The sequence below is a fragment of the Streptomyces sp. MMG1121 genome (assembly GCF_001280015.1).
Taxonomy (GTDB): domain Bacteria; phylum Actinomycetota; class Actinomycetes; order Streptomycetales; family Streptomycetaceae; genus Streptomyces.
Genome location: NZ_LGDV01000130.1, coordinates 1 through 112,826, shown reverse-complemented (window position 1 = coordinate 112,826; position 112,826 = coordinate 1). Strand labels below are relative to the sequence as shown.

The 112,826-nt window shown below is 72.0% G+C and carries 108 protein-coding genes (1 of these 108 running past the window's edge); 79 read left to right on the top strand and 29 right to left on the bottom strand.

Annotation, left to right across the window (positions count from 1 at the left end; genetic code table 11):
* The 16 genes from ADK64_RS13970 to ADK64_RS13895 all read left to right on the top strand — a co-directional run.
* On the top strand, window positions 1-753 hold the 3' portion of the coding sequence (locus ADK64_RS13970; protein ID WP_053658692.1) for an MFS transporter. Its footprint begins 507 nt before the window's first position; only the last 753 of its 1,260 coding nucleotides appear in the window; its start codon lies beyond the left edge, outside the window; it ends in the stop codon at window positions 751-753.
* A 9-nt stretch (window positions 754-762) separates the two neighbouring features.
* Window positions 763-2,124: a Pup--protein ligase gene (gene pafA / locus ADK64_RS13965; RefSeq protein WP_053658690.1), complete on the top strand. Its 1,362-nt coding sequence runs from the start codon at window positions 763-765 to the stop codon at window positions 2,122-2,124.
* A 143-nt stretch (window positions 2,125-2,267) separates the two neighbouring features.
* On the top strand, window positions 2,268-3,272 hold the full coding sequence (locus ADK64_RS13960; RefSeq protein ID WP_053658688.1) for an FKBP-type peptidyl-prolyl cis-trans isomerase: 1,005 nt from the start codon (window positions 2,268-2,270) through the stop codon (window positions 3,270-3,272).
* A gap of 83 nt (window positions 3,273-3,355) precedes the next feature.
* On the top strand, window positions 3,356-3,727 hold the full coding sequence (locus ADK64_RS13955; RefSeq protein WP_053658686.1) for an FKBP-type peptidyl-prolyl cis-trans isomerase: 372 nt from the start codon (window positions 3,356-3,358) through the stop codon (window positions 3,725-3,727).
* A gap of 132 nt (window positions 3,728-3,859) precedes the next feature.
* Window positions 3,860-4,837 (top strand): helix-turn-helix transcriptional regulator, encoded by a 978-nt coding sequence (locus ADK64_RS13950; protein WP_053658684.1) that lies wholly within the window; start codon window positions 3,860-3,862, stop codon window positions 4,835-4,837.
* A gap of 14 nt (window positions 4,838-4,851) precedes the next feature.
* The gene (locus tag ADK64_RS13945; protein ID WP_053658682.1) at window positions 4,852-5,844 is read left to right on the top strand and encodes a helix-turn-helix transcriptional regulator; all 993 of its coding nucleotides are present in this window, start codon (window positions 4,852-4,854) and stop codon (window positions 5,842-5,844) included.
* A 158-nt stretch (window positions 5,845-6,002) separates the two neighbouring features.
* A complete protein-coding gene (locus ADK64_RS13940) occupies window positions 6,003-6,263 on the top strand; it encodes a hypothetical protein (RefSeq protein WP_053658738.1) in 261 nt (86 codons plus the stop codon).
* A gap of 42 nt (window positions 6,264-6,305) precedes the next feature.
* Window positions 6,306-6,500 (top strand): hypothetical protein, encoded by a 195-nt coding sequence (locus ADK64_RS13935; RefSeq protein WP_053658680.1) that lies wholly within the window; start codon window positions 6,306-6,308, stop codon window positions 6,498-6,500.
* Between the two features lie 240 nt (window positions 6,501-6,740).
* Window positions 6,741-7,031: a Sec-independent protein translocase subunit TatA gene (tatA, locus tag ADK64_RS13930; protein ID WP_053658678.1), complete on the top strand. Its 291-nt coding sequence runs from the start codon at window positions 6,741-6,743 to the stop codon at window positions 7,029-7,031.
* Between the two features lie 45 nt (window positions 7,032-7,076).
* A complete protein-coding gene (tatC, locus tag ADK64_RS13925; protein ID WP_199829604.1) occupies window positions 7,077-8,024 on the top strand; it encodes a twin-arginine translocase subunit TatC in 948 nt (315 codons plus the stop codon).
* A gap of 98 nt (window positions 8,025-8,122) precedes the next feature.
* Window positions 8,123-10,975, top strand: a complete 2,853-nt coding sequence (locus ADK64_RS13920; RefSeq protein ID WP_053658674.1) for a DEAD/DEAH box helicase — start codon at window positions 8,123-8,125, stop codon at window positions 10,973-10,975.
* 336 nt (window positions 10,976-11,311) lie between these two features.
* On the top strand, window positions 11,312-12,982 hold the full coding sequence (locus ADK64_RS13915) for a sensor histidine kinase (RefSeq protein ID WP_199829603.1): 1,671 nt from the start codon (window positions 11,312-11,314) through the stop codon (window positions 12,980-12,982).
* Entirely contained in the window at window positions 12,979-13,383 is a 405-nt protein-coding gene (locus tag ADK64_RS13910; protein WP_053658672.1) for a roadblock/LC7 domain-containing protein, read from the top strand. Before ADK64_RS13915 ends, ADK64_RS13910 begins: the two co-directional genes overlap by 4 nt.
* Entirely contained in the window at window positions 13,380-13,805 is a 426-nt protein-coding gene (locus ADK64_RS13905; protein WP_053658670.1) for a DUF742 domain-containing protein, read from the top strand. Before ADK64_RS13910 ends, ADK64_RS13905 begins: the two co-directional genes overlap by 4 nt.
* Window positions 13,786-14,406: a GTP-binding protein gene (locus ADK64_RS13900; protein ID WP_053658668.1), complete on the top strand. Its 621-nt coding sequence runs from the start codon at window positions 13,786-13,788 to the stop codon at window positions 14,404-14,406. The genes ADK64_RS13905 and ADK64_RS13900 overlap by 20 nt, the downstream gene beginning before the upstream one ends.
* 46 nt (window positions 14,407-14,452) lie before the next feature.
* Window positions 14,453-15,940 (top strand): cytochrome P450, encoded by a 1,488-nt coding sequence (locus ADK64_RS13895; RefSeq protein WP_053658666.1) that lies wholly within the window; start codon window positions 14,453-14,455, stop codon window positions 15,938-15,940.
* Between the two features lie 119 nt (window positions 15,941-16,059).
* Here ADK64_RS13895 and ADK64_RS13890 read toward each other — a convergent pair whose 3' ends face one another.
* Window positions 16,060-16,986: an RluA family pseudouridine synthase gene (locus tag ADK64_RS13890; protein WP_053658664.1), complete on the bottom strand. Its 927-nt coding sequence runs from the start codon at window positions 16,984-16,986 to the stop codon at window positions 16,060-16,062.
* A gap of 66 nt (window positions 16,987-17,052) precedes the next feature.
* Here ADK64_RS13890 and ADK64_RS13885 point away from each other — a divergent pair, with 66 nt between their 5' ends.
* From ADK64_RS13885 to ADK64_RS13865, 5 genes are all read left to right on the top strand, one after another.
* Window positions 17,053-17,634, top strand: a complete 582-nt coding sequence (locus ADK64_RS13885) for a GNAT family N-acetyltransferase (protein WP_053658733.1) — start codon at window positions 17,053-17,055, stop codon at window positions 17,632-17,634.
* Between the two features lie 131 nt (window positions 17,635-17,765).
* Entirely contained in the window at window positions 17,766-18,386 is a 621-nt protein-coding gene (locus ADK64_RS13880) for a PadR family transcriptional regulator (protein ID WP_053658662.1), read from the top strand.
* Window positions 18,387-18,582: 196 nt separating this feature from the next.
* Complete coding sequence (locus tag ADK64_RS13875) at window positions 18,583-19,584, top strand: ATP-binding cassette domain-containing protein (RefSeq protein WP_053658660.1); 1,002 nt, start codon at window positions 18,583-18,585, stop codon at window positions 19,582-19,584.
* Entirely contained in the window at window positions 19,581-20,357 is a 777-nt protein-coding gene (locus tag ADK64_RS13870) for an ABC transporter permease (protein ID WP_053658658.1), read from the top strand. The genes ADK64_RS13875 and ADK64_RS13870 overlap by 4 nt, the downstream gene beginning before the upstream one ends.
* 29 nt (window positions 20,358-20,386) lie before the next feature.
* Entirely contained in the window at window positions 20,387-21,331 is a 945-nt protein-coding gene (locus tag ADK64_RS13865) for a 5'-nucleotidase (RefSeq protein WP_053658657.1), read from the top strand.
* Between the two features lie 21 nt (window positions 21,332-21,352).
* Here ADK64_RS13865 and ADK64_RS13860 read toward each other — a convergent pair whose 3' ends face one another.
* Window positions 21,353-22,198 carry a siderophore-interacting protein gene (locus tag ADK64_RS13860; RefSeq protein ID WP_053658655.1) on the bottom strand — a complete coding sequence of 282 codons (846 nt, stop codon included), beginning with the start codon at window positions 22,196-22,198 and terminating at the stop codon, window positions 21,353-21,355.
* A 113-nt stretch (window positions 22,199-22,311) separates the two neighbouring features.
* Entirely contained in the window at window positions 22,312-23,232 is a 921-nt protein-coding gene (locus ADK64_RS13855; protein WP_053658653.1) for a 5'-3' exonuclease, read from the bottom strand.
* A gap of 217 nt (window positions 23,233-23,449) precedes the next feature.
* Here ADK64_RS13855 and ADK64_RS13850 point away from each other — a divergent pair, with 217 nt between their 5' ends.
* The 4 genes from ADK64_RS13850 to ADK64_RS13835 all read left to right on the top strand — a co-directional run bounded on the left by ADK64_RS13850 (window position 23,450) and on the right by ADK64_RS13835 (window position 28,081).
* On the top strand, window positions 23,450-24,526 hold the full coding sequence (locus ADK64_RS13850; protein ID WP_053658651.1) for a quaternary amine ABC transporter ATP-binding protein: 1,077 nt from the start codon (window positions 23,450-23,452) through the stop codon (window positions 24,524-24,526).
* The gene (locus ADK64_RS13845; protein ID WP_053658649.1) at window positions 24,519-26,333 is read left to right on the top strand and encodes an ABC transporter permease/substrate binding protein; all 1,815 of its coding nucleotides are present in this window, start codon (window positions 24,519-24,521) and stop codon (window positions 26,331-26,333) included. The genes ADK64_RS13850 and ADK64_RS13845 overlap by 8 nt, the downstream gene beginning before the upstream one ends.
* Window positions 26,334-26,750: 417 nt before the next feature.
* Window positions 26,751-27,323: a helix-turn-helix domain-containing protein gene (locus ADK64_RS13840; protein WP_053658647.1), complete on the top strand. Its 573-nt coding sequence runs from the start codon at window positions 26,751-26,753 to the stop codon at window positions 27,321-27,323.
* A gap of 23 nt (window positions 27,324-27,346) precedes the next feature.
* Window positions 27,347-28,081: a helical backbone metal receptor gene (locus ADK64_RS13835; protein WP_053658645.1), complete on the top strand. Its 735-nt coding sequence runs from the start codon at window positions 27,347-27,349 to the stop codon at window positions 28,079-28,081.
* Here ADK64_RS13835 and ADK64_RS13830 read toward each other — a convergent pair.
* Window positions 27,993-29,159: a TDT family transporter gene (locus ADK64_RS13830; protein ID WP_053658643.1), complete on the bottom strand. Its 1,167-nt coding sequence runs from the start codon at window positions 29,157-29,159 to the stop codon at window positions 27,993-27,995. The two genes, ADK64_RS13835 and ADK64_RS13830, sit on opposite strands and share 89 nt — an antisense overlap.
* A 70-nt stretch (window positions 29,160-29,229) precedes the next feature.
* Between ADK64_RS13830 and ADK64_RS13825 the strand changes: the two genes are divergently transcribed.
* Both ADK64_RS13825 and ADK64_RS13820 read left to right on the top strand, forming a co-directional pair.
* Complete coding sequence (locus ADK64_RS13825; protein ID WP_053658641.1) at window positions 29,230-30,153, top strand: LysR family transcriptional regulator; 924 nt, start codon at window positions 29,230-29,232, stop codon at window positions 30,151-30,153.
* 137 nt (window positions 30,154-30,290) lie between these two features.
* Complete coding sequence (locus tag ADK64_RS13820; protein WP_053658731.1) at window positions 30,291-31,244, top strand: phosphotransferase; 954 nt, start codon at window positions 30,291-30,293, stop codon at window positions 31,242-31,244.
* Window positions 31,245-31,310: 66 nt separating this feature from the next.
* On the opposite strand, the gene ADK64_RS13815 is transcribed toward ADK64_RS13820, so the two are convergent.
* Window positions 31,311-32,000: a gamma-glutamyl-gamma-aminobutyrate hydrolase family protein gene (locus tag ADK64_RS13815; protein WP_053658639.1), complete on the bottom strand. Its 690-nt coding sequence runs from the start codon at window positions 31,998-32,000 to the stop codon at window positions 31,311-31,313.
* Window positions 32,001-32,076: 76 nt separating this feature from the next.
* Window positions 32,077-32,814 carry a FadR/GntR family transcriptional regulator gene (locus ADK64_RS13810; protein WP_053658637.1) on the bottom strand — a complete coding sequence of 246 codons (738 nt, stop codon included), beginning with the start codon at window positions 32,812-32,814 and terminating at the stop codon, window positions 32,077-32,079.
* Between the two features lie 96 nt (window positions 32,815-32,910).
* Here ADK64_RS13810 and ADK64_RS13805 point away from each other — a divergent pair, with 96 nt between their 5' ends.
* Genes ADK64_RS13805 through ADK64_RS13795 form a run of 3 tightly spaced genes read left to right on the top strand, consistent with a single transcriptional unit; the run spans window position 32,911 to window position 36,433 of the window.
* Window positions 32,911-34,269 carry a glutamine synthetase family protein gene (locus ADK64_RS13805; RefSeq protein ID WP_053658635.1) on the top strand — a complete coding sequence of 453 codons (1,359 nt, stop codon included), beginning with the start codon at window positions 32,911-32,913 and terminating at the stop codon, window positions 34,267-34,269.
* An 11-nt stretch (window positions 34,270-34,280) separates the two neighbouring features.
* Window positions 34,281-35,654 carry an aldehyde dehydrogenase family protein gene (locus ADK64_RS13800; protein WP_053658633.1) on the top strand — a complete coding sequence of 458 codons (1,374 nt, stop codon included), beginning with the start codon at window positions 34,281-34,283 and terminating at the stop codon, window positions 35,652-35,654.
* Window positions 35,651-36,433, top strand: coding sequence for a 3-oxoacyl-ACP reductase (locus tag ADK64_RS13795; RefSeq protein WP_053658626.1), 783 nt, complete (start codon window positions 35,651-35,653; stop codon window positions 36,431-36,433). Before ADK64_RS13800 ends, ADK64_RS13795 begins: the two co-directional genes overlap by 4 nt.
* Window positions 36,434-36,481: 48 nt before the next feature.
* On the opposite strand, the gene ADK64_RS13790 is transcribed toward ADK64_RS13795, so the two are convergent.
* Window positions 36,482-37,684: an amino acid deaminase/aldolase gene (locus tag ADK64_RS13790; RefSeq protein WP_053658625.1), complete on the bottom strand. Its 1,203-nt coding sequence runs from the start codon at window positions 37,682-37,684 to the stop codon at window positions 36,482-36,484.
* A gap of 942 nt (window positions 37,685-38,626) precedes the next feature.
* Between ADK64_RS13790 and ADK64_RS13785 the strand changes: the two genes are divergently transcribed.
* Together ADK64_RS13785 and mycP are read left to right on the top strand one after the other, a co-directional pair.
* Window positions 38,627-39,652, top strand: a complete 1,026-nt coding sequence (locus ADK64_RS13785) for a hypothetical protein (protein WP_234384557.1) — start codon at window positions 38,627-38,629, stop codon at window positions 39,650-39,652.
* Window positions 39,649-40,833 carry a type VII secretion-associated serine protease mycosin gene (gene mycP / locus ADK64_RS13780; RefSeq protein WP_053658622.1) on the top strand — a complete coding sequence of 395 codons (1,185 nt, stop codon included), beginning with the start codon at window positions 39,649-39,651 and terminating at the stop codon, window positions 40,831-40,833. Before ADK64_RS13785 ends, mycP begins: the two co-directional genes overlap by 4 nt.
* Window positions 40,834-40,914: 81 nt before the next feature.
* On the opposite strand, the gene ADK64_RS13775 is transcribed toward mycP, so the two are convergent.
* Window positions 40,915-41,865: a serine hydrolase gene (locus tag ADK64_RS13775; RefSeq protein ID WP_053658621.1), complete on the bottom strand. Its 951-nt coding sequence runs from the start codon at window positions 41,863-41,865 to the stop codon at window positions 40,915-40,917.
* Window positions 41,866-41,994: 129 nt separating this feature from the next.
* Between ADK64_RS13775 and ADK64_RS13770 the strand changes: the two genes are divergently transcribed.
* Window positions 41,995-42,729 carry an SseB family protein gene (locus ADK64_RS13770; RefSeq protein WP_053658728.1) on the top strand — a complete coding sequence of 245 codons (735 nt, stop codon included), beginning with the start codon at window positions 41,995-41,997 and terminating at the stop codon, window positions 42,727-42,729.
* A gap of 15 nt (window positions 42,730-42,744) precedes the next feature.
* On the opposite strand, the gene ADK64_RS13765 is transcribed toward ADK64_RS13770, so the two are convergent.
* Complete coding sequence (locus ADK64_RS13765) at window positions 42,745-43,101, bottom strand: DUF1844 domain-containing protein (RefSeq protein WP_053658619.1); 357 nt, start codon at window positions 43,099-43,101, stop codon at window positions 42,745-42,747.
* A 354-nt stretch (window positions 43,102-43,455) separates the two neighbouring features.
* On the opposite strand from ADK64_RS13765, the gene infC reads away from it, so the two are divergent.
* The 10 genes from infC to ADK64_RS13715 all read left to right on the top strand — a co-directional run bounded on the left by infC (window position 43,456) and on the right by ADK64_RS13715 (window position 54,313).
* Window positions 43,456-44,118, top strand: coding sequence for a translation initiation factor IF-3 (gene infC / locus ADK64_RS13760; RefSeq protein ID WP_030654735.1), 663 nt, complete (start codon window positions 43,456-43,458; stop codon window positions 44,116-44,118).
* Window positions 44,119-44,230: 112 nt separating this feature from the next.
* On the top strand, window positions 44,231-44,425 hold the full coding sequence (gene rpmI / locus ADK64_RS13755) for a 50S ribosomal protein L35 (protein ID WP_003977225.1): 195 nt from the start codon (window positions 44,231-44,233) through the stop codon (window positions 44,423-44,425).
* Window positions 44,426-44,531: 106 nt separating this feature from the next.
* Window positions 44,532-44,915, top strand: a complete 384-nt coding sequence (gene rplT / locus ADK64_RS13750) for a 50S ribosomal protein L20 (protein ID WP_053658616.1) — start codon at window positions 44,532-44,534, stop codon at window positions 44,913-44,915.
* A gap of 198 nt (window positions 44,916-45,113) precedes the next feature.
* Window positions 45,114-45,974 (top strand): TrmH family RNA methyltransferase, encoded by an 861-nt coding sequence (locus ADK64_RS13745; RefSeq protein WP_053658614.1) that lies wholly within the window; start codon window positions 45,114-45,116, stop codon window positions 45,972-45,974.
* A 50-nt stretch (window positions 45,975-46,024) separates the two neighbouring features.
* The gene (locus tag ADK64_RS13740) at window positions 46,025-47,167 is read left to right on the top strand and encodes a sensor histidine kinase (RefSeq protein WP_053658611.1); all 1,143 of its coding nucleotides are present in this window, start codon (window positions 46,025-46,027) and stop codon (window positions 47,165-47,167) included.
* Between the two features lie 179 nt (window positions 47,168-47,346).
* The gene (gene pheS, locus ADK64_RS13735; protein WP_053658608.1) at window positions 47,347-48,468 is read left to right on the top strand and encodes a phenylalanine--tRNA ligase subunit alpha; all 1,122 of its coding nucleotides are present in this window, start codon (window positions 47,347-47,349) and stop codon (window positions 48,466-48,468) included.
* Entirely contained in the window at window positions 48,468-50,981 is a 2,514-nt protein-coding gene (pheT, locus tag ADK64_RS13730; RefSeq protein ID WP_053658606.1) for a phenylalanine--tRNA ligase subunit beta, read from the top strand. The genes pheS and pheT overlap by 1 nt, the downstream gene beginning before the upstream one ends.
* A gap of 207 nt (window positions 50,982-51,188) precedes the next feature.
* Window positions 51,189-52,265 carry a PP2C family protein-serine/threonine phosphatase gene (locus ADK64_RS13725; protein WP_053658604.1) on the top strand — a complete coding sequence of 359 codons (1,077 nt, stop codon included), beginning with the start codon at window positions 51,189-51,191 and terminating at the stop codon, window positions 52,263-52,265.
* A 102-nt stretch (window positions 52,266-52,367) separates the two neighbouring features.
* On the top strand, window positions 52,368-53,708 hold the full coding sequence (locus ADK64_RS13720; RefSeq protein ID WP_053658602.1) for a hypothetical protein: 1,341 nt from the start codon (window positions 52,368-52,370) through the stop codon (window positions 53,706-53,708).
* A gap of 65 nt (window positions 53,709-53,773) precedes the next feature.
* Window positions 53,774-54,313, top strand: a complete 540-nt coding sequence (locus ADK64_RS13715) for an NUDIX hydrolase (RefSeq protein ID WP_078992641.1) — start codon at window positions 53,774-53,776, stop codon at window positions 54,311-54,313.
* A gap of 21 nt (window positions 54,314-54,334) precedes the next feature.
* On the opposite strand, the gene ADK64_RS13710 is transcribed toward ADK64_RS13715, so the two are convergent.
* Window positions 54,335-54,595 carry a hypothetical protein gene (locus ADK64_RS13710; RefSeq protein ID WP_053658598.1) on the bottom strand — a complete coding sequence of 87 codons (261 nt, stop codon included), beginning with the start codon at window positions 54,593-54,595 and terminating at the stop codon, window positions 54,335-54,337.
* Window positions 54,596-54,788: 193 nt separating this feature from the next.
* Window positions 54,789-55,664 carry a 3-hydroxybutyryl-CoA dehydrogenase gene (locus ADK64_RS13705; RefSeq protein WP_078992640.1) on the bottom strand — a complete coding sequence of 292 codons (876 nt, stop codon included), beginning with the start codon at window positions 55,662-55,664 and terminating at the stop codon, window positions 54,789-54,791.
* Window positions 55,665-55,833: 169 nt separating this feature from the next.
* On the opposite strand from ADK64_RS13705, the gene ADK64_RS13700 reads away from it, so the two are divergent.
* Complete coding sequence (locus ADK64_RS13700; protein ID WP_053658596.1) at window positions 55,834-57,075, top strand: glycoside hydrolase family 10 protein; 1,242 nt, start codon at window positions 55,834-55,836, stop codon at window positions 57,073-57,075.
* Window position 57,076: 1 nt separating this feature from the next.
* Here the strand turns inward: ADK64_RS13700 and ADK64_RS42815 are convergent, their stop codons facing one another.
* Together ADK64_RS42815 and ADK64_RS13695 are read right to left on the bottom strand one after the other, a co-directional pair.
* Window positions 57,077-57,274: a DUF1918 domain-containing protein gene (locus ADK64_RS42815; RefSeq protein ID WP_078992639.1), complete on the bottom strand. Its 198-nt coding sequence runs from the start codon at window positions 57,272-57,274 to the stop codon at window positions 57,077-57,079.
* A 19-nt stretch (window positions 57,275-57,293) separates the two neighbouring features.
* Entirely contained in the window at window positions 57,294-58,205 is a 912-nt protein-coding gene (locus ADK64_RS13695; protein ID WP_078992638.1) for a DMT family transporter, read from the bottom strand.
* Here ADK64_RS13695 and ADK64_RS13690 point away from each other — a divergent pair.
* The 3 genes from ADK64_RS13690 (at window position 58,204) to ADK64_RS13680 (ending at window position 60,808) form a co-directional block, all read left to right on the top strand.
* On the top strand, window positions 58,204-59,640 hold the full coding sequence (locus ADK64_RS13690) for a PLP-dependent aminotransferase family protein (RefSeq protein WP_053658594.1): 1,437 nt from the start codon (window positions 58,204-58,206) through the stop codon (window positions 59,638-59,640). The two genes, ADK64_RS13695 and ADK64_RS13690, sit on opposite strands and share 2 nt — an antisense overlap.
* Before the next feature lie 49 nt (window positions 59,641-59,689).
* Window positions 59,690-60,127, top strand: a complete 438-nt coding sequence (locus ADK64_RS13685) for a GNAT family N-acetyltransferase (RefSeq protein ID WP_053658593.1) — start codon at window positions 59,690-59,692, stop codon at window positions 60,125-60,127.
* Between the two features lie 87 nt (window positions 60,128-60,214).
* A complete protein-coding gene (locus tag ADK64_RS13680; protein ID WP_053658590.1) occupies window positions 60,215-60,808 on the top strand; it encodes a histidine phosphatase family protein in 594 nt (197 codons plus the stop codon).
* On the opposite strand, the gene ADK64_RS13675 is transcribed toward ADK64_RS13680, so the two are convergent.
* Complete coding sequence (locus ADK64_RS13675; protein WP_053658588.1) at window positions 60,790-61,242, bottom strand: DUF6314 family protein; 453 nt, start codon at window positions 61,240-61,242, stop codon at window positions 60,790-60,792. The two genes, ADK64_RS13680 and ADK64_RS13675, sit on opposite strands and share 19 nt — an antisense overlap.
* A gap of 146 nt (window positions 61,243-61,388) precedes the next feature.
* Between ADK64_RS13675 and ADK64_RS13670 the strand changes: the two genes are divergently transcribed.
* On the top strand, window positions 61,389-63,869 hold the full coding sequence (locus ADK64_RS13670) for an alpha-L-arabinofuranosidase C-terminal domain-containing protein (RefSeq protein WP_053658586.1): 2,481 nt from the start codon (window positions 61,389-61,391) through the stop codon (window positions 63,867-63,869).
* On the opposite strand, the gene ADK64_RS13665 is transcribed toward ADK64_RS13670, so the two are convergent.
* Entirely contained in the window at window positions 63,856-64,296 is a 441-nt protein-coding gene (locus ADK64_RS13665) for a carboxymuconolactone decarboxylase family protein (RefSeq protein WP_053658584.1), read from the bottom strand. The two genes, ADK64_RS13670 and ADK64_RS13665, sit on opposite strands and share 14 nt — an antisense overlap.
* Window positions 64,293-64,718, bottom strand: a complete 426-nt coding sequence (locus tag ADK64_RS13660; RefSeq protein WP_053658582.1) for a MerR family transcriptional regulator — start codon at window positions 64,716-64,718, stop codon at window positions 64,293-64,295. Before ADK64_RS13660 ends, ADK64_RS13665 begins: the two co-directional genes overlap by 4 nt.
* 324 nt (window positions 64,719-65,042) lie before the next feature.
* Here ADK64_RS13660 and ADK64_RS13655 point away from each other — a divergent pair, with 324 nt between their 5' ends.
* The 10 genes from ADK64_RS13655 to ADK64_RS13610 all read left to right on the top strand — a co-directional run bounded on the left by ADK64_RS13655 (window position 65,043) and on the right by ADK64_RS13610 (window position 75,341).
* Entirely contained in the window at window positions 65,043-67,595 is a 2,553-nt protein-coding gene (locus ADK64_RS13655) for a YfhO family protein (protein ID WP_053658580.1), read from the top strand.
* Window positions 67,596-67,617: 22 nt separating this feature from the next.
* Window positions 67,618-68,568, top strand: coding sequence for a glycosyltransferase family 2 protein (locus ADK64_RS13650; RefSeq protein WP_053658578.1), 951 nt, complete (start codon window positions 67,618-67,620; stop codon window positions 68,566-68,568).
* Window positions 68,565-68,936, top strand: a complete 372-nt coding sequence (locus ADK64_RS13645) for a GtrA family protein (protein ID WP_053658576.1) — start codon at window positions 68,565-68,567, stop codon at window positions 68,934-68,936. Before ADK64_RS13650 ends, ADK64_RS13645 begins: the two co-directional genes overlap by 4 nt.
* Window positions 68,937-69,004: 68 nt before the next feature.
* Window positions 69,005-70,033 carry an N-acetyl-gamma-glutamyl-phosphate reductase gene (gene argC, locus ADK64_RS13640; protein ID WP_053658723.1) on the top strand — a complete coding sequence of 343 codons (1,029 nt, stop codon included), beginning with the start codon at window positions 69,005-69,007 and terminating at the stop codon, window positions 70,031-70,033.
* Window positions 70,030-71,205 carry a bifunctional glutamate N-acetyltransferase/amino-acid acetyltransferase ArgJ gene (argJ, locus tag ADK64_RS13635; protein ID WP_053658573.1) on the top strand — a complete coding sequence of 392 codons (1,176 nt, stop codon included), beginning with the start codon at window positions 70,030-70,032 and terminating at the stop codon, window positions 71,203-71,205. The genes argC and argJ overlap by 4 nt, the downstream gene beginning before the upstream one ends.
* The gene (argB, locus tag ADK64_RS13630; protein WP_053658571.1) at window positions 71,202-72,110 is read left to right on the top strand and encodes an acetylglutamate kinase; all 909 of its coding nucleotides are present in this window, start codon (window positions 71,202-71,204) and stop codon (window positions 72,108-72,110) included. Before argJ ends, argB begins: the two co-directional genes overlap by 4 nt.
* Window positions 72,107-73,342, top strand: coding sequence for an acetylornithine transaminase (locus ADK64_RS13625; RefSeq protein WP_053658570.1), 1,236 nt, complete (start codon window positions 72,107-72,109; stop codon window positions 73,340-73,342). Before argB ends, ADK64_RS13625 begins: the two co-directional genes overlap by 4 nt.
* 7 nt (window positions 73,343-73,349) lie before the next feature.
* Window positions 73,350-73,892 carry an arginine repressor gene (locus ADK64_RS13620; RefSeq protein ID WP_053658568.1) on the top strand — a complete coding sequence of 181 codons (543 nt, stop codon included), beginning with the start codon at window positions 73,350-73,352 and terminating at the stop codon, window positions 73,890-73,892.
* A 110-nt stretch (window positions 73,893-74,002) separates the two neighbouring features.
* Window positions 74,003-74,590, top strand: a complete 588-nt coding sequence (locus tag ADK64_RS13615; protein ID WP_053658566.1) for an RNA polymerase sigma factor — start codon at window positions 74,003-74,005, stop codon at window positions 74,588-74,590.
* Entirely contained in the window at window positions 74,580-75,341 is a 762-nt protein-coding gene (locus tag ADK64_RS13610; RefSeq protein ID WP_053658564.1) for a hypothetical protein, read from the top strand. The genes ADK64_RS13615 and ADK64_RS13610 overlap by 11 nt, the downstream gene beginning before the upstream one ends.
* Before the next feature lie 367 nt (window positions 75,342-75,708).
* Here the strand turns inward: ADK64_RS13610 and ADK64_RS13605 are convergent, their stop codons facing one another.
* The 7 genes from ADK64_RS13605 to ADK64_RS13580 all read right to left on the bottom strand — a co-directional run bounded on the left by ADK64_RS13605 (window position 75,709) and on the right by ADK64_RS13580 (window position 82,738).
* Entirely contained in the window at window positions 75,709-77,520 is a 1,812-nt protein-coding gene (locus ADK64_RS13605; RefSeq protein WP_053658562.1) for an ABC transporter ATP-binding protein, read from the bottom strand.
* 75 nt (window positions 77,521-77,595) lie between these two features.
* Entirely contained in the window at window positions 77,596-77,760 is a 165-nt protein-coding gene (locus ADK64_RS45880; RefSeq protein ID WP_159046229.1) for a hypothetical protein, read from the bottom strand.
* Window positions 77,761-77,855: 95 nt separating this feature from the next.
* Window positions 77,856-78,659 (bottom strand): FAD:protein FMN transferase, encoded by an 804-nt coding sequence (locus ADK64_RS13600; RefSeq protein WP_234384556.1) that lies wholly within the window; start codon window positions 78,657-78,659, stop codon window positions 77,856-77,858.
* On the bottom strand, window positions 78,652-79,473 hold the full coding sequence (locus tag ADK64_RS13595) for an FMN-binding protein (RefSeq protein ID WP_053658557.1): 822 nt from the start codon (window positions 79,471-79,473) through the stop codon (window positions 78,652-78,654). Before ADK64_RS13595 ends, ADK64_RS13600 begins: the two co-directional genes overlap by 8 nt.
* Window positions 79,474-79,490: 17 nt before the next feature.
* A complete protein-coding gene (locus tag ADK64_RS13590; RefSeq protein WP_053658555.1) occupies window positions 79,491-80,873 on the bottom strand; it encodes a ferric reductase-like transmembrane domain-containing protein in 1,383 nt (460 codons plus the stop codon).
* 58 nt (window positions 80,874-80,931) lie between these two features.
* The gene (locus ADK64_RS13585) at window positions 80,932-81,372 is read right to left on the bottom strand and encodes an FMN-binding protein (RefSeq protein WP_053658553.1); all 441 of its coding nucleotides are present in this window, start codon (window positions 81,370-81,372) and stop codon (window positions 80,932-80,934) included.
* A gap of 10 nt (window positions 81,373-81,382) precedes the next feature.
* Window positions 81,383-82,738, bottom strand: a complete 1,356-nt coding sequence (locus ADK64_RS13580; protein ID WP_053658551.1) for a ferric reductase-like transmembrane domain-containing protein — start codon at window positions 82,736-82,738, stop codon at window positions 81,383-81,385.
* Window positions 82,739-82,877: 139 nt separating this feature from the next.
* Here ADK64_RS13580 and ADK64_RS13575 point away from each other — a divergent pair, with 139 nt between their 5' ends.
* Both ADK64_RS13575 and ADK64_RS13570 read left to right on the top strand, forming a co-directional pair.
* A complete protein-coding gene (locus tag ADK64_RS13575; protein ID WP_053658721.1) occupies window positions 82,878-83,618 on the top strand; it encodes a response regulator transcription factor in 741 nt (246 codons plus the stop codon).
* A complete protein-coding gene (locus ADK64_RS13570; RefSeq protein WP_053658549.1) occupies window positions 83,615-85,078 on the top strand; it encodes a sensor histidine kinase in 1,464 nt (487 codons plus the stop codon). Before ADK64_RS13575 ends, ADK64_RS13570 begins: the two co-directional genes overlap by 4 nt.
* A 28-nt stretch (window positions 85,079-85,106) precedes the next feature.
* Here the strand turns inward: ADK64_RS13570 and ADK64_RS13565 are convergent, their stop codons facing one another.
* Window positions 85,107-85,811: a L,D-transpeptidase family protein gene (locus ADK64_RS13565; protein WP_053658548.1), complete on the bottom strand. Its 705-nt coding sequence runs from the start codon at window positions 85,809-85,811 to the stop codon at window positions 85,107-85,109.
* A 3-nt stretch (window positions 85,812-85,814) separates the two neighbouring features.
* Entirely contained in the window at window positions 85,815-86,402 is a 588-nt protein-coding gene (locus ADK64_RS13560) for a pyridoxamine 5'-phosphate oxidase family protein (RefSeq protein WP_053658546.1), read from the bottom strand.
* A gap of 233 nt (window positions 86,403-86,635) precedes the next feature.
* Here ADK64_RS13560 and ADK64_RS13555 point away from each other — a divergent pair, with 233 nt between their 5' ends.
* The 5 genes from ADK64_RS13555 to ADK64_RS13535 all read left to right on the top strand — a co-directional run bounded on the left by ADK64_RS13555 (window position 86,636) and on the right by ADK64_RS13535 (window position 92,650).
* Window positions 86,636-87,832, top strand: a complete 1,197-nt coding sequence (locus ADK64_RS13555) for an argininosuccinate synthase (protein ID WP_053658544.1) — start codon at window positions 86,636-86,638, stop codon at window positions 87,830-87,832.
* A gap of 50 nt (window positions 87,833-87,882) precedes the next feature.
* Window positions 87,883-89,316 (top strand): argininosuccinate lyase, encoded by a 1,434-nt coding sequence (gene argH, locus ADK64_RS13550; protein WP_053658541.1) that lies wholly within the window; start codon window positions 87,883-87,885, stop codon window positions 89,314-89,316.
* A 152-nt stretch (window positions 89,317-89,468) separates the two neighbouring features.
* The gene (locus ADK64_RS13545; protein ID WP_053658540.1) at window positions 89,469-90,440 is read left to right on the top strand and encodes an aldo/keto reductase; all 972 of its coding nucleotides are present in this window, start codon (window positions 89,469-89,471) and stop codon (window positions 90,438-90,440) included.
* 83 nt (window positions 90,441-90,523) lie between these two features.
* Window positions 90,524-91,072, top strand: a complete 549-nt coding sequence (locus tag ADK64_RS13540; protein WP_199829602.1) for a TetR/AcrR family transcriptional regulator — start codon at window positions 90,524-90,526, stop codon at window positions 91,070-91,072.
* Window positions 91,073-91,126: 54 nt separating this feature from the next.
* Window positions 91,127-92,650, top strand: a complete 1,524-nt coding sequence (locus tag ADK64_RS13535; RefSeq protein WP_053658536.1) for an MFS transporter — start codon at window positions 91,127-91,129, stop codon at window positions 92,648-92,650.
* 75 nt (window positions 92,651-92,725) lie between these two features.
* Here ADK64_RS13535 and ADK64_RS13530 read toward each other — a convergent pair whose 3' ends face one another.
* A complete protein-coding gene (locus tag ADK64_RS13530; protein WP_324614397.1) occupies window positions 92,726-93,355 on the bottom strand; it encodes a lysophospholipid acyltransferase family protein in 630 nt (209 codons plus the stop codon).
* A 337-nt stretch (window positions 93,356-93,692) separates the two neighbouring features.
* Between ADK64_RS13530 and ADK64_RS13525 the strand changes: the two genes are divergently transcribed.
* The 3 genes from ADK64_RS13525 (at window position 93,693) to ADK64_RS13515 (ending at window position 96,009) form a co-directional block, all read left to right on the top strand.
* Window positions 93,693-94,868, top strand: a complete 1,176-nt coding sequence (locus ADK64_RS13525; RefSeq protein ID WP_053658533.1) for a glycerophosphodiester phosphodiesterase — start codon at window positions 93,693-93,695, stop codon at window positions 94,866-94,868.
* Between the two features lie 92 nt (window positions 94,869-94,960).
* Window positions 94,961-95,467 carry a sigma-70 family RNA polymerase sigma factor gene (locus ADK64_RS13520; RefSeq protein WP_053658531.1) on the top strand — a complete coding sequence of 169 codons (507 nt, stop codon included), beginning with the start codon at window positions 94,961-94,963 and terminating at the stop codon, window positions 95,465-95,467.
* A gap of 44 nt (window positions 95,468-95,511) precedes the next feature.
* Window positions 95,512-96,009, top strand: coding sequence for a GNAT family N-acetyltransferase (locus ADK64_RS13515; protein ID WP_053658529.1), 498 nt, complete (start codon window positions 95,512-95,514; stop codon window positions 96,007-96,009).
* 21 nt (window positions 96,010-96,030) lie between these two features.
* On the opposite strand, the gene ADK64_RS13510 is transcribed toward ADK64_RS13515, so the two are convergent.
* Window positions 96,031-96,450 (bottom strand): hypothetical protein, encoded by a 420-nt coding sequence (locus tag ADK64_RS13510; RefSeq protein WP_053658527.1) that lies wholly within the window; start codon window positions 96,448-96,450, stop codon window positions 96,031-96,033.
* Window position 96,451: 1 nt separating this feature from the next.
* Window positions 96,452-96,811, bottom strand: a complete 360-nt coding sequence (locus ADK64_RS13505; protein ID WP_053658525.1) for a hypothetical protein — start codon at window positions 96,809-96,811, stop codon at window positions 96,452-96,454.
* 81 nt (window positions 96,812-96,892) lie between these two features.
* Here ADK64_RS13505 and ADK64_RS13500 point away from each other — a divergent pair, with 81 nt between their 5' ends.
* The 10 genes from ADK64_RS13500 (at window position 96,893) to ADK64_RS13455 (ending at window position 110,152) form a co-directional block, all read left to right on the top strand.
* The gene (locus ADK64_RS13500; RefSeq protein WP_053658522.1) at window positions 96,893-97,543 is read left to right on the top strand and encodes an HAD family hydrolase; all 651 of its coding nucleotides are present in this window, start codon (window positions 96,893-96,895) and stop codon (window positions 97,541-97,543) included.
* A 343-nt stretch (window positions 97,544-97,886) separates the two neighbouring features.
* A complete protein-coding gene (locus ADK64_RS13495; RefSeq protein WP_053658521.1) occupies window positions 97,887-98,930 on the top strand; it encodes a methionine ABC transporter ATP-binding protein in 1,044 nt (347 codons plus the stop codon).
* Window positions 98,927-99,664 carry a methionine ABC transporter permease gene (locus ADK64_RS13490; RefSeq protein ID WP_053658518.1) on the top strand — a complete coding sequence of 246 codons (738 nt, stop codon included), beginning with the start codon at window positions 98,927-98,929 and terminating at the stop codon, window positions 99,662-99,664. The genes ADK64_RS13495 and ADK64_RS13490 overlap by 4 nt, the downstream gene beginning before the upstream one ends.
* A gap of 60 nt (window positions 99,665-99,724) precedes the next feature.
* Window positions 99,725-100,555, top strand: coding sequence for a MetQ/NlpA family ABC transporter substrate-binding protein (locus ADK64_RS13485; RefSeq protein ID WP_053658516.1), 831 nt, complete (start codon window positions 99,725-99,727; stop codon window positions 100,553-100,555).
* A 47-nt stretch (window positions 100,556-100,602) separates the two neighbouring features.
* Window positions 100,603-101,436: a MetQ/NlpA family ABC transporter substrate-binding protein gene (locus tag ADK64_RS13480; RefSeq protein WP_053658514.1), complete on the top strand. Its 834-nt coding sequence runs from the start codon at window positions 100,603-100,605 to the stop codon at window positions 101,434-101,436.
* Window positions 101,437-101,605: 169 nt separating this feature from the next.
* Window positions 101,606-102,244: a GNAT family N-acetyltransferase gene (locus ADK64_RS13475; RefSeq protein ID WP_053658512.1), complete on the top strand. Its 639-nt coding sequence runs from the start codon at window positions 101,606-101,608 to the stop codon at window positions 102,242-102,244.
* A gap of 121 nt (window positions 102,245-102,365) precedes the next feature.
* Window positions 102,366-103,586 (top strand): precorrin-6y C5,15-methyltransferase (decarboxylating) subunit CbiE, encoded by a 1,221-nt coding sequence (cbiE, locus tag ADK64_RS13470; RefSeq protein WP_053658510.1) that lies wholly within the window; start codon window positions 102,366-102,368, stop codon window positions 103,584-103,586.
* A 345-nt stretch (window positions 103,587-103,931) separates the two neighbouring features.
* Window positions 103,932-107,870, top strand: coding sequence for a nicotinate-nucleotide--dimethylbenzimidazole phosphoribosyltransferase (cobT, locus tag ADK64_RS13465; RefSeq protein ID WP_053658508.1), 3,939 nt, complete (start codon window positions 103,932-103,934; stop codon window positions 107,868-107,870).
* A gap of 142 nt (window positions 107,871-108,012) precedes the next feature.
* Window positions 108,013-109,245, top strand: coding sequence for a uroporphyrinogen-III C-methyltransferase (cobA, locus tag ADK64_RS13460; RefSeq protein ID WP_053658506.1), 1,233 nt, complete (start codon window positions 108,013-108,015; stop codon window positions 109,243-109,245).
* Between the two features lie 88 nt (window positions 109,246-109,333).
* Window positions 109,334-110,152, top strand: a complete 819-nt coding sequence (locus ADK64_RS13455) for a TrmH family RNA methyltransferase (protein WP_053658504.1) — start codon at window positions 109,334-109,336, stop codon at window positions 110,150-110,152.
* A gap of 31 nt (window positions 110,153-110,183) precedes the next feature.
* Here ADK64_RS13455 and ADK64_RS13450 read toward each other — a convergent pair whose 3' ends face one another.
* Window positions 110,184-111,617 (bottom strand): serine/threonine-protein kinase, encoded by a 1,434-nt coding sequence (locus ADK64_RS13450; RefSeq protein WP_053658502.1) that lies wholly within the window; start codon window positions 111,615-111,617, stop codon window positions 110,184-110,186.
* Between the two features lie 600 nt (window positions 111,618-112,217).
* On the opposite strand from ADK64_RS13450, the gene ADK64_RS46635 reads away from it, so the two are divergent.
* A complete protein-coding gene (locus ADK64_RS46635) occupies window positions 112,218-112,394 on the top strand; it encodes a hypothetical protein (RefSeq protein WP_199829600.1) in 177 nt (58 codons plus the stop codon).
* The last annotated feature ends 432 nt before the right edge of the window (window positions 112,395-112,826 follow it).

Sequence of the window (112,826 nt, the reverse complement as noted above, 5' to 3'; positions counted from 1 at the left end):
GCCGCCCTGCTCGTGCTGAACCTCCTGGGTGTCCTCGGCGCGCTCTCCGTGGTCGTCTCGCCGCCCTCGCGCGCGTGGCGCTCGGCCCCGCGCGAGGCCCACTGGCTCGGCGCCCTGCGCTCACCCGGTCTGCTCGCCCTGCTCGGCGCCTTCTTGTTCGTCGGCATCGCGCTGGGCTCCATCACGGTCGCGTCGGTGTCGTACGCCGACGGACACGGCGGTGACACCGTCTACGGCTGGATGATGGCCGGGCTCGGCCTCGGCGCGCTCGCCGGGGGCACCCTGTACGGCGCCCGCCAGTGGACCGGTGCGCCCGAGCGGCGACTGCGCTACCTCGTGGCGCTTCTGGCGGTGTGTTACCTGCCGCTGATGCTGGTTCCGGGCGCGGTGCCCATGGTGCTGCTCACCGTGGTCGCCGGGGTGTTCCTCGCGCCCTGTCTCGCCTGCGCGTTCATCGTCGTGGACCGGCACGCGCCGAGCGGGACCGTCACCGAGGCGTTCTCCTGGCTCGTGACGACGTTCACCGTGGGCGCCTCGGTCGGAACGGGCCTCGCGGGTCCCGTCGTCCAGGCCGGCGGCACGGTGTGGGGCTTCGTGGTTCCCGGCGCCGCGGGGGCCGTGTCGCTGCTGGTCCTGCTCGCCACCGGGCGGGTCCTCGCAGCTCCCGCGCGGGGCGGGGTCGTTGCGGCTTCATCGGAAAATGATCCAAATCGTGCTGTCGAACCCCGTTTCAGCTCAGGGGATCAGGCGTAATGTTCAGTCATGGACCGCCGCATTTTCGGGCTGGAGAACGAGTACGGCGTCACGTGCACGTTCAGGGGACAGCGCCGCCTGTCTCCTGACGAGGTGGCGCGGTACCTCTTCCGCCGTGTCGTGTCATGGGGCCGCAGCAGCAATGTCTTTCTGCGAAACGGCGCCCGGCTCTATCTCGACGTGGGCTCACATCCGGAATACGCGACACCCGAATGTGACAACGTGATCGAACTGGTCACCCACGACAAGGCCGGAGAGCGCATTCTCGAAGGACTCCTGGTGGACGCGGAACGACGCCTGCACGAGGAGGGAATCGCAGGCGACGTCTACCTCTTCAAGAACAACACCGACTCGGCGGGCAACTCCTACGGCTGCCACGAGAACTATCTGGTGGCGCGGCACGGGGAGTTCTCCCGGCTCGCGGACATCCTCATCCCCTTCCTGGTCACCCGGCAGCTGCTGTGCGGCGCCGGCAAGGTGCTCCAGACGCCGCGCGGCGCCGTGTACTGCGTCAGCCAGCGCGCCGAGCACATCTGGGAGGGCGTCTCCTCGGCGACGACCCGTTCGAGGCCCATCATCAACACCCGTGACGAACCGCACGCGGACGCGGAGCGCTACCGCCGGCTGCACGTCATCGTCGGCGACTCGAACATGTCCGAGACGACCATGCTGCTCAAGGTCGGCGCGACCGACCTGGTGCTGCGCATGATCGAGGCGGGCACCGTGATGCGCGACCTGACCCTGGAGAACCCGATCCGGGCGATCCGCGAGGTCAGCCACGACATCACCGGCCGGCGCAAGGTGCGCCTGGCCAGCGGCCGCGAGGCCTCCGCGCTGGAGGTGCAGCGCGAGTACTTCGACAAGGCCGTGGACTTCTGCGACCGCCGCGGCATCCGCACCGGCACCGTCGCCCAGGTCCTGGAGCTGTGGGGCCGCACCCTCGACGCGATCGAGACCGAGGAACTCGACCGGATCGCCACCGAGATCGACTGGGTCATGAAGTACAAGCTCATCGAGCGGTACCGGGCCAAGCACAACATGACCATGTCGCACCCGCGGGTCGCCCAGATAGACCTCGCCTATCACGACATCCACCGCCGTCGCGGCCTGTACTACCTGCTGGAGCGCAAGGGACAAGCCACACGGATCTGCAACGACTTGAAGATCTTCGAGGGCAAGTCGGTTCCCCCGCAGACCACTCGGGCGCGGCTGCGCGGCGACTTCATCCGGCGGGCCCAGGAACAGCGCCGGGACTTCACGGTCGACTGGGTCCACCTCAAGCTCAACGACCAGGCACAGCGCACCGTGTTGTGCAAGGACCCGTTCCGCTCGGTGGACGACCGGGTCGAGAAGCTGATCGCCGGAATGTAGCGCGAAACAGCCGAGTCAAGCGTTTCCGGCCCGAAATGCCGGAACGCCACACGGGCGTCGTACGTTTCCCGTACGGCGCCCTTCTCGCGTCGTAGAGTTGCGCGCACGCCAACCACAAGATCGACCGATTACGAGGCCCTTCCGTGCGCCGACGCTCACTCCTCCTCGCCGCCGTACCCGCAGGACTGGTCACCCTCTCCGCGTGCGGTGACGGCAAGTCCGACTCCAGCAAGGCCAGTGCCTCGCCGTCGCCCTCGGTGTCCACCGCGCCCGCGCCCAAGATCGTGGAGGGCCCGCTTCCGGCGATCACGGCGGGCGCGAAGTTCGGTGAGAAGCCGACCGTCGCCAAGGGCACGGGAGAGCCGTCGAAGAATCTGGCGGTCAAGACGGTGATCGCGGGCAGCGGCCGCACGATCGCCGAGAACGACTTCATCCAGGCGAACTACCTGGGCCAGATCTGGGACACCGGCAAGGTCTTCGACAACTCCTACGACCGCAAGCGCCCCCTGGTGATGCAGCTCGCCCAGGGCAGCATCATCGACGGCTGGCGGTACGCGCTCGCGGGCCGGAAGACCGGCAGCCGCGTCGAGATCGCGGTCCCGCCCACCTGGGGCTACGGCAAGACGGGCAACCCGCAGGCGGGCATCAAGGGCACCGACACACTGGTGTTCGTCATCGACCTGATCGAGTCCTTCAACTCCAAGAGCTCCGCGAAGGGCAAGGAGGTCCCGCAGACCGACGCGGCCCTGCCGAAGGTGGCCACCAACACCGACGGCGACGTCCCCAAGGTCACCGTCCCGAAGACGGACCCGCCGAAGAAGCTCGTGTCGACCTATGTCCTGGAGGGCGACGGCGACGAGCTGAAGGCCGACCAGACGGTCCTGTGCCAGTTCCAGGGCCTGGTGTGGGACAGCGGCAAGACCTTCCAGCGGACCTACGGTTCGGGCCGGCTCAGCCAGTTCGCCCTGCAGCAGATGCAGCAGGCGGTCAAGGGCCTGGCGCAGGGCCTGACCGGCAAGAAGGTCGGCAGCCGGGTGTTGATCGTCGTCCCGCCGGAGCTGGGCTACGGCGACACCCCGCCGAGCGGCGGTGTCATCAAGAAGGGGTCCACCCTCGTGTTCACGGTGGACATCCTCGCGGCGATGTAGTGCCGCGCCCGCGGCGGGCAGGCGAGCTGCGGGGATGAAAGACTGTCCGTGATTCGTGTCGTACACAAGCAGGAGCTTTTGACGTGAGCATCGAGAAGCCCGAGATCGACTTCCCGGGCGGCGAGCCCCCGAAGGACCTTGAGATCAAGGACATCTGGGAGGGCGACGGCGAGGTCGCGCAGGCCGGCCAGACCGTCACCGTGCACTACGTGGGCGTCACCTTCGAGACGGGTGAGGAGTTCGACGCCAGCTGGAACCGTAACTCCCCGTTCCGTTTCCCGCTGGGCGGCGGCCGGGTCATCAAGGGCTGGGACCAGGGCGTCCAGGGCATGAAGGTCGGTGGCCGTCGCCAGCTGACCATCCCCGCCCACCTCGCCTACGGCGACCAGAGCCCGAGCCCCCTCATCCCGGCGGGCTCGACCCTGATCTTCGTGGTCGACCTGCTCGCCGTCTGATCGCCGGATCCGACCGGACCCGATCATCTGGGGCCCATGCCTGTCCGGGCATGGGCCCTCGGCTTTTGCGGTGGTGCGGGAGAGCGGTACGGTCAGCGGTCGTAAGCACGACAAGGGAGGCGTAGGGCGTCGATGGCCATTGCCAAGGCCGAGCGGTTGATGAACCTCGCGCTGTGTCTCCTCGGGACCCGGCGGCCGCTGAGCAAGCGCGAGCTGCGTGATTCGATCGAGGCGTACGTCGAGGCCGCCAGGCCGGAGAACGGCGCGGCGGGCAGCGACGACTCCTTCAACCGGATGTTCGAGCGGGACAAGGACGACCTGCGCGAGCTGGGCCTGGTCATCGAGACCGTCGAGAACCTCGACGGCGAGGTCGGCTATCTCGCCCGCCGCGACAGCAACCGCCTGCCGCCCATCACCCTGGACGCCGAGGAGGCCGCGGCGCTCGGACTGGCCGCCAAGGTCTGGCAGCAGGCCCGCCTCGCCGGCGCCGCCAGCGGCGCCCTGCAGAAGCTGCGCGCCGCGGGACTGCCCGAGGACGTCGACCCCTATGAGGCGCACAGCGCGCTGGAACCGCGTATCCCGGTGCACGAGGCCGCTTTCGAGCCGCTGATGCTGGCCTGCCGCGACCGGCGCCCGGTCGTCTTCGAGTACCGCAAGGCCACCGCCGCCCGCCCCGAGCCCCGGCACGTCGAGCCGTGGGCCCTGGAGTGCTGGCGCGGGCACTGGTACCTGGCCGGTTTCGACCGCGACCGGGGTGCCGAGCGCGTCTTCCGGCTGTCCCGGATCACCGGCCGCGTCCGCTCGCGCGGTACGGGCTTCACCGCACCCGTGCCCGACGTCGTCACCGTGCGCGAGACCGTCGCGAGCTGGGCGGGCGAGATCGCCGACCGCTCGGCGCTGATCCGGCTGCGCTCCGGCTCCGGTTACCCCCTTCGGGCGAAGGCCACCGAGGTCCGGGAACTCGGCGACGGCTGGGACGAGTTGGAGATTCCGTACGGGCACGGCCTGGACGCCTGGCTGGTCGAGTTCGGGCCGGACGTGGTGGTCCTGGAGCCGGCCGAGCTGCGCGCGGACGTGGTGGACCGGCTGCGTGCCGTGGCCAAGGGCTGAGGGGGAGCAGGACTGTGGCAGGCAAACCGGTCAGGCCCGTGAACGCCATCGACCAGACCCGGCGCATGCTCTCCCTGGTGACCTATCTCAGGGAGCGCCCCGGCGCGCGGATCGCGGACGTCGCCCGCGCCTTCGGCATCACCGAGGACGAGCTGGTCTCCGACCTCGATCTGCTCCCCATGTGCGGCACCAGCTTCCGCGGCGGCGATCTGCTGGACATCGACACCGACGGCGAGCGCATCTGGTGGCACAACCCGGCCGCGCTCGGCGAGGAGGCCGCCGAGCCGCTCCGGCTCGCCGCCGACGAGGCCACGGCCCTGCTGGTGGCCGCCCGAGCGGTCGCCACCCTGCCCGGTCTGCGCGAGGGCGACCGCCAGGCCCTGCTGCGTGCCACCGCCAAGGTGGAGACCGCGGCCGGTGAGGCGGCCGGTGCCAGCGCACGACTGTCGGTGACCTTCGAGTCCGAGGGCGGTGTCTTCGCCGACGTCGACCGGGCGATCTCCGAGCGCCGCCGGCTGTGGATCCGCTACTACTCGCCGGCCCGCGACGAGGTCACCGAGCGCGAGATCGACCCCATCCGCCTGGTCAGCGTCGGACACACCTATGTCGAGGCCTGGTGCCGCCGCTCCGAGGCCCGGCGCACCTTCCGGCTCGACCGGGTCGCCGAGATCAGAATCCTGGACGAGCCGTCCGCGCCGCCCGAGATAGAGCTGCGGGACCTCTCCGAGGCCTTGGTGCAGCCGGCCGCCGAGGACCCGGAGGTCGTGATCGAGGTCGGCCCCGGCGGCCGCTGGGTCGCCGAGTACTACCCGCACGACAGCGCCGATGAGCTTCCCGACGGCGGGCTGCGTATCACTCTGCGCACCCCCGAACCGGCCTCCCTGCGCCGGCTGGCGCTGCGGCTCGGCGGCGACGGCCGGATCGTCTCCCCGCCCGAGCTGGCCGACAGTGCCCGCCGCGCGGCCCGGGAGGCGCTGGCGGCGTACGACATGCCTGCATCGGCATGAGGCAGCGCTCCCAGGGGCGCGGGGCCGTGCCCGGCGTGCGGCTCCACCGCGTGGGCGCGACGCGGCGTAACCCTCGGAGCGCCGTGAGCCCTGACGGAGAACGACCAGGAAAAGGAGCGAGGGCTGTGAGCGAGTCTCCGGTGTCCGGTGCGGGTGAGATGACGGTGGCGGCCGCCTTCGCCGGGATGAAGAGAGTGGCTCCCGTGATGTTCAAGGCGGGCTGCCCGGACTGCCGCGGCCGCTTCGAACTCGCCGCCGGCGCGCTGCGTCTCGCCATCGGCGCCAGCAGCCGTACGACGTTCTACTCCTTCACCTGCCCCGACTGCGGCACCGCCGTGCGCAAGCCCGCCGGGGAGCGCATCGTCGAGCTGCTCACCGGCGGCGGGGTCAGAACCCTGAGGCTGCACTCCACGGTGTAGGCGGTAGCGGGGCACGGGCGCGGACGCACTAGTCTCGAGGTCATGTTCTGGCCGATGTTCGCGGTAGCGCTGGGTTTTCTGGGTCTCGCTGTCCTGGGGGTGCTGGCCGTCCGGGTCTTCCTGGAGGCGCGGCGCCTCGGACAGCAGGTCACCGACTCCGCGCGCCGTATCAACAGGGCGGCCGAGGATCTGGAGCGGGCGGCCGTGAGCACGGCCAAGGCCGTGGACGCCCTGTGACCGCGTTATGTCATGCGCTTTGGGTCACTTCGCCCTGTCACCTTGCCGGTCCGGCCAGGTACGCTGCTGGTCGCGGCCCGAAGTACGAGGCGCGGTCCGCAGAGGGAGCGGGAAGTACGCACGGGGATTGTTCTACGTTCATCCCCGGGCGATACGATCGCTGCCAGCACGATGGTCAGACGTTTGTCCGACCGGTCGGACATGCCCCGCCGCCCCGCCTCAGTGAGAAGGTGAAGACTTATGTTCCGCAACGCACTTGAGCCGTGGCACCTGGTGCTCCTGGTTCTCGTGATCGTCCTCGTGTTCGGCTCCAAGAAGCTTCCGGACATGGCGCGCTCGCTCGGCAAGTCCGCGCGCATCCTGAAGAGCGAGGCCAAGGCGATGAAGGACGAGGGCAAGCAGTCCACCACCTCCGCCCAGGCCCAGCCCGCCGAGGAGCAGAGCCCGGCTCAGCGCACGATCCAGGCCTCGCCCGGCGACGTGACCAGCTCCCGGCCGGTCAACGAGCCGACGGACACGACCCAGCGCTGAGGCGAGGACCGGGCCCCGGTCCGCTGCACGAGATGAGGATGTGGGTTGCCCAAGTCTGCCCGCGAGAAGGAGAGAGATCCCGAGGGGCGTATGCCACTCGCGGATCACTTGCGTGAGCTGCGCAACCGGCTCGCGAAGGGTGTCCTGGCGATCGTCATCGTGACGATCGTGGCGGCCTTCTTCTACAAAGACATCATCAATGTCATCACCAGGCCGCTGCTCGACTCGGTGGGCTGTTCGCAGTCCTTCGAGCAACTGGCGAAGGCATCGTCGAAGCAGAAGACCTGCGCGCACATCACCATCAGCGGTCTGCTGACGCCGTTCACGCTGGCGCTGAAGACTTCGCTGATGGCCGGTGTCGTGCTGGCCGCGCCGGTGTGGCTCTACCAGCTGTGGGCGTTCGTCGCGCCGGGCCTGCACCGGCACGAGAAGAAGTACGCCTACGCGTTCGTCGGGTTCGGCTTCCCTCTCTTCATCGGTGGCGGCTACCTCGGCTTCAGGGTGCTGCCCGAGACCGCGAAGGCGCTGCTCCACTTCTCCCCCGCCGGGGTCGACAACCTGCTGCCGCTGGACGGCCTGCTCGACCTGGTCACGCGCATGATCCTGGTGTTCGGTCTCGCCTTCGAGATGCCGCTGCTGCTGGTCATGCTGAACCTCACCGGCATCCTGTCCGGCAAGCGGATGCTCAGCTGGTGGCGCGCCATGATCGTCGGCATCACGGCGTTCGCCGCCGTGGCCACGCCCAGCACCGACCCGCTCACGATGCTGGCCCTGGCCGCGCCGATCTGGGTTCTGTACTTCGTCGCGGTGGCCGTCTCGCTGTTCGTCGACCGGCGCCGGGCCCGCCGTGCGGACGACGGACTCTCGGACGACGAGGCCTCCCGGCTGGACCTCACACCCGAGGAGATCGACGAGGTGGAAGCGGTGACCGCGAGCACCGCCCCCGAGCCGTCCGGCACCGACCGGGTCAACGGCTACGACGACGTGACCTGACCTTCACACGCACGGAGCTGCCACGCGCTGCCCCCGGCCCGGATGACTTCCCCGGGCCGGGGGCAGCCGTCTTTGTCGATCAGCCCACGTTCCGGATAATGATCGTCCTGTTGTCAGTGGGGCCCGGTACGCTCGAAAGCACGATGACAGAGGACCTCTCACCGGCCGAGCGGTACGCGGCAGCCCGCAGGCGGGCAGCCGAGCAGGCCACCGCGCTCGCACCCTTCCGCGAGATGTACGACTTCGGCCTCGATCCCTTCCAGATCGAGGCCTGCGAGGCACTCGAGACGGGGAAGGGCGTGCTGGTGGCCGCCCCCACCGGCTCGGGCAAGACGATCGTCGGCGAGTTCGCCGTCCACCTCGCCCTCCAGCAGGGCAAGAAGTGCTTCTACACGACACCCATCAAGGCGCTGTCGAACCAGAAGTACGCCGACCTGTGCCGCCGCTACGGCACCGACAAGGTCGGCCTGCTCACCGGCGACAACAGCGTGAACTCCGAGGCCCCGGTGGTCGTGATGACCACCGAGGTCCTGCGGAACATGCTGTACGCGGGCTCCCAGACCCTCCTGGGCCTCGGCTACGTGGTCATGGACGAGGTGCACTACCTCTCCGACCGCTTCCGCGGCGCCGTCTGGGAAGAGGTGATCATCCACCTGCCCGAATCGGTGACACTGGTGTCACTGTCGGCGACCGTCTCCAACGCCGAGGAGTTCGGCGACTGGCTGGACACCGTCCGCGGTGACACCGAGGTGATCGTCTCCGAGCACCGGCCCGTGCCGCTGTTCCAGCACGTGCTCGCCGGGCGCCGGATGTACGACCTGTTCGAGGAGGGCGAGGGCCACAAGAAGGCCGTCAACCCCGACCTCGCCCGCCTCGCCCGGATGGAGGCCACCAGACCGTCGTACCAGGACCGTCGCCGCGGCCGGGCGATGCGCGAGGCCGACCGGGAGCGCGAGCGCAGACAGCGCTCGCGCGTGTGGACCCCGGGCCGCCCCGAGGTCATCGAGCGCCTGGACGCCGAGGGCCTGCTGCCCGCCATCACCTTCATCTTCAGCCGCGCCGCCTGCGAGGCCGCCGTCCAGCAGTGCCTGTACGCGGGCCTCAGGCTCAACGACGAGGAGGCGCGCGGGCAGGTCCGTGCCCTGGTCGAGGAGCGCACCGCCTCCATCCCGTCGGAGGACCTCCACGTCCTCGGCTACTACGAGTGGCTGGAGGGCCTGGAGCGCGGTATCGCCGCCCACCACGCGGGCATGCTGCCGACCTTCAAGGAGGTCGTGGAGGAGCTGTTCGTGCGTGGCCTGGTCAAGGCCGTCTTCGCGACCGAGACCCTCGCCCTCGGCATCAACATGCCCGCTCGCTCGGTGGTGCTGGAGAAGCTCGTCAAGTGGAACGGCGAGCAGCACGCCGACATCACGCCCGGTGAGTACACGCAGCTGACGGGGCGTGCGGGGCGGCGCGGGATCGATGTCGAGGGTCATGCCGTGGTGCTGTGGCAGCGCGGGATGAGCCCCGAGCACCTGGCCGGCCTCGCGGGCACCCGCACATACCCGCTGCGCTCCAGCTTCAAGCCGTCGTACAACATGGCGGTCAACCTGGTCGAGCAGTTCGGCCGGCACCGCTCGCGCGAACTGCTGGAGACCTCCTTCGCGCAGTTCCAGGCCGACAAGTCGGTCGTCGGGATCACCCGCCAGGTGCAGCGCAACGAGGAGGGCCTCGAGGGCTACCAGGAGTCCATGACCTGCCACCTCGGCGACTTCGAGGAGTACGCGCGGCTGCGCCGTGAGCTGAAGGACCGCGAGACCGAGCTGGCCCGGCAGGGCGCGAACCAGCGGCGCGCGGAGGCCGCAGTCGCCCTGGAGAAGCTGAAGCCGGGCGACGTCATCCACGTGCCCACCGGCAAGTACGCGGGCCTCGCCCTGGTCCTCGACCCGGGGCTGCCGGCCGGCCGCTCCAACGGCCACCGTGGCTTCGACCAGCACGACGGGCCGCGCCCGCTGGTGCTGACCGCCGAACGGCAGGTCAAGCGGCTGGCGTCGATCGACTTCCCGGTGCCGGTCGAGCCGCTCGACCGGATGCGGATCCCGAAGAGCTTCAACCCGCGCTCTCCGCAGTCCCGCCGGGACCTCGCCTCGGCGCTGCGCACCAAGGCCGGGCACATCCCGCCGGAGCGGGCCCGCAAGAAGCGCTCGCAGGCCGCCGACGACCGTGAGATCGCCCGGCTGCGCACGGCGATCCGCGCGCACCCCTGTCATGGCTGCAATGACCGTGAGGACCACGCCCGTTGGGCCGAGCGGTACCACCGGCTGCTGCGTGACACCTCCCAGCTGGAACGCCGGATCGAGGGACGCACGAACACCATCGCGCGGACCTTCGACCGGATCGTGGCCCTGCTGACCGAGCTGGACTATCTGCGCGGTGACGAGGTCACCGAACACGGCAAGCGCCTCGCCCGGCTCTACGGCGAACTCGACCTGCTGGCCAGCGAATGCCTGCGCGCGGGTGTCTGGGAGGACCTCGGCCCGGCCGAACTCGCCGCGTGCGTCTCGGCGTTGGTGTACGAGGCGCGGGTCAGCGACGACGCACTGGCGCCGAAGCTGCCCTCCGGCAAGGCGAAGGCCGCGCTGGGGGAGATGGTCCGGATCTGGGGCCGGCTCGACGCCCTGGAGGAGGACTTCCGGATCAACCAGACGGAGGGCGTCGGACAGCGCGAGCCGGATCTGGGGTTCGCCTGGGCCGCGTACATGTGGGCTTCCGGTACGGGGCTCGACGAGGTGCTGCGCGAGGCGGAGATGCCGGCGGGGGACTTCGTACGGTGGTGCAAGCAGGTGATCGATGTGCTGGGGCAGATCTCCGCGGCGTCTCCTGCACAGGGCTCGACCGTGGGGAAGGCCGCGCGTAAGGCCGTGGACCAGTTGCTGCGGGGTGTGGTCGCCTACTCGTCCGTGGGGTAAGCACGTCCTGCTCGTCCACCGAAGGGGTCGCATCTGCGGCCCCTTCACTCGTTACGGTGAGTTGCCTTCGCATGGCCATATGCCGTTACCGCACGTGTTCGAATGAGAGCCCAGCGTGTAAATGGGGCCGAGCGTACTCCTGTCGCGGGGGCGATTTCAGGTGGACGCGGAATATGACACGGCGATGATCCGGTCGGACTAAGCTCGCCCGCGGCGCACCGAGTTGAGGTGAATTCGTGCGCCTGTTCCCAAACATGAGATAGATCCCAACAGTTCTATGAACCTTCCCCCCACAAGCTCCCCCGACACCCAGCCGATTCGTCTCAGAAGGCATCCATGGTGAGTGTTCAGAAGCCTCCCGGTCGCCGTGAACGTCCCTATGCGCGCGTGCTGTTGCCGCCGGCCATATTGATGGCCGCCGCGACCGGGGCGGCGGCCGCCCTGGCGCCGGTGTCCGCCCGGATCGCCGTAGCTGCGGTCGGGGCCCTCGCCCTGCTCCTGGTCCTCGCCACGGGGGCGGAAGCCGCCCGTCGCGGCCGCAGGCTCCGCGAGGAACAGGACGAGCACGCCCGTCACGCGGCGTATCTGGAACACCGGATCGCCGCCCAGGACGAACTGATCGACAAGTTCGCCACCGACATCATCCCCACCGGCCTGCTGCGGCTGCGCGCCGGAGAACCGCTCCGGGACGTCCTGACCAACGTCTACGACGCCGACCCCGAGCTGCGCGCCCTGCCCGACATGTACCGCGAGATGTTCCGGGTCGCGCTGCGCGGTGCCGACCACGAGATCTCGATGCGTGACGCCACCGAGCGCTCCTTCGTGACCATCGCGCGCCGCGTCCAGGCCATCGTCCACCAGCAGTCCAACGAACTGCGGGAGATGGAGGAGGACCACGGCCGCAACCCCGAGGTCTTCGACGACCTGCTGCGCATCGACCACGGCACCTCGCTGATCGGCCGCCTCGCCGACACCATCGCCGTCCTCGGCGGCGGTCGGCCGGGCCGCCAGTGGCCCCTGCCGGTCTCCCTGTACAGCACGCTGCGCGGTGCCATGTCGCGCATCCTGGAGTACCGCCGCATCGATCTGAACTCCATCGTCAACATCAACATCAAGGGCACCGCGGTCGAGCCGGTCATCCACGCCGCCGCCGAACTCCTCGACAACGCCACCCGCTACTCGCCGCCCTCGACCAAGGTGCACGTCACGGCCGCCGAGGTGCAGGCCGGCATCGCCATCGAGATCGAGGACGCCGGCGTCAGCCTCAACGAGGAGTCCCGCGCCCGCATCGAGCAGATGATCGAGGACGCCAAGGCGGGAGACGACGCGCACAACCTCGGCGAGAACCCGCGCCTCGGCCTCGCCGTCGTCGGCCGGCTGTGCAAGTTCTTCAACATGGAGGTCTCGCTGCGCGCCTCCGCCTACGGCGGCGTCCGCGCGATCCTCATCGTGCCCCGGGTGATGACCACCACCGAGCCCGGCGTGGGTGCCGCCCACGGCATCGGTGCCACCGGCGCGCCGGTCGCCGCGCTCGGCGCCGTCGAGGGCCCCAAGCGTCCGCCGAAGAGGCGCCGTCCCACCAGCCCCAAGATCCCCGCCGGGATCACCATGGAGGACGACGTACCGGAGGTCACCGAGTGGACGGCGGGCGGCCTGCCGCAGCGCCGCAGCCGGGTGAAGACCCCGCTCAGCCAGCGGTACGCCGAACAGGCCGCCATCGAGCGGGCCGAGCGCGAGGGCAAGCCCACCATCTGGTCGCAGGCCAAGCCCGAACCGAAGCCCGAGCCCGAGATGGACCCCGAACGCAAGAAGCTCATCGAGCGGCCCCCGGGCATGTGGATGGAGGACTTCTGGGGCGGCCTGAGGAAGGGCATGCCCGAGGACGCCACCGCGGCCGAACTGACCGACTTCACGCTGAACCCGACCAAGTACCTGCACCTGCTTAACGATTCGGCCGACCCCGCCGAGGGCGCCATCGAGGCCGACGACGAGGGGGACCTCAAGTGATCCAGCAGCGCGGCAACTTCGACTGGATGCTCAAGCAGCTGAACGACGGCGTACCCGGCATCGAGATGATCGTGGTCCTCTCCGCCGACGGCCTGCGCATCGCCCGCTACGGCGGCGACCCCGACGCGGCCGACCGCGTGGCCGCCGCCTGCGCGGGCGTGCAGAGCCTGGCCGGGGCCATCATCCAGGAGATCCCCGGCGCCGGTGACATGAAGGTCGTCGTCTTCGAGATCGAGGGCGGCTACTTCTACCTCATGAACGCCGGCGCCAACGCCTTCCTCGCCGTACTCGCCGACGTGACCTGCGAGCCGGGCCGGATGAGCGGCATGATGCGCGACCTCGTCGTCCGGATCGGCGCCCATCTCACCAGTCCGCCCCGGCGGAACGGGCAGACCGTATGACTCCTCCACGACGCAAACGGCGTGAACCGAAACCGGCGCCACCACCGCCGCCTCCGCCGCCGTCCGCGCCCAAGACGGCGGGCGGCGAGCCCGAGCCCAAGAACCCCGAACGGCTGTACACGGTCGCCGGATCCGAGGACGGTGTCCGCGCCGAACTCGACCTCGTGACGTTAATCGTGGCGCGCTCCGCACCCCAGCCGGGCGCCTCACCGGAACAGGCGGCTGTGCTGCGACTGTGCGGCGCCCCCCTGTCCGTGGCCGAACTGTCGGCTTATCTGAGCTTGCCGTTCAGCGCGATGACCGTGCTGATCACCGAGCTGATCACGGCCGAACTGGTGCAGGCGCGCGCCCCGATCGTCCGCCAGGCGCTCCCCGACCGTTCACTTCTCGAAGCGGTGATGCATGGACTTCAACGGCTCTGACACCATCCCCGGCCCCCGCACCGAGGATCATCTGCCGCACACGGCGCAGGCCGCGGTCAAGATCGTGATCGTCGGCGGCTTCGGCGTCGGCAAGACCACCATGGTCGGTTCCGTCAGCGAGATCAGGCCGCTGACCACCGAGGAGACGATGACCCAGGCCGGCATCGGCGTGGACGACAACTACGGCTCCGAATCGAAGACGGCCACGACCGTGGCCATGGACTTCGGCCGCATCAGCATCACCGACAAGCTGGTGCTCTATCTGTTCGGCACGCCCGGCCAGGAGCGTTTCTGGTTCCTGTGGAACGGCCTGTTCGAAGGCGCGCTCGGCGCGGTCGTCCTGGTCGACACCCGGCGTCTGGAGGTCAGCTTCGACGTCATGGGCCGGCTGGAGGAACGCGGCGTCCCTTTCGTCGTCGCCGTCAACTCCTTCCCGGACGCGCCCCGTTACCCGACCGAGGAACTGCGCACCGCGCTGGACCTGGCCCCGGAGATCCCGATCCTCGACTGCGACGTACGCCGGCGGGCCTCCAGCAAGGAGGTGCTGATGACCCTGATGCGCTTCCTGCACTCCATCGCCCTGTCCGGCGCGCTCACCTGACCGCCGCCGACCCGACTCCCACACTTTTTCGTTCCGGAGCGACACCGTGACGTCTGAAACCCCCTCCATGACCGGCACCGACCCCACCCGCGTCCCGCCGCCGGGCTGCCCCGCGCACGGCCCCGGCCCCGGCGGGCTGCACCGGCTCTACGGCCCCGACGCCGAGGACCTGGGCGGCCTCTACGAACGCCTGCGGGCGGAGCACGGCCACGTGGCGCCCGCGCTGCTCCACGAGGACGTACCGATGTGGGTCGTCCTCGGGCACGCCGAGAACCTCCATCTGGTCCGCAGCCCCTCCCTGTACACCCGCGACAGCCGGATCTGGACCCCGCTGGCGGAGGGCAGGGTCAAGCCCGACCACCCGCTCATGCCGCACATCGCCTGGCAGCCGATCTGCTCGCATGCCGAGGGCGACGAGCACCAGCGGCTGCGCGCGGCGGTCACCGCGGCCATGGCCACCATCGACCACCGCAGCATGCGCCGGCACATCGGCCGCTACACCCAGGGCCTGGTCAACAGCTTCTGCGAACGCGGCCGGGCCGATCTGGTCTCCCAGTTCGCCGAGCATCTGCCCATGGCCGTCATGTGCGAGATCCTCGGCATGTCCGAGGAGTACAACGACCGCATGGTGCAGGCCGCCCGGGACGCCCTGAAGGGCACCGAGACCGCCATCCAGAGCCACACCTACGTCATGGACGCGCTGAGCCGGCTCACCACCCGGCGCCGCGCCCGGCCCGAGGACGACTTCACCAGCCACCTCGTCACCCACCCGGCCGGACTCACCGACGACGAAGTCCGCGAACACCTGCGGCTCGTCCTCTTCGCGGCCTACGAGGCCACCGCGAACCTCCTCGCCAACGCGCTGCGCATGGTCCTGACCGAGCCGGGCTTCCGCGCCCAGCTCAACGGCGGCCAGATGACGGTGCCGGAGGCGATCGAGCAGTCCCTGTGGGACGAGCCGCCGTTCAGCACCGTCTTCGGCTACTTCGCCAAGCAGGACACCGAGCTGGGCGGGCAGCGCATCCGCAAGGGCGACGGCCTGCTCTTCGCGCCCGCGCCGGGCAACCTCGACCCGCGGATCCGCCCGGACCTGTCCGCGAACATGCAGGGCAACCGCTCGCATCTCGCCTTCGGCGGCGGCCCGCACGAGTGTCCCGGCCAGGACATCGGCCGCGCCATCGCCGACGTCGGCGTGGACGCGCTGCTGATGCGGCTGCCCGACGTCCAGCTCGCATGCCCGGAGGAGGACCTGCGCTGGCGGTCGTCCATCGCCTCCCGGCATCTGGTGGCCCTGCCCGTGCGCTTCGAGCCGAAGCCGCAGCAGGACGTCGACCTTCCGCCGCGGCCCATGGCGATGGCGGCGCACCACTCCGGCTGGCAGGTCGGCACCCGGCGGACGGAGCCGGCTCCGGCGGCCGCGCCCCGGCCCGCCGTTCCGCGCCCCGCCGCGCCCGAGCCGGCGCCCGCGGCGCCTGAGCCGGTTCGGCCGCGAGGGGTCTGGCAGCGGTTGCTGCGGTGGTGGCGGGGGGAGTAGCGCTCCGCACCGCGGGGAGTGCCGTGAGGGGCCCGTCGCGCGTGTGCGGGTCCGTCGTCGCTGCTCGCCCGCGCGGCGGCAGCCGCGGGTCCGCCGCGGCCCCGCGCCCCTTCGGGCCGCTAGAGCGCCCAGGACTGGAGCACGCGCTCGCTGACGAACGCGTGCTCCACGCCCGTGACCGGATCGGTGAACTCCAGCCGCCGTGCGAGCAGTTGCAGCGGTCCCCGGAAGTCGTCGGCCGGGACCGGGTCGGTCACCTCCGGGTAGAGTGGGTCGCCGAGGATGGGTACGCCGAGCGCGTTGAGGTGCACGCGCAGCTGGTGCGTCTGCCCGGTCGCCGGGAGCAGCCGGTAGCGGCCCAACTCGCCCCGGTGCGCGGCCAGTTCCACATAGGTCTCGGCGTTCGGCTCGCCCTCGACCTCGTGGGCGGCATGCACCCCGCGCTCCTTCACGATCCGGCTGCGTACGGTCCGGGGCAGGTCCAGCGCGGGGTCGTACGGCGCGACGGCCTCGTACTCCTTGCGCACCCGCCGGTCCTGGAACAGATTCTGGTACGCGCCGCGCTCCTCGGGCCGTACGGTGAACAGCACCAGCCCCGCCGTCAGCCGGTCCAGGCGGTGCGCGGCGGTCAGCGTCGGGACGTCCAGTTCGCGGCGCAGGCGGGCCAGCGCGGTCTCCGTGACATGTGTGCCGCGCGGCGTCGTGGCGAGGAAGTGCGGCTTGTCGGCCACCACGATGTGCGCGTCCCGGTACACCACCTCCACCGGGAACGGCACCGGCACCTCGGCGGGCAGCTCGCGGTGGAACCACACGAACATCCCCGGCTCGTACGGCGCGTCCGGTGCCACCGCCCGGCCGTCGGCTCCGACGATCAGTCCGGCGCCGAGCATGCCGTCGATCGTCCCGGGACCGGCCCCCGTGAGCCGTTCCACCAGATACTCCCGCACAGTGGCCCACGCCCCGGCGTGCGGCAGCCGGACCCGCACGGGGTCCACCCCGTCGCGCTGGGGGAGCGGGGCGGGCGGCGGCGGGGTGCGACGTCTCATCGGGGTCAAGGGTACGAGGCGGAAAAGGGCGGGACGGCCGCCCGTGCGGTCGGCAGGATGTGGATCATGCCGTATCTCAACAGCCCGGTCGTGCCGGCCGGAACCCTCGCCCGTACCGCCCAGCCCGCCCTTCCCGCCGATGGCGGCCTGCTGCTGCGCCCCTGGCGGTCGCAGGACGCGCCCGCCGTCCACGCTGCCTTCCAGGACCCGGTGATGCACCAATGGCACATCAAGTCCTGTGACTCCGAGGAGGAGGCCGCCGGCTGGATCGCCCAGTGGCGGAGGGGGTGGGAGCGTGAGCGCGAGGCCCAGTGGGCCGTCGTGGACGCCGGGAGCGACGAGCTGCTGGGCCGGGTCGCCCTGCGCGAGATCCTGCTCGGTGACGGCTGCGCCGAGGTCGCGTACTGGACGGTGGCGCGAGCGCGCGGCCGGGGTGTCGCGGTGCGGGCCACCACCGCCCTGTCCCGGTGGGCGTTCGAGGAGATCGGCATCCACCGCCTCGAACTCTCCCACGCCACCGCCAACGAGGCGTCCTGCCGGGTGGCGGAGAAGGCCGGTTTCGCCGCGGAGGGCACCAGGCGCAGCGCCCTTCTGCACCCCGACGGCTGGCACGACATGCATCTGCACGCGCGCGTGCGCGGCGACTGAGCCGCGGCCGTTGCCGCCCGTGCGCCTCGCCGCACTTGCGAGACCGATCAAGACGCGATACATCGCGGATTGACGCAAGACGACAGACGCGATATGTTCGGTCACGGATATTCGGAAGCGAGGTGAACGTCATGGCCGCGAAACGGCGCAAGCTCGGCAACCCGCTGGCGCTCGCGGTGCTGGCGACCCTCTGGCAGAAGCCCATGCACCCGTACGAGATCGCCCAGACCCTGCGCCGCCAGGGCAAGGACAGCAGTACGAAGATCAACTACGGCTCGCTCTACACCGTCGTGCAGAACCTCCAGAAGCACGGCCTGGTCGAGGTGACCGACGTCGAGCGGCAGGGCAACCGCCCCGAGCGCACGGTGTACGGACTCACCGACGCCGGTCGTGAGGAGCTGACCGAGTGGATGTCGGACCTGATGGCCGTCCCGGTCAAGGAGTTCCCGATCTTCGAGACCGCCCTGTCCGTCATGGGGGTCCTGCACCCCGACGAGGTGGTGCGGCTGCTGGAAGAGCGGCTGAACACCCTTGAGGTGCAGGTCGCCAGTGGCCGCGGCGCCCTGGAGAAGCTGTACGAGACCCTCCCGCGGCTCTTCCTCGTGGAGACGGAGTACCAGCTCCACATGGTCCAGGCGCAGGCGGAGTGGGTCCGTGGCTTCCTGGCGGAGGTCAGGGAGGGCACACTGCCCGGCGTGGACATGTGGCGGCGTTACCACGAGACGGGGGAGCTGCCGGCCGAATTCCAGTGAACCCGCCGAGGTTCCTGTGAACCCGGTGAGAAGAACGACCCCGGCAGCGCTGTTGCAGCAGCTCCGCCGGGGTCTCGAACCCCGAAACGGACCCGCCGTGCGGCGGCTCCGGGCGATCGAGGTGCGGCACACCCAGGATAGCCCGGCGCCCTGCACGCGGATCTTCCACATCCGCTCACCCAGGAGAGCTGTCGTCATGAACACCCGTGCGCCCGCAGTCGAGGCGCGCCAACTGATCAAGACCTATCCCGGCGATGTCACCGCGCTCAACGGCATGGACATCACCGTGGCACCGGGTACCGTCTTCGGACTCCTCGGCCCCAACGGCGCCGGCAAGTCCACCACCGTCAAGATCCTCACCACCCTGGCCCGCCCCGACTCCGGCACCGCCACCGTCGCCGGGCACGACGTGCTGCGCCACCCCGACCGGGTGCGCCGCGCGATCGGCGTGGTCGCCCAGCAGTCCGGGGCCGACCCGGTCGCGACGGGCCGGGAGAACCTGCAACTCCAGGGCAGGCTCTACGGGGTGCGCGGCGGCGCGCTCGAGGGCCGGGTGGACGAGCTGCTGGAGCGGTTCGCCCTCGCCGATGCCGCCCGCCGCCCGGTCAAGGGCTACTCGGGCGGTATGCGGCGCCGCCTGGACGTGGCCCTCGGGCTGGTGCACCGGCCCGAGGTGCTCTTCCTGGACGAGCCGACCACCGGACTGGACCCCGAGGCGCGGGCCGCGATGTGGGAGGAGATCGGCCGGCTGGCCGGCGAGGAGGGGCTGACGATCCTGCTCACCACGCACTATCTGGAGGAGGCCGACCGGCTCGCCGAGCGCATCGCGATCGTCGACCGCGGCCGGATCGTGGTCGAGGGCACCCCGGACGCCCTCAAGGGCGAACTGCGCGGTGACGCCGTGCACATGGAACTGCGCGAGCCGGTCGGCGAGGCCGGCCGCACCCTGCTCACCTCCGGTCTCGCCGCGCTGCCCGGCGTGCACGAGGCGCTGTGCGAGGGACGCCGGATCAGTGTGCGCGCCGACGACGGCGCGGCCACGGTGCCCGCCCTGCTCGCCACGCTGGACCGGGCCGGGGTCACCGTCGCCTCGGTCACCGTCGCCCGGCCCTCGCTGGACGACGTCTACCTCCGTCACGCCGGCCGCCGGTACGCCGAGGTCGAGGCCGACACCGTGCTCGTGGGGGGTGTGCGATGAGCGGTGCCGTCGCCCAGACCTGGTACATGACACAGCGTCAGCTGCGGGTGTTCGCCCGGCAGCCCGCCTACGCCATCATCACCCTGATCCAGCCGGTGATCTGGCTGTTCCTGTTCGGCAGCCTTTTCAGGAAGGTCGTCGAACTGGGCGGCTTCGGCACCACCTCGTATCTGGACTATCTGGTGCCGGGCGTGGTCGTGATGAGCGCCCTCGGCTCCAACATGTGGGCCGGAATGGGCACGCTGGAGGAGATCCAGCGCGGTACCCTCGACCGCTTCCTGACCACCCCGGTCAGCCGGGCCGCGCTGATGAACGGCAACGTCGTCAACAACGGCCTGGTCACCGCGTTCCAGTCGGTGGTCATCGTGCTGCTGGGCCTGCTCGGCGGCGCGGACTACCCCGGTGGCATCGGCGGCATCGCGATCCTCGTCCTGGCCGCCGTCCTGCTCGGCACGGTCTTCGGGGCGCTGTCCAACGCGCTCGGCATGCTCGTGCGCGAACGGGAGTCCATCATCGGCATCAACACCTTCCTGCTGCTGCCGCTGACCTTCCTCTCCAGCGCCTTCATGGCACCCGCGCAGATGCCCGGCTGGATGCGGCACGTCGCCGACTTCAACCCGCTCAACTGGGCCATGGTGGCGGGCCGTTCGGCACTGTCCGAGCACCCCGACTGGGGGGACGTGCTCAGCCGCGGTGGCGCGCTGCTGGCCCTGGCGGTCGCTGCGGTGTGGCTGTCGATCCGCACCTTCCGCTCCTACCAGCGGTCGGTGTGAGAGAGCCTGCCGGTGTGAAGATGTAGGGCATGCCGCCCTACGACCTTGCGAGCCGACTCGTCGTCGGCGTGGCCTCCAGTGCCCTGTTCGATCTGCGGGAGTCGGACGCCGTCTTCCGCGAGCAGGGCCAGGAGGCCTACCGGGCCTACCAGGAAGCGCACGTGGACCACACGCTCCGGCCCGGAGTCGCGTTCGCGTTCATCCGCAGACTGCTGTCGCTGAACGACCTCGGCGAGCCGGACGATCCGCTCGTCGAGGTCATCATCCTGTCCCGCAACGACCCCGACACGGGCCTGAGGGTCATGCGGTCGATCCAGGCCCATGAACTGCCCATCAGCCGGGCCGTGTTCCTGCAGGGCAGGTCGCCGTACGCGTTCGTCGCCGCACTGGACATGTCCCTGTTCCTGTCCGCGAACGGCGACGACGTGCGCGAGGCGGTCGCCGCAGGGCTGCCGGCCGGGCAGGTGCTCGGCTCGTCGTACGCGGACGACCTCGCCGACCGGGAGCTGCGGATCGCGTTCGACTTCGACGGGGTGCTGGCCGACGATGCCGCCGAGCAGGTGTACCAGTCCGGCGGTCTGGAGGAGTTCCGCGCCCACGAGGCCCGGCACGCGGCCACCCCGCACGACCCCGGACCGCTGCGCGACTTCCTCGCCGGCGTGAACCGGATACAGCGCCGGGAGGAGGAACGGCGCGCGACGGACCCGGGCCACCCGAGCCGGGTGCACGTCTCCATCGTGACCGCGCGCGCCGCGCCGGCCCACGAGAGGGCCGTACGGAGCCTCCAGCAGTGGGGTCTGCGGGTCAACGGCGCCTTCTTCCTCGGCGGCATCGAGAAGGGCGCGGTCCTGAAGGTGCTCGGACCGCACATCTTCTTCGACGACCAGGTGACCCACCTGGAGAGCGCGGCGCGGACGACGCCCTGTGTGCACATCCCCTTCGGCAAGATCAACGAGACGGCGCCCGGAGACTGACCGGCGAGGCGGCCCAGGCGCTCACGCGGCCGCCGCGCCGGTCTCCTGCTCGGCCTCGATACGGGCGTTCCAGTCCTGCTTGGAGGCCTGCCAGCCGTCCTCGTTGTGGCCCAGGCGCCAGTAACCGGAGATCGACAGGTCCTCGCGCGGGATCTGCCGCTCGACCCGCAGCAGCCGGCGCAGCTCCTTCACGAAGCCCGCCTCGCCGTGCACGAACGCGTGCACCCGGCCCGCCGGGAAGTCCAGCCCGCGTACGGCCTCCAGCAGGGCCTCGCCCACCGGCCGGTCCCCGCGGTGCAGCCAGACCACCGCCGCGTCGGAGCCGATCTTCTGCTCCTCCTCGGGGCCGGACACCTCGACGAAGACGTGCGCGCGGGAATCGGCGGGCAGCGCCTCCACGGACCGGGCGATCGCGGGCAGCGCGCTCTCGTCCCCGGCGAACAGGTGCCAGTCGGCCTCCGGGTCGGGGGCGTAGGCGCCGCCGGGGCCCATGAAGAGGACCGTCTCGCCGGGCCGCACCCGCGTGGCCCACGGGCCGGCCAGGCCCTCGTCGCCGTGGATGACGAAGTCCAGCGTCATCTCCCGCTGCCCGGGGTCCCAGGCGCGCACGGTGTACGTCCGGGTCACCGGCCACTGCTCGCGGGGGAACTCCTCGCGGATCCGCTCCAGGTCGAACGGCTCCGGGTAACTCACGCCCTCGGGGCCGAAAAGCAGCTTCACGTAGTGGTCGGTGCAGGTGTCCGCCGCGAAGTCGGCCAGGCCCTCGCCGCCGAGCACCACACGCTGCATGTGCGGGGTCAGCCGCTCGGTGCGGACCACCTGGGCGGTACGGGGCTTGCGCGGCTTACGTCCCGGGCGCTCTGCCATCACGGCCTCCTGCGAATTGGTTAGGTTTACCTAAGTTAGCATCTCGCTCCGCGTCAACACCTCTTTCTGGTGGGCCCGATCGGCGGGTCTTTGCCGGAATATTCCGGTCAAGGTCATCCGGCCAGCGTGGTCAGCAGCCGGTGCAGGGAGCCGCCCAGCCCCCAGCGCTCCGCGAGCCGCTCCAGCGCCTGCGGATCGCGCGGGGTGCGCGGCAGGTCCGGGTCGACGTCCGGCAGCGGCACGTCGGCGGCCACCCGCACCACCTTCGGCGCCACCGCCACATACGGCCGGGCCTCGTCCAGCCGCTTGCGCTGCGACGGCGTGAGCTTCGCCTTCGGGTCGTCGAGCGCCGCCATGATCCCGGCCAGGTCGCCGAACTCGGCCAGCAGCTTGGCGGCCGTCTTCTCGCCGATCCCGGCCACGCCCGGCAGACCGTCGCTCGGGTCGCCGCGCAACAGCGCCAGATCCGCGTACCCTCGCCCGTCGACGCCGTACTTCTCGCGCAGCACCGCCTCGTCGGTCAGCTGCAGCGTGCCGACCCCCTTCAGCGGATACAGCACCCGGATCCCGCGCGCGTCGTCCACCAGCTGGTACAGATCACGGTCGCCGGTGACGATGTCCACCGGGCCCTTCGCGCGCGCCGTGAACGTGCCGATCACGTCGTCCGCCTCGTACGCGGCGACCCCGACCCGGGCGATGCCGACCGCGTCCAGCACGTCCTCGATGACCGGCACCTGCGGGGCCAGCGTGTCCGGCACCTCCTCCGCGTCCGGCGCGCCCTCGTGCTCCTCGGCGACCCGGTGCGCCTTGTACGTGGGAATGAGGTCCACCCGCCACTGCGGCCGCCAGTCGGCGTCCATACAGGCCACCAGCTGCTGCGGCCGGTGGTCCTTGACCAGCCGGTCGATGAAGTCCAGCAGCCCGCGCACGGCGTTCACCGGCGTGCCGTCGGGGGCCCTCACGGAGTCCGGGACGCCGAAGTAGGCGCGGAAATACAGCGAAGCGGTGTCGAGCAGCATGAGTTGTCCGGTCACGCTCGCATCATGCCGCACGGCACTGACAGCCGGCCGTCACCCGGCGGCCCTCACGCCGGAACGCGTTGCGGTGTGCGCACCGCCGTGAGCCGGGCCACTTGTGTGTTTGCCTCCGCTTGACCTGGGCAGGCGCCGCCTCGGAGCGATGCCGGTTGCGATTTCAACAGTCTGCGGGGCGTCGCGTCCCCATTTCCTGTCCCCCAGACGAGAGGCACGCGTGTCAGCCAGGCTTGAGGCGGAGCACCTGTTCAAGGTGTTCGGCAGACGACCGGACGAAGCAGTGGAACGCCTGCGGCAGGGCGCCGACCGGGAGGAGCTGCGCTCCGACGGCACGACCGCCGCCGTGATCGACGCCTCCTTCGGCGTCGGCGAGGGCGAGATCTTCGTCGTCATGGGTCTGTCGGGCTCCGGCAAGTCCACCCTGCTGCGCATGCTCAACGGTCTGCTGGAGCCGACCGCGGGCAGTGTGCGCTTCGACGGCCAGGACCTGACCACGCTCACCGACCGTGAACTGCGCGAGGTCCGCTCCCGGAAGATCAGCATGGTCTTCCAGCACTTCGCGCTCTTCCCGCACCGCAGCGTCCGCGACAACGCCGCCTACGGCCTGGAAGTGCAGGGCGTGCCCCGCGCCGAGCGCGAACGCCGCGCCGACGAGGCGCTCGCCCTGTGCGGCCTGGCCGGCTGGGAGACCTCCTGGCCCGACGAGCTGTCCGGCGGCATGCAGCAGCGCGTCGGCCTCGCCCGCGCCCTCGCCACCGACGCCGACCTGCTGCTCATGGACGAGTCCTTCAGCGCGCTGGACCCGCTGATCCGCCGCGACATGCAGGACCAGCTCCTCGAACTCCAGAAGACCCTGAAGAAGACCATCGTCTTCATCACCCACGACCTCAACGAGGCCATGCGTCTCGGCGACCGCATCGCCGTGATGCGCGACGGCCGGATCGTGCAGACCGGCACCGCCGAGGACATCCTGCTGCGCCCCGCGAACGACTACGTCGCCTCCTTCATCCAGGACGTCGACCGCTCCCGGGTGCTGACCGCCGCCGCGGTGATGGACACCTCGGTGACGAGCGATGCCCCTCTGTGCGGCTGCGAGACCGCGACCCGCGGGACGCCGTTCGTGGAACTGTGCGCGATCAGCGCCCGGCTGGGACACCGCGTCTCGGTCGTGGACGAGGCCAACAGGGTCGTCGGTGTCGTGCCCAGGCAGCGGCTGGTCGGCTTCCTCGGCGACGAGACGGCCGATCCCGTGTCCTGCGACAACCCGGACGGGAAGGTGATCGGTCGTGCCTAGAATCCCGCTCGGCGACTGGGTCGACTCCGGCGTCAACTGGCTGGTCGACCACTTCTCCTGGCTCTTCGACGCCATCAAGGCGGTCATGGAGGGCATGTACAACGGCATCGACACGGTGCTCGCCGCCCCCGAGCCGCTGCTGATGGCCGGCATCCTCGCGGTCATCGCCTGGTGGCTGCGCGGCCTGCTCGCCGGTGTCCTCGCCTTCGCCGGATTCGCGCTGGTCGACTCGCTCCAGCTGTGGGACCAGGCCATGTCCACGCTCGCCCTCGTTCTCGTGGCGACCGTGATCGCGCTGGTGATCTCGGTCCCGCTGGGCATCTGGGCCGCCCGCTCCAAGGCGGTCAGCGCGACCGTACGGCCCGTCCTGGACCTGCTCCAGACGATGCCGTCGATGGTCCTGCTGATCCCGGCCATGCTCTTCTTCGGACTCGGCACCGCCGCCGGTGTCGTCGCCACGCTGATCTTCGCGCTCGCCCCCGGCGTCCGCATGACCGAGCTGGGCATCCGCCAGGTCGACGCCGAACTGGTCGAGGCCGCCGAGGCGTTCGGCACCACTCCGCGCAACACGCTCTGGCGCGTCCAGCTGCCGCTCGCCCTGCCGACCATCATGGCCGGCGTCAACCAGGTGATCATGCTCGGCCTGTCCATGGTCGTCATCGCCGGCATGGTCGGCACCGGCGGCCTCGGCGGCGCCGTGAACGAGGCCATCGGCCAGCTCGACATCGGCTACGGCTTCGAGGCGGGCGTCGGCATCGTCGTCCTCGCCATCTACCTCGACCGGATGACCGGCGCCCTCGGCACCCAGCTCTCCCCGCTCGGCCGCAGGGCCGCCGCCAAGGCCCGCACGCGCGCGTGGTCGTACCGCCCGCGTCCGGCCGTCGCCGTCGTCGGCGTGGTCGTCCTGGCACTCGTCGCGGGCGGCATGGGTGTCTTCGGCGGGTCCTCCGGCGACTCCGAGGCCTCCGGCACCGACGTCGGCAAGGGCAAGCAGATCAAGATCGGCTACATCCCCTGGGACGAGGGCGTCGCCTCGACGTTCCTCTGGAAGGAGATCCTGGAGGAGCGCGGCTTCAAGGTCACCACCACCCAGTACGCGGCCGGCCCCCTCTACACCGGTCTCGCCACCGGCCAGCTCGACTTCGAGACCGACTCCTGGCTGCCCACGACGCACGCCGAGTACTGGAAGAAGTACGGCAAGCAGCTCGACGACCTCGGCAAGTGGTACGGCCCGACCTCCCTGGAGCTGACCGTCCCCTCGTACGTGAAGGACGTGAACTCCCTGGCGGACCTGAAGGACCACGCCTCCGAGTTCGGCGGCAAGATCGTCGGCATCGAGCCCAGCGCGGGCGAGATGGGCCTGCTCAAGAGCAAGGTCCTCAAGGAGTACGGTCTCCAGGGCACGTACGACGTGATCGACGGCTCCACCCCGGCCATGCTCGCCGAGCTGCAGCGCGCCTACGCCAAGAAGCAGCCGGTCCTCGTCACCCTGTGGTCGCCGCACTGGGCCTACAGCGACTACGACCTCAAGAGGCTGAAGGACCCCAAGGGCGCCTGGGGCTCGGGCGACGGGGTGCACACCCTCAGCCGCAAGGGCTTCGCCCAGGACAACCCCCAGGTCGGCACCTGGCTGAAGGACTTCTCCATGACCGAGAAGCAGCTGACCGGTCTGGAGGCGCAGATCCAGAAGGCCGGCAAGGGCAAGGAACAGGACGCCGTGCGCACCTGGCTGCGCGCGAACCCGGGCCTGGTCGACCAGTGGGCTCCGGTCGCCAAGCAGAAGGGCCGGAGCCAGGCGGCCGGGTGACCCGACCGGTCCCGACCGCCGCCCGAGGGGCGGGCCCGCCGTACGCCGCCGCGCGTCCGGCTCGGTCCGCCCCTCGCGGCGTCCGGACCCCGCGCGACCGTCCGCGTCGTGCGCCCGCGCGTACGGCAAGGATCCGGCCAATCACGGAACGTCGCGCTCCTCGGCGCGGGCCGGGGCTCGCGGCCCAGCTCGTCGGCGGGGTCCGGCCCGGCGCCGACACCACTTCGGACAGGGCCCCGACCGCGACATACTGGCGTGAACCATGAGGGTGGGGACACGGGGACATGACAGGGATGTGGCAGGCGCGTGAAACGGTTTGCCGAACATGCGTAGGGTGCAGAGAAGTCATCGGAAGACATGTGCCCGACCGCGGGCACCCGGACCACGGCACGACGAGCGAGGGAGGGAGCCGGAGCGATGGGCGACCACAAAGACCAACAGCCCGTGCGGGTGGGCGCGGCCGTCCGGCGGCGCCGCCGTGCGCTGGAACTGACCCTCGCCGTCGTGGCCGAGCGCAGCGGCCTGTCCGTGCCCTTCCTCAGCCAGGTCGAGAACGACCGGGCCCGCCCCAGCCGCACCTCCCTGGAGAAACTGGCCGACGCCCTGCGCACCACGGCCGTCGAACTCCTCGCCGCCGCCGACCCGGCCGCCAGCGTGGACGTCCTGCGCGCCGAGCCGCTCGCCGAGGGCGACTTCGAGCCGCGCACCCGCTCGCTGGTCCGCGGCCACCACCAGCTGAACGCCTCCGAGTTCACCGGCGACCACGAGGCCGGCCGCGAGTTCCAGCACCGCAACGACGAGCTGATGTACGTCGCCGACGGCGCCGTCGAGATCGAGGCGGAGGGCCGCGCGTACCGCCTCGGCCGCGGCGACACCCTGTATCTGACCGGTGGGGTACGGCACCGCTGGCGGGCGACGGTACCGGACACCCGGGTCATCGTGGTGGCGGTGGCGGAACACATCGAGGCCGTCCAGGACCGGGCCCGCTGAGAGTCGGGCGGGAGGAGGTCCGCATGGCCGTCGATCGTCCGCGGGTCGTCTCCCTCGTCCCGTCCCTCACCGAGGCCGTCGCCATGACGCTGCCGGGTGCCCTCGTCGGCGCCACCGACTGGTGCAGCCATCCGGCCGACCTGGACGTCACCCGGATCGGCGGCACCAAGAACCCCGCGCTCGATCAGGTCCTCGCGCTCGCCCCCGACCTGGTGATCGCCAACGAGGAGGAGAACCGCGCGCCGGACCTCGACGTGCTGCGGGCGGCGGGCCTCGACGTGCTGGTCACCGAGGTGCGGAGCGTGCCGCAGGCGTTCGCCGAGCTGGCCCGGGTGCTCGGCGCGTGCGGTGTGCCGGGTCGCCCGCGCTGGCTGGACGAGGCGGAGGCGGCCTGGGACGCGCTGCCGGAGCCGGCGGAGCGCAGGACGGCCGTCGTACCGATCTGGCGCCGGCCCTGGATGGTCCTGGGCCGGGACACCTTCGCGGGCGACGTCCTGGCCCGGCTCGGTGTGGACCACCGTTGCACGGGTCACCCGGACCGCTATCCCCGCGTCCCGCTGGAGGAGCTGCGCGCGGCGGCCCCGGATCTGGTGGTCCTGCCCGACGAGCCCTACCGCTTCACCGCCGACGACGGCCCGGAGGCCTTCCCCGGCCTGCCCTGCGCGCTGGTCAGCGGGCGGCACCTGACGTGGTACGGACCGTCGCTGGCCGAAGCGCCGGGGGTGCTGGCCGAGGCGCTGCGAGCAGCTCGCCGCTGAGCAGCCCGCGCAGGGTCCCGCCGGCGGCGGCCAGCCAGGCGGTGACCAGGACGGCGTACAGCCCGATGTCCAGCCCGTCGTAGACGACGAGGCCCGTGTGCCGGGCGAGCGCCGCGGCGCCGGTGACACAGGTGCCCACCGGGAAGGTGAACGCCCACCAGGTCATCGCGAACCCCATGCCCGCGCGCCGGGCCCGCACCACATGGGCGACGCAGAGCGCCAGCCACAGCAGCGCGAAGCCCATGACCGGCACGCCGTACAGCACGGCGAAGACGCCCAGACCGCGGTCGTAGGGGGCCGGTACGACGCCGGGAGCCGCGTCCGCGATCTTGGCGACCGCGGTCGTGGACTGCCCGAGCGGGCCGAGGACCAGGAACATGGTCGGGGTGAGCGCGAGCGGCAGCGGGCCCCCGCCGATCAGCCGGGCGAAGACGAGCGGCAGCATCAGCAGCGTCGCGAACAGGCTCAGCCCGAACATCGCGAAGCAGGCCAGCAGCAGGGTCTCCCGGGGCTGCCCCGGCGGCAGATGCGGCACGAGCAGCGGACCGAGCGCGGCCGACACCATCGGCGCGACCAGCGGCAGCAGCCACACCGGGGTCGCCTGGGCGGGCTCGACCCGATGCCGCACGGCCATCAGGTACGGCACGGCCACGGCGGCCGCGAGCCCGACCGCCGTACCCGCGGTGAACAGCACGGTGTCCAGCGCCACGGCCGTCCGCGTGCCGATCAGGGGCAGCCCGGCGGTCAGCGCGCCGCCGCCGACCGCCAGCAGAGCCATGGACAGACAGCCGTAGAAGGGCGCCACGGCGGGATCCAGGAGATGGGCCCGGGCCTGGTCGCGGTGGTGGATCCAGTGCAGAGCGCGGGCCGCCAGCAGGGCCGTCAGCGCGATCAGGGACAGGGCCCAGGTACCCGCGAGAACGCCGCGCGGCACCGCTCCGTGCCCGGGCAGCGCGATACCGGCCGTGCCGAGGACGGCCGTGCCCATGACGGCGGCGTACCAGTTGGGGCCGAGGTGCCGCACGCGGGCGGCGCGCGGGACGGAGGGGACGGGCGAGGGGTGGACTGCGGTGACCATGCATCCACGGTGCCGCCCGGATCCGCCCCTGACCAGGGAGTTCCTCTCTATGTGGGCATAAGCTGGTCTTATGAGTGAGGTGGAGGGGACGTACGGGCGCACGGCATCACTGGCCCACCGGGTGCCGGACCTGGCCGCATTGGAGCTGCTGCTGGCGGTGGCGCGGCTGGGCAGTCTCGGCGCGGCGGCACGCGAGGTCGGCATCACCCAGCCCGCCGCCAGCAGCCGGATCCGCTCGATGGAACGGCAGCTGGGGGTGGCCCTGGTCGACCGCTCGCCGCGCGGCTCCCGGCTCACCGACGCCGGTGCCCTGGTGACGGACTGGGCCCGCCGGGTGGTGGAGGCCGCGGCCGCCTTCGACGCGGGCGCGCGGGCGCTGCGGGACCGGCGGGACTCACGTCTCAGGGTCGCGGCGAGCATGACCATCGCCGAGTACCTGCTGCCCGGCTGGCTCCTCGCGCTGCACGCCGAGCGCCCGGACACGGCGGTGTCCCTGCTCGCCGGCAACTCGGCGAAGGTCGCGGAACTGCTGCTGAGCGGCGAGGCGGACCTCGGCTTCGTGGAGGGCCTGACCGTTCCGACCGGCCTGGACTCCACGGTCATCGCCCAGGACCGCCTGATCGTCGTCACCGCGCCCGGCCACCCCTGGGCCCGCCGCAGACGCCCCGTGACCGCGCGGGAACTCGCCGAGACCCCGCTGATCCTGCGCGAGCGCGGCTCCGGCACCCGCCAGGTCCTGGACGCCGCGCTCGGCGGCCTCGCCCGCCCCCTGATCGAGCTGTCCTCGACCACGGCGGTCAAGGCGTCGGCGGTCAGCGGAGCGGGCCCCTCGGTCCTCAGCGAGCTGGTCGTGGGGGAGGAGCTGGCCATGCGCCGCCTGGTCAGCATCCCGGTCGAGGGCGTCTCGCTCCGCCGTGATCTGCGCGCGGTCTGGCCGACGGGCCACCGCCCCGCGGGCCCCGCGCGGGAGTTGTTGTCGCTGACGCGGGGATGACGGGACCGGGCCGCGGGGCCCCGTCCGGCTGCCGGGTGCGACGTGGGCCGATCGCGCGGTTCCGCGCACCCCTGCGGGCCGCGGCCGTACGGAAAACCGCTGGCCGGGTGGCCATCGCGCCCCGCACCATGCTCCGCATGACCCACACCGCTCCGCCCGCCACGGGCGTCCGCACCCCCTGGGAGGAACTCCCGCCCGCCGTCCGGCACGCCGTGGGCGAGATGCTCGGTGCGCCGGTCGTACGGTCGCGGACACAGAGTGGCGGCTTCTCGCCCGGTGTCGCCGCGCGCGTGCGCACCGCGACGGGCGGCACCGGCTTCGTCAAGGCGGTGAGCGCCGAGGCCAACCCGCACAGCCCCGTGCTGCACCGCCGGGAGGCGCGCAACGCCGCCGCGCTCCCGGCCGCCGTACCCGCGCCCCGGCTGCTCGGGACGTACGACGACGGCACCTGGGTGGCGCTGGTCTTCGAGGAGGTGGCCGGGAGCCAGCCGCACGTGCCCTGGCGGCCGGACGAGCTGCGCCGGGTGCTCGACGCCGTGACCGTGCTCGGCCGTACCGGCACACCGTGCCCCCTCGACGTCCCGTCCGCCGCCGAGGACCTGGCCGAGGCCTTCAGCGGCTGGCGCGGTCTCCTCGACGGCGAGGCGGGCGACGTGCGCGACCGGCTCGGTGCCTGGACCGCCGACCATCTGGCCGACCTCGCCGCGCTGGAGGCCCGCTGGCCCGAGGGCGCCTCGGGGGACACCCTGGCCCATGCCGACCTGCGTGCGGACAACGTGCTGCTCACGGCTGACGGGGGCGTCGTCTTCGTGGACTGGCCGCACGCCCTGCGCGCCGCGCCCTGGTTCGACCTGCTCGTCATGCTGCCGTGCGTGCGGTCGCAGGGCGGACCCGATCCCGAGGAGGTGTTCACCACGCATCCGCTGGGCCGGGACGCCGACCCGGACGCGGTGACCGCCGCGCTGGCCGGCTTCAGCGGCTACCTCCTGCGCAGTTCCCTGAACCCGCCCCCGCCCGGCCTGCCCACCCTGCGCCCCTTCCAGCGCGCCCAGGGCGAGGTGGCCCTGACCTGGCTCAGACAGCGGCTGTGAGCCAGGGGGCCGGGGGCACGGGCGCGGCTGTCCCCAACTGCCGCCTCCCCGGCGCCCGTTCACGGCTCACCTCGTGGCCGCCGCGACCAGTGCCCGCATCACCCGCAGGTCCTCGCCCATCTCCGGATGCCACTGCACTCCGAGCACCCAGCTCTCGGCCGAGGGCAGTTCCACCGCCTCGACCGTGCCGTCCGCCGCGTACGCCGAGGCGACGAGACCCCGGCCGAGCCGCTCGACCGCCTGGTGGTGGTAGGTCGGCACGGCGGTCTCCGCCGGGGCGATCCCGGCGTACAGCGTGCCCGGCACCGGCTTGACCGGATGGCTGCCGAAGACCCCGACCACCTCCGCGTGCCCCTCCATGTGCTGGACGAGCGTGCCGCCGAGGGCGACGTTCAGCAGCTGCATGCCCCGGCAGATCCCCAGCAGCGGCACGCCCGCCGTCAGCGCCGCGTCGATCAGCGCCAGCTCCCAGGCGTCCCGCTGCGGCGCGGGCGGGCCCGTGCGGGGTGAGCGCTCGGCGCCGTACCGGGCCGGGTCCACGTCCGGGCCGCCCGCGATGACCAGCCCGTCGAGCCGTGCCACCGCCGCGGCGGCCTGTTCCGGCGCGTCCGGCGGCAGCAGGCAGGCCAGCCCGCCGGCCCGCTGCACCAGCCGTGGATAGCCGGCCGGCACCAGGACCGCCTCCAGCTCCCACACGCCCCAGCGCGTGGCTGACTCCAGGTACGTGCTGACGCCGATCAGCGGTCGTACGGTCATGCCGCCCTCCCCACGGTCCGCGGGCCCGCCCAGAGACCCGCACAAAGGTTCATGCCCATACCTTTGCAGACCGTCCTCACGTCAGGAAGCCCCGCAGCAGGGCCGCCGTGCCCGCGCAGTGCTCGCGCATCATCTCCCGCGCCCCGTCCGCGTCCCCGTCCAGCACCGCCTCCACCAGCGCGGTGTGCTGCCGCTGGGAGTGCTCCAGGTTGCGCACCAGCAGCGGGATGCAGTCGAGCAGATCGTTGACCGTGGCCCGCACCGCCGCGTACTGCGCGGTCAGCGACGGTGAACCGCACAGCTCGGCGAGCGTCAGGTGCAGCAGCGTGTCCTGGCGCCGGTAGTCGGCGAGCGGGGCCTCGTGCGTGTGGTCCAGCGCCTGCCGCAGCCGCCCCGCCTGCTCGTCCGTCAGCCCGTGCACCGCGCACAGCCCGGCCGCGCCCACCTCCAGCACCTCGCGGAACCGCAGGACGTCCTCGACGTCGACCTCGGCGATCCGCCGCCGCAGCTCGTCCTCGCCGCCGGCGTCCGCGCGCGGCAGCACGAACGTTCCGCCGTACCGCCCGCGCCGCGCCTCCACCAGCCCCTGATCCTGGAGCACCTTCAGCACCTCGCGCAGCGTCACCCGGCTGATCCCGAGCCGCTCCGCCAGCTCCCGCTCGGCCGGCAGCCGTTCGCCGCCCGGCACCAGGCCGAGCCGTACGACCTGCAGGATCTGCTCCAGCGCCTCCTCGAAGCCGTTGCCGGCCCGCACCGGCCGCAACACCGGAGTGAGCCGGTCATCCAGTCCCTCGGGACCCACGTCCTGCGACATCCGGCCTTACCCCCTTCCCAAGCAATGGTTCTCCGCAATACCTTATGGCTCCCGGCCCGGCCGAAAAAGCGCGAAGGCGCCGAAGGAGGCTCTCCCGTGGCACACCGCACACCCCCGCTCGGCGTAGAGGAACTGCACGCCCTCGTCGCGAGCGGTGAGATCGACACTGTCGTCCTGGCCTTCCCCGATATGCAAGGGCGGCTCCAGGGCAAGCGGTTCGCCGCCCGCTTCTTCCTCGACGACGTCCTGCACCACGGCACCGAGGGCTGCAACTACCTCCTCGCCGTCGACACCGAGATGAACACCGTCGACGGCTACGAGATGTCCTCCTGGGAGCGCGGCTACGGCGACTTCGCCATGCGCCCCGACCTCACCACCCTGCGCCGCATCCCCTGGCACCCCGGCACCGCCCTGCTCGTCGCCGACCTCGCCTGGAACGACGGCTCCCCGGTCGCCGCCGCGCCCCGCCAGATCCTGCGCCGCCAGCTGGAGCGGCTCGCGGAACTCGGCTACACCGCCCAGGTCGGCACCGAGCTGGAGTTCATCGTCTTCAAGGACAGCTACGAACAGGCCTGGGACACCGGCTACCGCGGCCTCACCCCGGCCAACCAGTACAACATCGACTACTCCATCCTCGGCACCGGCCGTATCGAACCCCTGCTGCGCCGGCTGCGCAACGACATGACCGGCGCCGGTCTCACCGTCGAGTCCGCCAAGGGCGAGTGCAACCCCGGCCAGCACGAGATCGTCTTCCGCTACGACGAGGCCCTCGTCACCTGCGACCAGCACGCGCTGTACAAGACGGGTGCCAAGGAGATCGCCGGCCAGGAGGGCGTCTCGATCACCTTCATGGCCAAGTACAACGAGCGCGAGGGCAACTCCTGCCACATCCACCTCTCGCTCGCCGACGCCGACGGCAACAACGCGATGGCCGACGGCGACGGAATGTCCGAGGTCATGCGGCACTTCCTCGCCGGACAGCTCGCCGCCCTGCGGGACTTCTCGCTGCTCTACGCCCCGAACATCAACTCCTACAAACGGTTCCAGCCCGGCTCCTTCGCCCCCACCGCCGTCGCCTGGGGCCACGACAACCGCACCTGCGCGCTGCGCGTGGTCGGACACGGCCGCTCCCTGCGCTTCGAGAACCGCCTGCCCGGCGGGGACGTCAACCCGCACCTCGCCGTCGCCGGACTCGTCGCGGCCGGCCTGTACGGCATCGAGCAGAAGCTGGAACTCCCCGAACCCTGCCCCGGCAACGCCTACACCGCCGACTTCGCGCACGTCCCGAGCACCCTGCGCGAGGCCGCCGAGCTGTGGGAGAACAGCCCCGTGGCCAAGGCCGCCTTCGGCGACGAGGTCGTCGCGCACTACCGCAACATGGCACGCGTCGAGCTGGAGGCCTTCGACGCGGCGGTCACCGACTGGGAGCTGCGCCGCTCCTTCGAACGCCTGTGAAAGGTCAATTCGTGTCCGAACCAGACGAGTTGAAGGTTCTCAACCCCGCCACGGAAGAGGTCGTCGCCACCGTCCCCGCCGCCGGCGCCGACGACGTGGCCGCCGCCGTCGTACGGGCCGCCCGCGCCCAGAGGAAGTGGGCCGCCCTCGCGCCCGCCGACCGGGCCCGGCTGCTGCGCCGCTTCGCCGACACGGTCGACGCCCACATCGAAGAGCTGGCCCGGCTGGAGGTCCGCGAGGCCGGGCACACCGTCGGCAACGCCCGCTGGGAGGCCGGCAACGCCCGCGACCTGCTGCTGTACGCGGCGGGCGGCGCCGAACGCCTCCTCGGCCGGCAGATCCCGGCCCCCGGCGGCTGGAACGTCACCTTCCAGGAGCCGCTCGGCGTCATCGGCGTCATCGCCCCCTGGAACTTCCCGATGCCCATCGCCGCCTGGGGCTCCTTCCCGGCGCTCGCGGCCGGCAACGCGGTCGTCCTCAAACCGGCGGAGACCACCCCGCTGACGGCCCTGCGCCTGGCCGAACTCGCCCTGGAGGCGGGCCTGCCGGAGCACGTCCTCCAAGTCCTCCCCGGCCACGGCCACATCGCCGGGCGCGCCCTGGTGGACCACCCGGACGTCGCCAAGATCGTGTTCACCGGCTCCACGCGCACCGGCCGCGAGGTCATGGAGCGCTGCGCGCGGCTCGTCAAGCCGGTCACCCTCGAACTGGGCGGCAAGAGCCCCAACGTCGTCTTCGCCGACGCCGACCTCAAGACCGCTCTCGACCCCTTCTCCTTCCTGGACAACTCCGGCCAGGACTGCTGCGCCCGCACCCGCATCCTCGTCCAGGAGTCGGTGCTGGAGGAGGCCCGGGACCTCCTCGCGGACGCGCTGGCCGCCGTGGTCGTGGGCGACCCCGCCGACGAGAAGACGCAGATGGGCCCGCTGATCTCCCGGCAGCAGCTGGAGCGCGTACGGTCCTACGTCCCCGAGGACGCGCCCGCCCTGCGCGGCAGCGCCCCCGACGGCCCCGGCTTCTGGTTCCCGCCGACCGTCCTGACCGGGGAGCGGTACGACAGCCCGGCGGCCTGCGAGGAGATCTTCGGACCCGTCGCCGTCCTCCTCCCCTTCACCGACGAGGCCGACGCCGTCCGCCTGGCCAACGACACCCCCTACGGCCTGTCCGGCTCCGTCTGGACCCGGGACCTCGGCCGCGCCCTGCGCGTGTCCCAGTCCGTCCGCGCGGGCAACCTGTCCGTCAACTCGCACTCCAGCGTCCGCTACTGGGCTCCGTTCGGCGGCTACAAGCAATCCGGCCTCGGCCGCGAACTCGGCCCCGACGCCCTGACCGCCTTCACCGAAACCAAGAACGTCTTCATCAGCACGGAGGGCCCCGCACAGTGACCGCAGAAACTGTTTGCCGCCGCCTGGTCGGCCGTACCGCCGTCGTCACCGGAGCCGGCAGCGGCATCGGCCTCGCCACCGCCCGCCGGCTCGCCGCCGAGGGCGCCCACGTCGTCTGCGCGGACGTGGACGACGCCCGCGGCAAGGCCGCCGCCGACGAGGTCGGCGGACTCTTCGTCAAGACCGACGTCACCGACCCCGAGCAGGTCGAGGCGCTGTTCAAGACGGCCTACGACACCTACGGCAGCGTCGACGTCGCCTTCAACAACGCCGGTATCTCCCCGCCCGACGACGACTCCATCCTGGAGACCGGCCTGGAGGCCTGGAAGCGGGTCCAGGAGGTCAACCTCACCTCCGTCTACCTGTGCTGCAAGGCCGCCATCCCCTACATGCGCCGCCAAGGCAAGGGCTCCATCATCAACACCGCGTCCTTCGTGGCGCGGATGGGCGCGGCCACCTCGCAGATCTCGTACACGGCCTCCAAGGGCGGCGTGCTCGCCATGTCCCGTGAGCTGGGCGTGCAGTTCGCCCGGGAGGGCATCCGCGTGAACGCCCTGTGCCCGGGCCCGGTCAACACCCCGCTCCTGCAGGAGCTGTTCGCCAAGGACCCGGAGCGCGCCGCCCGCCGCCTCGTGCACATCCCGGTCGGCCGGTTCGCCGAGGCCGAGGAGATCGCCGCCGCCGTCGCCTTCCTGGCCAGCGACGACTCCTCGTTCGTCAACGCCACCGACTTCCTGGTGGACGGCGGAATCGCGGGCGCGTACGTCACGCCCCTGTAGGGACCACCGGTCGGCGGAAGCGGCCGGAGGAGGGGGCAGAGGAAGGGGTCAGAGGAAGGTCTGTCCCTCACCCCGGTAGGTGGGCACGGTCGCCGTGACCGTGTCCCCCTCGATCAGACGCAGCGCCTCGAACCGCTCGCACAGCTCGCCCGCCTTGGCGTGCCGGAACCACACCTTGTCGCCGATGAGGAGGTCGTCGGCGGGCGAGCCGAGCAGCGGGGTCTGCACCTCGCCGGGGCCCTCCTGCGGGTCGTACGAGAGCCCCTCCGGCAGATACGGCACCGGCAGCCGGTCGGGCCCGGCGGCCCCGGAGGCCGGATACCCGCCGCCGAGCACCGTGACGACCCCCACGCCCGGCCGCCGTACGACGGGCTGGGCGAAGAGGGCGGCCGGACGGCCCGTGAACGACGTGTAGTTGTCGAAGAGCCGCGGCACGTACAGCCCCGAACCGGCCGCAATCTCGGTCACCGCGGCCTCGGCCGCGGTGTGCTGCACACTGCCCGTGCCACCGCCGTTGACGAACTCCAGGCCGGGCGCGACGGCCCGCACCGCGCGCACGACGGCGGCCCGCCGCTCGGCCAGCTCCCGGCGGGCGGCCGCCTGCATCAGCCGGATCGCCCGGGACCTGAACGGCCGCCCGGCCACCGCGTCCCCGACCCCCGCGACATGCCCCTCGTACGCCATGATCCCCACCAGCCGGAAACCCGGCCGCCGGGCCACCGACCGTGCCATGTCGGCGAGTTGGGCGGGGGAGCGCAGCGGAGAGCGCAGGGCCCCGACCCGCACCCGGCCGCCGAGCAGCTTCAGCGAGGTGTCCAACTCCAGGCAGACCCGCACCACTTCGCGCCCGCCGTCCCGCGCGGCGTCGATGAGGTCGAGCTGGGCGACGTCGTCCACCATCACGGTGACCGCACCGGCGAGCTTGGGATCGGCGGCCAGCTCGGCGAAGCCCGAACGGTCGGCGGACGGATACGCCAGCAGGATGTCGTCGAACCCGGAACGCGCGAGCCACAGCGACTCGGCCAGGGTGAACGACATGATGCCCCGGAAGCCGTCCTTGGCCAGGACCCGCTCCAGCAGGGCCCGGCAGCGAACGGACTTGCTGGCGACCCGGACCGGCTTGCCGGCGGCGCGGCGGAGCAGATCCTCCGCGTTGGCGTCGAAGGCGTCCAGGTCCACGATCGCGAGTGGGGCGTCGAGATGGGCGGTGGCCCGGTCGTAACGGGCCCGGTCAGCGGCGAGCGCAGTCATGGCGGAAGCCTGCCAGACAGGATTACCGCAGGGTAGGGGGACGTTCCGGGCAGATGCCCCGGGGGCGTGGACTGGTTCTCTTTCTCTCCCGGGCAACCCGTAGAGTGACGCGCACGTGCGACGGAAGACGCCCGGTCACTCATCTGAACCGGGATGCCGGTCCGGCCGTACGGGTATGCGTGCCCGGGACGGAACCTTCGCACCGGGCGCGGCCGAGGAGCTAAGCGGCCCGCGTACGCGACGACGGCCCGGGCACGAGGAAACGGGGGGTGCATGAGCACGGAAGCGCGCCACGCCCCGGTGCCGCCACGGCCGTCGACTCCACCGAGCCCCTCGTCACCGCCGGGCGCTTCGACTTCGCCGGGCCCGTCGGCTCCGGTGAGCCCGGCCGTGCCGCCGCGTCCTTCGACTTCGCCGAGTCCCGCCGGGCCGTCCCGCTCGCCGGGGCCGTCGGCCTCGTCCGTGCCGTCGCGGTCGTCGTCCGCCTCGGGTCCGGCCGTGCCGCCCGCCACGGCGAACCTGCCGCACCCGTCGGATGGGTCCGGGGCGTCGCGCCCGATGGGTCCCCCGGCCGGAGGCGTCGGCGCCCGTCGCTCCGACGTGGTCCCGGTCGACGACCCCGACGACGAGCCCTCCGTCTTCGCCCCGCGCGCTGCCCGGCCGTCCGCCGGGGATCGCGCGCGTGACGACCAGGAGGCCGAGGCCGGGAACGGCGCCGGGGCGAAGCCCGTGGTGCCCGGGGGTGCCGACCCCGTGAGTCCGCCTCCGCCGCCCGCCTCGGCCCGGTTTCCCGACGCGCCGCCCCGTGCGGGGCGCCAGGGGCGGCGGGGCGCCCCGGGTGCGGGCGCTCCCGCGCGTCCCCTGCAGCGGAACGGGCAGGACTCCCGCCGGCCGGCCGCCCCCGCACCGACTCCCTCGGAGACGACCGCCCGGCTTCGTCCCGTGACAGCGCCCGAGGCCACGGCGTCGGAGACCACGACCCGGCTCCGTCCCGTCCCCGGAGCCCCGGAGCCCCGGAGCCCCGGAGCCGCGCCCGCAGGGGCAGCCGGCGAGCGCCGTACCGGTCCCGGCCCCGCTCCTGCGGCCGCCTGGAGCCCCCTCGCGCCCGCCCACCCCGTCGGCCCGGACCCGGCGCTGTCCTGGAGCACCGGCGCGGCCGCGCGGCCCGTGGTGTCGTTCGGGCAGCCCGAGGTCTTCGACGAGCGGTCGCGGCACCGGGTGGGTCCCCGCACCGCCGCCGCTGCCGCCTGTCTCGTGCTCGGACTCGGCCTCATCGGCGGTGCCGTGACCGGGAGTTGGCTGACCGGGGACAGCGAGGACGACGCCACGGCCGGCCGCTTCACCGCCGCCGCCGCGCTCTGGCACAACGTGCCCGTCGACCAGTTGTTCCCGCCCACCGTCGAGGGCACCGGCGCCGGACCCGGCGGAGCCGACCGCACCTGGACCAGGGTCGCCGTCGCCCCGGACAGCGGCTGCGCCCACGCCTTCGACCCGCTCCTGCAGAAGGTGCTCGCCCCGGTCGGCTGCCAGCGACTGCTGCGCGCCACGTACACCGACGCCACCCAGAGCTACGTCACCACCGTCGGCCTGCTCTTCACCAAGGCCGACCCCGCCGGCATGGCCGCGCTCGCCGCCCGCTTCCGCACCGAGCGCCTGGACCGCCGTACGGACCTGATGCCCCGGCCGTACGCCGCCGAGGGCACCGTCGCGGCCGGCTTCGGCGACGAGCAGCGCGCCTCCTGGGCCATCTCCGTCCTCACCGACGCCCCCGTCGTCGCCTACGCCGTCTCCGGCTGGGCCGACGGCCGCACCGTGGACGCACCCCAGGCCGCCGCCGACGCCGTCAGCTCCGATGCCACCACCGCACCCGCCCAGTCAGGGCTCGGCAACGAGGCCCAGGGCCTGGCCGACCGCATCGAACGGCGGCTGCGCCAGAACATCGGCACGGGCACGGAGAAACCTTCATGAGGCGCTCGATATGCGGCCGCCGCCGCGCCCCCGCCGGAGCGGCGGTGAGCCTGCTGCTCGCCGGCGCCCTCACCCTGCTGCCGGCCACCGCGGCCCACGCCGACGGCATCCGCGCCCAGCAGTGGGGCCTGGACGCCCTGCACCTGGACGAGGCCTGGCAGACGACCAAGGGCAAGGGCGTCACCGTCGCCGTCCTGGACACCGGTGTCGAGGCCGACCACCCCGACCTCGCCGGCAACGTCCTGCCCGCCAAGGACATGATCGGCTTCGGTGCCGAGCCCGGTGACCGCAACTGGGCCCGGCACGGCACCGCCATGGCCGGCATCATCGCCGGGCACGGACACGGCCCCGGCGACTCCGCCGGGGTCATGGGCGTCGCCCCCGAGGCGAAGATCCTGCCCGTCCGCGTGATCCTGGAGGACGGCGACCCCGCCCGCACCAGGGCCCGTACGACCCGGGGCAACGCGCTCGCCGACGGCATCCGCTGGGCCGCCGACCACGGCGCCGACGTCATCAACCTCTCCCTCGGCGACGACTCGAACTCCGCGCACCCCGAGCCGAGCGAGGACGAGGCCGTGCAGTACGCCCTGAAGAAGGGCGTGGTCGTCGTCGCCTCCGCGGGCAACGGCGGGGAGAAGGGCGACCACATCTCCTACCCGGCCGCCTACCCCGGTGTCATCGCCGCGACCGCCGTCGACCGCTTCGGCACCCGTGCCTCCTTCTCCACCCGCCGCTGGTACGCAGCCGTCAGCGCGCCCGGCGTCAACGTCGTCATCGCCGACCCCGACCACAAGTACTACGAGGGCTGGGGCACCTCGGCCGCCTCCGCCTTCGTCTCCGGCGCGGCGGCGCTCATCAAGGCCGCCCACCCCACCCTGAGCCCGGCCCAGGTCAAGAAGCTCCTGGAGGACACCGCCGAGGACCCGCCGGCCGGCGGCCGGGACGACTCGCGCGGCTTCGGCATGATCGACCCGGCGGCTGCCCTGAGGGCGGCCGACCGGATCCGGTCGCAGAGCCTGCGCGCGTCGGCGTACGACCGGAAGTACTTCGGCACCGGCCCCGACGCCCCCAAGGCCACGTCCTCGGCCGCCGACTGGGCGGGCCCCCTGGCCGGCGGCACCGGCGGGGTCCTGCTGGTGGCGGGCATCGTTCTGTGGCGGGGCCGCAGGCAGTCGGTCTGAGGGTGCCGGGCCCGCCCCGCAGCGCAGGTCGCAGAAGGCCGTCGTCCGGCCTGCTCGTCGTCAAGTGCCTTGAGTTCCCGATCACTTACCGGCGAACGCCGACACCGCCGCCTTCGCCGCGGCCTCCACCAGCGCGATGCCCTTGTCCTGGGTCCTGGTGCCCTTCGACAGCACCGCCACCAGATAGTCGGTGCCGTCCACCGCCACCCGCCCGATGCTGTTCACGTCCCACAGGCCCGTCGTGCTGCGCGCCAGCCAACCGTTCTTCAGCGCCCAGGAGTTGTCGTCGGCGACGGCCGACACACCCCACCGCTGGTCCGTCTCGACCGACGTCATCAGCCCCTGGACGTACGTCCGCGAGTCCGCACTCAGCTCCGAGTCCTTGCCGAACACCTGCTGGAGCAGCACGAGCTGGTCCGCCGCCGTGGTCTGGGTCAGCCCCCACAGCTCGCCGTCGCCGCCCGAGGTCGCGGTCAGCCCGAAGCGCTTGTTCGCCGCGTCCAGCCCGGCCGCCCGGCCGATCGTGTGCCACAGCTCCGTCGCGGACTCGTTGTCGCTGTTCTCGATCATCCTGGTGGCGTACGCCTGCTCCGTCGCCGTCAGCCGCCGGCCCGCGTCCTGGGCCTGGAGCAGCAGCGCGGCCAGGATGTCGACCTTGACGATGCTCGCCGTGTCGAAGGCCGCCTCCCCGTATCCCGCGCTCTCCCCGGAGCCCACCGCCAGCACCGCCGCCGACACCTCGGCGCCCGACGGCACGCTCACCGCCCCCATCGCCTCGTTCAGCAGCGCGTCCCGGTCCACCGCCGGTTCCGTCACCGATGCCTCCTCGCTCGCCCCGGCCAAGGAGGAGGCCGAGGGCGTCGCCGCCGACGATACGGCCGCGGTCCCCGGGTGCGCCCGCGCCTTCACATAGACCGTGCCCCCGGCCGTGACCCCGGTCACGGCGACCACGGCGAGCGCGGTGTACAGCAGCGGACGGCGCCGGGACGGGCGCGCACGACGACGGCCACGGCGGCCTCTGGAGGACTCCATGGCCGCGATGCTCGGGGCGTGGACTGTGCACCGCGTTGGACGGACATGAGACGGGCGTCAGGGAACGCTGAGATTCCCGTGAAGACTCCCGCGCAGAGGGCCCGTCAGGTGCCTATAGGCTCGGTGACCGTGGCGAACAAGAACATTCCCGATCCCGGTTTCTCCGACGACGACGGCTCCGCCGACCCCCGGCTGAGCGCCGCGCTCGCCGCCTGGGCCGAGGACCGCACGGCCGTGGGCCCGGTCCTGGAGGCGCTCAAGGGGGCCCGGCTCCTGGTGCCCGTGGTGGCCGTGCTCGGCGAGGTCGAGGAGGACGAGAACGGGCTGCGCCGCGAGAAGACCAGCGACATGGCCGTACCCACCCTGAAGGCCGGCCACCGCACCGCGCTGCCCGCCTTCACCTCCACCGGCTCCCTGGCCCGCTGGGACCCGGCGGCCCGCCCGGTCGCCGTACCCCTGCACCAGGCGCTGGAGGCCGCCGCCCACGAGAAGGCCGACACGGTCGTACTGGACCTCGCCGGACCCGTGCCGTTCGAGCTGACCGGCCCGGCCCTGTTCGCTCTCGCCGAGGGCCGCACCAGCACCGACCCGCTCGCCGACCCGGCGGTCGTCGAGGCCGTGCGTACGGCCGTGGCGGCGGAGCCCGCCGTGCTGCGCGCCCACCTCGGACCCGGACAGGCCGACGGCACCCTCGCCCTCGTCCTCGACCCGGCCGCGCCGCCCGCCGAGGCCGCCCGCGCGGTCGCCGGGCGGCTCGCCGCCGACGAAACGCTGAGGGCCCGCCTGGTGCGCGGCCTCGACCTGGCACTGCTGCCGGCCGGGACCACGCCGCCGGGCGAGCCCCTGTACGTGCGCGGATCGTAGGAAGACTGCCGTCGGCTAGCCGTAGACCGGGCCGGTGTACTTCTCGCCCGGCCCGTGGCCCGGCTCGTCCGGGACGACCGACGCCTCGCGGAACGCCAGCTGCAGCGACTTCAGCCCGTCGCGCAGCGGGGCCGCGTGGAAGGAGCTGATCTCGGTCGCGCTCGCGTCCAGCAGACCGGCGAGACCGGTGATCAGCTTGCGGGCCTCGTCCAGGTCCTTGTACTTCTCGCCCTCCTCGCTCAGCCCGAGCTTCACGGCGGCGGCGCTCATCAGGTTGACGGCGACCGTCACGATCACCTCGACGGCGGGGACCTCGGCGATGTCCCGGGTCATCGCGTCGAAGTCGGGGTTCTCAGGAGGGGTCTCACTCATGCCCACACGATAAGCGGTAAGCGTTCGCGTCCTCCGATTAGCCCTTCCCCGACGGTGCTGCTAACCTTGTGTGACGACCGGCTGGACATGCCCTGTCAGTGACAGAGCGTCCAGCCCACAAGTGGAGGCTCCGATCTCCCACCTGACCGTCCTTCGGGACGGCGGGTCATCCGGTCAGGCGGCCACCATCGTTCCGTACGGACGATGGAGTCGCCCGAGCTGCGCCCCGCGGTCAACGCGGCGGTGTTCCGGTAGTGAGGGAGCCCCGCCTGTGATCGTCCGGGGCATTTTTTGTGCTTCGGCGCGGTTAGGTCCAAAGAACACAGACGTTACGCGGCTGTCCGCCAGACCGCCGTGTGGTGCTACCGAGGAGGATCCATCAGCGCCGAGCCCCGCATCAACGACCGGATTCGCGTTCCCGAGGTGCGACTTGTCGGTCCCAGTGGCGAGCAGGTGGGCATCGTCCCCCTGGCCAAGGCACTGGAGCTTGCGCAGGAGTACGACCTGGACCTGGTCGAGGTCGCGGCGAACGCCCGTCCGCCCGTGTGCAAGCTCATGGACTACGGGAAGTTCAAGTACGAGTCGGCCATGAAGGCCCGTGAGGCGCGCAAGAACCAGGCGCACACGGTCATCAAGGAGATGAAGCTCCGGCCGAAGATCGACCCGCACGACTATGACACCAAGAAGGGTCACGTCGTTCGGTTCCTCAAGCAGGGCGACAAGGTCAAGATCACGATCATGTTCCGTGGTCGCGAGCAGTCCCGGCCCGAGCTGGGCTACCGACTGCTGCAGCGTCTCGCGGAGGACGTCCAGGACCTCGGTTTCGTCGAGTCGAACCCGAAGCAGGACGGCCGAAACATGATCATGGTCCTCGGTCCGCACAAGAAGAAGACCGAGGCGATGGCCGAGGCCCGTCAGGCGCAGGAGGCCCGCAAGGCCGAGGCGAAGGCGAACCCCGGTAAGTCGCAGAACCCTGCCGAGGCTGAGGCGCCGTCCGAGGAGCCCGCCGAGGCGTGATCCCGGGGGACACCGGTCCCCAGTGGATGTAACCGAAAGAAGAGCGACGCTCCATCGTGCCCGGTTTCGCGACCGGGCACCGGAGCGCCACCGACGAGGAGATAACGGCGCTATGCCGAAGAACAAGTCGCACAGCGGTGCCAGCAAGCGCTTCAAGATCACCGGCTCCGGCAAGGTGCTCCGCGAGCGCGCCGGCAAGCGCCACCTGCTCGAGCACAAGTCGTCCCGCGTCACGCGTCGCCTCACCGGCAACGCCGAGATGGCCCCGGGCGACGCCGCGAAGATCAAGAAGCTTCTCGGCAAGTGACGTCACCGGCGCTCGCCGACCACTGAGCGCCGTACGTCAGGACCGGGACCCAGTCGTTTCCGGGTCGTGTGAGCACCCCCACGACCCCGCTACAAGGAGTTAACAAGTGGCACGCGTCAAGCGGGCAGTCAACGCCCACAAGAAGCGCCGGGCGATCCTCGAGGCGGCCTCCGGCTACCGCGGTCAGCGTTCGCGCCTGTACCGCAAGGCCAAGGAGCAGGTCACCCACTCGCTGGTCTACAACTACAACGACCGCAAGAAGCGCAAGGGCGACTTCCGTCAGCTGTGGATCCAGCGCATCAACGCCGCTGCCCGCGCCAACGGCATCACCTACAACCGCTTCATCCAGGGTCTGAAGGCCGCGAACGTCGAGGTCGACCGCAAGATCCTGGCCGAGCTGGCCGTGAACGACGCGAGCGCCTTCGCCGCGCTCGTCGAGGTCGCGCAGAAGGCTCTGCCGGCGGACGTCAACGCGCCGAAGGCCGCGTGACGCTGCGCTGGCTCCAGCCGACGTGACTGAAGGACCCGCAGGCTGTATGGCTTGCGGGTCCTGCTGTTGGGGCCCTCGCCTTTCGTTTTCGGCCGCGGGCCGGTGCGGGCCGGCCGCGCCCACGCGGCGGAGCCGCATATCGATGCAGCCCGTGCCCCTTCGGGGCGCGAAGCCGAGGTTCTCCTGAAGGTGAAGAAGATGCCCCCCGTTACCCCCGAGCTGATCTCCCCCCGGTCCGCCCGTGTCGTCGCCGCCCGGCGGCTGGCCAAGCGGAACTTCCGGGGCAAGGACCGGCTGTTTCTCGCGGAGGGGCCGCAGGCCGTCAGGGAGGCGGCCGGGCATCGGGCCGGTGGCGCCCCCACCCTTGTCGAGCTGTTCGCCACGGTCGAGGCCGCGGAGCGGTACGCCGACATCGTCGGGGAGGCCCGCGACGCCGGGGCCCGGGTGCACCTGGCCTCCGAAGAGGTCATCGCAGACATCTCCACCACGGTGACCCCACAGGGACTCGTCGGGGTGTGCCGGTTCCTGGACACGCCGTTCGAGGAGATCCTCACCACCCGGCCCAAGCTGGTCGCCGTGCTCGCGCACGTGCGCGACCCCGGCAACGCCGGCACCGTGCTGCGTTGCGCCGACGCCGCGGGCGCCGAGGCGGTCGTGCTCACCGACGCCTCCGTCGACCTGTACAACCCCAAGGCCGTACGCGCCTCCGTGGGCTCCCACTTCCATCTGCCCGTCGCCGTCGGCGTCCCCGTCGAACGGGCCGTACAAGGGCTGAAGGACGCCGGGGTGCGCATTCTCGCCGCCGACGGCGCGGGGGACCACGACCTCGACGAGGAGCTGGATCGGGGCACTATGGGCGGGCCCACCGCCTGGGTGTTCGGGAACGAGGCCTGGGGGCTCCCGGAGGAGACCCGTGCCCTCGCCGACGCCGTCGTCCGCGTCCCCATCCACGGAAAGGCCGAGAGCCTGAACCTCGCCACGGCCGCCGCCGTATGTCTCTACGCGTCGGCCCGTGCACAGCGTGCCTCCGGAGGGTGCCGCTCCGTCACCGAGAGCTAGTAGGGTGACGTGCTCGGGGCCCTGCGCCGTCTGAGAGGTGGGGTACGGGGATGAGTGTGGCCGGCACGAGCACCGCGCCGGAGGGACCGGAGGGACGGGACGCGCGGCGCGCGCCCGCGCCCAGGTACGGCGAGCACGCCGGCCTCGATCCCGACCAGCTGCCGGACGGCCTCGTCGTCGCCGACGAGCACGGGCGCGTCGTCTGCTTCAACGCGGCCGCCGCGCGCATCACCGCCGTACGGGCCGCGGACGCCCTCGGTCAGCCGCTGGAGAAGGCGCTTCCCCTGGAGGACCTGGAGGGCCGCCGCTGGTGGCAGCTCACCGATCCCTACGGCGGGCTCGCCATCCGGGTACGGCAGCCGGAGCGGAACCTGCTGCTGCCCGGCGGACGGGAGGTCCTCGTCTGCGCCCGGTACATCCGGGCCGAACCCCTCGGGCCCGTCCGGCGCGTCGTCGTCTCCCTGCGTGACACCGAGGCCCGCCGGCGTACCGAACGCAGCCACGCCGAGCTGATCGCCACCGTCGCCCACGAGCTGCGCTCCCCGCTGACCTCCGTGAAGGGCTTCACCGCCACCCTCCTCGCCAAGTGGGAACGCTTCACGGACGACCAGAAGCGGCTCATGCTGGAGACCGTCGACGCCGACGCCGACCGCGTCACCCGGCTCATCGCCGAACTGCTCGACATCTCCCGGATCGACTCCGGCCGCCTGGAGGTGCGCCGGCAGCCCGTCGACATCGGGGCCGCCGTCTCCCGGCACATCCAGGCCTACGTCGCCGCGGGCCAGCCCGCCGACCGCTTCCTGCTCCGCATCGAACAGCCGCTGCCCGCCCTGTGGGCCGACCCCGACAAGGTCGACCAGGTGCTGAGCAATCTGATCGAAAATGCGGTGCGGCACGGCGAGGGAACCGTCACCATTGACGTCACGCCCCGCACATCCCCGCGCGAGGGCGAGGAAACCGGTACGTCGGTCACGGTGAGCGACGAGGGTCCCGGCATCCCGGAGGAATCCATGAACCGCGTCTTCACCCGCTTCTGGCGGGGCAGCAAGCGCGGCGGCACGGGCCTTGGGCTGTACATCGTCAAGGGCATCGTCGAGGCCCACGGCGGCACCATCACGGTCGGCCGCGCCCCGGTGGGCGGCGCCGAGTTCCGATTTACGTTGCCCGTGAGCGCCCCGGCGTATCTCACCTGAGACCGCCCCGGAGCAGCCCGCGGGCGCATTCGCGTTCCTTCACCCCGTTAGACTCGGCCTTTGGCACCTTTGTGTCCTGCACGCGGCCCTCGCGCGTTGGTGCGAGTCGGTGACGGGGACCATCCGCCTGGGGGCACCTCCCAGCGTCAGCTGGGGGACAAACGGAAGCACGGGAAGAGATGTCGGCACCCAATAAGTCGTACGACCCTGTCGAGGTCGAGGCGTTGAAACCGGAAGAGATCGAGCGCATGCGGGACGAGGCGCTCGCCGCCTTCGCCGCCGCGGGCTCCCTCGACGCGCTCCACGAGGCCAAGGTCGCCCACACCGGCCCGGCCTCCCCGCTGTCCCTCGCCAACCGCGAGATCGGCGCCCTGCCCCCGCACGCCAAGGCCGAGGCCGGCAAGCGCGTCGGCATGGCCCGCGGCGCCGTCAACAAGGCCCTCGCCGGCCGCCAGAGCGAACTGGAGGCCGAGCGCGACGCCCGGGTCCTGGTCGAGGAGTCGGTGGACGTCACGCTGCCGTACGACCGCGTCCCGGCCGGCGCCCGGCACCCGCTGACCACGCTGTCGGAGCGGATCGAGGACATCTTCGTGGCCATGGGCTACGAGGTCGCCGAGGGCCCGCAGGTCGAGGCGGAGTGGTTCAACTTCGACGCCCTCAACATCGGCCCCGACCACCCGGCCCGCGGCGAGGCGGACACCTTCTTCGTGCAGGGCCAGGACGGCTCCGGCGACTGTGGTGTCGTCCTGCGCACCCACACCTCGCCCGTGCAGATCCGCTCCCTGCTGGAGCGCGAGCTGCCGGTCTACGTGATCTGCCCAGGCCGCGTCTACCGCACCGACGAGCTGGACGCCACCCACACGCCCGTCTTCCACCAGGTCGAGCTGCTCGCCGTGGACGAGGGCCTGACCATGGCGGACCTCAAGGGCACCCTGGACCACATGGTCCAGTCCCTGTTCGGCGAGGAGATGAAGACCCGGCTGCGGCCGAACTTCTTCCCCTTCACCGAGCCGAGCGCCGAGATGGACATGCTCTGCTACGTCTGCAAGGGCGAGTCCGTCGGCAACCCCGACCGGCCCTGCCGCACCTGTTCCAGCGAGGGCTGGATCGAGCTGGGCGGCTGCGGCATGGTCAACCCGCGGGTGCTCACCGCCTGCGGCGTCGACCCGGAGAAGTACAGCGGCTTCGCCTTCGGGTTCGGCATCGAGCGGATGCTGATGTTCCGCCACAACGTCGATGACATGCGAGACATGGTCGAGGGTGACGTCCGGTTCACCCGGCCGTTCGGGATGGAGATCTGATGCGGGTCCCGCTTTCTTGGCTGCGGGAGTACGTCGACCTGCCGGCCACCGAGACCGGCCGGGACGTCCAGGCCAAGCTCATTCCGTCCGGCCTCGAGGTGGAGACCGTCGAGCAGCTCGGCGCCGACCTCAAGGGCCCGCTGGTCGTCGGCCAGGTGCTGACCATCGAGGAGCTGGAGGGCTTCAAGAAGCCGATCCGCTTCTGCACCGTCGACGTCGGCCAGGCCAACGGCACCGGTGAGCCTCAGGAGATCGTCTGCGGCGCCCGCAACTTCGCGGTCGGCGACAAGGTCGTCGTGGTCCTGCCCGGCGCCACGCTCCCCGGCGGCTTCTCCATCGCCGCCCGCAAGACCTACGGCAGGACCTCGCACGGCATGATCTGCTCCGGCGACGAGCTGGGCATGGGCGACGACGGCAGCCACGGCATCATCGTGCTGCCGCCGGAGACCGAGGTCGGCAAGGACGCCATCGAGCTGCTCGAGCTGGTCGACGAGGTCCTGGACATCGCCGTCACCGCCAACCGCGGCGACTGCCTGTCCATCCGCGGCGTCGCCCGCGAGGCCGCCATCGCCTACGGCCAGCCGCTGCGCGACCCCGCCCTGATCGACGTACCGGCCCCGAACGCCTACGGCTACCCGGTCCAGGTCTCCGACCCGTTCGGCTGCGACCGCTTCACCGCGCGCACGGTCACCGGCCTGCGCCCCGAGGCCCGCTCCCCGATCTGGCTCCAGCGCCGGCTGCAGAAGGTCGGCATGCGCCCGATCTCGCTCGCCGTCGACGTCACGAACTACGTGATGATGGAGCTGGGCCAGCCGCTGCACGCCTACGACCGCACCCTGGTCCAGGGCACGATCGGCGTGCGCCGCGCCGCGGAGGGCGAGAAGCTCGTCACCCTCGACGGCGTCGAGCGCAAGCTGCACGCCGAGGACCTGGTGATCACCGACGAGCGCGGCCCGATCGGCCTCGCCGGCGTGATGGGCGGCGCCAACACCGAGATCGCCGACCACGAGGACGTGCAGGGCGCGACCACCGACGTGGTCATCGAGGCGGCCCACTTCGACGCCGTCGCGATCGCCCGTACGGCCCGCCGCCACAAGCTGCTGTCCGAGGCGTCCCGCCGCTTCGAGCGCGGGGTCGACCCGCAGGCCGCCGCGGCCGCCGCGCAGCGCACGGTGGACCTGCTGGTGCTCCTCGCCGGCGGTACGGCGGAGGCCGGTGTCACCGAGATCATCGCGCCCTCGGCCCCGCACACCATCACCGTCCCGGCGAACCACCCGGACAAGGTGGCGGGCGTCCACTACGGCCGCGAGAGCGTCGTGCGCCGGCTCCAGGAGGTCGGCTGCGACGTCTACGGGCAGGACGAGCTGATCGTCACCGTCCCGTCCTGGCGGCCCGACCTGGCCGACCCGAACGACCTCGCCGAGGAGGTCATCCGCCTGGAGGGCTACGAGAACCTGCCCTCCACGCTGCCCAAGCCCCCCTCGGGCCGTGGTCTGACCCCCCGGCAGCGGCTGCACCGCCGGGTCGGCCGCGTGCTGGCGGGCGCCGGCTACGTCGAGGCACCGAACTACCCCTTCGTCGGCGAGCAGGTCTTCGACCAGCTCGGCCTGGACTCCGACGACCCGGCCCGCCGCGTCGTCAAGCTGGCCAACCCGCTCAACGACGAGGAGCCCGCGCTCCGTACGACGCTGCTGCCGGGCCTGCTCGGTGCGCTGCGCCGCAACGCCGGCCGGGGCTCGCACGATCTGGCCCTGTTCGAGACGGGTCTGGTCTTCCACCCGCGCGAGGAGCGGCGGGCCGCCGTGCACCTGCCCGTCGACCGGCGTCCGACCGACGAGGAGATCGCCGCGCTCGACGCCGCGCTGCCCGAGCAGCCTCGGCACGTGGCCGTCGTGCTCACCGGCGCGCGCGAGCAGGCCGGCTGGTGGGGCGAGGGCCGTCCGGCCGGGTGGGCCGACGCGGTCGAGGCCGCGCGCGCCGTGGCCCGTGAGGCCGGTGCCGAACTGATCGTCCGCAAGGGCCAGTACGGTCCGTGGCACCCGGGCCGCTGTGCCGAGCTGGTGGTCGTCGCCGACGGCACGGAGCAGGTCGTGGGCCACGCCGGAGAGCTGCACCCGCGTGTCCTCAAGGCCCTGGGTCTGGCCGAGCGCACCTGCGCGATGGAGCTGAACCTGGACGCCGTGGAGGCCGTGGCCGACGGTGTCCCGCAGGCGCCGAGCATCTCCACGTTCCCGGTCGCCACGCAGGACGTCGCCCTCGTGGTCGACCTGACCGTCCCGGCCGCCGAGGTCGAGGCGGCGCTGCGGGACGGGGCGGGTGAACTGCTCGAGTCCATCCGGCTGTTCGACGTGTACGAGAACGTCGCGCAGCTCGGCGAGGGCAAGAAGTCGCTGGCGTACGCGCTCCGCTTCCGGGCCGGGGACCGTACGTTGACCGTGGACGAGGCTTCTGCCGCCCGGGACGCCGCGGTTGCCCTGGCGGGGGAGCGTACGGGTGCGGTGCTGAGGGGCTAGTCCGTCCGCCGGGCGACGCGCCCCTTCGGGGCGCGTTTTCCCCTCTGCCAGCTGCATAAATGCGCGTTGGCCGGGGACAGGTCACTCATCTGGGTGGGAATCCGGGGCGATCTGGTCCTTGCGGGCCATGCCCTCGACAGAATCGGACCGGCCTTTCGGGGTCGGTCCGTCTGCTCTGTCAGGGACTCTCCATGGGGGACCAGAGGCATGATCCGCATCAAGGCACGGGCGCCCACCGCGCGGGGAGCCGTACTGCCCATGATCTGGGGCGGTGTGGCGGTCGGCTACAAGTTCGGCTGCCCGCTCGCCGAGCAGGACGGGCTCGGTGCGCGCATCGTCACCAGCGCCGTCTTCTTCGCCGTCGGCACCGGGCTCGTCTTCCATGTCCGGCGTGCCCTGCTGCGTGAGCTGCGGCAGGCCCGCCGGGTGGCGCGGGTCGCGCAGAGCGTCGTCCTGCGTCCGCTGCCCCCGCGGCTCGACGGGCTGAACGTCGCCGCCGCCCAGCTGTCCGCGGACCGGGGCGCCAGCGTCGGCGGGGACCTGTACGAGGCGATCGCCACCGAGCACGGGGTGCGCGTGGTGATGGGAGACGTACGCGGGCACGGTCTGGCCGCCCTCGGCACGGTCGCCGCCGTCCTCGGCAGCTTCCGCGAGGCGGCCCACGACGAGCCCGAACTCGGCTGTGTCCTGCGCCGCCTGGACCGCGCCCTCGCGCGTCATCTGCGCGAACAGTCCCGGGCCGAGCACTCGGTCGCGGAGGAGTTCGTCACCGTCCTGCTCCTGGAGATCGGCCGGGACGGCGAGCTGCGCGCGCTCAACTGCGGCCATCCCTGGCCGTACCGGATCAGCGGTACGAGTGTCGAGGCGCTGAGCCGGCTCGACCCGCTTCCGCCGCTGGGCCCGTTCCCCTTGCCGGCGGAACTGGAAGCCCGGCCCTGCGGGCAGCTCCGGCCCGGCGACTCCCTGGTCCTGTTCACGGACGGCGCCGAGGAGGCCAGGGACGCCAAGGGCCGCTTCTTCTCCTTGCCGGCGGCCCTGCGGGAGGCGGTCCGGGTCCAGCCGGTCTCACCCCAGTCCGTACTGAGGACTCTGTTCACGGCGCTCCTGCACCACACGGCCGGGCGACCGACGGACGACATCGCCCTGCTGGTGCTGCAGAGGGAGCGGGCCAGGGGGAGGCACCCCCACCCGGGGGCGCGCACCTGCGGCCCGGCCAAGCCGCCGCTTTTCGAGGGGGAGCCGGAGGCTTGGCCGGTACCTCAGTCAATCCGCAGAACACGCTGAGCGACACCGCGTGCACGGTCCGGATGCGAGCACTCCGTTCACACCCCGTGTGAAGGCAAGCGCACTACGCTGAACCGCACCAGGCCACTCGGGGGTCATCCCATGCAGCCCAACACTCTGCTCGACGCGATCCTGGACGAAGCGGGGATCTCGCACGCCGGTCTCGCCGCCCATGTCAACCAGGCGGGCCGGAGACGGGGCCTCGAGCTCCGGTACGAACACACCGCCGTGGCACGGTGGTTGAAGGGGCAGCGGCCGCGCGGCCAGGTGCCCGATCTGATCTGCGAGGTGCTGGCCGGGCGGTTGCGGCGGCCGGTGACCCTCGACGACATCGGCCTCGGGGTGCCGGGCGAGCCGAGCACTCCGCACACCGGGTCGCTCTCCGGCTTCGTGGAGCGGGCGACCGCCCTGTGGCGCTCGGACGAACAGCAACGGCCGCATGTGCTGGGCGCCCCGGCCGTCACCGGGACCCCGGCGGTGATGCCGGTGTGGGAGTGGGAGAACCCGCCCGAGGACGTCGACGTCTCCCGGGGCGGCCGGCACCGGGTGACCACGGCCGACATCGAGATGCTGCGCGCCGCCCGCGCGCACTACGAGCAGATGTACCGCAAGGCCGGTGGCATCGCGACCCGGACCCGGATCGTCGGCTTCCTCAACGCCGAGGCGGCGCCACTGCTGCGCGGCAGCTACACCGATGCCACCGGGCGTCAACTGCACCGGGCGACCGGCGGGTTGGTGGCCGTCGCGGGGATCTGCGCGTACGACTCCGACGCGCACGGGCTCGCCCAGCGCTACTTCCACCAGGCGCTCCGGCTGGCCAAGGCCAGCGGGGACCGGGGACTCGGGGCGTATGTGATAGCGCTGCTGGTCAACCAGTCGCTGTTCATGCGGGAGTACCGGCAGGCCGTCGCCTTCGCCGAGGCCGCGCTGCGGGCCGCCGGCAAGCACATCACCCCGGCGCTCGCCTCCGACCTGTACGCGATGCAGGCCAAGGCCTACGCCCATCTCGGCGACGCGGGCAGCGCGCTGGCGTGCATCCGGCGCGCGGAGACGGCGGCCGACCGGATCCGGCGCGGGTACGAGCCCGACGAGACCGGCTATGTGCAGCCGGGCCTGGTCAATGTGCAGGTGGCCGAGGCACTGCTCAGTCTCGGTGAACTCGCCGCCGCCCGGGAGCACGCGGCGGCGGCCGTCGACAACCCCGCCCACGACCGGGGGCGGGTGCACCGGCTCGCCATGCTCTGCACGATCGAACTGCGCCAGGGCCAGGCCGACAAGGCGGTGGCCACCGCCGTGCAGATGGCCGAGCAGGCGCGCGGAATGGAGTCCCAGCGGCTGCGCGACAGACTGCGCGCGGTACGCGAGTACCTGGTGCGCTGCGGCTCGGCCGGCACCGCCGAGGCCGCGGAACTCATCGACGGGGCACTGCGCGTACCGCTGTAGGCCCCCTGTAGGTGCACAGTCCCTGCTGCGATATTGCCACTTACTCGGCGGAAGGTGGCAGAACCGTGCAGTGGACGAAACAGAACGAACAAACTGTGTATGCGAATCGCTGGTTCAGCGTCAATCTCGCTGATGTCGAGCTGCCGGACGGCCGGCATCTCGACCACTTCCTGATCCGGCTGCGGCCCGTGGCCGTGGCCACGGTCGTCAACGAGGCCAACGAGGTGCTGCTGCTGTGGCGGCACCGCTTCATCACCGACAGCTGGGGCTGGGAACTGGCCGCGGGTGTCGTCGAGGACGGCGAGGACATCGCCGTCGCGGCCGCCCGGGAACTGGAGGAGGAGACCGGCTGGCGGCCGGGGCCCCTGCACCACCTCATGAGCGTGGAGCCGTCCAACGGCCTCACCGACGCCCGGCACCACATCTACTGGTCCGACCGGGGCGAGTACATCGGGCATCCCGTGGACGACTTCGAGTCGGACCGCCGGGAATGGGTCCCCCTCAAACTCGTCCCCGACATGATCGCCCGTGGGGAGGTCCCGGCCGCCAACATGGCGGCCGCGTTACTGCTGCTGCACCACCTCAGGCTCTCCGAAGGCCAGTGACGACGGGGCCCGGACGGCGGGCTAGCGGGCCGACACGGCCTGCCAGACCGTCACGACGAGCGCTCCCAGGGCCGTCAGGGCGGCGAGCGAGGGCAACGGCCAGCGGGCGTGTTCCAGCGAGACCATGCGGGAGTTCAGTTCGTCCAGTTCCTTCGCGGTCTCCTCGGTGCGGTGACTGAGCAGCGCCAGCCCTCCCTCGACCCGGGCGTAGGCCACATCGAGGCGACGCCGTAACTCTGCGAGTTCTCCCTGGACCACGGGATGCTCCTGATCGGCGGTCACGGGTCCGCTCCTTTCGGTAGTCGAAATGGATGGTTCCGCATCCCTTGCATGCGCATGAGGAGTCAACTCCCCTGGTGGGCGCGAGGGGAGCGTGTGCGACGGGCATATGCGTGCCCGGCGCGCACACGGGGAGTGAAACAGATGAGCCCGGCACCGAGTCCGGTGCCGGGCCGTAAGGCGTTGCTCTGTGTGATCAGCCGTAGGTGTAGAAGCCCGACCCGGTCTTCCGGCCCAGTCGGCCCGCCTCCACCATGCGCTGGAGCAGCGGGGGAGCGGCGTACAGGGGCTCCTTGTACTCGGCGTACATCGAGTTCGCGATGGAGACGATGGTGTCCAGGCCGATCAGGTCGGACAGCTTCAGCGGGCCCATCGGGTGGGCGCAGCCCATCTCCATGCCGTTGTCGATGTCCTCACGGCTGGCGATGCCCGACTCGAACATCCGGATCGCGGAGAGCAGATAGGGCACGAGCAGCGCGTTGACCACGAAACCGGAGCGGTCCTGGGCGCGGATGGCGTGCTTGCCGAGCACCTTCTCGGCGAACAGCTGGGCGCGGCCGAGGGTGCCCTCGGAGGTGGTCAGCGCCGGGATCAGCTCGACCAGCTGCTGCACCGGGGCCGGGTTGAAGAAGTGGATGCCGACCACGTGGTCCGGGCGGGAGGTGGCGACCGCCAGCTTCACCAGCGGGATCGAGGAGGTGTTGGAGGCCAGGATCGCGTCCGGGCGGGTCACCACCTGGTCGAGCACCTGGAAGATCTCCGTCTTCACCTGCTCGTTCTCCACGACGGCCTCGATCACCAGATCGCGGTCGGCGAACTCGCCGAGGTCCGTGGTGAAGCTGAGGCGCGCCTGCGTGCCGTCCCGCTCCTCCTCGGTGATCTTGCCGCGCTCGGCGGCCTTGGCCAGGGAGTTGAGCAGCCGGGTGCGGCCGATCTCCAGAGCCTCGCCGGTGGTCTCGGCGACCTTCACGTCCAGTCCGGCGCGGGCGCACACCTCGGCGATGCCCGCGCCCATCTGGCCGCAGCCCACGACTCCGACGCGAGCAATGTCTCCCGCTGGGATGCCCGTCACATCGTCCCCTTCGCTGATCTACGGCACTCGGCAGGATCTCCGGGTTCGGCCCCTGCTCCGATCGTGCACGTTACCGCCAAGTATCGATGATCGATCGCGCGGGTGGGGGCATGCTGGAGCGCGGGACGATCCGTGACGGAGCGGATCCGGAGCGTACGGGGGCGTTCGGATGGGGCAACTGTCACGGCGGGCCTTCACCCTGGCGGCGCTGTCGACCCTGGCCGCGGCGCCCGCCGCGGCGGCCGTACCGCGCGGCGAGGGGCCCGGTCACCGGCCGCGGGCGACCCGCGAGATGCGGGGTGTGTGGCTCGCCACGGTCGACAACCGGGACTGGCCGTCCCGGCCCGGTCTGCCGGCCGCCGTCCAGCGCGAGGAACTGATCGCCCATCTCGACAGGGCGGCCCGGGACCGGCTCAACACGGTGATCTTCCAGGTGCGCCCCGCCGCCGACGCCCTGTGGCCGTCCCGGCATGAGCCCTGGTCCGAGTACCTGACCGGCACCCAGGGCCGCAACCCCGGCTGGGACCCGCTGGGCACCGCCGTACGAGAGGCGCACGCCCGGGGACTGCGACTGCACGCCTGGTTCAATCCGTACCGGATCGCGATCCATGCCGACCTCGGCCGGCTGGCCGCCCGGCACCCGGCCCGCAGGCACCCCGACTGGGTGGTCCGGTACGGCGGGCAGCTCTACTACAACCCCGGACTGTCCCAGGTCCGCGCCTTCGTGCAGCGGGCGATGCTCGACGCGGTCGCGAAGTACCCGGTCGACGCCGTCCACTTCGACGACTACTTCTACCCCTATCCGGTCGCCGGGCAGACCTTCGACGACGATGACGCCTACGACCGCTACGGCGGCGACTTCGGCAACCGGGCCGCGTGGCGCCGCGACAACATCAACCGGCTGGTGAAGGAGACGGCCGCCGGCATCAGGCGGGTCCGGCCTGGCACCCGGTTCGGGATCAGCCCCTTCGGGGTGTGGCGCAACGCCTCGACCGACCCGCGCGGCTCGGACACCCGGGCGGGCGTCCAGACGTACGACGACCTGTACGCGGACACCCGCAGATGGGTGCGTGAGCACTGGATCGACCACATCGTCCCGCAGCTGTACTGGAACATCGGCTTCGCCGGCGCCGACTACGCGAAGCTGGTCGAGTGGTGGGCGTCGGTCACGCGGGGGACCAGGACACAGCTCCATATCGGCGAGGCCCTGTACAAGGCCGGTGCGGCGGGGCAGCCCTCGGCCTGGCAGGACCCGGTCGAACTGTCCCGGCACCTCACGCTCGCCGCGCGGTACCCGCAGGTGCGCGGGCACGTATTCTTCGCCGCCGAGGACGTGGCGGCCGACCCTATCGGTGCGATGGCGCGCGTGGTCGCCGATCACTACCGGCGACCGGCGAAACCACCGCGCTGAGCTACCGCTGCCGCTCGTCCTTGTGCCTGACCTGGCAGTCGGGTCCAGGGGACATGATCGACTCGTGCCCGTTCTCGGACCGGACACGGTAGGGCGGGTTGCCCTCGGGGCCGAGTACCTCGACGACTTCTACGACATGGTCGTGTTGGCCGACCACCCTGCCGTGCTGGACAAGACGGTCGCCCTTGGATGCACGCATCTGCCGGCCCTCCTCACGATCACGACCGCTGGGTGACGGCGATGCACACGAGCACGGCCACGGCGGTCAGCGGAGCGGCCGCCGTGAAGTGTTCGCCCAGGAGCAGCGCCGACCACACCAGTGTGAGCAGCGGCTGGGCCAACTGCAACTGGCTGGCCCGCGGGATCCCGATGGCCGCCATGCCCCGGTACCAGACGACCAGGCCGAGGAACTGCGAGCCCAGCGCCACCCACAGCAGACCGGCGATCCCGTGCCAGCCGAGCTGGACCGGCTCGTACGCCAGCGCCACCGCGGCGGCCGGGACGGCCAGCGGCGCGCACAGCACCAGTGCCCAGGCGATGACCTGCCAGCCCGGCATCACCCGGGCCAGCCGGCCGCCCTCGGTGTACCCGGCCGCGCACACCAGCAGGGCCGCGAAGAGATAGCCGTCGGCGACCGTGAGCGCGCCGCCGCTCTGGGTGAGGGTGAAGGCCACCACGGCCGCGGCCCCCGCCAGCGCGGCCAGCCAGAACCGGCGCGAGGGCCGGCTGCCGATGCGCACCGCCGACAGGACCGCGGTGGTCAGCGGCAGCAGCCCCACCACGACGGCCGCGTGCGCGGTGGTGGAGGTCTCGAGGGCGAGCGTGGTCAGCATCGGGAAGCCGAGCACGACACCGGCCGCGACGACGGCGAGCCCCGGCAGATGACGCCGCTCGGGCAGCGGCACCCTCAGCGCGAGCAGACAGCCGCCCGCGACGAGTGCCGCGAGGACGCAGCGCGCGGCCACCAGCGACCAGGGGCCGAAGCCCTGCAGGCCCCAGGCGGTGGCCGGGAACGTCAGGGAGAAGGAGGCGACGCCCAGGGCGGCCAGCCCGGTACCGAGGCCACTGCGCTCGCGCGGGGCGTTGACCGCTATCGGGCTCGTTGCAGTAGCGCTACTCTGTGTACTCATGCACCAGCGTAGCAGCGTAAGCGAACTGGCAGAAGAGCTCCGACGGGACCTCGACCGCTACTCTCCAGGTGGAAAGCTCCCATCGAGTCGGGCGCTGGTCGAGCGGTTCCGGGTGAGTCCGGTGACCGTCTCCCGGGCCCTGGCCCAGCTGGCCGCCGAGGGGCTCGTGGTCACCCGGCCCGGAGCCGGTGCCTTCCGCGCCCGGCCGCACACGGCGCAGACCCCGGCCGGGGACACCTCCTGGCAGGAGGTCGCGCTGAGCGCCGACGGCAGCGCCGACCTCGTACCGCGCACGGTGGACGCCTCGGGGGTCACGGTCTCGCTGGCCGCCCCGCCACCCGGGGTGCTGGAGTTCAGCGGCGGCTATCTGCACCCCTCCCTCCAGCCCGAGCGCGCCATGGCGGCGGCCCTGGCCCGGGCCGGACGGCGACCGGGCGCCTGGGGGAGGCCGCCGCTGGAGGGGCTGCCGGAGCTGCGGGAGTGGTTCGCGCGCGGGATCGGCGGGGCCGTCACCGCGGCCGAGGTGCTGATCGCGGCCGGCGGGCAGTCCGCCCTGGCCACCGCCCTGCGCGCGCTCGCCCCGCCCGGCGCCCCCGTGCTCGTGGAGTCGCCCACCTACCCGGGGATGCTGGCGCTCGCCCGCGCGGCCGGACTGCGCCCGGTGCCGGTGCCCGTGGACCCCGAGGGGGTGCGGCCCGAACTGCTCGCCGACGCCTTCCGGGCCAGCGGCGCCCGGGTGTTCGTGTGCCAGCCGCTGTTCCAGAACCCGACCGGTGCCGTGCTGGCCCCCGGCCGGCGTGCCGAGGTGCTGCGCATCGCCCGCGAGGCGGGCGCGTTCGTCGTCGAGGACGACTTCGTGCGGCGCCTCGTGCACGCCGACGCCGGCCCGCTGCCCCGCCCGCTGGCCGCCGACGACCCGGACGGCGTGGTCGTCCATGTCGGCTCGCTGACCAAGGCGACCTCGCCCAGCTTCCGGGTGAGCGCCCTGGCCGCGCACGGACCGGTGCTGGAACGGCTGCGCGCCATCCAGGTCGTGGACAGCTTCTTCGTCCCGCGGCCGCTGCAGGAGGCGGCCCTGGAACTGGTCGGCTCCCCGGCCTGGCCCCGCCATCTGCGGGCGCTGTCGGCCGAGTTGAAGGTCCGCCGCGACGCGCTGACGACCGCGCTCGCCGCGCGGCTGCCCGAACTCGCCCTGCCGCACGTCCCGTCGGGCGGCTACCACCTCTGGCTGCGCCTCCCCGACGGCTCCGGGGGAGAAGAGGCGCTCACCGCGGCCGCCCTCCGTGCGGGCGTCGCCCTCACCCCCGGCCGCCCTTACTTCAGCGCCGAACCCCCCGCCGCCCACCTCCGGCTGAGCTTCGCCGCGGTCGCCGGGACCGGGGAGATCACGGAGGGGGTACGGCGGCTGCGGGCGGCCTGTGACGAGGTGCTCTGAGGCGGGAAGTCGATTCGACGTGGGTCGATCGCACTGTGAGGATCTTGGCATGACCCAGACGCCCGAGCTCCCCGACAGCTACGAATTCTCCGCCGACACCGCCCGCGTCGACGTGGACCGCGTCCACGGCTGGCTGTCGACCGACGCCTACTGGGCGATCGACCGGCCCCGCGAGCAGCACGAACGCGCGATGGCGTCCTCGATCAACTTCGGCGTGTACGAGCGGACCTCGGGGGAGCAGGTGGCGTACGCGCGCGTCGTCACCGACCAGGCGCTGTTCGCCTGGCTCGCCGACGTGTACGTCGACCCGTCGGTGCGCGGCAAGGGGATCGGCACGGCGTTCGTGGGCCGTATCCGCGACCATCTGAAGCCGTACGGGCTGCGCCGCTTCCTGCTCGCCACCCACGACGCGCAGCAGGTGTACGAGAAGGTGGGCTTCCGGCCGCTGGACCGGCCCGAGCGGTGGATGATCCACCTCTTCGAGTAGGAGCGCCCCGGTGAGCGGCCGCGCACCCGCCGTAACTCACAGGTGGCACCCCTTGACCTGCCCCCACTCGCGGCCCACCATCACCGCATGCCACTGAGGGTGACGTTCGTCGCCGCCGCGCGCAGTGCCCCGCTGCTCGCGGAGCGCTTCGAGGACGACCGGCCGCTGGACCAGGCGGGCTGGGAAGAGGTGCAGCGCTCCGCCGGGGAGCTGCTGCCGCTGGCGGCCGCCGAGCTGCGCTACTGCTCGCCGACCCCGCGCAGCCGGGCCACCGGCGACGCCCTGGGGTACGGCCCGCTGGTCCAGCCGGCGCTGCGGGACTGCGACATGGGCCGCTGGCGCGGGCTGACCCTGGGCGAGGCGATGGCCCGTGAGCCGGACGCGGTGGACGCCTGGCTCGCCGATCCGCGCGCCACCCCGCACGGCGGCGAGTCCCTGCTGGCCTTCGTCTCCCGGATCGGCGGCTGGCTGGACACCCGGCCGGCGGAGGACGGCGGCCGGATCGTCGCCGTCGCCGAGCCCGCCGTGGTCCGCGCAGCCCTGGTCTACGCCCTGAAGGCGCCGCCCGCGACCTACTGGAACATCGATGTGCGCCCGCTGTCCACGACCACCGTCACCGGCCGCGCGGGCCGCTGGAACCTCCGCTTCGACGGTGTCTGCGCTCAGTCCTCGCGCACGTAGTCGGTCGTGAGGAGCAGGTCCTTCGCGGGGCCGCCGACCCGCCACACCGTGCGCCAGCGCGCGGCGTCCCGGACGGTGAACTCGCCCCGGTAGAGGTCGGCCGAGCACGGATGGTCGGCGACGTACCGCCCCGAGCCGAGGTCGAGGCCGTGGAAGGGGCGCCCGTCGGCGAACCGTACGTCCGCCGTGCCCGGCGTCGGCCCCGGCAGGAAGCGCAGCGTCCGGGTCGCGGGCCGGGTCACGCCCTGCCAGGTGAAGTCCCCCGCCTCCTCGTGCAGCAGCCCGCCGCCGGGCAGCCTGCCGAAGACGGTCACTCCCGAGAAGTGCCCCTCGGCCCCGCCCGCGAGGTCCCGCACACTCCGCTCGACGCGCCAGCGCCCGGCCAGATAGGCCAGCACGTCGGCGACCGGCCAGTACCGCTGCTGCCCCTGCATACGCCGAGCTTACGGGTGACCTTGTCGACCCCGTCCCGCCCATTGACGTGCTCACGCCCCTCCCTTAGCGTGCGTTCGAAGTGCTGACCAGCGTCTGATATTTCGAACGAACTGTCCTCCGGACACCTCAGAGCCGCGGAGTATCCATGTCACGCACCGCCCGCTGGAGACTCGGCCTGGGAGCGAGCGCCGTCCTGCTCGCCACGGCCGCCCTCCCCGCCCCCGCCCACGCCGAGGGTGTCACCGACTACTCGATCGCCGTCGACCCCTCGGCCAAGGGGCCCGCGATCGACAAGTCGATGTACGGCGTCTTCTTCGAGGACATCAACCGGGCCGCTGACGGCGGTCTGTACGCCGAGCTGGTCCAGAACCGGTCCTTCGAGTACTCCAGCGACGACAACAAGTCGTACACACCGCTGACCGCCTGGACGGTCTCGGGCACCGCGCGGGTCGTCGACGACTCCGGCCGCCTGGGCGACCGCAACCGCGACTACCTCGCCCTGGGTGCCGGTTCGGCGGTCACCAACTCCGGCTACAACACCGGGATCGCGGTCACGGACGGCGTGAAGTACGACTTCTCGGTGTGGGCCCGCGCCGACGCCGGCACCACGCTCACCGTCAGCCTCCAGGACGCGGGCGGCACCCTCGCCACCGCCCGGCGGATCGCGGCGAGGATGGGCGGCTGGGCCCAGTACAGGGCCACCTTCACCGCGAGCCGCACCAGCACCACCGGCCGTCTCGCCGTGGCCTCCGGCACTGCCGCGGCCCTCGACATGGTCTCCCTCTTCCCGCGCGACACCTACAAGCACGAGCCCAACGGCCTGCGCAAGGACCTCGCCGAGAAGATCGCCGCCCTGCACCCCGGCTTCGTCCGCTTCCCCGGCGGCTGCCTGGTCAACACCGGCTCCATGCAGGACTACAGCGAGGCCTCCGGCTGGCAGCGCAAGCGCGCCTACCAGTGGAAGGACACCGTCGGCCCGGTCGAGACCCGTCCCGCCAACGCCAACTTCTGGGGATACAACCAGAGTTACGGACTCGGCTACTACGAGTACTTCCGCTTCGCCGAGGACATCGGCGCCATGCCCCTGCCCGTCGTACCGGCCCTGGTGACCGGCTGCGGCCAGAACCAGGCCGTGGACGACGACGCCCTGCTCAAGCGGCACATCCAGGACACCCTGGACCTCATCGAGTTCGCCAACGGCCCGGCGACCTCGAAGTGGGGCAAGGTGCGTGCCGGGATGGGCCACCCCAAGCCCTTCCGCCTCACCCACATCGAGGTCGGCAACGAGGAGAACCTGCCGAACGAGTTCTTCGCCCGCTTCACCCGGTTCCGCGCGGCCATCCAGGCCGAGTACCCGTACATGCGGGTCATCTCCAACTCGGGCCCGGACGCGAGCGGCACGACCTTCGACACGGCCTGGAAGCTCAACAAGGACGCCAAGGTCGACCTGGTCGACGAGCACTACTACAAGAGCCCGCAGTGGTTCCTGCAGAACAACGACCGCTACGACTCCTACGACCGCAGCGGCCCGAAGGTCTTCGTCGGCGAGTACGCCTCCCAGGGCAACGCCTTCAAGAACGGCCTCGCCGAGGCTGCGTACATGACCGGTCTGGAACGCAACGCGGACGTCGTCGAACTCGCCTCCTACGCCCCGCTGTTCGCCAACGAGGACGCTGTCCAGTGGCGCCCGGACCTGGTGTGGTTCAACAACCACGCCTCCTGGGACTCGGCCAACTACGAGGTCCAGAAGCTGTTCATGACCAACGTCGGCGACCGGGTGGTGCCGAGCACGGCGACCAGCACCCCGGACGTCAGCGGCCCCGTCACCGGCGCCGTCGGACTGTCCACCTGGAACACCAGCGCGGCCTACGACGACGTGAAGGTGACCGCCACCGACGGCAGCACCCTGCTCAGCGACGACTTCTCCGGTGACGCCTCGAAGTGGACCCACACCGGGACCGGCAGCTGGAGCGTCCGGGACGGCAGCTACGTACAGAGCGACACCACCGCCGAGAACACCATGGTCTCGGCCGGCGACCCCGCCTGGCACGACTACGACCTGCATGTGAAGGCCACCAAGAAGTCCGGCCAGGAGGGCTTCCTCGTCGCTTTCGGCGTCAAGGACACCGGTGACTACTACTGGTGGAACATCGGCGGCTGGAACGACACCCAGAGCGCCGTCGAGCAGGCCGTGGACGGCGGCAAGTCCACGCTGATGTCCAAGCCCGGCTCGGTCGAGACCGGGCGCGCCTACGACGTCGACATCAAGGTGCGCGGCCGCCAGGTCACCCTCTACCTCGACGGACAGCAGTGGGGCAGCTTCGCCGACGACAAGCCGGCCGAGCCGTTCCGGCAGGTCGTGACGCGGGACGCGAAGACCGGTGAGCTGATCGTCAAGGTCGTCAACGACCAGTCCTCGGCGGCCCGTACGGCGATCGACCTGGGCGGCGCCGAGGTCGCGTCCAAGGCCAGGGTGACCACGCTGGCCGCCGCGCCGGACGCGGTGAACAGCGAGACGGCCACGGCGGTCGCGCCGGTCACGTCCACGTTCACGGGGGTCGCCGACCGGTTCACGTACACCTTCCCGGCGAACTCGATCACGTTCCTGAGGATCAAGCGGAAGTAGCCGGGCTCTCCTGCGCGGGCCGCTGTCCGAGCGGCAGCAGCCCGCGCTCGGCGAAGACCTTCTTCGCGGCGAAGGTGGCGTTGAGTGCCTTCGGCATGCCGCAGTAGACGGCGGAGTGCAGCAGGGCCTCCGTGATCTGCTCCGGCGTGAGGCCCACGTTCAGGGCGGCGTTCACATGCACGTCCAGCTGGGCCTCGCAACCGCCGAGCGCGGTGAGCATGCCCAGGGTGACCAGCTGGCGGTCGCGCGGGGCGAGTCCGGGCCGGTCGTAGATCTCCCCGAACGCCCAGGCGACGACCTGCTGCCCCAGCTCCGGGTTGATGTCGGCGAGCGAGTCCACGACCCGCTGCCCGGCCTCGCCGTCGACCTTCTTCAGGACCTCCAGACCGTGGGCGAAACGCTCTTCACGGGTGGTGCTCGCGCTCATGTCAACTCGTCCGTTCCCGGCTGCTCCTCGGGGAGCAGCCCTTCGTAGTGTGCGATCTTGTCGTCCAGCGCGGCCGCGTTGCGCCTGAGCGACCGGATGCGGTCGGCCAGTTCGGCGCGGTGCTCACGGAGCATCGCCAGCCGGCCGGCGATCGTCGTGTCCCCCTGCGCCCGCAGCCGGGCGAAGCGCTGCATGTCGGCGATCGACATGCCGGTCTCGCGCAGCCGCAGCAGGAATTCCAGCCAGGCCAGGTCCGCCGTCTGGTAGCGACGCTGGTTGCCGGTGGTCCGGCCGACCCGTTCGATCAGGCCGGCCTTCTCGTAGTACCGGAGCGTGTCGTGACTCAGGCCCGTGCGCTCGGCGACCTGGGCGATGGTCAACGACGGTTCCCGGTCCTGCGGGAGAGGTTGTCCGCTGGTCATGACAAGAACGGTAGAACCTGGAGCGCGCTCCAGGTCAAGCTCCGACTTCGCGCAGCCATGAGCGCCACGGCCCGGCCGACCCGGGCACCGGCGCCGACGCCGCCCGCAAGGGGCATTCACGTTGAGCACACCTCGTTGAAATCCGCCGTTTCCCTGGCGTCCGCAGAATTCACGATCTGTTCCGGATAATCCATCGAACCGTGCCTTTCTTCGAGAGCGGGCACAACCATGCGGAAACCTCCTCCGTCTAAGTCGGCGAATCGATGAGGAATACATTCCGTGGGGGCCCCGAAACGCACGGCGGCACCCGGACAGGAAACGGGTGTGAAAGAGATATCCCGACCGCGGCGGGCCGCCGCCCTGCTCGCCGCGGCCGTGACGCTCACGGCGTTCTGCGCCGGTGACGTCCTCGCGCGCAGCTTTCCCTTCGGGCCCCGCACCCGCAGCGTGAACGACCTCGGCAACCAGTACGTGCCCTTCCACGCCCATCTGTGGGACCTGCTGCACGGCCGCGCCGACGGCGGCCTCCTCGTCAACTGGCAGTCCGGCTACGGATCCAGCTTCCTGCCCGACCTCGGCACCTACCTCGGCAGCCCGTTCGCACTCCTCGTCGCCCTCTTCCCCCGGGACCGGATCGACCTCGCGGTCTACGTCATCACGGTCCTGAAGACCGCCTCGGCGGCGGCCGCCATGGCCTGGCTCCTGCTCACCCTGAGGCCGGGCCGCTGGTGGGCCGCCGGTCTGCTCGGTGCCTCGTACGCGCTGTGCGGCTGGACCCTGGCCGACGCCGACTACAACCCGATGTGGCTCGACGGTCTGATCGCCCTGCCGCTGCTGTGCCTGGTCGGCGAGTGGAGCCTCGCACGGCGACGGCGCCCGGCCGGCGTGCTGATCGTCGCCCTCGCCTGGACCGCCAACTTCTACACCGCCTACATGGCCACCCTCGGCGCCGCCCTGGTCCTGCTGCTGCGCCTGCTGCTCGCCCGCCCGTCCCGCCGCGAGGCGCTCGCCGCCGTCGGCCGCGCCGGCCTCACCACCGCGCTCGGCACGGGCCTCGCCGCTCCGCTCGTCACCGTCGTCTACCTGGGCACCCGGCACGCCTACCCCGGCCGCGTACGGCAGTTCACGCCCGTGCCGGGCGACGACCTGCTGGCCCGGCTGCTCCCGACGACGTACAGCTTCGGCACCCCGGCCCTCTACGTCGGCGTCACCGCGCTGGTGCTCGCCCTCGCCCTGCCCTTCCACCGGGCCGTGCCCGGTCCCGTGCGCGCGGGCTGGACGGCCCTGGTCCTCGCGGTCGCCCTCTCGCTCCAGTGGGCGCCCACCCATCTGGTCTGGCACGCCTTCGCCACCCCGCAGGGCAGCTCCTACCGGCAGGCCTTCGTCCTGTGCGGACTGCTCGTCATCGCCGCCTGGCACGCGCTGGCGTACGGCCCGCCCGACCGGCGGGCCCTCGGCGCCGCGACCGCGCTGCTCGCCCTGATCACCGCCGTCGCGAGCCGCAGCGCGCTGGTACGCCCGCACACCTGGCCGGTACTGCTGCTCGCCGTCGCGGGCACCCTGGGCGGACTCCTTCTGCTGGGCCGCGCCCGGCCGCGCACCCGACTCGCCGGCCTGGCCGTCGTACTCCTGCTCGGGGCGCAGGCCGGCGAGAGCGCCGCCACCTCCGCCGTCGCCACCGAGCTGCGCCTCAAGCACCTGGACGACTACGCGCCCTGGGGACAGCGGCAGCGGCAGCAGGCGGAGGCGATCGCCGGGGCCGACGGCTGGCCGCGCCACCGCACCGACCCCGGCCGTGAGCAGACCGTCGCCAACGACCCGATGCTGGTGGGCGGTCAGGGCGCCCAGTACTACAGCAGCCTCACCTCCGACGTCCTCAGCCGCACCCTCACCGCCCTCGGCGGCGGCTGGACCTCGCGCGGGCGCGGCGTGCAGAGCCTGGACAACGCCGTCACCGACGTCGTCTTCTCCGTCGGCGCCCGGCTGCACAACCCGCCCGACCCGCACCGGACCCACCTGCCGCCGGACAGCGCCCCGGTCACCGTCACCCGGCGGGACGTGCCGCCCCTGGTGACCGTACGGACCACGCCCGACCCGGCGTCCTTCGGACCGTCGCCGTACCGCAACCAGGAGCTGCTGCTCGGCAGCCGCGTCTACACCGTGCCCCGCACCGCCGTGCACGACGACAGCGGCAAGCCGGTCGCGGACGGCCGGGTCGGCTCGGGGAACGCCCTGACCGGCCCGACCGTCACGGCCCGCTGCCCGGCCGGGACCCAGGTGCACCTGTGGGCCCCCTACTTCTCCGGCACCGCCCGGCTCGCGGGCGCCGGCACGGGCGTCCGGTTCGCGGCCGCGTATCCGGGCAACCGGGCCGCCATGGAAGCGCTCGGCCGCGCCCCCGCCTCCGGGCGGGTCCGCATCGAGCTGACCCCGAACCGGCCCGGCCGCGTCCCCGCCGGCGCCGTCGGCTGCCTGGACACCGCCCGGCTGCGCACCGCCGCAGCCCGGCTCACCGCCACCGGCGCCACCGGCGTGACCGTCTCCGGCGCGACCGTACGCGCCGAGCTGCCCGCACACAGCAAGGGCATCGCGGTGCTCGCGGCACCCCGGATCGCCGGCTGGCGGTGTGCCACGGGCGACGGTCCGGACCGGCCCGCGATGAGCTACCACGGGCTCGTCGCCGTCTCCCTCGACGCCACGTCGACCAGCCTGACCTGCACCTTCCATCCACCTGGCCTGCGGCTGGGCACGACCGTCGGGGCCGCCTCGCTGGCCACCCTCGTCCTGCTCACCGCCGTCCCCGCCGTCCGCCGCCGGCGCGCGCCCGCGCCGCCCACGACCACACCGCCGCGCGAGCGCGTGACCACCGCTCGCTGACCGCGCCCCTGGGGGAACCACCATGCTGATATCGATCGTCGCACCCTGCTACAACGAGGAAGACGTCCTCGAACGCTTCCACGAGGAGGTCCAGAAGATCGCGGACGAGCTGCTCCCGCTCGGCCACGACATGGAGTTCGTCTACGTCGACGACGGCAGCCGCGACCGTACGCTCGCCGTCCTTGAACGCCTCGCGACCCTCGACCCCCGGGTGCGCTACGTGTCCTTCAGCCGCAACTTCGGGAAGGAGGCGGCCCTGCTCGCCGGTCTGCGCAACGCCTCCGGCGATGCGTTGATCGTCATGGACGCCGACCTCCAGCACCCGCCGGAGCTGATCCAACGGATGGTGGAACTGCGCGAACAGGGCCACGACCAGGTCATCGCCCAGCGCACCCGCACCGGCGACCGCCTCGTCCGCACCTTCGCCGCCCGCCTCTACTACCGGCTCGTCAACCGCGTCGTCGACGTCGAACTCATCGACGGGGTCGGCGACTTCCGGCTGCTGTCGCGCCGTGTGGTGGACGCCGTCCTGGACCTCACCGAGTACAACCGCTTCTCCAAGGGCCTGTTCGCCTGGGTCGGCTTCCCGAGCGTCACCTTCGAGTACGAGAACGCGGCCCGCGAGGCCGGCAGCAGCTCCTGGTCCTTCCGCGGCCTGCTCAACTACGGCCTCGACGGACTGCTGTCGTTCAACAACCGTCCGCTGCGGGCCGCCCTCTGGCTCGGCATGGGCCTGCTCCTGTGCGCCGGCCTCTACACGGCCTGGATCGTGGGCGCCGCGCTCGTCCACGGGGTGCAGACGCCCGGATATGTGACGATCATCACCGCCGTCACGGCCCTGGCGGGCGTGCAGATGGTCATGCTGGGAGTCATCGGGGAGTACACCGGCCGCATCTACTACGAGGTGAAGGGCCGCCCGCACTTCCTGGTGAAGGCGACCAACGTGGAACGGACGAAAGACCTCATTCCTTGAAGCGACAGATCATTACCTTTGCCGTGGTCGGTGTGCTCAACACGGCCACGTATTACTGCCTCTATCTGTTGTTCCTCATATGGCTGCCCTACCTGGCCGCGCATGTCCTGGCTTTTTCGCTCAGCATGATCGGCTCCTTTTTCCTCAACGCCCGATTCACCTACCGGATCCGCCCCACGTGGCGGAAATTCGCATTGTTCCCGCTGACGAACGTCACTAACTTCCTGATCACCACCCTCGGTGTCTACGTGATCGTGGACGTCCTGCACGCGGGCAGCCGGTTCGCCCCGCTGCTCGCCTCGGCGGCGGCGATCCCGGTCACCTTCGTCGTGTCCCGCTGGGTGATGCTCCCCAAGTCGATCGCCTAGCCGACCGCATAGCCGTTGCATAAAACTGCGGCCTTACGTATAGTCATGCCATCAAGAGGAGGATGGACATGTCGGTACGTGCGGCGGTGGCCGGAGCGAGCGGATACGCGGGCGGAGAAGTCCTGCGGCTGCTCCTCGCACACCCCGAGGTCGAGATCGGTGCCCTGACCGGAAACTCCAACGCAGGCCAGCGGCTCGGCGCGCTCCAGCCGCACCTGCTGCCGCTGGCCGACCGCGTCCTGGCCGAGACCACCCCCGAGGCGCTCGCCGGGCACGACGTCGTCTTCCTGGCGCTGCCGCACGGGCAGTCCGCCGCCGTCGCCGAGCAGCTCGGCCCAGACGTCCTCGTGATCGACATGGGCGCCGACTTCCGGCTGCGGGACCCGGCCGACTGGGAGCGGTTCTACGGCTCCGCACACGCCGGCACCTGGCCCTACGGCCTGCCCGAACTGCCGGGTGCCCGCGCCGCGCTCAGGGGGTCCCGGCGCATCGCGGTGCCCGGCTGCTACCCCACCGCCGTTTCCCTCGCCCTGTACCCGGCCTACGCGGCCGGCCTCGCCCAGCCCGAGGCGGTGATCGTCGCCGCGTCCGGCACCTCCGGCGCGGGCAAGGCCCCCAAGCCGAATCTGCTCGGCAGCGAGGTCATGGGCTCCATGACGCCGTACGGCGTCGGCGGCGGCCACCGGCACACCCCCGAGATGATCCAGAACCTCAGCGGGGTGGCGGGGGAGCGGGTGGCGGTGTCCTTCACACCGACCCTCGCGCCCATGCCCCGCGGCATCCTCGCCACGTGCAACGCGGCGGCCGTCCCCGGGGTGAGCGCGGACTCCGTCCGCGACGCCTACGAGAAGGCCTACGCCGACGAACCGTTCGTCCATCTGCTCCCCGAGGGCCAGTGGCCCGCGACGGCGTCCGTCTACGGTTCCAACGCCGTTCAGGTGCAGGTCGCGTACGACGCGAGCGTGGGCCGCATCATCGCGATCAGCGCCATCGACAACCTCACCAAGGGCACCGCGGGCGGTGCCGTCCAGAGCATGAACATCGCCCTGGGTCTCCCCGAGACCACCGGCCTTTCCACGATCGGAGTCGCACCGTGAGCGTCACGGCAGCCAAGGGATTCACGGCGGCGGGCATCGCCGCCGGGATCAAGGAGAACGGCAGTCCCGACCTGGCCCTCGTGGTCAACGACGGGCCCCGTCGGGCCGCCGCGGGCGTCTTCACCTCCAACCGTGTGAAGGCCGCGCCGGTGCAGTGGTCGGAGCAGGTCCTCAAGAGCGGCCAGATCTCCGCGGTCGTCCTCAACTCCGGCGGCGCCAACGCCTGTACGGGCCCCAAGGGCTTCCAGGACACCCACGCCACCGCCGAGAAGGCGGCCGGGGTGCTCGGCCGCGGCGCCATCGAGGTCGCCGTCTGCTCCACCGGCCTCATCGGTGTCCTGCTCCCCATGGACAAGCTGCTCCCCGGCATCGAGACGGCCGCGGCCCAGCTGTCCGAGCATGGCGGCGAGAAGGCCGCCATCGCCATCAAGACCACCGACACCGTCCACAAGACCTCCGTGGTGACCCGGGGGTCCCGCCGGACGGAGTCCGGGGGAGGCTGGACCGTCGGCGGCATGGCCAAGGGCGCCGGCATGCTCGCGCCGGGCCTCGCCACCATGCTGGTCGTCCTCACCACGGACGCGGAGCTGGAGAGCGACGTACTGGACAGGGCGCTGCGCGCGGCGACGCGCACGACCTTCGACCGCGTCGACTCCGACGGCTGCATGTCCACCAACGACACGGTGCTGCTGCTCGCCTCCGGTTCCTCCGGCATCACCCCGGAGTACGAGGAGTTCGCCGAGGCCGTACGGCAGGTCTGCGACGACCTCGGGCAGCAGCTGATCCGTGACGCCGAGGGCGCCAGCAAGGACATCAAGGTCGAGGTGATCAACGCGGCGAGCGAGCAGGACGCCGTCGAGGTGGGCCGCTCCATCGCCCGCAACAACCTCCTCAAGTGCGCGATCCACGGCGAGGACCCCAACTGGGGCCGCGTGCTCTCCGCGATCGGCACGACGGGTGCCGCCTTCGAGCCGGACCGGCTGAACGTCGCCATCAACGGCGTCTGGGTGTGCAAGAACGGCTCCGTCGGCGAGGACCGCGAGAAGGTCGACATGCGCTACCGCGAGGTGCACATCGTCGCCGACCTCGCCGCGGGCCCCGAGACCGCGACGATCTGGACCAACGACCTGACCGCCGACTACGTCCACGAGAACAGCGCCTACTCGTCATGACCTCCACGCGTAAACACACCGCGCTGCCCAAGGCCCAGATCCTCATCGAGGCGCTGCCCTGGCTGACCCGGCACAACGGCAGGACCGTCGTCATCAAGTTCGGCGGCAACGCCATGGTGAACGAGGAGCTGAAGGCCGCCTTCGCCCAGGACGTCGTCTTCCTGCGGCAGGCCGGCCTCAAGCCCGTCGTCGTGCACGGCGGCGGCCCGCAGATCAGCGCCGCCCTCGACCGGCACGGCATCGTCAGCGAGTTCAAGGCGGGCCTGCGGGTCACCACCGAGGACGCGATGGACGTCGTACGGATGGTGCTCGCGGGCCAGGTGCAGCGCGAGCTGGTCGGCCTGCTCAACCAGCACGGTCCGCTCGCCGTCGGCCTGACCGGCGAGGACGCGCACACCATCACCGCCACCAAGCACACGCCCGAGATCGACGGCGAGCTGGTCGACATCGGCCGGGTCGGCGAGATCACCGCGATCGACACGGGCGCGATCGAGGCGCTGCTCGCCGACGGCCGTATCCCGGTCGTCTCCTCGATCGCCCGGAGCCAGGACGACGGACATGTCTACAACGTCAATGCTGATACGGCGGCTGCGGCACTCGCTGCTGCACTGGGCGCCGAAACCCTCATGGTCCTCACCGACGTCGAGGGACTCTACGAGGACTGGCCGAACTCCGACGAGGTGATCAGCCGCCTCACCGCTTCCCAACTGGAGAAGCTGCTGCCGGAGTTGAGCTCCGGCATGGTGCCGAAGATGGAGGGCTGCCTGCACGCCGTACGCAACGGCGTGAACACCGCACGCGTCATCGACGGCCGGGTCCAGCACTCGATCCTGCTGGAGATCTTCACCGACGAGGGCATCGGCACGATGGTCGTGCCCGACGGAGCCGAGGGGGAGCAGTCATGACGGGCAACACGGCCGACACGGGCAACGACGCGCTGACCGCGCGCTGGCAGGGCGCGCTCATGAACAACTACGGCACCCCGCGGCTGCCCCTCGTACGCGGCGCGGGCCTGACGGTGTGGGACGCCGAGGGCCGCGCCTACCTCGACTTCGTCGGAGGCATCGCCACCAACGCCCTCGGCCACGCCCACCCGGCGATCGTCGAGGCCGTGAGCCGGCAGATCGCCGCGCTCGGCCACATCTCCAACTTCTTCATGGCCGAGCCCACCGTCGCCCTCGCCGAACGGCTCCTGCAGCTCTTCGGCCGCGACGGCAGGGTCTTCTTCTGCAACTCCGGTGCCGAGGCCAACGAGGCCGCCTTCAAGATCGGCCGGCTCACCGGGCGGACCCACGTGGTCGCCACCCACGGCGGTTTCCACGGCCGCACGATGGGCGCCCTCGCACTCACCGGCCAGCCCGCCAAGCAGGATCCCTTCCGGCCGCTGCCCGGCGACGTCACCCACGTCCCCTACGGCGACTCCCAGGCGCTCGCCGCCGCGGTCACCGAGGAGACCGCCCTGGTGATCATCGAGCCGATCCAGGGCGAGAACGGCGTGGTCGTGCCCCCGCCCGGCTATCTCAAGGCCGCCCGCGCGATCACCGCCGCCACCGGTGCCCTGCTCGTCCTCGACGAGGTGCAGACCGGCGTCGGCCGCACCGGCACCTGGTTCGAGTACCAGGCCCACGAGGGTGTGCTGCCCGACGTCGTCACCCTCGCCAAGCAGCTCGGCGGCGGACTGCCGCTCGGCGCCACCGTGGCCTTCGGCCGGGCCGCGGACCTGCTCGGGCCCGGCCACCACGGCACGACCTTCGGCGGCAACCCGGTCGCCTGCGCCGCCGGGCTCGCGGTGCTCGACACCATCGCGGACGAGGGCCTGCTGGCGAACGTCAAGCGGCAGAGCGCCGCGCTGCGCGACGGAATCGAGGCGCTGGGCCACCCGTTGATCGACCACGTCCGGGGCGCCGGCCTGCTGCTGGGTATCGTGCTCACCGGGCCACGCGCGGCGCAGGTGCAGCAGGCGGCCCAGGAGGCCGGGTTCCTGGTGAACGCGCCCGCCCCCGACGTCGTACGGCTCATGCCGCCGTTGAACCTCCGCGACGACGAGGCGAGTGCGCTGCTGGGGGCACTGCCCGGCATCCTCGACGCAGCGGTCCCGGTGAACGGGGACGATGGGGAAGGACGATCCGGGGAATGAGACGACGATGAGCGAGGCGCAGGACCACGAGCAGGCGGGTGCCGGGCCCGCCGTACCGCAGACCCGCACCGCACGGCACCGCCGGATCGTGGACATCCTCAACCGGCAGCCGGTGCGGTCGCAGAGCCAGCTGGCCAAGCTGCTCGCCGACGACGGGCTGAGCGTCACCCAGGCGACGCTCTCCCGGGACCTCGACGAGCTGAACGCGGTGAAGATCCGCAACACCGACGGCGACCTGATCTACGCGGTACCGAGCGAGGGCGGTTTCCGCACGCCCCGCGCGCCGCTGGGCGGGTCGGCGAAGGAGGAGCGGATGCGGCGCCTGTCCCAGGAGCTGCTGATCTCCGCCGAGGCCTCGGCCAACCTCGTGGTCCTGCGCACCCCGCCGGGCGCGGCCCAGTTCCTGGCCTCGGCCATCGACCAGGCCGAACTGCACGACATCCTGGGCACCATCGCCGGTGACGACACCCTGATGCTGATCAGCAGGAATCCGACCGGTGGTCAGGCGCTGGCGGACCACATGCTGCGACTGGCACAGAACGGGCACTGAGCCCGCATGCGGCGCCCCACCCGTCGGCGGAGAATGGGAATGTGATCTTCCGCGACGGGCGGGCAGGGGGGCGGGCAATCTCCTGGCGGCCGTCGACCGTATACAGAGGTGTGTCGGGTTTTCGGTTCCCCGTGGGCCGCCTCCCGGACGAAGCACTGCTGTCCGGGCTGGCCGCCGGCGATCCGGAACTCGCGGTCATCTTCGTAAGAAGGTTCCAGCATCGGGTCTTCGGGGTCGCCATGGCCATCACCGGGGATGAGCAACTCGCCGAGGACGTCGCCCAGTTGACGTTCGAGCGCGCGTGGCGTCATGCCCAGATCTACGACTCGCGCCGCGGCTCGGTCACCACCTGGCTGACGACCATCGCGCACAACCTCGCCGTCGACGCCGTCCGGGCACGGCGTACCGAGCCGATGGCCCCCGAGGACCTGGACGCTCTCATCGGTGCCGTCACCGAGACTCCCGAGCAGTGGGCGCTGGCCGACGAGACCTCCGCCCAGCTGCGGGCCGCCGTGGCGCGGCTGCCCCGGGAACAGGCCCGGGCCCTGGTGATGGCCGGCATCTACGGAATGACGGCCCAGCAGATCGCCGACGCCGAGCGGATCCCGCTGGGCACCGCCAAGACACGGATCAGGGCCGCCATGGCGAAACTGCGCGCCGCGCTCGCGTCCGGGAAGCGGGGCGACCATGTCCGGTGACGCGGGCTGCGACAAGCTGCGGGAGATCGGCGCCGAGCTGGCGCTGGGCGTGCTGCAGGGCCGCGCGCGCGCCGAGGCGCTCGCCCATCTGGACCGGTGCGCGGACTGCCGGGAGTACGTCCGCCGGCTCACCCAGGTCGGCGACCGGCTGATCGGCCTGCTGCCGGACAGCGAGCCACCGCTCGGGTTCGAGACCCGGGTGGCGCGCAGGCTGGCACTGCAGGCGTCGCAGCAGGAGGCTCCCGCGGGCGCCGCCGGCCGGGCGTCCCGGGACCTGCGCGGCCGTGCCCGGCGGGCCCGGCTGCGGCTCGCGGGCGTCGCCACCGCGGCCGCCATCGCCGTCGGGTTCGCCGGCTGGGGGATCGGCACCGCCGTCGAGGGGGTCCTCGCCTCCACCGCTCCCGCCGCCGAGTCCGAACTCATGCTGGTCGGGGACATGACCTCGGCCGGCGGCGCCACCGTCGGCGAGGTCTACGCCCACCCCGGAACCCCCGGCTGGGTCTTCGTGTCCGTCGACCTGGTCGGCCCGCACGCCTCGTACACCGGCAAGGTCACCTGCCTCCTGGAGCACGCCGACGGTACGACCGTGCGCGTCGGCGACTTCACCCTGATCGGCGGGCACGGCGAGTGGGGCGTGGCCGCTTCCGGTGACCTCTCGACCCTGTCCGGCGCCCGGCTGGCCACACCCGGCGGCACCGTCCTCGCCACGGCCCACCTGGCGAAGGGCCACGTCGTGGAGCCGGAGACCTGAAACGGTGGCGGCAGGGGGGCAGCGGTCCGGCTCGCCGCCAGCGCCGCGGCCGGGCCGGCGACCGTGGGCCGGTCCGCCGGGTCGGCGCGCAGAACCCCCCGCACCAGGTGCGGATGGCTGAACTCCCGCAGCCACCGCCCCTCCCGTAGCCACTGCCCCCCCCGCAGCCACTGCCCCTCCCGCAGCAGCCGCTCGCCGAGGCGCGCCCTGCCCCGCCGGTCCGGTCGCACCGCCTTGAGCACGCACCGGCAGGCCCGCTTCCCGCTCCACGCGTCGTACACGTCCAGCCAGCCGGTGCGGGTCAGATGCGCCAGGATCACGTACCCGGGCGCCGGTTCCGTGCCCGGTGGGAGGGGTGCGGGACCGCTCATGACAGCACCGCGCCCGAGCTGAGCCGGTGCAGCCGGGCGTACGTCCCCTGGCCGCGGAGCAGGTCGTCGTGGGCGCCGTGCTCCACGACCCGGCCGTGGTCGAGCACCACGATCCGCGTGGCGTCGCGGACGGTCAGCAGGTTGTGCGAGATGACCACGGTCGTGCGCCCGGCCATGAGCCGGCGCAACGGATCCATGATCCGCCGGCCCGACCGCACGTCGAGCCCCGTAGTCGGCTCGTCCAGCAGGAGCACGGGCGCGTCCCTGATCATCGCGCGGGCGATCGCCAGCCGCTGGCACTGCCCGCCGGACAGGGTGCGGCCGTGCTGGCCCACCAGGGTGTCGTAGCCCTCCGGGAGCCGCTCGATGAACGCGTGGGCGTCCGCCGCGCGCGCCGCCGCGACGATGTCCGCCTCGCTCGCCCCCGGCCGGCCGTAGGCGATGTTCTCCCGCACGGTGCCGTGGAAGACGAGCGTCTCCTGGAGCACCACCGCGACGCTCTCCCGCGCGTCGGACACGCGCAGTTGCCGCAGATCGGTCCCGTCGAGCCGGACCGTTCCCCGGTCGGGGTCGTAGAAGCGCAACTGGAGTTTGGCGAGCGTGGACTTGCCCGCCCCGCTGGCCCCGACCAGCGCCAGCGTCTCGCCCGGATCGACGTGGAAGGACACGTCCGACAGCGCCCACGAGGTGGCCCCCGGATAGCGGAACCAGACGCCGTCGTACTCGACCTCGCCCCGCGCGCGGCCGGTCCGTCGGGCGCCCGGCACCTCCACGACCTGTGGGCGCTGGTCCAGCAACTCGATGATCCGCTCCGCCGAGGCGGCGGCCGCGTAGAAGGTGGTGCCCAGCCCGGACAGGCCGTGGACCGGGCCGTAGAGCTTGCCGATCAGCGCCAGGAAGACCAGCAGCCCGCCCAGCGTGAGCTGTCCCTGGGCCAGTTTCCAGGTGCCCAGGCCCATGACCGCGAGCCCGCCGGTCACCTCGATGATCTCGACGACGGGCCCGTAGACGGCCCGGATGCGCACCGAGGCCATCGCGGCCCGGTACCGGCCCACGTTCTCCCGCTCGAACCGGGCCTGCTCCCACCCCTGCCGGTTGTACGCCTGCACCAGGGCGACATTGCCGAGCACCTCCTCGGCGACCGCGCTGAGCGAACCGCTGCGCCGTCTGCGCTCCCGTGAAGCGGTCTTGAGGAGCCCCGCGAAGTGCCGTGCGGCAGCCCAGAACAGCGGCACGACGACGAGGGCGAGCAGGGTCAGGTCCCAGCGCAGATAGAACAACAGGCCCAGGAAGAAGCCCAGTTGGATGACGTAGTAGAGGGCGTCCGCCACCCCCGAGAGCAGAAAGGTCTCGACGGCGTCGACGTCCCCGGTGATGCGGGACAGCACGTCCCCGAGCCGTCGGCGTTCGAAGAAGCCGAGCGAGAGCCCCTGGACGTGCCGGAACACAGCGGAGCGCAGGGAGAGCAGGAAGCGCTCGCCGATCCAGGTGGACGTCACCTCGTCGGCGAACCCCACTACCCCGGAGCAGACGATCAGTCCCAGATAGGCGGGTGCGATCCACAGCAACGGCCGCAGATCGCGGGGCACGAGCACGCCGTCCACGACGATCTTGAAGAGCCAGATCTCCGCGGCGTCGACCGCCGGTCCGGCCAGGCTGAAGAAGAGCATGGGGACGAGCCGGCGACGGCCGCCGCGCGTGTACGGCCAGAACCGCCGGAACACCGCACGTGGCGAGACGACGGGCGCGGCCGCGACGACGCCGTCGCAGGCCTCGTCCGCCGCCGGGCGCCGCAGGACGTGCACCATGGGACGCGTTCCTCGGGGACCGGCGGAGCGGACCGGGTCCTCCGGTCACCGGTCCGCTCGGCCTGGTGTGCGATCTCAGTCGTGGTCGTGGTCGTGGTCGTGGCCGTGGCGGTCGCCGTGGTCGTGGCGGCCACCGTGGTCGTGACCGTGGTGATCGTGGCGGTGGCCGTGGTCGTGACCCGAGGTGTCCCTGCCGTGGTCGCAGCGGACCGCGGGCAGGAGAGTGCTGAAGATGGCCATTGCGTTCCTCCCGAAACTTGCTGTACAGGGGATACGTCCCGGGGCGGGAAACGGATGGCTCTCCGGCGAAAAAAGTCGCGGGCGGAAAGGTGCGGTCAGCCCAGCCTCGCCGCCAACCCCCCGGTGCACCGCACCTCGTCGCCGGCGGTGATCAGCAGGCCCTCCACGTCCGGCAGGGATTCCAGCCACGCCGACCCCGCGCGCGAGCCCATCGCGAACGCCGCCGTGGCCCAGCAGTCCACCCACGTCAGCCGCGGGCCCACTACCGTCACGGCGACGAGATCCGTCACCGCCGGCTTGCCCGTGCGCGGGTCCACGATGTGCGTGCCCCGCTCGGCCGTGCCCGAGGTCGCCACCGACAGTTCGGCCACCCCCGCCGCCGAGATCACCGCCGCCAGCCCGCCCGGGCGCAGCGGATCGGCCACCCCGACGCGCCACGGGCGTTGCGGCTCCGGTGCGCCGAGCAACTGCACGTCCCCGCCCCCGTTGACGCTCACCCCGCACACCCCGTCGACGTCCGCCAGCAATCGCGCCGCCCGCTCCGCGGCCCAGCCCTTGACGATGCCGGTGGGATCGAGCGCGCCCTGGTAGCGCGGGCTGAACCACCCCTCGCTGACCCGTTCCGCCTCGGCTGCGAGGTCCAGCACCTCGGCCACCTCGGGAGCGCAGTCCGCGACGGCCAGCTCCCCCCGGGCCAGCCGTGCGACCTCGCTGTCCTCGCGGTAGGTGGAGAAGACGGCGTCGGCCCGGTGCAGGCCCGCGACCGCCTCGGTCAGGGCCTCGCGGACCGTACGCGGTTCCCCGCCGCGGACGTCGAAGGAGAAGACGGTCCCCATGACCTCCTCCGCATGACGCACCGCGGCGGGAGTCCCGGCCGGCCCGGCCACCGTGTCAGCCACCGGCCTGGTCCAGCGCCGACTGGAGCGACTGCCGGTAGCCGGTGCTGGTGTAGGTGGCGCCGGAGACCGCGTCGATGGACGCGTTCCCGGCCGCGACGGCCTCCTGGTTGAGCTTGGGGACGGCCATGGCGGTCTTCTGGTCGCTCAGTCCGCCCTTGGGCGCCTGGACCGCCGACGCCTGGACGACCTTGCCGGCCTTCACCGTGATCCGCACCTGCACCGGGCCGTACGGGGTCTGCGCGACCTTTCCGGTGACCGTACGGGCCTGCGCGGCACCGGACGACGAGGACCCGGCGGAGGATCCTGCGGTGGACCCGGAGGAGCTTGCGGAGGGAGTTCCCGCGGAAGACCCGGCGGAAGGCTTCATCCTGTCCAACGCCGACTGGAGCGACTTCTTGTAGCCGTTGCTCGTGTACGTCGCCCCGGACACGGCGTCGATCCGCGCGCTCTGCGCGGCGACGGCCTCCTGGTTGAGCCTGGGGACGGCCATCGCGGTCTTCTGGTCGCTGAGCCCGCCCTTGGGCGCCTGGACGGCCTGCGCCTGGGTGATCCTGCCGCCCGCGACGGTCAGCCGTACCTGCACGGTCCCGTACTGCGTCTGCGTCGCGTCACCGGTCACCGTGCCGGTGGCCGCACCCGCCGGCCGGGTCCCGCCCTGTGGTGACTCCTGTCCCGCCGCTGTCTGCTGCGGTGCCGTGCCCGCCGCGGCCGACGCCGGACCGGACGCCGGCTTCAGCGACAGCAGCAGCACGACACCGGACACGGTCGCGGCCGTCGCCAGCACGATCCGCCGAAGGGGGTGGCTCTTCCTCATGTCTCCCTGACTCCCGCTCACATCTCGAACGACTCGTGATGGATGCGGCGGGCGGGGACCCCCGCACCGCGCAGTGCCTCGTACACCGACTGCGCGAACCCGGCCGGGCCGCACATGAAGACGTCGTGCCGGTCGACGTCCGGGATCTTCCGGCTCAGGTTCTCCGCGGAGATGTCCGGCCGCTCGCCCTCCGGGCTGTTCACCGCGTACATCAGCCGGGCGCCGCGCTCCTCGGCGATCGCCGCCAGCTCGTCCCACAGGGCCAGGTCCTGGGTGGTGTTGGCCCGGTACAGCAGCGTGATGTCCCCGGCCGCGCCGGGCAGCGTCTCGAACAGCGCCCGCATCGGCGTGATCCCGACCCCGCCCGCGACCAGCAGCACCTTGCCCCGGCTGCGGCGCTGCGCGGTCATCGCCCCGTACGGACCCTCGGCCCACACCCGGGTGCCGGGCGTCAGCTCGCGCAGCCGGGCGCTGTGGTCCCCGATCGCCTTCACGGTGATCCGCAGCATGTCCGGGCGGGGCGCGGCCGACAGGGAGTACGGGTGGGAGCTGAAGCGCATGCCGGGCGCGAGGAAGCGCCAGCGGAAGAACTGGCCCGCCTGCGCCCCCATCCGGTGCAGCCTGCGGCCGCCGATCAGCACCGACACGATGCCCGGGGTCTCCTCGACGACCGCCTCGACGCGCATCCGGTGCCGCAGGTTCAGCCGGACCGGGGTGACCAGGCGGAACCAGACGACCAGCGCGGTGACGGAGCCGTACAGGCCGTACCAGAAGGTCTTGGCCATCGGCTCGACCGCGAAGTCGTTGCCGGTGGTGATCTGGTGCCAGAACGTCAGGAACACCGCCGCGTACGTCAGCAGATGCACGTGGTACCAGGTGTCGTACGGCATCCGGCGGCGGACCGGGCCGATCGACGTCAGCCCGATGACCACGAACAACGCGGCGCCGATGGCCGCCTTGCCCATGTCGGGCAGCTGGTTGATGGAGTCGATGGTCTGCTGGACGATGTCACCGAGCGACCTGCCCGCCTGGAGCGCGTACCCCCACATCACGAGGAAGACGTGCGCGGCGATCAGGCAGAGCGTGTAGCGGCCGCTCATCGCGTGCCAGCGCGCCACCCGGTCCGAGCCGACCCGCCGCTCCAGCGCCGGCACACGCGCCATCTGGAGCACGACCAGCGCCATCAGATAGCCGGCGAGCAGACCGGTGATCCGGCCCGCGTTCAGGATCCTGCCGGTGTTGTCGGCGATGGACGGCGTGTTGTGCCACCAGAGCCACAGCACCGCCGCCGCGCCGGCCCAGACGGCGAGCAGCAGCGGGACGGCCGGGGAGCGGCGCGGGCGGATGCGGCGCATGGTCTGTCGGCGGGCGGCACGGCCGCCTGCGAGCGTGGTGGTCACGGTTCCTCCGTGGGACTCGGCCCTTGGCCCACAGGTACGTGCCGCATGCGCCCGGTGTTCAGCGGCCCGCCGAGTCCAGCGCGGACTGGAGGGACTGCCGGTAGCCGGTGCTGGTGTACGTCGCGCCCGAGACCATGTCGATCTGCGCGCTCTGCGCGGACAGTGTCTCGCGTCGCAGCTGAGGGAGCGCGTAGCTGTTGATCTCCTGGTCGCGCGGGTTGTCCTGCGGGTACTGCACGGCGGTCACGTCCGTGATCCTGCCGCTCTCGATCGTCACCCGCACCTGGACCGGTCCCCAGCGGGTCTGGACGGTGTCGCCGGTGACGGTCTTGCTCCCCTTGCCCGAACTGCCTTGCGTGACAGTCGAGTTGCTGGTCGCCGTCGTCAGCGTGGGGCTCGTGTGCGGCTTCAGCGACAGCAGCAGGACCATCCCGGAGACGGTGGCGGCGCTCGCCAGCACGATGCGGCGCAGCGGACGGTTCTTCTTCAGCGCGTGCACTTCTTCGGCCTCACAGCTCGAACGACTCGTGGTGGATACGTCGGTCCGGCACCCCGGCCGCCCGCAGCACCTCGTACACGTCCCGGGCGAAGCCGTGCGGGCCGCAGAGGTAGACGTCATGACCGGCCAGGTCCGGGAAGGTCGCGCGCAGCGACTGCGCCGAGATGTCCGGACGCTCCCCGCCCGGCCCGTTCAGCGCGTACAGCACCCGCGCACCGCGCCGACGGGCGATCGCGTCCAGCTCGCCGCCGAGCGCCAGGTCCTCGACACCGCGCGCCCGGTACAGCAGGGTGACCTCGCCGGGCAGCGTCTCGAACAGCGCTCGCAGCGGGGTGACCCCGACCCCGGCCGCGATCAGCAGCGAGCGGTGGCCGGCGGCACGGTCGGCGGTCAGGGAGCCGTAGGGTCCCTCCGCCCACACCCGGGTGCCGGGCCGCAGCAGGGCGACGGCCGCGCTGTGGTCGCCGAGCGCCTTCACGGTGATGCGCAGCAGGTCCGGGCGCGCCGGCGCGGACAGGGAGTACGGCGTCGACGTCCAGCCCATGCCCTCGCCGAGGAACCGCCAGCGGAAGAACTGCCCGGGCCGTGCGCCCAGCTCGTCGAGACGGTGCCCGCGTACGACGACCGAGTACACCCCGGGCGCCTCGCGGTGCACCGACTCCACGCGCAGCCGGTGGCGCCGGTTGAGCCGGACCGGGGCGAGGATCCGGAACCACAGCACGAGGGCCAGGGTGCCCAGGTACAGCGCGTACCAGAGCGCGGTCGCGACCGGCTTGCCGTGGAACTCGTCGCCCAGCGCCAGCTGGTGGAAGAAGGTGAGGAAGACGGCCGCGTACGTGAGCAGGTGGACGTAGTACCAGAACTCGTGGCGCGTACGGCGGCGCACGGCCCGGGCCGAGGTGATGCCGACCGCGAACAGGATCACCGTGCCGGCGGTCGCCTTGAGCATGTCGGGGTAGTCCAGCACGACGGTGACCGTCTCGTCCCAGAGGGAGGCGTGGTCCTGGGCGGCGTATCCGGCGAGGATCAGCGTGATGTGCGCGACCAGCAGACAGACCGTGTAGCGGCCGGCCATCGCGTGCCAGCGGGCCACCCGGTCGGAGCCGATCCGGTTCTCCAGCAGCGGCACCCGCGCCATCATGCCGACCAGCACCGCGCAGGCGTACCCGCACAGCAGCCCGGCGATCCGCCCGGCGCCGGTCAGCCAGCCGGCCGGCCCGACCACGGACCCGGTGCCGGCCCACCACAGCGCCACCGTGCCCGCCGCCCCGGCCCACAGCGCGGCCAGCACGGGCCCCGCGGGGGAGCGCCGTACGGTCACGGGCGAGGGCGGGGCCACCCGTCGCCCCGCATCCACCGTGGTCATCGTTGGTCGTCCCTTCGTCCGTCGTGCCGGGCCACTGTGCCGGGCGAAGCTCTGAGCCACCTCTGAGCAGCACTCATACAAAACTCAGACGGAAGCTGGTACCTCGCACGCCTCGACAGGGGTGATGCTGGTAGGCGCGATGAACACCACCCGTTCGGGCCGCCCGGCCCTCACCCGCCCCGACGGCACCCCGCTGCGCGTCCTGGTCGTCGACGACGACCCCGACCTCGCGGAGGTGCTCACCGGCGCCCTGCGCTACGAGGGCTGGGAGGTGCGCGCGGCCGGCGAGGGCGCCTCGGCCGTCAGCACCGCGCGCGAGCTGCTGCCGGACGCCGTCGTGCTCGACGTGATGCTCCCCGACACGAACGGCTTCGCCGTGCTGCGCCGGCTGCACGCGGTGAAGCCCGATGTCTGTGTGCTCTTCCTCACTGCACGGGACGCGGTGGAGGACCGGATCGCGGGCATCACCGCGGGCGGCGACGACTACGTCACCAAGCCCTTCAGCCTGGAGGAGGTCGTCGCCCGGCTGCGCGGCCTGCTGCGCCGCGCGGGCATGGCCCGCCAGCTGGAGGAGGGGCCGCGGCTGATCGTCGGCGACCTGGTGATGGACGAGGAGGCCCGCGAGGTGACCCGGGCCGGCGAGCTGATCGAGCTGTCGCCGACCGAGTTCGAACTCCTCCGCTTCCTCATGCGCAACCCGCGTCGCGTGCTCAGCAAGACACAGATCCTCGACCGGGTCTGGTCCTACGACTTCGGCGGCCGGGCCCATGTGGTCGAGCTGTACATCTCCTATCTGCGCAAGAAGGTCGACGCGGGCCGCGAGTCCATGATCCACACCGTGCGCGGGGCGGGTTATGTCCTGAAGCCGGTGAGCAGATGACGTTCCTACGGCGGCTGCCCCGGCCCCGCACCCTGCGCGCCCGGCTCACCGTCGGCCTGGTGGTGCTGCTCGCGGTGAGCTGCGCGGCCGTGGGCCTCGCCGCCGTCGTCGAGCTGAACGGCTTCCTCACCCAGCGCCTGGACGAGCAGCTCGTCCAGGTCGGCACCCGGTTCCCGGAGAGCCTGGAGCACCACGGCAAGGTGCCGGACGACCACGACGGGGACGAGTACGGCGACACCCGCCGGATGGCCACCGGCACCTTCGGCGCCCGCCTGCTGGACGGAACGGTCACCAACAAGGGCCTCATCCGCTCGGGCGACCCGTCGGCGGACCTGAACGTCGACCTCTCGGCCGAGGACGCCGGACGGCTGGCCCGGGTGCCGGTCGACGGCGGGCCGCACACGGTCGACCTCTCCGCCCTGGACGACTACCGGGTCGTCGCCTCCGCCGGGCGGGACGGCGACGTGCTGATCGTCGGCCTCCCGCTGGAGCCCGTCCAGGCCACGGTGCACCGGCTGGAGCTGGTCGCCGGGGTCGTCTTCGGTCTGGCCCTGGTCGTGGCCGGGGTGGCGGGGGCGTTCTGGGTGCGCTGGTCGCTGCGGCCGCTCAGCCGGGTCGCCGCCACCGCCGCCCGGGTCAGCGAACTCCCGCTGGCCAGCGGCGAGGTGGCGCTGCCACCGCGGGCCCCGGACGCCGACCCGCGCAGCGAGGTGGGCCGGGTCGCCGCGGCCTTCAACCGCATGCTCGGCCATGTCGAGGACGCCCTGACCAAACGGCACGCGAGCGAGGAGCGGCTGCGCCGCTTCGCCGCCGACGCCAGCCACGAGCTGCGCACCCCGGTCGCCTCGGTCCGCGGCCACGCCGAGCTGGCCCTCCTCCACCCCGGCCCGGTACCGCCGGAGGTCACCCGCGCGCTGCACCGCATCACGGCCGGGTCCGCCCGTATGGGCGAGATGGTGGACGACCTGCTCCTGCTGGCCCGCCTCGACGCGGGCCGCCCGCTGGAGAGCCGCCCGGTGGATCTGACCCACCTGGTCCTGGACGCGGTCACCGACGCCCGCGCCGCCGGCCCCGGCCACGGCTGGACCCTGGACCTCCCCGAGGACCCGGTGACGGTCCCGGGCGACGCCCACCGCCTCCAGCAGGTGTTGGCCAACCTGTTGGCCAACGCGCGTGTGCACACACCTGTGGGCACCAAGGTCATGGTCACCTTGCAGGCCGCCCCGGACGCGGCCGTCCTCTCGGTACAGGACGACGGCCCCGGTGTCCCCGAGGACGTCCGGCCGGGCGTCTTCGAACGCTTCACCAGAGCCGACCACCGCCGCCGCCCCGACGCCCCGGGCGGAGGAGCGGGCCTGGGCCTGTCGATCGTGGCGGCGGTGGTGGAGGCGCACGGGGGGAGTGTGGGGTTGGAGAGCAGCCCGGGGGCGACGACCTTCAGGGTGAGCCTGCCCGTCTGACGGGGCGCGGAGGACCACGCACAGTACGTCAGTACCGGGTCACCGCCGTGGCTCCGTCCACGGTCCCCATGGCGACGTGCGGCGATTTCTCAGGCTTGGCCCACACAAGGATCCGCCGCATCGCGTCCTCCGGCACCGACACACAACCAGCGGTAGCGGCAAGCCCGTTGACATGCAGAAAGATCCCGGCGCCGCGCCCTCGCACAGGCCGCTCGTAGTTGAATCCGATGACGAGCCCGTACGCGTACTGCGCCGCGTAGGAGATCAGATGCTCGGACTCGGAGGAGCGGCAGTCGGCCGGCAGCGGCTCGACCCACCGGTTGTACGACGCCGAGTCGTTGTCCTGGCACCACCACGAACTGTCCTTCACCGGACGGTACTTGACGCTCGTACCGTCCGGCGCTGCCTTGATCCCGAAGCCGAAGGGAAGGTCGTAGAGCCCGGTCGGTGTCGTGTTGGTGCCCTGCTTCCGGGCGGTCCCCTCCACCAGACCGCCCGAGCCGAACCGCGCCGGCGCCGAGCCCGCCTGCACCCACTGTCCGTCCCGCAGGTCCCACCAGGTGACCGTCCCCGACGTCGAGTCCAGGCCGGGCGCCTGGGCGGTGATCAGCTGGCTGCCGCCGCCCGTGTCCGCCATCCGGGCGGGCAGCGGCACGGAGCCGGGGCCCGGCGCGGCGCCGAGCAGGCCGAGCGAGGACGCGGACACGAGGGCGATGACGACACCGGAGCGCATGGCTCAGACGCTAGACGGAGGCAACGGCAACGGCAGCCCGGGTAGTCCGTCCAGGCTCATGGCCACGTGCTCCTTCTTCTCGAAGTACGCGCTCAGCGAGGTGTCGTCCTCGCGGGAGAAGCGCTTCGCGTGCAGGTCACGGTCCTGCTCGTACGCCATGAAGGGGACGGCGTATCCACAGGTGTCCCGCACCAGCTCCGCGTGCACGACGATGATCGCGCGCAGCCCGTGCAGGCCCGGGTCGATGCCGGGGAAGTGCGCGAGCAGCTCCCCGAAGCGCGGGTCGTCGCGGAAGACCGGCTCGCCCCGGCCGTGGACGCGCACGATGTTCGGCGGGCCCTGGAAGGCGCACCACATCAGGGTGATCCGCCCGTTCTCCCGCAGGTGCGCGATCGTCTCGGCGTTGGACCCGGCGAAGTCCAGGTAGGCCACGGTCAGTTCGTCGACCACGGCGAAGGAACCCCTGAGGCCCTTGGGGGAGAGGTTGACCGTGCCCTCGCCGGAGAGCGGGGCGGTCGCGGTGAAGAACAGGGGCTGCTCCTCGATGAACGTCCGGAGCCTGCCGTCGATGCGTTCATAGGTCTTTCCCATGCCTGACGATTATCGGCGGAACTCCTTCGCCCGTCTAAGGAAATTCCAGGGTGTCCACGGAACGGACGCGGATGGACGCCGGGGGCGACGTCCGGGCAGGCGATCGTGCCGGGGCCCGCCGGCGTGCGGGCGTTCGCGGCGCCGCCGCTGACGGCTCGCCGATGCCGATTGACGAATCATGCAGTGGTCTGCATACTCATGCATGTCAGCGATTGCAATGTGAGGAGAGACCCGTGACCGAGCGCGTCGTACTCGCCTATTCGGGCGGTCTGGACACCTCCGTCGCCATCGGCTGGATCGCCGAGGAGACGGGCGCCGAGGTCATCGCCGTAGCGGTGGACGTCGGCCAGGGCGGCGAGGACCTGGACGTCATCCGCAAGCGCGCCCTCGCCTGCGGGGCCGTGGAAGCCGAGGTCGCCGACGCCAAGGACGAGTTCGCCGACGAGTACTGCCTCCCGGCGATCAAGGCCAACGCCCTCTACATGGACCGCTACCCGCTGGTCTCCGCACTCTCCCGGCCCGTGATCGTCAAGCACCTGGTCGCCGCCGCGCAGAAGCACGGGGCCACGACCGTCGCCCACGGCTGCACCGGCAAGGGCAACGACCAGGTCCGCTTCGAGGCCGGTATCGTCGCCCTCGCCCCGGACCTGAGGTGCATCGCCCCGGTCCGTGACTACGCGATGACCCGGGACAAGGCCATCGCCTTCTGCGAGCAGAAGCAGCTCCCCATCGCCACCACCAGGAAGTCCCCGTACTCCATCGACCAGAACGTCTTCGGGCGCGCCGTCGAGACGGGCTTCCTGGAGGACATCTGGAACGCCCCGGTCGAGGACATCTACGACTACACCGCCGACCCGGCCGTCCCGCGCGAGCCCGACGAGGTGGTCGTCACCTTCGAGGCGGGCGTCCCGGTCGCGATCGACGGCGGGCCCGTCACCGTCCTCCAGGCGATCCAGCAGCTCAACGAGCGCGCCGGTGCCCAGGGCATCGGCCGGATCGACATGGTCGAGGACCGCCTCGTCGGCATCAAGTCCCGCGAGGTGTACGAGGCTCCGGGTGCCATCGCCCTGATCACCGCCCATCAGGAGCTGGAGAACGTCACCGTCGAGCGCGAACTCGCCCGCTACAAGCGCCAGATCGAGCAGCGCTGGGGCGAACTGGTCTACGACGGGCAGTGGTTCTCCCCGCTCAAGCGCGCCCTCGACGGCTTCGTCGAGGAGGCGAACCAGCACGTCTGCGGCGACATCCGGATGACCCTGCACGGCGGCCGCGCGGTCGTCACCGGCCGGCGCTCCGCGTCCTCCCTCTACGACTTCAACCTCGCCACCTACGACACCGGCGACACGTTCGACCAGGCCGCCGCCAAGGGCTTCATCGACATCTACGGTCTGTCCTCGCAGATCGCCGCACGGCGCGATCTGCGGGCATAGCCTGACGCAGGACCCGCACAACCGACCCACCTTCTCTAGGAGCAGCGCAAGTGAGCAGCAACAGCGGTGACGTTCGGCTCTGGGGCGGCCGTTTCGCCGACGGTCCCGCCGAGGCCCTGGCGAAGCTGTCCGCGTCCGTCCACTTCGACTGGCGGCTCGCGCCCTACGACATCGCCGGTTCGCGCGCCCACGCGCGCGTCCTCGCCAAGGCGGGGCTGCTCACCGAGGACGAGCTGGCCCGTATGATCGCCGGGCTCGACCTGCTGGAGGCCGACGTCGCCTCCGGCGCGTTCACCGGCACCATCGCCGACGAGGACGTGCACACCGCCCTGGAGCGCGGTCTGCTGGAGCGCCTCGGGCCGGACCTCGGCGGCAAGCTGCGCGCGGGCCGGTCGAGGAACGACCAGGTGGCGACCCTCTTCCGGATGTACCTCAGGGACCACGCCCGTGCGATCGGCGGCCTGATCGCCGATCTCCAGGACGCCCTGATCGGCCTCGCCGAGGCCCACCCGGACGTCGCCATGCCCGGCCGCACCCACCTCCAGCACGCCCAGCCCGTGCTCTTCGCCCACCACGTCCTCGCCCACGTCCAGTCCCTGTCCCGGGACGCCGAGCGGCTGCGCCAGTGGGACGAGCGGACGGCGGTGTCGCCGTACGGTTCGGGCGCCCTCGCCGGTTCCTCGCTGGGCCTGGACCCGGAGGCGGTCGCGCGGGACCTCGGCTTCGAGCACGGCAGCGTCGGCAACTCGATCGACGGCACGGCCTCGCGCGACTTCGTGGCCGAGTTCGCCTTCATCACCGCGATGATCGGGGTCAACCTCTCCCGGATCGCGGAGGAGATCATCATCTGGAACACGAAGGAGTTCTCCTTCGTGACCCTGCACGACGCCTTCTCCACGGGTTCGTCGATCATGCCGCAGAAGAAGAACCCGGACATCGCCGAGCTGGCGCGCGGCAAGTCGGGCCGCCTGATCGGCAACCTGACCGGCCTCATGGCGACGCTCAAGGCCCTGCCCCTCGCCTACAACCGCGACCTCCAGGAGGACAAGGAGCCGGTCTTCGACTCCTGCGACCAGCTGGAGGTGCTGCTGCCCGCCTTCACCGGCATGATCGCGACCCTCACGGTCAACCGCGAGCGCATGGAGGAACTGGCCCCGGCCGGCTTCTCGCTCGCCACCGACATCGCCGAGTGGCTGGTCAAGCAGGGCGTGCCGTTCCGCGTGGCGCACGAGGTCGCGGGGGAGTGCGTGAAGGTCGCCGAGGCCGAGGGCAAGGAACTGGACGACCTCACGGACGAGCAGTTCGCGAAGATCAGCGTCCACCTCACTCCCGAGGTCCGGTCCGTCCTCAACGTCCCGGGCGCCCTGGCCTCCCGCAACGGCCGTGGCGGTACGGCGCCGAGCGCGGTCGCCGTCCAGCTGACGGAGGTCAAGGCGGACGTGGCGGTCCAGCACGAGTGGGCGGAAGCCAAGAAGAAGGGCTGAGGCGCAGCGCCCCGCGACCGGCCACGGCCGGCCGGTACTCGCCGCACCACGGCACGTCCCGCACTCTTGGGCGCCCCAGCTCCCCGAGCGGAGCGGCATCGCAGGTTACGTTGGTCGCAAGCCGTACCGGAGCCGACCGAACGGAGCCCGCGATGCCCTTCGCCCGTCTCGCGCACGCGACCACGCCGACCTGCCACATCGGCCTCGGCCTGGCCGCCGTCGGCCGCCCCGGCTACATCAACCTGGGCCGGGAGGACGACCTCGGAGCGGATCGCAGCGTCGAGGCGCTGCGCACACGCACCTTCGAACTCCTCGACGCCGCCTACGCCCAGGGCGTCCGCTATGTCGACGTGGCCCGCTCCTACGGCCGTTCGGAGGAGTTCCTCGCCGACTGGCTGAACGCCCGCCCCGACGTCGACGACGTGGTCGTCGGCAGCAAGTGGGGGTACACCTACACCGCCGACTGGTCCACGGACGCCGAGAAGCACGAGGTCAAGGACCACGGCCTCGCGACGTACGAGCGGCAGCGCGCCGAGACCGACGCGCTGCTCGGCGACCGGCTCGACCTCTACCAGATCCACTCGGTGACCCCGGACAGCCCCGCCCTCACCGACAAGGACCTGCACGCCAGGCTCGCCGAGGCCGCCGCCCAGGGCCTGACCGTCGGTTTCTCCACCAGCGGCCCCGCCCAGGCCGACGCGATCCGCGCCGCCCTCGCGGTCACGGTCGACGGCGAGCCCCTCTTCCGTACCGTGCAGTCGACGTACAACGCGCTGGAGCCCTCGGCGGGCCCCGCCCTGGCCGAGGCGCACGACGCCGGGCTCACCGTGATCGTCAAGGAGGGCATGGCCAACGGCCGGCTGGCCGCGACGCACGCGCCCCAGGTGTTGCAGGCCGTCGCCGAGGAGGCCTCCCTCGGCTGCGACGCCGTGGCCCTCGCCTGGATCCTGCGCCGGCCCTGGGTCGGCCTCGTCCTGTCCGGCGCCGCGACCGTCCCGCAGCTCTTCTCCAATCTGCACGCCCCGGCCGTCGACCTCGACGTGGACCAGATGACCCGCCTCGCCACCCTCGCCGAGGACCCGGGAGCCTACTGGGAGCGGCGCGGCCAACTGCCCTGGCACTGATCGCGCCCCGCTCTGACCAGCAGAAATGAGGCACGCATGCCTAGTGTGAGACGGGAGTGTCTCACATGGTCTATCCTTGTCTCATGGCCCTGGACCGTGACCACGTGCTGCGCAGCGCAGCCGCCCTGCTGACCCGTAAATCCACCGCGACCATGGACGAGGTCGCCAAGGCCGCCGGAATCAGCCGGGCCACGCTGCACCGCCACTTCGCCGGGCGCGACGCGCTCGTCCGGGCGCTGGAGGCGCTCGGCATCGCGGAATGCGAGGCGGCGCTGGACGCGGCCCGGCTGGACGAGGGCGCGGCAGCCGACGCCGTGCACCGCCTGGTCCGCGCGATCGAACCGGCGGCCGCCCTGCTCGCCTTCCTCTACACCGAGAACCAGCTCTTCGAGGGCGAGGAGCAGAACCAGGGCTGGGCCCGCATCGACGAACGCCTCACGGCGCTGTTCCGGCGCGGCCAGGAGAGCGGAGAGTTCCGCATCGACCTCACGCCGGTCTGGCTCACCGAGGCGCTGTACGGCCTGCTGGCCTCCGGTGCCTGGGCGGTGGCGGAAGGCCGGGTGGCGACCAAGGACTTCACCTACATGATCGTCGAGCTGCTGCTCGGCGGCGCACGGCGTACGCACGCATGACGACGTGACGGCTCAACGGCTCAACGACTTGACGACGTAACGAAGAGAGGAATCATGACCAGCACCCTGCAGCCGGCCCGCGCGGCGGAGGTGGAGAAGCGCCCCGGCCGCTGGCTCGCGCTCTCCGTCCTCGTCCTGGCCGTGCTGCTGGTGGCCGTCGACGCCACCGTCCTCGGCCTGGCGACCCCCTACATCAGCGAAGACCTGGCCCCCTCCGGCACTCAGCTGCTGTGGATCGGCGACGTCTACTCCTTCGTCATCGCCGGTCTGCTGGTCTCCATGGGCAGCCTCGGCGACCGCATCGGCCGCAAGCGGATCCTGCTCGTGGGCGCCACGGTCTTCGGGGCGATATCGGTGCTCAACGCCTACGCCTCGACACCGGAGTTGATGATCCTGGCGCGGGCGCTGCTCGGTGTCGCGGGCGCGACCCTGATGCCCGCCACGCTCGCCCTGATCCGCAACCTCTTCCACGACCCGCGCGAGCGCAGCCTCGCCGTCGGCATCTGGGGCGCCACGGCCTCAGCCGGCATGGCGGTCGGCCCCATCGCGGGCGGATTCCTGCTCGAACACTTCTGGTGGGGCTCGGTCTTCCTCATCAACCTGCCGGTGATGGCGGTCCTGGTGCTCGTCGGCATCCGCACGCTGCCCGAGTCCCGCAATCCGAACCCCGGCCCCTGGGACCTGATCAGCGTCGTCCTGTCACTGGTCGGCATGATCGGCGTCGTGTACGCGGTCAAGGAGGTGGCCACGCACGGCGTCACCTGGCCCACGCTCGCCGCGGGCCTGCTGGGCGCGGCCGGGCTCTACGGTTTCGTCCACCGCCAGCTCACCATGCCGATCCCGCTGCTGGACATGCGGTTGTTCAGGCGCCGCGGCTTCAGCGGGGCGGTCCTCGCCGACCTGCTGACCGTGCTCGGCATGTCCGGCCTGGTGTTCTTCCTCTCCCAGTATCTGCAGCTCGTCCAGGGCAGGCGCCCGTTCGAGGCGGGGCTCGCCGAACTGCCCGCCGCCGTCGGCGCGGTGGTGGCCGGTCTCGTCGCGGGCCGCGCCGCCCGCCGTTTCTCGGTACGGGCCGTGGTCTCCGGCGGACTCGCCGCGGTGGGCGTCGCCCTGGCCGTGCTGACGACCCTGGGCGAGTCGACGGGCTACCCGGTCCTCGGCGCCGCACTCCTGGTCGTGGGCGTCGGCGCCGGCTTCTCCTTCACGGTGACGGCCGACGTGATCCTCTCCAGCGTGCCCAAGGACCAGGCGGGCGCCGCCTCGGCGGTCTCCGAGACGGCGTACGAACTGGGCGCGGCCCTGGGGATCGCCCTGCTGGGCTCGATCGTGACCGGCGTCTACCGCGACTTCACGGGCCCGACGGGCACCCCGGCCCAGGCCCATGAGTCGCTGGGCGCGGCAGTGGAGGCATCGACCCATCTGCCCCCGCACACGGCCCAGCAGATGCTGGAAGCGGCCCGCGAATCCTTCGTGCAAGGCCTCCAGCTGGCCTCGGCCGGGGGAGCGGTGGTCCTCCTGGCGACGGCTGCGGCGGCGTGGTTCCTGCTGAAGGGCCAGAGACTGGAGAGCGCCGAATGAGGTGAGTGGCCAAGGGGCGCGGAGAACCGCGCGAGAGGCGGTCCCGCGCCCGCAGGGCAGCAGCCGTTACGGCGATCAGGCAGCCTTCGCCTTGGTCGCGTACATGTCGACGTACTCCTGCCCGGACAGCCGCATGACCTCGGCCATCACGGAGTCGGTCACGGCCCGCAGCACGTACCGGTCCCGGTCCATCCCGTCGTACCGGGAGAACTCCATCGCCTCGCCGAAGCGGACGGTCACCCGGCCGGGCCGCGGAATGCCGTTACCGCCCGGCTGCAGCTTGTCCGTGCCGATCATGGCGAAGGGGACCACCGGCGCGCCGGTCATCAGCGTCAGCCGCGCGATACCGGTGCGCCCCCGGTACAGCCGCCCGTCGGGCGAGCGCGTGCCCTCGGGGTAGATCCCGAAGACCTTGCCCTCCTCCAGGATCCGACGCCCGGTCATCAGCGCGGCCACGCCGCCGTTCGCCCCGTCCCGGTCCACCGGGATCATGCCGACGCCGGTGAAGAACCAGGCCATCAGGCGGCCCTTGAACCCCTTGCCGGTGACGTACTCGTCCTTGCCGATGAAGTACACCTGGCGCTTGGTGACCACCGGCAGCACGATCGAGTCGATGAACGTGAGGTGATTGCCCGCCAGGATGACCGGCCCGTCCCCCGGGATGTTCTCCGCGCCCTCCACCTGTGGGCGGAACATCAGGCGCATGATCGGTCCGAGCACTGCCTTGATGAGCGCGAAGCGGGACAACGGGTCCTCCGACGTCGAGCGGGTCGATATGAGTCTGTGCAGGTGAGGACATTACTCGCGGCACCCGGCCGAACGCACATCGGGTGCGCCCGGTTCACCCAGGTCTTACGAAGTGTTGACACGGGTTTACCCGCGGTGGCCGCCCGGCGACGAACCGGCGGTCCGTCAGGTCCCGCCGTACACAGGACACACGGCGTCACCCGGGCGTTCCGGCTCAGGTCTCCCTTCGGTCATGAACACGACCCTACGATCGGCCCGACTTCACAGACGCGGACGCGGACGGCAGGAGGCGCTGATGGGCAGCGACCAGGCGAACGAGCAGACTCAGGGCACCGGACGGCGGGCGATCCTCGGCGCGGCGGTGTTCGGCGCGAGCGGAGCGGTGCTCGGACTGCCGGGTACGGCCGGTGCCGCCGAGGCCCGGAGCGGCGGGCACGGCGGCCGGGGGCTGAAGAGCCTGCCGGTGCCGACGATCATCGGCCACCGGGGCTCCAGCGGCTACCGCCCCGAGCACACCTTCGGCTCGTACGACCTGGCCCTGGACCTGGGCGCCGACGTGGTCGAGGCCGGTGACCTGGTGCCCACCAAGGACGGCCATCTCGTCTGCCGGCACGAGCCGGAGATCGGCGGCACCACGGACGTCGCCGCCCACCCCGAGTTCGCCGACCGCAAGACCACCAAGATGCTCGACGGGGTCCCGACCACGGGCTGGTTCACCGAGGACTTCACGCTCGCCGAGCTGAAGACGCTGCGCGCGGTCGAGCGCATCCCGGACAACCGGCCGCACAACACCCTCTACAACGGGCGCTGGGAGATCCCCACGTTCGAAGAGGTCCTCAAGTGGCAGGACGAGCAGACCCGCAAGCGCGGCAGGCAGGTCTGGATCTACCCCGAGACCAAGCACCCCACCTACTTCCGCAGGCTCGGCCTCGGCCTGGAGGAGCGGGTGGCGAAGCTGCTGCGCAAGTACGGCAAGGACGAGCGGAACTCGCCGGTCATCCTGCAGTCCTTCGAGCCCACCAGCATCCAGAAGCTCAACCAGCTGGTCGACAACCCGCTCGTCGTGCTGCTGTCCACGGCGGACAGCCGCCCCTACGACTTCGTCGCGGCGGGCGACCCGCGCACGGTCGCCGACCTGATCACGCCCAAGGGCCTCAGGGAGATCGCCGGCTACGCGCAGGGCATCGGTCCGACCCTGGACCTGGTCATACCGAAGAACGCCGACGGCACCCTCGCCGAGCCGACCACCCTGGTCCGCGACGCGCACAAGGTGGGTCTGGTCCTCCACCCGTACACCATGCGCAACGAGAACCCCTTCCTGCCGGCCGAGTACCGCAAGGGCAGCGCGGCCGACGCCTACGGCGACCCCTTCGGCGCCTTCAGGACGTACTTCGCCACCGGCATCGACGGCGTCTTCACCGACAACGCCGACACCGGCCTGCTCGCCCGCGCCGACTTCCTGGCCGGCTGACACCGTCAACGAGCGGCTTTCCCCGCACCCCGTTCGGGGTGTCTCCGCGCCGCCCCGGAAACCTGTGTCCGGGGCGGCGCGTCGTTCCGCATATGACGAACGACTTGGTGTCCGCTCTGCGCCCGCTGCTGACGGCCGAGGCCTCGGCCGAGGCATATGCGGCCGGGAGTGAGCCGGGCGACCTGGAGCAGGCCGTCTGGCTGCGCCTGCTGGAGCGGCTGGAGCGGGACGGGCCGCCGCTGGACCCCGAGGACTGGCTGCGCAGGGCCGTCCGCGCCGAGGCCCGCCGCAGCCGTCGTACCACCCGCCTCGAACGTCCCTACGGCATCGAGCCGGCCGACGACGCCCGCCCCGGCCCCGAGCAACTCGTCCTCACCGCCGCCCGCCACCACGCCCTGCGCGAGGCGGTCCGCCGGCTGCCCGGCCGCTGCCCCCGGCTGATCGAGGCGCTGCTCTCCCCGAAGGACCTGACATACCGGGAGATCGCGGGGGAGTTGGGTATCTCACAGGGCAGTCTCGGCCCGGAACGCTCCAGATGTCTGGGATGTCTACGTCGTTTGCTCACCCCGGAGGTTGCGGCGCGTGAAGCACGGGGATAGGAGTGGGAACGACAGGTGATCAGGTGAGCGGGAGGCGTGCGCACATGGGCATGAGCGTGACCATCTCGGTGGCGACCGAGCAGGACGCGGAGCAGATCTTCAGGCTCCAGTACCTGTGCTTCCAGAGCGAGGCGGCGCTGTACGGCAACTACCGCATCGACCCGCTGGTGCAGACTCTGGACTCCGTCCGTGCGGAAGTCGCCTCCGACTGCGTCTTCGTCGCCCGGCTCGGCGAGGAGGTCGTCGGCTCGGTGCGCGGCAAGGTCACCGAGGACGGCGCGGCCGCCATCGGCAAGCTCTGCGTCCACCCGCGCCTGCAGGGCCACGGCATCGGCGCGCGGCTGCTGCGCGCGGCCGAGGCGGCGCTCGCCGAGGAGCGCGGCGCCAAAAGGTTCCGCCTCCTCACCGGCCACCGCAGCGAGGGCAACCTCCGCCTGTACCGCCGCTCCGGCTACGAGACGGTCGGCCGCTCCAAGGGCGAGGACGGCGTGGAGCTGATCGTCCTGGAGAAGCAGGCGGGGACGTACGCGCAGACGGCGTGAGACGGCAGGCGCCGGCGTCGCTCAGACGTCCCGCTGTTCCCGCGCCTTGCGCAACCAGTACAGCGCGGACAGCGGCAGCAGCACGGGAATGAAGACGTATCCCATCCCGTAGTCGGACCAGACCGTGGCGTCCGGGAAGGCGGAACGGTCGACCAGCGTCCAGGTGCCGACGATCAGCACACCCGCGAGCTCGGCGGCGCAGCACACCATGGCCGCCCGCCGGGCCGTCTCCCCGCCCCGGACCAGCGTGTACGTGATGAACCCGTACACGACACCGGCCACGGCCGACAGCGAGTACGCGAGCGGGGCCCGGTGGAAATCCGTGGCGATCTGGTATGCGGAACGCGACACCGCGCCGACCACCATCACGCCGTAGAACCAGACGAGCAGCATGCCCGGCCCGCTGATCAACCGGGCCGGCTTCTCCTGCGCCGTCGTCACGTCAGCCTCCCCAGATGTCATAGAGCCGCACCTCCAGCACGGCCAGCACCACACCGCCGGCGGCCGCCGTCACCGAACCCCAGCGGCTCCGCTCGGCCAGCGACATCATCCCCGCCGCCGGCACGCACGCGAACGCTCCCAGCAGATACGCCACGAAGATCGTCGTACCCTGATCCGGCTTCTCGCCCCGCGCCAGCTGCACGATCCCGATCACCAGCTGGATCACGCCCAGCAGCGAGACCGCGGCCATGCCGATGAAGTGCCAGTCCTTGGTCGGCTGGTCGCGATAGGCGGCCCAGCCGCACCAGGCGGCGAGCAACAGCGCGGCGACACCGGTCACCAGCGTCAGGGCATTGAGCATGCGGAGACCTTATTACGGCCGTGGTCACGGCCGGAACGGCCCCCCGACGCCGCCGCCGTCGTACGCCGTAGGGTCTAGACCATGACGATCCACGCACAGGCCCTCCTCTTCGACAACGACGGCACCCTCGTCTCCTCCCTCGGCTCCGTCGAGCGCTGCTGGACCCGCTGGGCCCGGGAGTACGGGATCACGGCCGAGGCGTTCGGGCGCGTGGAGCTGCACGGGCGGCCCGCCGCCGAGATAGTCGCCGACCTGCTGCCCGCCCACGTCGTGCCCGAGGCGGTCGCACGCGTCGAGCAGCTGGAGGTGGAGGACGTGCCGCACGGGGGTGTGTGGCTGCTGCCCGGCACGCGCGACTTCCTGGACGCGCTGCCCGCCGAGCGCTGGGCCGTCGTCACCTCCGCCACCCGGCGCCTGGCCGAGGCCCGGCTGGACGCCGTCGGCATCCTGCCCAAGACGCTGATCGCCGCCGACGACATCACGCGCGGCAAGCCCGACCCCGAGCCCTACCTCCTCGCCGCCCGGAGGCTCGGCGTCGACCCGGCCCGCTGCGTCGTCTTCGAGGACGCCCCGGCCGGACTCCAGGCGGGGCGCGCCGCCGGAATGACCACCGTGGCGTTGGCCACAACCCACCGGGCCGAGGAGCTGGACGCCGACCTGGTGGTGGAGGACCTCTCCGCCCTGTCCGCACTGGTCACCGACGCGGGCGTGGAGATCTCCGTCCGCCGCTGAGCATCCGGTCGGCGCTGTCCGCCGCTGTCCAGCATCCGGACAGCGGCCGACGGTCAGGACCGTCCGTCTGCTTTACTTGCCGCATGACCACGACGAGCAGCCGCACCCTTGCGACCGAGGCGACCCTGACGCCCGGTGTTCGTTGCATGTGTCCCCTGATGTGTCGAATGTGCGCCTTCTAGAGGGCCCCCGCATCAGCTGAGCCTCGCGCCCCGAAGCGAGAGCCGTGGCATGTCCGTGCGCCGTAGCCGTACGAGACGCAACGCCGTTCCCCATGCCTGAACCGCATGCACCCGTGCCCGGGCACACCCACGCCCGCGCACTCGACAGTGACGGAAATCCTGTGATCACCACCTCGGGCCTGACCAAGGTCTACCGCTCCCGCGGCCGTGAGGTCACCGCCCTCGACGGCGTCGATCTCCATGTCCGCGAAGGCGAGGTCTACGGCGTCATCGGCCAGTCCGGCGCCGGCAAGTCCTCCCTGATCCGCTGTGTCAACCTGCTGGAGCGCCCCACCTCCGGCACCGTGACCGTCGCCGGAGCGGACCTCACCGCCCTGGCCGGCCGCGGCCCGCGCGCCGGCCGCGAACTGCGCCGGGCGCGCAGCCGGATCGGCATGGTCTTCCAGCACTTCAACCTGCTGTCCTCGCGCACCGTGCAGGACAACGTCGAGCTGCCGCTGGAGATCCTCGGCACCTCGGGCAGGGAACGCTCCCGCAAGGCGCTCGAACTCCTCGACCTGGTCGGCCTCGCCGACAAGGCCAAGGCCCACCCCGCCCAGCTCTCCGGCGGTCAGAAGCAGCGCGTCGGCATCGCCCGCGCCCTCGCCGGCGACCCCAAGGTCCTGCTCTCCGACGAGGCCACCAGTGCCCTCGACCCGGAGACCACCCGCTCCATCCTCCAGCTGCTGCGCGACCTGAACCGGCAGTTGGGCCTGACCGTCCTGCTCATCACCCACGAGATGGACGTCGTGAAGTCGATCTGCGACTCCGCCGCCCTCATGGAGAAGGGCCGGATCGTGGAGCACGGCACCGTCAGCGAGCTGCTGGCCACCCCGGGCTCCGAGCTGGCCGCCGCGCTGTTCCCGGTGAGCGGCGAGCGCACCGGCGCCGACCGGACCGTCGTCGACGTCACCTTCCACGGCGAGGCCGCCACCCAGCCGGTCATCTCCCAGCTCTCGCGCACCTACAACGTCGACATCTCGATCCTCGGCGCCGCCATCGACACCGTCGGCGGCCTCCAGATCGGCCGCATGCGCATCGAACTGCCCGGCCGCTACGAGGAGAACGTGGTGCCGATCGGGTTCCTGCGCGAGCAGGGCCTGCAGATCGATGTCGTCGGCCACGAGGGCCAGGAGACCCTGCTGGTGAAGGATGGTGCCAAGTGACCTGGTCCGAGATGCAGCCGCTGCTGTCCCAGGCGTGTAGCGACACGTTCACGATGGTGGCCTGGTCCACCCTGATCGCCGTAGCCGTCGGCCTTCCGCTCGGCATCCTCCTCGTCCTCACGGACCGGGGCGGCCTGCTGCAGAACGTCGTCGCCAACAAGGTGATCGGCCAGATCGTGAACGTCGGCCGGTCCATGCCGTTCATCATCCTGATGGTCGCGCTGATGAGCTTCACCCGCTGGGTCACCGGCACGACGATCGGTACGACCGCCGCGATCGTGCCGCTCGCCATCGGCGGCATCCCGTTCTTCGCCCGGCTCGTCGAGACGGCCGTCCGCGAGGTGGACCACGGTCTGGTCGAGGCCGTGCAGTCCATGGGCGGCAACACCTGGACGATCGTCCGCAAGGTCCTCGTCCCCGAGGCCCTGCCCTCGCTGATCGCCAGCACCACCACCACGATCATCGCCCTCATCGGCTACTCCGCCATGGCCGGCACGGTCGGCGGCGGCGGCCTCGGCGACCTCGCCGTCCGCTACGGCTACCAGCGCTTCGAGACCCAGATGATGTGGATCACCGTCGCGATCCTCGCCGTCGCCATCTCCCTCATCCAGTTCGCCGGCGACTTCGCGGCCCGCTCGCTGCACAGCCGCGGCGCCCGCTCCGGCCCCGCGCCGAGGCTCCGCCTGCTCAAGGCCGAGGAGCCGGCGACGGCCGAGGTCGGCAAGGTCGCGTAAGCACGCCCACAGACGCCCCGTACAACGGGGTCGCACCACCCATAAGGAAAGGCACTTTTCGTGCGTAACACCGCCAAGCTCACCACCGCCGTCCTCGCCGCCGGAGCCCTCACCTTCGGGCTCACCGCCTGCGGCTCCGGCAAGTCCTCCGCCGCCGCCGACTACAGCGGTCCGCTGGTCGTCGCCGCGAGCCCGACCCCGCACGCCGAGATCCTCGACTTCGTCAAGAAGAACCTCGCGAAGAAGGCGGGCCTCGACCTCGAGGTCAAGGAGTTCACCGACTACATCACGCCGAACACGGCGACCGAGGACGGCTCCGTCGGGGCCAACTACTTCCAGAACCAGCCGTACCTGGACGACTTCAACAAGAAGCGCGGCACCCACATCGTGCCCGTCGTCACGGTGCACCTGGAGCCGCTCGGCCTGTACTCCCACAAGGTCAAGAAGGCCGACGCGCTGAAGAGCGGTGCGACCATCGCGGTCCCGAACGACGCCGTCAACGAGGGCCGCGCCCTGAAGCTGCTCGCCGACAACGGGCTCATCACGCTCAAGGGCGGCGTCGGCAACGAGGCCACCCCGCAGGACATCGCCAAGAACCCCAAGCACCTCCAGTTCAAGGAGGTCGAGGCGGCCCAGACCCCGCGCTCCCTGGACGACGTGGACGCCGCCGTCGTGAACGGCAACTACGCCATCTCCGCCGGCCTGAAGCCCGCCAAGGACGCGCTCGTCCTGGAGTCCGCGAAGAACAACCCCTACGGCAACTTCCTCGCCGTGAAGAAGGGCAACGAGAAGGACCCGCGGGTCAAGAAGCTCGCCAAGCTCCTCACCTCGCCCGAGGTCAAGAAGTTCATCGAGGACAAGTACCAGGGCTCGGTCATCCCGTCCTTCTGAGCCGCAGGGACGAGATCCGGGAAGAGAACAGGGGGGGGACTGAACCGATGCGCAAGCCGGTCATCGCCGCGGCGGCCGCCGCCGTGGCACTCGGCCTCGGCCTCACCGCCTGCGGCTCGGGCCCGGACTGGGGCAAGGGCGGTGGCAAGGACGGCACCCTCGTCGTCGGCGCCACCGCCGTCCCGGCCGGCGAGGTGCTCGCCTACGTCAAGGACCACCTCGCCGCCCGGGCCGGACTGAAGCTGGAGATCAAGGAGTTCACGGACTACGTCCTGCCGAACACCGCTCTCCAGGAGGGATCGCTCGACGCGAACCTCTACCAGAACCAGCCGTACCTGGACGACTTCAACAAGTCCAGGGGCACGGACCTGGTCTCGGTCGTCAAGCCCTATCTGCCGCCCATGGGCGTCTACTCCCGCAAGGTCGAGGGCGTCACCGGGCTCGCCGACGGAGCCACCGTCGCCGTGCCGGGTGACACCACCAACGAGGGCCGCGCGCTCACGCTCCTGGCCGCCTCGGGCGTGATCGGCCTGAAGGCGGGCGCCGGCACCGACGCGTCCCCCGCGGACGTCACGTCCAACCCCCGGCACCTGAAGTTCAAGGAGCTGGAGGCCGCCCAGTTGCCGCGCTCGCTCGACGACGTGGACGCGGCCGTCATCAACAACAACTACGCCCAGGACGCGGGCCTCAGCCTCACCAAGGACGCCATCCTCGTGGAGTCGGCGAAGAACAACCCCTACGCCAACCTCCTCGCCGTCAGACGCGGCCACGAGAACGATCCACGGGTGCGCAAGCTCGCCCAGCTGCTCGTCTCGCCCGAGGTGCGCGCGTTCATCCAGGACAAGTACCAGGGGTCCGTCCTGCCGGTGACCCAGAGCTGACGGCTCGTCCACGGCCCTCGTGTCCCGCACGGGGTCCGCTCCCGCACCGCTCGGGGAGTGGACCCCGTCGTGCGGTTCAGTGGTTTCATGCTGCATGCTGGGCAGTTCAGCGGGCCCTGTGACGGTCCTGACGGTCTCTCAAGCACTTCCGAAGGTTACGGAGCGGCGCATGACTAGCACCTTCCCCAACATCTCCATCAGCACGGAGCGGTTGGTGCTGCGTCCCCTCGACGAGGACGACGTGCCCGCCCTGGCCGAGATGATGAACGACGAGCAGGTCGGCGCCTGGACCGGCGTCCCGCAGCCCTACAACGAGGCGCACGCCCGCCGCTGGATCACCCACGACGCCCTCGCCGAGCGCATCGCGGGCCGCGGCCTCGACCTCGCCGTCACCGAGTTCCTCACCCAGCGCCTGGTCGGCGTCGTCCAGCTGGCCAGGACCAACTGGCACGTGAGGGCCACCGAGATGTCGTACATCATCGCCCCCTGGGCCCGTGGCGAGGGCTACGCCTGCGAGGCCGCGCTCGCCACCGCGCACTGGCTCTTCGGCGACCAGAAGTTCGAGCGCGTCGAGCTGCGCACCGCCGCCGACAACACCGCCTCCCAGCAGGTCGCCCAGAAGATCGGCTGCATCAGCGAGGGCGTCCTGCGCAACGCCTGCATAGTCCGCCACCGCGCCGAGGACGGCACCTGGACCGAGGTGCGCTCCGACTACATCGTGTGGAGCCTCCTCCCGGAGGACCTCGAGGGCGCCGACGAGGAGCTAGCCGACACCGGCGGTTTCACGTCGTACTCCGACTGGAACTGAGGCCCAGGGGAGGGCGGGTTTCGCCCCCGCGCGCGTCCGACAGCTCCACCGGGTACTCTCACGGAGCCCGCCTACGGGCCCGTACCCCTGACGACCTGCGAAAACCTGGAGACTGACGACGATGGCCGACCGGGTGACGGTGATCGGCTGGGACGGCTCGCCGCTGACCGCCGCGGCACGCGCCGCCCTCGGCGCCGCCACGCTCGTGGCGGGCGCGGCCCACCATCTGGCACTGCCCGAGGTCCCGCCGCAAGCCGAACGTGTCCGCCTGGGCAGCGTCGCGCTCGCCGCCCGCCGTATCGCCGCGCATCGTGGCACCGCCGTCGTGTTCGCCGACGGCGACCCCGGCTTCTTCGGCGTCGTCCGCACCCTGCGCGCCCCGGAGTACGGCCTGGAGGTCGAGGTCGTCCCCGCCGTCTCCTCCGTCGCCGCCGCCTTCGCACGCGCGGGCATGCCCTGGGACGACGCCCAGGTGGTCGTCGCCCACCGGCGTACCCTGCGCCGCGCCGTGAACGTCTGCCGTGCCCACACCAAGGTCGCCGTCCTCACCTCGCCCGGCGCCGGCCCCGCCGAACTCGGCCTGCTGCTGGACGGCGTCCACCGCACGTTCGTCATCTGCGAGGAACTCGGCACCGAACGCGAGCAGGTCAGCGTCGTCACCTCCGACAAGGCCGCCGACCACAGCTGGCGCGACCCCAACGTCGTCATCGTCATCGGGGGGTCCGCCGGGCCGGGCGCGGCGGCGGAGGGCGGCGGCTGGATCGCCGGACGCGATCCGGGCACCGGCCCGCGCGGCTGGGTGCAGCCCGACGAGTCCTACGGCGGCGGCCTCGGCGAGGGCGAGACGGAACTGCTGCGCGCCGCCCAACTGGCCCGGCTCGGGCCCAGGGTCGGCGACCTCGTCTGGGACATCGGCTGCGGCTCCGGCGCGTTCGCCGTCGAGGCCGCGCGCGCCGGGGCGGCCGTCATCGCCGTCGACCGCGACCCACGGGCCTGCGCCCGCACCGAGGCCGCCGCGCGCGGCACCGGCGTACTGCTCCAGGTGGTGCAGGGCACCGCCCCGCACGTCCTGGAGAACCTGCCCGAGCCCGACGTCGTACGGGTCGGCGGCGGGGGAGCGGCCGTCGTCTCCGCGGTCGCCGACCGGCGCCCGCAGCGCATCGTCACCCACGCGGCGACCCGCGACGCGGCCGAACTCGTCGGCCGTGACCTGACCGAGCACGGCTACCGGGTCGAGTGCGCCCTGCTCCAGTCCGTCGCGCTCGACACGCGCGCCTGGACCGAGACCGAGCGGAGCGTCGCGTTCCTGCTCAGTGGCGTTCTCCCGGATCGCGCCCCGTGATCCTGTTGTCGTACTGCGCGCGGTAGGCTGGCCGATCGTTGTACCGCACCGGGCGGCCCGGAACTTCGTTCGCCAATGTCCGGAAAGCACGCCCGTTTTGGGGTGGGTGTGGTACTGCGAAACCGGAGGACGCGCAACGTGGCGCAGTCCACAGCGGGCTGTCGCGGATCATGCTGTCGCGACGGCGGAACGGCCGGGACAATGCCACTGAATGGCTTTGTCGCCTTTTCCGGCGGGTCGTTCGTGCCGCTGGGCACGGACGCTCGTTCTTCACAGCGGAGCGGTCGGTGCGCCGTTCCGCGTGAGCTGGTCGTAGGAGCACTAACCGATGGGCGAGGGGTACGCATGACCGACACCGGCCAGATCCCGGGCGAGGGACAGCCGGAGAGCGCAGGCATGGTGGAGCAGCCGGGCGTTGCCGCGCACGGTGCGTACACCTACCTCTCCGAGACACCCGCCGAGGACGAAGACCTGCTGCTGCCCGGCGCCCAGGGTGCGTGGGGCAACGAGGTGCCACCGCCCGCCCCGGAGCCGGTCGTCGAGGCCGTCCACGAGCCGGGCCCGCACGAGACGGCCGGCCGCGACAGCGGCTCCGTCGACCTCAGCGGCGTCCGCCTGCCGAACCCGGCCCTGGCGTCCGTGCCGCCGTCCCCCGGCCCGCAGGAGCAGCACGCCGCGGCACAGCCGCCGCGCCGTCCGCTGCACCTCGGCCCGCCGATCCCGGACGCCTCCGCCAGCCCGGTCCGCTCCCTCGCCGACCGCGGCCCGGCCGGCGCACCGGTACGCCAGCCCGGCCTGCCGACGCCCGGCCCCGAGTACCTCGACGCCCAGCCGCTGCGCGACATGGCCCCGCAGAGCGCGGCTCCCTGGGGAACCACGCCCGCCCCGGACCCGGCGGCGGTGGCCCAGGCCGGCGCACCGGCGGCGGCTGCGGAAACGGTTGACCCGGCGGTGGTCGCGACGGGGACGGCGGTCGCGACGGAGACAGCGGTCGCGGTGGAGGCCCCGGCCGTGGTGGAGGCTCAGGCTCCGGTGGAGACGCCGGTCGTGGCGGAGGATCAGGTCACGGTGGACGTCGTGGCCCCGGTCGCGGCCCAGGTCCCTGCGGACGTACCGGTTGCCGTGGTCGCTGCGGTCGGCGCGGACGGCGGCGCCGAGCAGGCCGACGCGTCCGGCGCCGCCCAGGCCGCCGTCGCCCGGCTCGCGACGCAGGCGGGCGGGGAGATGCCCGTCGCCGCACCCGTGGTCCATGGCCATGACGGTGTGCAGCCCGCGGCCGGTCACGACGGGGTGTACGAGGCTCCGGCGGTCGTTCAGCCGGTGACGGATGCCGCCCCGCCTGCCGAGAGCGCCATCGTGGCTCCTGAGAACGCGGAGCCCGCGCAGCCGACGGCCGAGGCCGTTCCGGTCGTGCAGGGCCCGGGCGACGCCGCCACTGCCGCACAGGACATGCCGCTGACGGCCCCCGCCGAACAGGCCCCCGCCGAACAGGCCGCCGTCCCGCAGGCGGAGGCCCCGCAGGCGGAGGCCCCGGAGGCTGAGGTCCCGGCGGTTCCGGTCGAGGCCGTGCCGGACCAGGCGCCCGAGGAGGTCCAGGTCGCCGAGGGCGCCGAGCCCGCGCAGCCGTCCGACGCGGTTGCGCAGGCCGAGGCGCCCGAGCAGAACGAAGAGCCGCAGGCCGCCCCGGTCGCCGAGATCCCGGTCGCCGTTCCCGCCGCGCAGGTGCCGGCCGTCGCCCCGGCGCAGCAGCCCGAACCGAACACCCCCGCCGTCGCGGAGCCGCGGCCCGGCGCGGCCGACGCCCAGCCCGCGCCCGCGGCCGACGCCGTACCGGCGCCCGAGCAGCCGGTGGCGCCCGAGCAGCCGGTGGCGCCCGAGCAGCCGGTGGCGCCCGAGCAGCCGGTGGCGCCCGCGCCGCAGGTGGCGGAAGCCGAGGCGGCCGTACCGACCGTGCTCGCCGCCGCCCACGCGGAGCCCGAGCCGCAGCCCTACCTGGCCCAGGGCCCCCAGCTGGCCGAACCCGTGGTGCACGAGGCCCTGGCCGTCGAGCCGCAGCCGCAGGCCCAGCCCGAACCGGTCGCCCAGGACGCCGCCCACGAGGTCGTCGCCGCTGCACAGGACTCCATCGCACCCGCGCCGGCCGCCCCCGGACCCGCGCCGGCCGCCCTTGCCGACGGTGCCGCCGCGCACCCGGAGACCACCGACCCGTCGGCCCCCGCCGAGCCGGTCGAGCCGCTGTCCTCCACCGTGCCGTCGGAGTCGCGGACGGAGCAGCCGCTCGGACAGTTCGTGCCGGTCGAGGGGCAGGTGCCCACCACCCCGCACCTGGCGCCCACCCCGCCGCAGCCGCTGGTCCTCCCCGTGGAGGAGGCACAGCAGCCGGTGGTCACGGTGCCCGCGCCGCGCGACGGGGAGCAGCGCCCCGTACCGGCGGCGCCCGACGCCGGGCACGCCCCCGATGTCGTACAGCACGCGGAGGACCTGCAGACCAGGGCCGCCGACCAGGAAGAAGAGAGCGCGGCCGCAGTGGCAGAGGCACGCCAGTCCACCGGCCCGGCCGCGCCCGGTTACGACGACGCCGAGCGCGAGGCCGTCCTGAAGGTGATGCGCGAACGCCGCGACATCCGCAACGGCTTCCGCGGCGACCCCATCCCGCACGAGGTGCTGCTGCGCGTCCTGGAGGCGGCCCACACGGCGCCCTCCGTGGGCCACTCGCAGCCCTGGGACTTCGTCGTCATCCGGTCCGCCGAGACCCGGCGGACCATGCACGAACTGGCGATGCGGCAGCGCGACGCCTACGCCAAGTCGCTGCCCAAGGGCCGGGCCAAGCAGTTCAAGGAACTGAAGATCGAGGCCATCCTCGACACCCCGGTCAACATCGTCGTCACCGCCGACCCCACCCGCGGCGGCCGTCACACCCTCGGCCGTCACACTCAGCCGCAGATGGCGCCCTACTCCTCGGCGCTCGCGGTGGAGAACCTCTGGCTCGCCGCCCGCGCCGAAGGCCTCGGCGTCGGCTGGGTCAGCTTCTTCGACGAGCGGGAGATGGTCCGCACGCTCGGCCTGCCCGAACATCTGGAGGTCGTCGCCTACCTGTGCGTCGGGTACGTCGACGAGTTCCCGGACGAGCCCGAGCTGATGCAGGCCGGCTGGTCCAAGCGGCGCCCGCTGTCCTGGGTGGTGCACGAGGAGACGTACGGCCGCCGCGCCCTGCCCGGAGAGGAACCCCACGACCTGCTTGCCGAGACCGTCGCACAGATCCGCCCGCTCGACGCCAAGGCCCTCGGTGAGGCCTGGGAACGTCAGAAGCGGATGACCAAGCCGGCCGGCGCGCTCGGCATGCTGGAGATCATCTCCGCGCAGCTGTCCGGGCTGTCCCGGCAGTGCCCGCCGCCGATCCCGGAGCCCGCCGCCGTCGCCATCTTCGCGGGCGACCACGGCGTGCACGCCCAGGGCGTCACCCCCTGGCCGCAGGAGGTCACCGCCCAGATGGTGGCCAACTTCCTGGGCGGGGGAGCGGTCTGCAACGCCTTCGCCGCCCAGGTCGGAGCCGAGGTGTGTGTCGTGGACGTCGGCGTCGCCGCCGACCTGCCGGCCACGCCCGGCCTGCTGCCCCGCAAGATCCGGGGCGGTACGTCCGACATGACCACCGGCCCCGCGATGACCCGCGAGGAGGCCAAGGCGGCCATCGAGGTGGGCATCGAGACCGCCCGGGACCTGGTGGCGGCCGGTAACAAGGCGCTGCTCACCGGCGAGATGGGCATCGCCAACACGACCGCGTCCGCCGCGCTGATCTCCGTCTACACCGGCGCCGACCCGGCCGAGGTCACCGGCCGTGGCACGGGCATCAACGACGAGACCCTGGCCCGCAAGACCGAGGTCGTCCGCCGTGCCCTGGACCTCCACCAGCCGGACCCGGCCGACCCGCTCGGCGTCCTCGCGGCCATCGGCGGCTTCGAGCACGCGGCCATGGTCGGTCTGCTCCTCGGCGGCGCCTCCCTGCGTACGCCGGTGATCCTGGACGGCGTCAGCGCCGGCGCCGCGGCCCTCGTGGCCCGCGCCATCGCCCCCGAGGTCCTCGCGGCCTGCATCGCGGGCCACCGCAGCGCCGAGCCCGGCCACGTGGCGGCCCTGAACAAGCTGGGCCTGCGCCCCCTGGTCGACCTGGACCTCCGCCTCGGCGAGGGCACGGGCGCCCTGCTGGCGCTTCCCCTGGTCCAGAGCACGGCGAGGGCGATGCACGAGGTGGCGACGTTCGATTCGGCGGGGGTCACCGAGAAGTAGGCGTCACGGCACGGGGTGGTCCGGTGGTCAGCTGCCGGACCACCCCGTGCCCTCTGTCCAGCACACCGCTAAAATCGCACGTCAGGGCCGCTCCGAAGGTGCAGCGGGCCCCCACGCACAGCTGCACGAGGAGCCGCCCCTCATGGCCGAACACCCCGCCTACCCCGTAGGCCTCCGCCTCTCCGGCCGCCGCGTGGTCGTCCTCGGCGGCGGCCAGGTCGCCCAGCGCCGCCTCCCGGCCCTGATCGCGGCGGGCGCGGACATCGTCCTCGTCTCCCCGGAGGCGACCCCGTCCGTGGAGGCCATGGCGGACGCGGGCGAGATCAGCTGGGTCGGGCGCCGGTACGAGGACGGCGACCTCGCCGAGGCCTGGTACGCGCTCATCGCCACCAGCGACCCGGACGCCAACACGGCCGCCTCCGCCGAAGCGGAGCGGAACCGCGTCTGGTGCGTCCGCTCCGACGACGCCGACCGTGCGACCGCCTGGACCCCGGCGACCGGACACAGCGAGGGCGTCACCGTCGCCGTGCTCACCACGGACGCGCGCGGCCGCGACCCCCGCCACACCGCCGCCATCCGGGACGCGGTCGTGGAAGGCCTGCGCGACGGCACCCTGGTGGCGCCCCACCACCGCACCCGTACCCCCGGCGTCGCCCTGGTCGGCGGCGGCCCCGGCGACCCCGACCTGATCACGGTCCGCGGGCGTCGCCTCCTCGCCGAGGCCGACGTCGTCATCGCCGACCGGCTCGGCCCGCGCGACCTGCTCGCCGAACTCCCGCCGCACGTCGAGGTGATCGACGCGGCGAAGATCCCGTACGGCCGCTACATGGCCCAGGAGGCCATCAACAACGCGCTGATCGAGCACGCCAGGCAGGGCAAGTCGGTCGTACGGCTCAAGGGCGGCGACCCGTTCGTCTTCGGACGGGGCATGGAGGAGGTCCAGGCGCTCGCCGAGGCCGGCATCCCGTGCACGGTCGTCCCCGGCATCTCCAGCTCGATCTCCGTGCCCGGCGCGGCCGGCATCCCGGTCACGCACCGGGGCGTCGCCCACGAGTTCACCGTCGTCAGCGGCCATGTCGCCCCCGACGACGAGCGCTCCCTCGCCGACTGGCCGTCGCTGGCCAGGCTCACCGGCACGCTCGTGATCCTGATGGGCGTCGACAAGATCGGGAAGATCGCCGAGACGCTCGTCGCGCACGGCAAGTCCCCCGAGACCCCCGTCGCCCTGGTCCAGGAAGGGACGACGGCCGCGCAGCGCCGCGTCGACGCCACCCTCGCCACGGTCGCCGAAACGGTACGCGCCGAGGACGTGAAGCCCCCGGCGGTCATCGTCATCGGCGAGGTCGTGAAGGTCGGCCCCGAGCCGGCCGTCTGACCGGCCGTGGCTTGATCACGCGTAACCCGGGGTAACGCACCCCTTCCCAGCCGTTGGCACCACACCCAGGACAAGGCAGTATCACCCTGTGGCCGATCTCATCACCGTCGAGGATCCCGACGACCCCCGTCTCGCCGACTACACGGGTCTGACCGACGTCGAACTGCGCCGTAAGCGCGAGCCGGCCGAGGGCCTGTTCATCGCCGAGGGCGAGAAGGTCATCCGCCGGGCCAAGGAAGCCGGCTACGAGATGCGGTCCATGCTGCTCTCGGCCAAGTGGATCGACGTCATGCGTGACGTCATCGACGAACTCCCGGCCCCGGTCTACGCCGTGAGCCCCGAACTCGCCGAACAGGTCACCGGTTACCACGTGCACCGCGGCGCGCTCGCCTCCATGCAGCGCAAGCCACTGCCGACGGCCGCCGAACTGCTGCGCTCGGCCCGCCGGGTCGTGGTCATGGAGTCGGTCAACGACCACACCAACATCGGTGCGATCTTCCGCTCGGCGGCCGCCCTCGGCATGGACGCGGTCCTGCTGTCGCCCGACTGCGCCGACCCGCTGTACCGCCGGAGCGTCAAGGTCTCGATGGGCGCGGTGTTCTCGGTGCCGTACGCCCGCCTGGACACCTGGCCCAAGGGCCTGGAGTCGGTCCGCGAGGCCGGTTTCACGCTCCTCGCGCTCACCCCGGACGACAAGGCCCGCAGCCTCGACGAGGCCGCCCCGCACCGGATGGACCGGGTCGCCCTGATGCTCGGCGCCGAGGGCGACGGGCTGTCCACCCAGGCCCTGGTCGCCGCCGACGAATGGGTCCGCATCCCGATGTCCCACGGCGTCGACTCGCTCAACGTGGGCGCGGCCGCGGCGGTCGCCTTCTACGCGGTGGCCACCGGCCGCCCGGAGTCCTGACGATCCTCCCGTCCCACCGGCCGTCCCTGACTCACTTTCCGGCGTCGCCGCCCACCGCCGCTCCGTACCGGTTCGACGTCGGGCTTTCGGCGTCGTCCACCGGCCGGTGGTCCGGCTGGGCGTGCCGCTCCAGCTGCCGCTGTCCCGCGCCGTCGCCGTCGCCGCCGAGTCCGCGCGCCGGGCCCTGACAGCCCTGTGCCAGCGCGATCCCCAGCGCCACGAGCAGCGTCACCACCACGAACACGAACAGCCGCTGACGCAGCAGCCGTGGGTTGGCGGGCCGCCGCCCGGTCCCCGTCGTTCGCTGCGCCGGCCGCCCGGAACCGTTGCGCGGGGCGGGACGGCTCCCGCTGCCGGAGCGCGGGCCGCCGCCGCGGGGAGGCGGCGTCGGACGGGCCGCACCCGGACGCGAGCCCGCACCCGTACCGCGCGCGCCGCTGCCGCCCCGCGAGGGGACCCCGCCCCGCGACGGCGCAGCGCCGCCCCGGGAGGAGGGCACACCACCACGCGGCACCGGTGTACCGGGGGAGGTGCGCCGCTGGGTGCGCTGCTGCTCGGGGTAGGTGTCGACGAGCCGTCCCGTGGGCCGGTCGGCCTCCGCGGCGCGCGGCGCGGGCGGCCGTACGCCGTCCAGACCCTGCGCCTCACGGGCGGCGATCTCCTTCAGCCGCAACGACAGCTGCAGGGTGCTGGGCCGCTCCTCGGGGTCCTTCGCCAGACAGGCCCGGACCAGCGGGGCGAGGGCGTCCGGTACGCCCTGCAGATGCGGCTCCTCGTGCACCACCCGGTACAGCATCACCTCGGAACTGCCGTGTCCGAAGGGCGAGTCACCGGTGGAGGCGTAGGCGAGGGTCGCGCCGAGGGAGAAGACGTCCGTCGCCGGGGTGACGGCCGCGCCGCGCACCTGCTCGGGCGCGAGGAAGCCGGGGGAGCCGACCGCCGTGCCGACGTGGGTGAGCGTGGAGGCGCCGGTGGCCCAGGCGATGCCGAAGTCGATGATCCGCGGCCCCTTGGGGGACAGCAGGATGTTGGAGGGCTTCAGGTCCCGGTGCACGACCCCGGCTTCGTGCACGGCGACCAGGCCCTCGGACAGGGCCGCGCCGATCGCCGCCGCGTCGGCCGCGCCGAGCGCACCCTCGTCAGCGACCTTGTCGTGCAGGGAGGGCCCGGGCACGTACTGGGTGGCGAACCAGGGCCGCTCGGCCTCCAGGTCGGCCGCGACCAGCCGGGCCGTACAGCCGCCCCTGATCCGCCGGGCCGCCGAGACCTCACGGGCGAACCGGGACCGGAATTCCTGATCCTCCGCCAGATCGGGCCGGATCACCTTCAGGGCGACCCGCTGCCCCTTCTTGTCGGAGCCGAGGTAGACCACACCCATCCCGCCCGCGCCGAGCCGTCGGTGAAGCCTGAACGAGCCGACGACGCGCGGGTCCTCGCGCCTCAGGCGCATCATCGCCATGTTCATCCCCGCTGCCCGGTCCCTGTGACGTGGCACAGCTTACGTTTCCACGGCCGCATGCGCGCAGAGGCCGCGCCCTCGGGGCCGAATGGATTGTGCGGGCCGCCCATGCCATGTGAAACACGGTCAGGAACCCGCGCCGTACGGCCCCTTTGAGCCGTCCTCGCCCTCAACCGGCAGACGGCGCGGGGTCGTTGAAGCTGCAAGGGGCCAGGTGGCGCGGGTCCGCGCACCCGCCCGACGGATACCGTGCGGCGGTCGGGGAACCGGTGACCGGACGGGCCGCGAAGCGGACCCGGCCGCTCCCCGGCCCCTCGCCGGAGTGATCGAAGTCACTCCCGCTGTTCCCGGATGCTCCGGAAATGACGGGATACGGCGGCCGCCCCCTCAGGGAAGACCCCGAGACCTCCACCCATGTCTCCACCCTGGGGAGTACGGCCCAGGTCATGGCTCATCCTCCGGGAGGCCCGGCAATCGGTACGAGGGCATGACGCCCGGCGTGGGCCGCGTGCCTAGATTTGAGGGCAAGCGGCGGGTGCAGCACTCGTCCCCCGAGGTCAGACACCCGCCGCTCCGACAACGACCGACACGGTCAGGAGAGGGACCATGGCCCACACGGCACCGCGACGCACGGCGTTCGCCTCCCGCCGCACGGGTCGCCGTCACCCATTGGTGGCGACACTCATGGCCCTTCCTCTGGCGGCCCTGCTCCTGCTCGTCTTCGACGGCTGGGAGACGGTGGCCACACAGGCGTCGTCCGTGGGTGCGATGCTGGGGCGCTGAGCGGCGACCCCAGGCCCGGAAGAGCGGTCCGGGCGGGGACATCCATCCATGAAACCCCGTGGGGACGGGGGTGCGGCGGACGGCACAAATGCCGGCGCAGCTGGGGAGCTGCGCCGGCATTGCGCCGTTCACGGAGGCGGCGACACGTGCGTGTCCGGCTGTGGGCGCCGGCGTGGCCGATCGCGCCCACACGGCGGAGCCGCCCGCCGGCACGGCCCCTCAAGGAGCTGCGGAGCCACACCCCCACGAGCGCGGCGAACGACCTCCCCCCCGCCCGGCCCCCCGTACCGGGTGCCCGTCGTACGCTCACCCCCACACCCCGACCCGCGAGGCCCCCGTTGACCCTCCTCCCCGCGCTCACCGCCACGGTCAAGGCCGCCGCCCACCGCCACCCCGGCGGAGCCGACTGCGCCTGCGCGGGCGACCCCGCCC

Bases quoted from the DNA above. Each gene is read 5' to 3' on its own strand.
- pafA (WP_053658690.1), top strand. From the start codon at position 763: ATGGACCGCCGCATTTTCGGGCTGGAGAACGAGTACGGCGTCACGTGC.
- ADK64_RS13950 (WP_053658684.1), top strand. From the start codon at position 3,860: ATGGCCATTGCCAAGGCCGAGCGGTTGATGAACCTCGCGCTGTGTCTC.
- ADK64_RS13940 (WP_053658738.1), top strand. From the start codon at position 6,003: ATGACGGTGGCGGCCGCCTTCGCCGGGATGAAGAGAGTGGCTCCCGTG.
- ADK64_RS13935 (WP_053658680.1), top strand. From the start codon at position 6,306: ATGTTCTGGCCGATGTTCGCGGTAGCGCTGGGTTTTCTGGGTCTCGCT.
- tatA (WP_053658678.1), top strand. From the start codon at position 6,741: ATGTTCCGCAACGCACTTGAGCCGTGGCACCTGGTGCTCCTGGTTCTC.
- ADK64_RS13920 (WP_053658674.1), top strand. From the start codon at position 8,123: ATGATCGTCCTGTTGTCAGTGGGGCCCGGTACGCTCGAAAGCACGATG.
- ADK64_RS13915 (WP_199829603.1), top strand. From the start codon at position 11,312: ATGGTGAGTGTTCAGAAGCCTCCCGGTCGCCGTGAACGTCCCTATGCG.
- ADK64_RS13905 (WP_053658670.1), top strand. From the start codon at position 13,380: ATGACTCCTCCACGACGCAAACGGCGTGAACCGAAACCGGCGCCACCA.
- ADK64_RS13900 (WP_053658668.1), top strand. From the start codon at position 13,786: ATGGACTTCAACGGCTCTGACACCATCCCCGGCCCCCGCACCGAGGAT.
- ADK64_RS13890 (WP_053658664.1), bottom strand. From the start codon at position 16,986: ATGAGACGTCGCACCCCGCCGCCGCCCGCCCCGCTCCCCCAGCGCGAC.
- ADK64_RS13885 (WP_053658733.1), top strand. From the start codon at position 17,053: ATGCCGTATCTCAACAGCCCGGTCGTGCCGGCCGGAACCCTCGCCCGT.
- ADK64_RS13880 (WP_053658662.1), top strand. From the start codon at position 17,766: ATGGCCGCGAAACGGCGCAAGCTCGGCAACCCGCTGGCGCTCGCGGTG.
- ADK64_RS13875 (WP_053658660.1), top strand. From the start codon at position 18,583: ATGAACACCCGTGCGCCCGCAGTCGAGGCGCGCCAACTGATCAAGACC.
- ADK64_RS13870 (WP_053658658.1), top strand. From the start codon at position 19,581: ATGAGCGGTGCCGTCGCCCAGACCTGGTACATGACACAGCGTCAGCTG.
- ADK64_RS13865 (WP_053658657.1), top strand. From the start codon at position 20,387: ATGCCGCCCTACGACCTTGCGAGCCGACTCGTCGTCGGCGTGGCCTCC.
- ADK64_RS13860 (WP_053658655.1), bottom strand. From the start codon at position 22,198: ATGGCAGAGCGCCCGGGACGTAAGCCGCGCAAGCCCCGTACCGCCCAG.
- ADK64_RS13840 (WP_053658647.1), top strand. From the start codon at position 26,751: ATGGGCGACCACAAAGACCAACAGCCCGTGCGGGTGGGCGCGGCCGTC.
- ADK64_RS13835 (WP_053658645.1), top strand. From the start codon at position 27,347: ATGGCCGTCGATCGTCCGCGGGTCGTCTCCCTCGTCCCGTCCCTCACC.
- ADK64_RS13830 (WP_053658643.1), bottom strand. From the start codon at position 29,159: ATGGTCACCGCAGTCCACCCCTCGCCCGTCCCCTCCGTCCCGCGCGCC.
- ADK64_RS13825 (WP_053658641.1), top strand. From the start codon at position 29,230: ATGAGTGAGGTGGAGGGGACGTACGGGCGCACGGCATCACTGGCCCAC.
- ADK64_RS13820 (WP_053658731.1), top strand. From the start codon at position 30,291: ATGACCCACACCGCTCCGCCCGCCACGGGCGTCCGCACCCCCTGGGAG.
- ADK64_RS13815 (WP_053658639.1), bottom strand. From the start codon at position 32,000: ATGACCGTACGACCGCTGATCGGCGTCAGCACGTACCTGGAGTCAGCC.
- ADK64_RS13810 (WP_053658637.1), bottom strand. From the start codon at position 32,814: ATGTCGCAGGACGTGGGTCCCGAGGGACTGGATGACCGGCTCACTCCG.
- ADK64_RS13790 (WP_053658625.1), bottom strand. From the start codon at position 37,684: ATGACTGCGCTCGCCGCTGACCGGGCCCGTTACGACCGGGCCACCGCC.
- mycP (WP_053658622.1), top strand. From the start codon at position 39,649: ATGAGGCGCTCGATATGCGGCCGCCGCCGCGCCCCCGCCGGAGCGGCG.
- ADK64_RS13775 (WP_053658621.1), bottom strand. From the start codon at position 41,865: ATGGAGTCCTCCAGAGGCCGCCGTGGCCGTCGTCGTGCGCGCCCGTCC.
- ADK64_RS13765 (WP_053658619.1), bottom strand. From the start codon at position 43,101: ATGAGTGAGACCCCTCCTGAGAACCCCGACTTCGACGCGATGACCCGG.
- rpmI (WP_003977225.1), top strand. From the start codon at position 44,231: ATGCCGAAGAACAAGTCGCACAGCGGTGCCAGCAAGCGCTTCAAGATC.
- ADK64_RS13745 (WP_053658614.1), top strand. From the start codon at position 45,114: ATGCCCCCCGTTACCCCCGAGCTGATCTCCCCCCGGTCCGCCCGTGTC.
- ADK64_RS13740 (WP_053658611.1), top strand. From the start codon at position 46,025: ATGAGTGTGGCCGGCACGAGCACCGCGCCGGAGGGACCGGAGGGACGG.
- pheS (WP_053658608.1), top strand. From the start codon at position 47,347: ATGTCGGCACCCAATAAGTCGTACGACCCTGTCGAGGTCGAGGCGTTG.
- pheT (WP_053658606.1), top strand. From the start codon at position 48,468: ATGCGGGTCCCGCTTTCTTGGCTGCGGGAGTACGTCGACCTGCCGGCC.
- ADK64_RS13725 (WP_053658604.1), top strand. From the start codon at position 51,189: ATGATCCGCATCAAGGCACGGGCGCCCACCGCGCGGGGAGCCGTACTG.
- ADK64_RS13720 (WP_053658602.1), top strand. From the start codon at position 52,368: ATGCAGCCCAACACTCTGCTCGACGCGATCCTGGACGAAGCGGGGATC.
- ADK64_RS13700 (WP_053658596.1), top strand. From the start codon at position 55,834: ATGGGGCAACTGTCACGGCGGGCCTTCACCCTGGCGGCGCTGTCGACC.
- ADK64_RS42815 (WP_078992639.1), bottom strand. From the start codon at position 57,274: ATGCGTGCATCCAAGGGCGACCGTCTTGTCCAGCACGGCAGGGTGGTC.
- ADK64_RS13690 (WP_053658594.1), top strand. From the start codon at position 58,204: ATGCACCAGCGTAGCAGCGTAAGCGAACTGGCAGAAGAGCTCCGACGG.
- ADK64_RS13695 (WP_078992638.1), bottom strand. From the start codon at position 58,205: ATGAGTACACAGAGTAGCGCTACTGCAACGAGCCCGATAGCGGTCAAC.
- ADK64_RS13685 (WP_053658593.1), top strand. From the start codon at position 59,690: ATGACCCAGACGCCCGAGCTCCCCGACAGCTACGAATTCTCCGCCGAC.
- ADK64_RS13680 (WP_053658590.1), top strand. From the start codon at position 60,215: ATGCCACTGAGGGTGACGTTCGTCGCCGCCGCGCGCAGTGCCCCGCTG.
- ADK64_RS13675 (WP_053658588.1), bottom strand. From the start codon at position 61,242: ATGCAGGGGCAGCAGCGGTACTGGCCGGTCGCCGACGTGCTGGCCTAT.
- ADK64_RS13670 (WP_053658586.1), top strand. From the start codon at position 61,389: ATGTCACGCACCGCCCGCTGGAGACTCGGCCTGGGAGCGAGCGCCGTC.
- ADK64_RS13665 (WP_053658584.1), bottom strand. From the start codon at position 64,296: ATGAGCGCGAGCACCACCCGTGAAGAGCGTTTCGCCCACGGTCTGGAG.
- ADK64_RS13660 (WP_053658582.1), bottom strand. From the start codon at position 64,718: ATGACCAGCGGACAACCTCTCCCGCAGGACCGGGAACCGTCGTTGACC.
- ADK64_RS13650 (WP_053658578.1), top strand. From the start codon at position 67,618: ATGCTGATATCGATCGTCGCACCCTGCTACAACGAGGAAGACGTCCTC.
- argC (WP_053658723.1), top strand. From the start codon at position 69,005: ATGTCGGTACGTGCGGCGGTGGCCGGAGCGAGCGGATACGCGGGCGGA.
- argB (WP_053658571.1), top strand. From the start codon at position 71,202: ATGACCTCCACGCGTAAACACACCGCGCTGCCCAAGGCCCAGATCCTC.
- ADK64_RS13625 (WP_053658570.1), top strand. From the start codon at position 72,107: ATGACGGGCAACACGGCCGACACGGGCAACGACGCGCTGACCGCGCGC.
- ADK64_RS13620 (WP_053658568.1), top strand. From the start codon at position 73,350: ATGAGCGAGGCGCAGGACCACGAGCAGGCGGGTGCCGGGCCCGCCGTA.
- ADK64_RS13610 (WP_053658564.1), top strand. From the start codon at position 74,580: ATGTCCGGTGACGCGGGCTGCGACAAGCTGCGGGAGATCGGCGCCGAG.
- ADK64_RS13605 (WP_053658562.1), bottom strand. From the start codon at position 77,520: ATGGTGCACGTCCTGCGGCGCCCGGCGGCGGACGAGGCCTGCGACGGC.
- ADK64_RS45880 (WP_159046229.1), bottom strand. From the start codon at position 77,760: ATGGCCATCTTCAGCACTCTCCTGCCCGCGGTCCGCTGCGACCACGGC.
- ADK64_RS13595 (WP_053658557.1), bottom strand. From the start codon at position 79,473: ATGAGGAAGAGCCACCCCCTTCGGCGGATCGTGCTGGCGACGGCCGCG.
- ADK64_RS13580 (WP_053658551.1), bottom strand. From the start codon at position 82,738: ATGACCACGGTGGATGCGGGGCGACGGGTGGCCCCGCCCTCGCCCGTG.
- ADK64_RS13575 (WP_053658721.1), top strand. From the start codon at position 82,878: ATGAACACCACCCGTTCGGGCCGCCCGGCCCTCACCCGCCCCGACGGC.
- ADK64_RS13570 (WP_053658549.1), top strand. From the start codon at position 83,615: ATGACGTTCCTACGGCGGCTGCCCCGGCCCCGCACCCTGCGCGCCCGG.
- ADK64_RS13565 (WP_053658548.1), bottom strand. From the start codon at position 85,811: ATGCGCTCCGGTGTCGTCATCGCCCTCGTGTCCGCGTCCTCGCTCGGC.
- ADK64_RS13560 (WP_053658546.1), bottom strand. From the start codon at position 86,402: ATGGGAAAGACCTATGAACGCATCGACGGCAGGCTCCGGACGTTCATC.
- ADK64_RS13545 (WP_053658540.1), top strand. From the start codon at position 89,469: ATGCCCTTCGCCCGTCTCGCGCACGCGACCACGCCGACCTGCCACATC.
- ADK64_RS13540 (WP_199829602.1), top strand. From the start codon at position 90,524: ATGGCCCTGGACCGTGACCACGTGCTGCGCAGCGCAGCCGCCCTGCTG.
- ADK64_RS13535 (WP_053658536.1), top strand. From the start codon at position 91,127: ATGACCAGCACCCTGCAGCCGGCCCGCGCGGCGGAGGTGGAGAAGCGC.
- ADK64_RS13530 (WP_324614397.1), bottom strand. From the start codon at position 93,355: ATGCGCCTGATGTTCCGCCCACAGGTGGAGGGCGCGGAGAACATCCCG.
- ADK64_RS13525 (WP_053658533.1), top strand. From the start codon at position 93,693: ATGGGCAGCGACCAGGCGAACGAGCAGACTCAGGGCACCGGACGGCGG.
- ADK64_RS13520 (WP_053658531.1), top strand. From the start codon at position 94,961: ATGACGAACGACTTGGTGTCCGCTCTGCGCCCGCTGCTGACGGCCGAG.
- ADK64_RS13515 (WP_053658529.1), top strand. From the start codon at position 95,512: ATGGGCATGAGCGTGACCATCTCGGTGGCGACCGAGCAGGACGCGGAG.
- ADK64_RS13505 (WP_053658525.1), bottom strand. From the start codon at position 96,811: ATGCTCAATGCCCTGACGCTGGTGACCGGTGTCGCCGCGCTGTTGCTC.
- ADK64_RS13500 (WP_053658522.1), top strand. From the start codon at position 96,893: ATGACGATCCACGCACAGGCCCTCCTCTTCGACAACGACGGCACCCTC.
- ADK64_RS13480 (WP_053658514.1), top strand. From the start codon at position 100,603: ATGCGCAAGCCGGTCATCGCCGCGGCGGCCGCCGCCGTGGCACTCGGC.
- ADK64_RS13475 (WP_053658512.1), top strand. From the start codon at position 101,606: ATGACTAGCACCTTCCCCAACATCTCCATCAGCACGGAGCGGTTGGTG.
- cbiE (WP_053658510.1), top strand. From the start codon at position 102,366: ATGGCCGACCGGGTGACGGTGATCGGCTGGGACGGCTCGCCGCTGACC.
- cobT (WP_053658508.1), top strand. From the start codon at position 103,932: ATGACCGACACCGGCCAGATCCCGGGCGAGGGACAGCCGGAGAGCGCA.
- cobA (WP_053658506.1), top strand. From the start codon at position 108,013: ATGGCCGAACACCCCGCCTACCCCGTAGGCCTCCGCCTCTCCGGCCGC.
- ADK64_RS13450 (WP_053658502.1), bottom strand. From the start codon at position 111,617: ATGAACATGGCGATGATGCGCCTGAGGCGCGAGGACCCGCGCGTCGTC.
- ADK64_RS46635 (WP_199829600.1), top strand. From the start codon at position 112,218: ATGGCCCACACGGCACCGCGACGCACGGCGTTCGCCTCCCGCCGCACG.